This is a genomic window from Hominibacterium faecale, assembly GCF_020734085.1.
Taxonomy (GTDB): Bacteria; Bacillota; Clostridia; order Peptostreptococcales; family Anaerovoracaceae; genus Hominibacterium; species Hominibacterium faecale.
Genome location: NZ_JAJAGH010000014.1, coordinates 1 through 101073 on the forward strand (window position 1 = coordinate 1; position 101073 = coordinate 101073).

General features: G+C 47.7%; 97 protein-coding genes and 1 other annotated feature. Of the genes, 77 read left to right on the forward strand and 20 right to left on the reverse strand.

Annotation, left to right across the window (positions count from 1 at the left end):
* Positions 1-379: 379 nt before the first annotated feature.
* Both LG211_RS17400 and LG211_RS17405 read left to right on the forward strand, forming a co-directional pair.
* Complete coding sequence (locus tag LG211_RS17400; protein WP_269478108.1) at positions 380-502, forward strand: hypothetical protein; 123 nt, start codon at positions 380-382, stop codon at positions 500-502.
* Positions 495-785: a hypothetical protein gene (locus LG211_RS17405; protein WP_148397277.1), complete on the forward strand. Its 291-nt coding sequence runs from the start codon at positions 495-497 to the stop codon at positions 783-785. Before LG211_RS17400 ends, LG211_RS17405 begins: the two co-directional genes overlap by 8 nt.
* Here LG211_RS17405 and LG211_RS17410 read toward each other — a convergent pair.
* The 3 genes from LG211_RS17410 to LG211_RS17420 form a co-directional block, all read right to left on the reverse strand.
* Positions 769-1893 (reverse strand): acyltransferase family protein, encoded by a 1125-nt coding sequence (locus LG211_RS17410; RefSeq protein WP_269478109.1) that lies wholly within the window; start codon positions 1891-1893, stop codon positions 769-771. The two genes, LG211_RS17405 and LG211_RS17410, sit on opposite strands and share 17 nt — an antisense overlap.
* Positions 1894-2059: 166 nt before the next feature.
* A complete protein-coding gene (locus tag LG211_RS17415; RefSeq protein WP_269478110.1) occupies positions 2060-3382 on the reverse strand; it encodes a sensor histidine kinase in 1323 nt (440 codons plus the stop codon).
* Positions 3375-4076 carry a response regulator transcription factor gene (locus LG211_RS17420; protein WP_148397280.1) on the reverse strand — a complete coding sequence of 234 codons (702 nt, stop codon included), beginning with the start codon at positions 4074-4076 and terminating at the stop codon, positions 3375-3377. Before LG211_RS17420 ends, LG211_RS17415 begins: the two co-directional genes overlap by 8 nt.
* Before the next feature lie 186 nt (positions 4077-4262).
* On the opposite strand from LG211_RS17420, the gene mscL reads away from it, so the two are divergent.
* Positions 4263-4754: a large conductance mechanosensitive channel protein MscL gene (gene mscL, locus LG211_RS17425; protein WP_148397281.1), complete on the forward strand. Its 492-nt coding sequence runs from the start codon at positions 4263-4265 to the stop codon at positions 4752-4754.
* A gap of 57 nt (positions 4755-4811) precedes the next feature.
* On the opposite strand, the gene LG211_RS17430 is transcribed toward mscL, so the two are convergent.
* Positions 4812-5504 carry an LrgB family protein gene (locus LG211_RS17430; protein WP_269478111.1) on the reverse strand — a complete coding sequence of 231 codons (693 nt, stop codon included), beginning with the start codon at positions 5502-5504 and terminating at the stop codon, positions 4812-4814.
* A complete protein-coding gene (locus LG211_RS17435; RefSeq protein WP_253020076.1) occupies positions 5501-5860 on the reverse strand; it encodes a CidA/LrgA family protein in 360 nt (119 codons plus the stop codon). Before LG211_RS17435 ends, LG211_RS17430 begins: the two co-directional genes overlap by 4 nt.
* Before the next feature lie 552 nt (positions 5861-6412).
* On the opposite strand from LG211_RS17435, the gene LG211_RS17440 reads away from it, so the two are divergent.
* From LG211_RS17440 to LG211_RS17500, 13 genes are all read left to right on the forward strand, one after another.
* On the forward strand, positions 6413-6628 hold the full coding sequence (locus tag LG211_RS17440; protein ID WP_148397284.1) for a hypothetical protein: 216 nt from the start codon (positions 6413-6415) through the stop codon (positions 6626-6628).
* A 113-nt stretch (positions 6629-6741) separates the two neighbouring features.
* The gene (locus tag LG211_RS17445) at positions 6742-8391 is read left to right on the forward strand and encodes a putative manganese-dependent inorganic diphosphatase (RefSeq protein ID WP_336246090.1); all 1650 of its coding nucleotides are present in this window, start codon (positions 6742-6744) and stop codon (positions 8389-8391) included.
* 61 nt (positions 8392-8452) lie between these two features.
* On the forward strand, positions 8453-9631 hold the full coding sequence (locus tag LG211_RS17450) for an iron-containing alcohol dehydrogenase (protein WP_148397286.1): 1179 nt from the start codon (positions 8453-8455) through the stop codon (positions 9629-9631).
* A 730-nt stretch (positions 9632-10361) separates the two neighbouring features.
* Positions 10362-11066, forward strand: a complete 705-nt coding sequence (pyrH, locus tag LG211_RS17455; protein ID WP_148397287.1) for a UMP kinase — start codon at positions 10362-10364, stop codon at positions 11064-11066.
* 18 nt (positions 11067-11084) lie between these two features.
* Positions 11085-11639 (forward strand): ribosome recycling factor, encoded by a 555-nt coding sequence (gene frr, locus LG211_RS17460; protein WP_148397288.1) that lies wholly within the window; start codon positions 11085-11087, stop codon positions 11637-11639.
* 168 nt (positions 11640-11807) lie between these two features.
* The gene (locus LG211_RS17465) at positions 11808-12530 is read left to right on the forward strand and encodes an isoprenyl transferase (RefSeq protein ID WP_148397289.1); all 723 of its coding nucleotides are present in this window, start codon (positions 11808-11810) and stop codon (positions 12528-12530) included.
* A 3-nt stretch (positions 12531-12533) separates the two neighbouring features.
* Positions 12534-13316 carry a phosphatidate cytidylyltransferase gene (locus LG211_RS17470; RefSeq protein WP_148397290.1) on the forward strand — a complete coding sequence of 261 codons (783 nt, stop codon included), beginning with the start codon at positions 12534-12536 and terminating at the stop codon, positions 13314-13316.
* 3 nt (positions 13317-13319) lie between these two features.
* Positions 13320-13778, forward strand: coding sequence for a DUF4829 domain-containing protein (locus tag LG211_RS17475; RefSeq protein WP_269478112.1), 459 nt, complete (start codon positions 13320-13322; stop codon positions 13776-13778).
* Positions 13779-14918 carry a 1-deoxy-D-xylulose-5-phosphate reductoisomerase gene (locus LG211_RS17480; protein ID WP_148397292.1) on the forward strand — a complete coding sequence of 380 codons (1140 nt, stop codon included), beginning with the start codon at positions 13779-13781 and terminating at the stop codon, positions 14916-14918.
* A gap of 18 nt (positions 14919-14936) precedes the next feature.
* Positions 14937-15950 (forward strand): RIP metalloprotease RseP, encoded by a 1014-nt coding sequence (gene rseP, locus LG211_RS17485; RefSeq protein ID WP_148397293.1) that lies wholly within the window; start codon positions 14937-14939, stop codon positions 15948-15950.
* A gap of 10 nt (positions 15951-15960) precedes the next feature.
* Entirely contained in the window at positions 15961-17013 is a 1053-nt protein-coding gene (gene ispG, locus LG211_RS17490; protein WP_269478113.1) for a flavodoxin-dependent (E)-4-hydroxy-3-methylbut-2-enyl-diphosphate synthase, read from the forward strand.
* 62 nt (positions 17014-17075) lie between these two features.
* Positions 17076-20840 carry a PolC-type DNA polymerase III gene (locus LG211_RS17495; RefSeq protein ID WP_269478114.1) on the forward strand — a complete coding sequence of 1255 codons (3765 nt, stop codon included), beginning with the start codon at positions 17076-17078 and terminating at the stop codon, positions 20838-20840.
* Positions 20841-21157: 317 nt separating this feature from the next.
* Entirely contained in the window at positions 21158-21355 is a 198-nt protein-coding gene (locus tag LG211_RS17500) for a CopG family transcriptional regulator (RefSeq protein WP_148397296.1), read from the forward strand.
* Positions 21356-21376: 21 nt separating this feature from the next.
* On the opposite strand, the gene LG211_RS17505 is transcribed toward LG211_RS17500, so the two are convergent.
* Positions 21377-21946 (reverse strand): dienelactone hydrolase family protein, encoded by a 570-nt coding sequence (locus tag LG211_RS17505; protein WP_148397297.1) that lies wholly within the window; start codon positions 21944-21946, stop codon positions 21377-21379.
* A 242-nt stretch (positions 21947-22188) separates the two neighbouring features.
* On the opposite strand from LG211_RS17505, the gene LG211_RS17510 reads away from it, so the two are divergent.
* Both LG211_RS17510 and LG211_RS17515 read left to right on the forward strand, forming a co-directional pair.
* Positions 22189-22539, forward strand: coding sequence for a helix-turn-helix domain-containing protein (locus LG211_RS17510; RefSeq protein WP_148397298.1), 351 nt, complete (start codon positions 22189-22191; stop codon positions 22537-22539).
* Between the two features lie 148 nt (positions 22540-22687).
* Positions 22688-23008: a helix-turn-helix domain-containing protein gene (locus LG211_RS17515; protein WP_148397299.1), complete on the forward strand. Its 321-nt coding sequence runs from the start codon at positions 22688-22690 to the stop codon at positions 23006-23008.
* A 7-nt stretch (positions 23009-23015) separates the two neighbouring features.
* Here the strand turns inward: LG211_RS17515 and LG211_RS17520 are convergent, their stop codons facing one another.
* Positions 23016-23408, reverse strand: a complete 393-nt coding sequence (locus tag LG211_RS17520; protein WP_253020069.1) for a helix-turn-helix domain-containing protein — start codon at positions 23406-23408, stop codon at positions 23016-23018.
* A gap of 222 nt (positions 23409-23630) precedes the next feature.
* On the opposite strand from LG211_RS17520, the gene LG211_RS17525 reads away from it, so the two are divergent.
* From LG211_RS17525 to LG211_RS17630, 22 genes are all read left to right on the forward strand, one after another.
* On the forward strand, positions 23631-24230 hold the full coding sequence (locus LG211_RS17525; RefSeq protein ID WP_148397301.1) for an RNA polymerase sigma factor: 600 nt from the start codon (positions 23631-23633) through the stop codon (positions 24228-24230).
* A gap of 83 nt (positions 24231-24313) precedes the next feature.
* On the forward strand, positions 24314-24793 hold the full coding sequence (locus LG211_RS17530; RefSeq protein ID WP_148397302.1) for a ribosome maturation factor RimP: 480 nt from the start codon (positions 24314-24316) through the stop codon (positions 24791-24793).
* 24 nt (positions 24794-24817) lie between these two features.
* Complete coding sequence (gene nusA, locus LG211_RS17535; protein WP_465250813.1) at positions 24818-25921, forward strand: transcription termination factor NusA; 1104 nt, start codon at positions 24818-24820, stop codon at positions 25919-25921.
* Positions 25911-26198, forward strand: a complete 288-nt coding sequence (gene rnpM, locus LG211_RS17540; RefSeq protein ID WP_367177880.1) for an RNase P modulator RnpM — start codon at positions 25911-25913, stop codon at positions 26196-26198. Before nusA ends, rnpM begins: the two co-directional genes overlap by 11 nt.
* Positions 26188-26496, forward strand: a complete 309-nt coding sequence (locus LG211_RS17545; RefSeq protein ID WP_148397305.1) for a L7Ae/L30e/S12e/Gadd45 family ribosomal protein — start codon at positions 26188-26190, stop codon at positions 26494-26496. Before rnpM ends, LG211_RS17545 begins: the two co-directional genes overlap by 11 nt.
* Before the next feature lie 22 nt (positions 26497-26518).
* Positions 26519-29368, forward strand: a complete 2850-nt coding sequence (infB, locus tag LG211_RS17550) for a translation initiation factor IF-2 (RefSeq protein WP_253020068.1) — start codon at positions 26519-26521, stop codon at positions 29366-29368.
* Between the two features lie 9 nt (positions 29369-29377).
* Positions 29378-29752, forward strand: a complete 375-nt coding sequence (gene rbfA, locus LG211_RS17555) for a 30S ribosome-binding factor RbfA (RefSeq protein ID WP_148397307.1) — start codon at positions 29378-29380, stop codon at positions 29750-29752.
* Positions 29753-29757: 5 nt separating this feature from the next.
* The gene (locus LG211_RS17560) at positions 29758-30741 is read left to right on the forward strand and encodes a DHH family phosphoesterase (RefSeq protein ID WP_253021286.1); all 984 of its coding nucleotides are present in this window, start codon (positions 29758-29760) and stop codon (positions 30739-30741) included.
* Positions 30738-31697 (forward strand): tRNA pseudouridine(55) synthase TruB, encoded by a 960-nt coding sequence (truB, locus tag LG211_RS17565; RefSeq protein WP_148397309.1) that lies wholly within the window; start codon positions 30738-30740, stop codon positions 31695-31697. The genes LG211_RS17560 and truB overlap by 4 nt, the downstream gene beginning before the upstream one ends.
* A 3-nt stretch (positions 31698-31700) precedes the next feature.
* The gene (locus LG211_RS17570) at positions 31701-32645 is read left to right on the forward strand and encodes a bifunctional riboflavin kinase/FAD synthetase (protein WP_148397310.1); all 945 of its coding nucleotides are present in this window, start codon (positions 31701-31703) and stop codon (positions 32643-32645) included.
* 459 nt (positions 32646-33104) lie between these two features.
* Entirely contained in the window at positions 33105-33695 is a 591-nt protein-coding gene (locus LG211_RS17575; protein ID WP_269478115.1) for a TetR/AcrR family transcriptional regulator, read from the forward strand.
* A 15-nt stretch (positions 33696-33710) separates the two neighbouring features.
* Positions 33711-35186, forward strand: a complete 1476-nt coding sequence (locus LG211_RS17580) for an aspartate aminotransferase family protein (RefSeq protein ID WP_148397312.1) — start codon at positions 33711-33713, stop codon at positions 35184-35186.
* Complete coding sequence (locus LG211_RS17585) at positions 35186-36160, forward strand: class II aldolase/adducin family protein (RefSeq protein WP_148397313.1); 975 nt, start codon at positions 35186-35188, stop codon at positions 36158-36160. Before LG211_RS17580 ends, LG211_RS17585 begins: the two co-directional genes overlap by 1 nt.
* A gap of 4 nt (positions 36161-36164) precedes the next feature.
* Entirely contained in the window at positions 36165-37769 is a 1605-nt protein-coding gene (locus LG211_RS17590) for a xylulokinase (RefSeq protein WP_269478116.1), read from the forward strand.
* Position 37770: 1 nt separating this feature from the next.
* Positions 37771-38979, forward strand: a complete 1209-nt coding sequence (locus LG211_RS17595; RefSeq protein ID WP_253020063.1) for an MFS transporter — start codon at positions 37771-37773, stop codon at positions 38977-38979.
* Positions 38980-39161: 182 nt separating this feature from the next.
* Complete coding sequence (rpsO, locus tag LG211_RS17600; RefSeq protein ID WP_148397316.1) at positions 39162-39428, forward strand: 30S ribosomal protein S15; 267 nt, start codon at positions 39162-39164, stop codon at positions 39426-39428.
* A gap of 339 nt (positions 39429-39767) precedes the next feature.
* Positions 39768-41867 carry a polyribonucleotide nucleotidyltransferase gene (locus LG211_RS17605; RefSeq protein WP_148397317.1) on the forward strand — a complete coding sequence of 700 codons (2100 nt, stop codon included), beginning with the start codon at positions 39768-39770 and terminating at the stop codon, positions 41865-41867.
* Between the two features lie 434 nt (positions 41868-42301).
* On the forward strand, positions 42302-42568 hold the full coding sequence (locus LG211_RS17610) for an AbrB/MazE/SpoVT family DNA-binding domain-containing protein (RefSeq protein WP_148397318.1): 267 nt from the start codon (positions 42302-42304) through the stop codon (positions 42566-42568).
* A gap of 72 nt (positions 42569-42640) precedes the next feature.
* Positions 42641-44110, forward strand: a complete 1470-nt coding sequence (locus tag LG211_RS17615) for a CHAP domain-containing protein (RefSeq protein ID WP_269478117.1) — start codon at positions 42641-42643, stop codon at positions 44108-44110.
* A 130-nt stretch (positions 44111-44240) separates the two neighbouring features.
* The gene (locus LG211_RS17620) at positions 44241-46040 is read left to right on the forward strand and encodes a YgiQ family radical SAM protein (protein ID WP_269478118.1); all 1800 of its coding nucleotides are present in this window, start codon (positions 44241-44243) and stop codon (positions 46038-46040) included.
* Positions 46037-47389 carry a DNA-methyltransferase gene (locus LG211_RS17625; protein ID WP_148397320.1) on the forward strand — a complete coding sequence of 451 codons (1353 nt, stop codon included), beginning with the start codon at positions 46037-46039 and terminating at the stop codon, positions 47387-47389. The genes LG211_RS17620 and LG211_RS17625 overlap by 4 nt, the downstream gene beginning before the upstream one ends.
* A gap of 3 nt (positions 47390-47392) precedes the next feature.
* Positions 47393-48298, forward strand: coding sequence for a YitT family protein (locus tag LG211_RS17630; protein ID WP_148397321.1), 906 nt, complete (start codon positions 47393-47395; stop codon positions 48296-48298).
* Here the strand turns inward: LG211_RS17630 and LG211_RS17635 are convergent.
* The 3 genes from LG211_RS17635 to LG211_RS17645 are packed head-to-tail and all read right to left on the reverse strand — an operon-like array spanning position 48292 to position 50907.
* Entirely contained in the window at positions 48292-49620 is a 1329-nt protein-coding gene (locus LG211_RS17635) for a sensor histidine kinase (protein WP_148397322.1), read from the reverse strand. The two genes, LG211_RS17630 and LG211_RS17635, sit on opposite strands and share 7 nt — an antisense overlap.
* A gap of 3 nt (positions 49621-49623) precedes the next feature.
* On the reverse strand, positions 49624-50319 hold the full coding sequence (locus LG211_RS17640; RefSeq protein WP_269478119.1) for a response regulator transcription factor: 696 nt from the start codon (positions 50317-50319) through the stop codon (positions 49624-49626).
* 12 nt (positions 50320-50331) lie between these two features.
* Complete coding sequence (locus tag LG211_RS17645) at positions 50332-50907, reverse strand: DUF4342 domain-containing protein (protein ID WP_269478120.1); 576 nt, start codon at positions 50905-50907, stop codon at positions 50332-50334.
* A 214-nt stretch (positions 50908-51121) separates the two neighbouring features.
* On the opposite strand from LG211_RS17645, the gene LG211_RS17650 reads away from it, so the two are divergent.
* Together LG211_RS17650 and asnB are read left to right on the forward strand one after the other, a co-directional pair.
* Positions 51122-51811 carry a HutD family protein gene (locus LG211_RS17650; protein ID WP_269478121.1) on the forward strand — a complete coding sequence of 230 codons (690 nt, stop codon included), beginning with the start codon at positions 51122-51124 and terminating at the stop codon, positions 51809-51811.
* Between the two features lie 53 nt (positions 51812-51864).
* Positions 51865-52155 (forward strand) — a binding site (T-box leader).
* A 103-nt stretch (positions 52156-52258) separates the two neighbouring features.
* Positions 52259-53848 (forward strand): asparagine synthase B, encoded by a 1590-nt coding sequence (gene asnB, locus LG211_RS17655; protein ID WP_269478122.1) that lies wholly within the window; start codon positions 52259-52261, stop codon positions 53846-53848.
* 26 nt (positions 53849-53874) lie between these two features.
* On the opposite strand, the gene LG211_RS17660 is transcribed toward asnB, so the two are convergent.
* Positions 53875-54888 (reverse strand): threonine aldolase family protein, encoded by a 1014-nt coding sequence (locus LG211_RS17660; protein ID WP_148397327.1) that lies wholly within the window; start codon positions 54886-54888, stop codon positions 53875-53877.
* Between the two features lie 494 nt (positions 54889-55382).
* Between LG211_RS17660 and LG211_RS17665 the strand changes: the two genes are divergently transcribed.
* The gene (locus LG211_RS17665; RefSeq protein ID WP_253020054.1) at positions 55383-56993 is read left to right on the forward strand and encodes a CTP synthase; all 1611 of its coding nucleotides are present in this window, start codon (positions 55383-55385) and stop codon (positions 56991-56993) included.
* 21 nt (positions 56994-57014) lie between these two features.
* Here LG211_RS17665 and LG211_RS17670 read toward each other — a convergent pair whose 3' ends face one another.
* The gene (locus LG211_RS17670) at positions 57015-57470 is read right to left on the reverse strand and encodes a metal-dependent transcriptional regulator (RefSeq protein ID WP_253020053.1); all 456 of its coding nucleotides are present in this window, start codon (positions 57468-57470) and stop codon (positions 57015-57017) included.
* A gap of 117 nt (positions 57471-57587) precedes the next feature.
* Here LG211_RS17670 and LG211_RS17675 point away from each other — a divergent pair, with 117 nt between their 5' ends.
* Positions 57588-57824, forward strand: coding sequence for a FeoA family protein (locus tag LG211_RS17675; protein ID WP_148397330.1), 237 nt, complete (start codon positions 57588-57590; stop codon positions 57822-57824).
* A 16-nt stretch (positions 57825-57840) separates the two neighbouring features.
* Positions 57841-59985: a ferrous iron transport protein B gene (gene feoB, locus LG211_RS17680; RefSeq protein ID WP_269478123.1), complete on the forward strand. Its 2145-nt coding sequence runs from the start codon at positions 57841-57843 to the stop codon at positions 59983-59985.
* A 13-nt stretch (positions 59986-59998) separates the two neighbouring features.
* On the opposite strand, the gene LG211_RS17685 is transcribed toward feoB, so the two are convergent.
* A complete protein-coding gene (locus tag LG211_RS17685; protein ID WP_148397332.1) occupies positions 59999-60439 on the reverse strand; it encodes a MarR family winged helix-turn-helix transcriptional regulator in 441 nt (146 codons plus the stop codon).
* Positions 60440-60550: 111 nt separating this feature from the next.
* Here LG211_RS17685 and ftsH point away from each other — a divergent pair, with 111 nt between their 5' ends.
* From ftsH to LG211_RS17715, 6 genes are all read left to right on the forward strand, one after another.
* On the forward strand, positions 60551-62374 hold the full coding sequence (ftsH, locus tag LG211_RS17690; RefSeq protein WP_336246091.1) for an ATP-dependent zinc metalloprotease FtsH: 1824 nt from the start codon (positions 60551-60553) through the stop codon (positions 62372-62374).
* Between the two features lie 584 nt (positions 62375-62958).
* A complete protein-coding gene (locus tag LG211_RS17695; protein WP_253020051.1) occupies positions 62959-63141 on the forward strand; it encodes a sigma factor in 183 nt (60 codons plus the stop codon).
* Between the two features lie 106 nt (positions 63142-63247).
* Complete coding sequence (locus LG211_RS17700; protein ID WP_269478124.1) at positions 63248-63379, forward strand: hypothetical protein; 132 nt, start codon at positions 63248-63250, stop codon at positions 63377-63379.
* A 312-nt stretch (positions 63380-63691) separates the two neighbouring features.
* On the forward strand, positions 63692-64189 hold the full coding sequence (locus LG211_RS17705; protein ID WP_148397335.1) for a hypothetical protein: 498 nt from the start codon (positions 63692-63694) through the stop codon (positions 64187-64189).
* Positions 64146-64733, forward strand: a complete 588-nt coding sequence (locus LG211_RS17710; RefSeq protein WP_148397336.1) for a hypothetical protein — start codon at positions 64146-64148, stop codon at positions 64731-64733. Before LG211_RS17705 ends, LG211_RS17710 begins: the two co-directional genes overlap by 44 nt.
* A 4-nt stretch (positions 64734-64737) precedes the next feature.
* Positions 64738-65043, forward strand: coding sequence for a hypothetical protein (locus LG211_RS17715; protein ID WP_253020049.1), 306 nt, complete (start codon positions 64738-64740; stop codon positions 65041-65043).
* 564 nt (positions 65044-65607) lie between these two features.
* Here the strand turns inward: LG211_RS17715 and LG211_RS17720 are convergent.
* The 3 genes from LG211_RS17720 to LG211_RS17730 all read right to left on the reverse strand — a co-directional run bounded on the left by LG211_RS17720 (position 65608) and on the right by LG211_RS17730 (position 68619).
* Positions 65608-66315: a hypothetical protein gene (locus tag LG211_RS17720; RefSeq protein WP_148397338.1), complete on the reverse strand. Its 708-nt coding sequence runs from the start codon at positions 66313-66315 to the stop codon at positions 65608-65610.
* 445 nt (positions 66316-66760) lie between these two features.
* A complete protein-coding gene (gene spoIIID, locus LG211_RS17725; protein ID WP_148399140.1) occupies positions 66761-67015 on the reverse strand; it encodes a sporulation transcriptional regulator SpoIIID in 255 nt (84 codons plus the stop codon).
* A gap of 191 nt (positions 67016-67206) precedes the next feature.
* The gene (locus tag LG211_RS17730; RefSeq protein ID WP_148399139.1) at positions 67207-68619 is read right to left on the reverse strand and encodes an APC family permease; all 1413 of its coding nucleotides are present in this window, start codon (positions 68617-68619) and stop codon (positions 67207-67209) included.
* A gap of 350 nt (positions 68620-68969) precedes the next feature.
* Between LG211_RS17730 and mreB the strand changes: the two genes are divergently transcribed.
* The 16 genes from mreB to pduL all read left to right on the forward strand — a co-directional run bounded on the left by mreB (position 68970) and on the right by pduL (position 86595).
* Positions 68970-69992, forward strand: coding sequence for a rod shape-determining protein MreB (gene mreB / locus LG211_RS17735; RefSeq protein ID WP_148399138.1), 1023 nt, complete (start codon positions 68970-68972; stop codon positions 69990-69992).
* Entirely contained in the window at positions 69989-71143 is a 1155-nt protein-coding gene (locus LG211_RS17740) for a THUMP domain-containing class I SAM-dependent RNA methyltransferase (protein ID WP_253020047.1), read from the forward strand. The genes mreB and LG211_RS17740 overlap by 4 nt, the downstream gene beginning before the upstream one ends.
* Positions 71124-72608 (forward strand): MocR-like pyridoxine biosynthesis transcription factor PdxR, encoded by a 1485-nt coding sequence (gene pdxR / locus LG211_RS17745; protein ID WP_269478125.1) that lies wholly within the window; start codon positions 71124-71126, stop codon positions 72606-72608. Before LG211_RS17740 ends, pdxR begins: the two co-directional genes overlap by 20 nt.
* 138 nt (positions 72609-72746) lie before the next feature.
* The gene (argF, locus tag LG211_RS17750) at positions 72747-73742 is read left to right on the forward strand and encodes an ornithine carbamoyltransferase (protein WP_148399135.1); all 996 of its coding nucleotides are present in this window, start codon (positions 72747-72749) and stop codon (positions 73740-73742) included.
* A 32-nt stretch (positions 73743-73774) separates the two neighbouring features.
* Positions 73775-74995 carry an arginine deiminase gene (gene arcA, locus LG211_RS17755; RefSeq protein ID WP_148399134.1) on the forward strand — a complete coding sequence of 407 codons (1221 nt, stop codon included), beginning with the start codon at positions 73775-73777 and terminating at the stop codon, positions 74993-74995.
* A 37-nt stretch (positions 74996-75032) separates the two neighbouring features.
* Positions 75033-75977: a carbamate kinase gene (arcC, locus tag LG211_RS17760; protein WP_148399133.1), complete on the forward strand. Its 945-nt coding sequence runs from the start codon at positions 75033-75035 to the stop codon at positions 75975-75977.
* A 181-nt stretch (positions 75978-76158) separates the two neighbouring features.
* On the forward strand, positions 76159-77751 hold the full coding sequence (locus LG211_RS17765) for a sensor domain-containing diguanylate cyclase (RefSeq protein ID WP_148399132.1): 1593 nt from the start codon (positions 76159-76161) through the stop codon (positions 77749-77751).
* Between the two features lie 133 nt (positions 77752-77884).
* Positions 77885-78499 carry a CYTH domain-containing protein gene (locus LG211_RS17770; protein WP_148399131.1) on the forward strand — a complete coding sequence of 205 codons (615 nt, stop codon included), beginning with the start codon at positions 77885-77887 and terminating at the stop codon, positions 78497-78499.
* A 155-nt stretch (positions 78500-78654) separates the two neighbouring features.
* Positions 78655-79938, forward strand: coding sequence for a trigger factor (gene tig, locus LG211_RS17775; RefSeq protein WP_269478126.1), 1284 nt, complete (start codon positions 78655-78657; stop codon positions 79936-79938).
* 111 nt (positions 79939-80049) lie between these two features.
* Positions 80050-80631, forward strand: a complete 582-nt coding sequence (gene clpP / locus LG211_RS17780) for an ATP-dependent Clp endopeptidase proteolytic subunit ClpP (protein WP_148399129.1) — start codon at positions 80050-80052, stop codon at positions 80629-80631.
* A gap of 16 nt (positions 80632-80647) precedes the next feature.
* Positions 80648-81922 carry an ATP-dependent Clp protease ATP-binding subunit ClpX gene (clpX, locus tag LG211_RS17785; protein ID WP_148399128.1) on the forward strand — a complete coding sequence of 425 codons (1275 nt, stop codon included), beginning with the start codon at positions 80648-80650 and terminating at the stop codon, positions 81920-81922.
* Positions 81923-82090: 168 nt separating this feature from the next.
* On the forward strand, positions 82091-84472 hold the full coding sequence (gene lon / locus LG211_RS17790; protein ID WP_148399127.1) for an endopeptidase La: 2382 nt from the start codon (positions 82091-82093) through the stop codon (positions 84470-84472).
* On the forward strand, positions 84469-85056 hold the full coding sequence (gene yihA / locus LG211_RS17795) for a ribosome biogenesis GTP-binding protein YihA/YsxC (RefSeq protein ID WP_148399126.1): 588 nt from the start codon (positions 84469-84471) through the stop codon (positions 85054-85056). Before lon ends, yihA begins: the two co-directional genes overlap by 4 nt.
* Positions 85057-85401 (forward strand): YkvA family protein, encoded by a 345-nt coding sequence (locus tag LG211_RS17800; protein WP_148399125.1) that lies wholly within the window; start codon positions 85057-85059, stop codon positions 85399-85401.
* A gap of 4 nt (positions 85402-85405) precedes the next feature.
* Positions 85406-85933 carry a hypoxanthine phosphoribosyltransferase gene (gene hpt, locus LG211_RS17805; protein ID WP_148399124.1) on the forward strand — a complete coding sequence of 176 codons (528 nt, stop codon included), beginning with the start codon at positions 85406-85408 and terminating at the stop codon, positions 85931-85933.
* 89 nt (positions 85934-86022) lie between these two features.
* Positions 86023-86595: a phosphate propanoyltransferase gene (gene pduL, locus LG211_RS17810; RefSeq protein ID WP_148399123.1), complete on the forward strand. Its 573-nt coding sequence runs from the start codon at positions 86023-86025 to the stop codon at positions 86593-86595.
* A gap of 83 nt (positions 86596-86678) precedes the next feature.
* Here the strand turns inward: pduL and LG211_RS17815 are convergent, their stop codons facing one another.
* Entirely contained in the window at positions 86679-87482 is an 804-nt protein-coding gene (locus tag LG211_RS17815; RefSeq protein WP_269478127.1) for a hypothetical protein, read from the reverse strand.
* Positions 87483-87850: 368 nt separating this feature from the next.
* Between LG211_RS17815 and LG211_RS17820 the strand changes: the two genes are divergently transcribed.
* Complete coding sequence (locus LG211_RS17820) at positions 87851-89233, forward strand: radical SAM protein (RefSeq protein ID WP_269478128.1); 1383 nt, start codon at positions 87851-87853, stop codon at positions 89231-89233.
* An 81-nt stretch (positions 89234-89314) separates the two neighbouring features.
* Here LG211_RS17820 and LG211_RS17825 read toward each other — a convergent pair whose 3' ends face one another.
* On the reverse strand, positions 89315-89806 hold the full coding sequence (locus LG211_RS17825; protein WP_148399174.1) for a stage V sporulation T C-terminal domain-containing protein: 492 nt from the start codon (positions 89804-89806) through the stop codon (positions 89315-89317).
* A 234-nt stretch (positions 89807-90040) separates the two neighbouring features.
* On the opposite strand from LG211_RS17825, the gene cls reads away from it, so the two are divergent.
* From cls to LG211_RS17865, 8 genes are all read left to right on the forward strand, one after another.
* Positions 90041-91591, forward strand: coding sequence for a cardiolipin synthase (gene cls, locus LG211_RS17830; protein WP_269478129.1), 1551 nt, complete (start codon positions 90041-90043; stop codon positions 91589-91591).
* Between the two features lie 80 nt (positions 91592-91671).
* Positions 91672-92958, forward strand: a complete 1287-nt coding sequence (locus tag LG211_RS17835) for an amidohydrolase (protein ID WP_148399176.1) — start codon at positions 91672-91674, stop codon at positions 92956-92958.
* A 16-nt stretch (positions 92959-92974) separates the two neighbouring features.
* Complete coding sequence (locus tag LG211_RS17840) at positions 92975-94612, forward strand: putative polysaccharide biosynthesis protein (RefSeq protein ID WP_253020040.1); 1638 nt, start codon at positions 92975-92977, stop codon at positions 94610-94612.
* A 196-nt stretch (positions 94613-94808) separates the two neighbouring features.
* Complete coding sequence (locus LG211_RS17845) at positions 94809-95087, forward strand: HU family DNA-binding protein (protein ID WP_148399178.1); 279 nt, start codon at positions 94809-94811, stop codon at positions 95085-95087.
* 53 nt (positions 95088-95140) lie between these two features.
* Entirely contained in the window at positions 95141-95383 is a 243-nt protein-coding gene (locus tag LG211_RS17850; protein ID WP_148399179.1) for an RNA-binding S4 domain-containing protein, read from the forward strand.
* A gap of 55 nt (positions 95384-95438) precedes the next feature.
* Entirely contained in the window at positions 95439-96338 is a 900-nt protein-coding gene (locus tag LG211_RS17855) for an acyl-CoA dehydratase activase-related protein (RefSeq protein WP_148399180.1), read from the forward strand.
* Positions 96335-97411: a 2-hydroxyglutaryl-CoA dehydratase gene (locus LG211_RS17860; protein WP_148399181.1), complete on the forward strand. Its 1077-nt coding sequence runs from the start codon at positions 96335-96337 to the stop codon at positions 97409-97411. Before LG211_RS17855 ends, LG211_RS17860 begins: the two co-directional genes overlap by 4 nt.
* Positions 97392-98336 (forward strand): acyl-CoA dehydratase activase, encoded by a 945-nt coding sequence (locus LG211_RS17865; protein ID WP_269478130.1) that lies wholly within the window; start codon positions 97392-97394, stop codon positions 98334-98336. The genes LG211_RS17860 and LG211_RS17865 overlap by 20 nt, the downstream gene beginning before the upstream one ends.
* A gap of 59 nt (positions 98337-98395) precedes the next feature.
* Here LG211_RS17865 and LG211_RS17870 read toward each other — a convergent pair whose 3' ends face one another.
* Together LG211_RS17870 and LG211_RS17875 are read right to left on the reverse strand one after the other, a co-directional pair.
* Entirely contained in the window at positions 98396-98779 is a 384-nt protein-coding gene (locus LG211_RS17870) for a DUF4363 family protein (RefSeq protein WP_148399183.1), read from the reverse strand.
* On the reverse strand, positions 98764-99480 hold the full coding sequence (locus LG211_RS17875) for a DUF421 domain-containing protein (RefSeq protein WP_148399184.1): 717 nt from the start codon (positions 99478-99480) through the stop codon (positions 98764-98766). The genes LG211_RS17870 and LG211_RS17875 overlap by 16 nt, the downstream gene beginning before the upstream one ends.
* An 86-nt stretch (positions 99481-99566) precedes the next feature.
* On the opposite strand from LG211_RS17875, the gene LG211_RS17880 reads away from it, so the two are divergent.
* Positions 99567-100823, forward strand: coding sequence for an MFS transporter (locus LG211_RS17880; protein WP_269478131.1), 1257 nt, complete (start codon positions 99567-99569; stop codon positions 100821-100823).
* Positions 100824-101073 lie beyond the last annotated feature (250 nt).

Below are 101073 nucleotides of genomic sequence, written 5' to 3' on the forward strand. Positions count from 1 at the left end.
GGACCCCTCTTGGAGGGGTAGTCTGAGATAATAATGCAGTTGGCAGACCTTTTTCAATGCATCTTGAGATGCTCGCAGGCAGGGGTGCCTTTCAGGCACAGTGCAAACCACCCGTTCACACGGGTGGTGCTGATTTGCAACCTCAGAGCTGAAAGCGACCTCTTTTTCAGTGGCATCCATATCGCATTCACTACTCATTAGATACGATATGCTCTTTTTTTGTTGAAATCATGCTGCCAATCAGATAGATTGACAGTGTGCGTCCATCGTCTCTACATCATAGACGCATGCCGAAAGTAAACGAAAAAATACAAATAAACAAAATGTAGTCAATTTAAATATCACTACGGACGAACTGCTAACGGCTGATAAGGAGCCCGTGTCAGCGGACAATCTGAGCTTTATGGGCAGCATCTTTGATGAGAAAACGCTTGAAAAGATTGATCTGATCCGCACAGCCATTGATGAGATTCATATGTTGGAGGAACTGCTTTATGTATAGGGCATTAAACATCCTCGGGCTCTATGCGAGAGTGATCTTCTATCCTTTAGGGAAGGATGCGCCGTGGGGATTTACCAGGATAAGCGGTTCTCAGAATGATTCTAACGTGGAAAAGCCGTTTGTAGCGGTCAATGCTTTTGAATCTTATCTTGTAACATATGAGAAGCTTGAAGATCTCTTGGAATTATGTGGTCTGAAGCCGGATGATCTTGGCATCAGCCCCCCTTTTTTTCCAAATGCTTCTGCCGACTCGCAATATGCCCCGGTCAGGCAACAGCAATAGCAATTCCAATGGCAGCCAGGCACAGAATGATCACCGGAAGGGGACTCCTTCTTTTTTCTTCCAACAGCTTTAAAAGGACAGAGACAATTAGCGACCCGCCGAGGAAAATCGAGATCGACGCTGCCAGAGGCAGTTCAGGCAGAAACTGCTTCATCGCGCTGATGACCGTCCAGTGTGTCAGATACAAGTAAAGGCTAAGTTTGCCAAGATAGATGAAAGAGCCCGTGCCGTGAGAATTGAAAAACCTGGATACCGGCGTCCGATTGAGGAAAGCCAAAAGAATAATTCCCGCAAAAACAAGGATAAAAAACAAGCTGTCCTGCTTATTAAGATGATCCCGCAAAACGAAGAATCCTGCCAGGGAGATATAACAGGTGATCTCTGCCGTCAGGGCAAAACCCCTGTGGATTTCCACCAGCCCTGAATCCTTCAGCTTGTCAAAGGCCGCATAACTCAGCGCGCCTGCGCACGTACCGGCGAATCCCCGGGGAATAGCCGACAGAATGAAGCCAAAGTATTCATTTCCAATATTCAGCGTCCCCAGAGTCTGGATGATATAGCTATAAATGACGATAATTGAAACCGGGCAGATGACCCATATAAAAGCCTTTTTAAAATAACGTGCCAGTGGATAAGCGATAATCAAAGATAACAGCATTGCCGACAGATACCATGCCTGTCCCAGCAGGTAGTCCGCACCAAACTGAGGGTCCTGGATAAATCCGGCGCCCTGCAGCAGCAAAAATTCCCACTTAAAATGAAAGAGGCTTTCCAGCACCTTGGTGATGGTCGACAAATGGTTTGAAAGCACGAAAAAAATAAATTGAAAGCTGAATACAATGGTATAAGTTCCATAAAAGGACTTTGCTTTATGCAAGGTATAAGCAAAAGAATTCATCGGTTCATCTTTTGTCATAAGGTATTTCATCATGAAAAAACCGGATAGCAAAAAGAAGAAATCCACGAAAACAAAAGCCAGCGGTATATAATTATGTTTGTCCAGCTCCAGATACATGGAACTGAAATGATACAGCATAATAGATACAGCGGCAATAAACCGAATGAATTCTATAGAAGTAGTCCTTGTTGATTTTGATGGAATTTCCATATACGTATCCTTACCCTTTTATTACTTTGTTTCGAGTCTATGAAATGTCCGTACATGCTCCATTGTAGCATAAGAACTTCAGCAGCAGCTGGACTCTGGCAAATTTTCATGAAAATTTGTCATTTTTTACACAAAGCAGTGGGTTTGCGGGAACTGCTGTCCCTCCTTACCAGATAGGCAAAGAAAGTTCTATGCGGAATGTTTCACCCTGCTGGCCATACTCAAAGGTTCCCTTATGTTCGTCCATAATTTTTTCACAGGTCTTAAGGCCAATGTTGCTGCTTTTCTTATCGGAGTGGTTACGGCTGATTCGATTCTCAAAACGGATCAGCAGTCGGTCTGACTGCTGTTGGTACTCCACCCGGATGGGCATGGATGGATCGGCATATTTAAGCAGGTTGGAGAAGATGTTGCCGAATACCCTGCGGATGGAATCCACATCGATGGAAAGACTGCAGTTGATTTCATTGGAGCTGCGGATAATGGTAAAGCCCTTGCTTTCAAGATCAAAGAGGCTTTCTTCCACAACCTGTCCGATGAACTCCGCAGCTCCGGCTGTCTGCATCTCCAAATCATTGGAATCTTTTCCGAACACAATGAAGTATTCAAAGAGCTTGTCGGACATATCTTTGATCTGATAAGCTTTTTTTCTAAGAGCTTCAAAATATTGCTGTTGTTTTTTCGGATCTTGGTACTTCCCCATGTAAAGAATGTCAATATAGCCGATCAGTGCTGTCAAGGGTGTTCTCAGGTCGTGGGACATGGCAGTGACCAGTTCTCGGCTCGACTGCTGATATGTTTCTTCTGCTTCCTGCCGTTCCTTAATAGCACAGCGCATAGCATTAATTTCATGGGCCAAGGAAGCCAGTTCATCGGTCCCCTGTTCGGTAACGAAATAATCCAGATCTCCGCCCTTGAGAATTTTCAATTCGCTTTCCAGCAGAGCAATATATTTCATTTTATGGCGGATAAAGAGAAATAGGATCGCCATGAACACTCCAAAGGAAATCAGGCCGGCGCATACATCGGCAATGATATAATAACGATTCTCAAACATATAAGTCATAGTAGCTTCTGCTTTGCCGTCTTTAAATTGCAGCATGTATTCTCTGGACCCGCTGATGATATCGCCTTCCATCGCATAGTCATTAAAATCGGACGGTGAAACGACGATATTTTCGTCGCTGCTGAAGACAGCCTTGTTATCCCGGTATATGGTCAAAATCAAACTGCGCTGACTGGATACCCATTCTTTCAATTTGTCGGTGTCTTCTAAGGTAAGGCCATTGCTATCGATATAGGATTGCAGTCTGGAAACACACTTTTTTTCCTGTTTGGCAACCATCTGCGGATTGACGAGAACATAATCCAGAACCTTCCATGCAGCTGTATGCAGAAGAAAGAGCAGGAGGAGCGCTAATACAGCGCTGGCAGCTGTCAGTATGGTCAGCTCAATGCTCAGGCGCCGCCGATATGGTTTTTTACTCAATGCGATACCCCTTTCCCCACACATTGGTAATGTACTTTGGATTTTGCGGATCGTCTTCCAGCTTTTTTCGAAGATTTCGTATATGAACCATGACCGTATTATTGGAGTTATAAAAATAGGGCTCCTGCCAGACACGTTCATAAATATTTTGTATAGTAAAAATCCGCTTTCGGTTGCTGGCCAGTAAATAAAGTATGCGATACTCCAGATCGGTCAGGGAAATCTTTTCTCCATTCTTGCGGACTTCGTTGGTTTTCGTATTGATACGCAGATCCTTGACGATCAGATAATCCTCTTCATCAGAAGCTTTTTTTCCGCAATAGATATAATATCTTCGGAGCAGGGCCTTTACGCGTGCGATCAATTCCGAATAGGAAAAAGGCTTTGCGAGATAATCGTCTCCGCCGGCAGAAAAGCCCGCTGTCTTATCCGAATCTTGAGTTTTTGCTGTCAGAAACAGGATCGGTACTGTGGATTTTTTACGGATTTGCGAGCAAGCTGATACCCCAGAGCATCCGGGCATCATTACGTCGAGGATGACCAAATCGATGCTGTCATCAATCATTGATATTGCTTGGCTACCATTGGTCGCCTCCGCTACCGCATAGCCTTCGCTTTCCAACAGAATGCGGACAACTTCACGGATTTCCGGGTCATCATCTGCAAATAAAATTTTTTTCTTATCAAAATCCATATGCTTCACCTCGACGCTTATTATATACTAGCTTTTTCAAAGAAACTACTGCAAACAGAAATTTTAAGTTTTCTTTAGAGATACTAGAGGCGGCGATTTTTACTGCTTTAGCTGCATAAGAATCCTGTAAATTGTGGTAGAATAGGATTTAAATAATTGGTTTGATCGTACAAGGAGGACATACAAATGAAGAGAAAAGGAAAAGGCTTTATCGGTGAATTTAAAGAATTTGTAATGCGTGGAAATGTGATGGATTTGGCGGTCGGTGTCATTATCGGCGGCGCGTTCCAGTCCATTGTCAGTTCGCTGGTTAGCGATGTGATTATGCCGGTGGTCACCCTGGTTACAGGCGGCATCCATTTTGAAAATTGGTTTTTGGCGATGGATGGAAACCATTATGCCACATACGAGGAGGCAAAGGCAGCGGGCGCTGCGGTGATCGGATATGGCACCTTTCTCACCGCTGTCATCAATTTTCTGATTATGGCCTTTGTCATTTTCTTGCTTGTTAAAGGTATGAACAAACTGTCGGAGGCCAATCCGCTGGCTAAAAAGGGCGGTGAGGAAGAATCTGCTCCTAAGACCAAGACTTGCCCGTTCTGCAAGAGCGAAATTCCCGTCGACGCAACGAAGTGCGCCCACTGCACTGCTGACATGCCGGAGGATGAGACCGCATAAACTGCCAGCATAAAACGGCAATTAGGGGCAGCAATTACTTTCATCGCCCCGTTAAATTCAGATAAAGAGTGAAAAAAGAGCTGCAGCGCCCACGGTCATCAGTCCGGCCACAGCGATAGCCAGTCCACTCATGGCGCCTTCCACCTGGCCCAATTCCACAGCCCGCGAAGTGCCGATCACATGGGCCGCGGTTCCGATAGCTGCGCCTTTTGCCACTGGATGGGTGATCCGGAATACTTTAAAAATGGCATCTGCCAGGATATTGCCGATAATCCCGGTAACAATAATGGTCATGACGGTAATGGTAACAATACCGCCCAGCTCCTGGGAAACGCCGATCCCCATGGCGGTGGTAATGGACTTTGGCAGCAGCGTAACATAGAGCTGGTGATCGAATTTGAAAAGCAGAGCGAATCCCAAAATGCAGAGCAAGCTGGTCAAAACCCCGGAAAAGATGCCGGCGAGGATGGCCAGCGCGTTTTTTTTCAGCACCTCGATCTGCTCATAAAGCGGCACTGCCAGACATATAGTCGCCGGCGTCAAAAGATAGGAAATATATTTCGCACCTTCTTCATAAACGCCATAGTCGATATCCAAAAGCAATAAAGAGGGTATAATGACAGCCGCTGCGATCAGCACCGGATTGAAAAGGGACCATTTCAGCTTCCTCTTCAAAAAAACACCCAGTTGGTAGGCGGCGATAGTAATCAAAACCCCTGCGACCGCGGAATTGAGAAACAATTGGTTCATCCTTTGCTCCTTCCTGTTTTCCCCGCCAGGGCCTGAATGACCAGACCGGTAACGGCCATCACGAAAATGGTAGAGATTACTAGAACCGCCAGGATGGGAAGCAGTTTTCCCGATAGAACACCCCAGCTTTCCATCAGTCCTACAGCGGGCGGAACGAACATGAGGGGCATGACCGCAATGAGAAAGTCGCTGGTTTCCTTGATGTGACCGACCTTCACGATGCCGGTCAGCAGTAGAACCAGTAGAATGACCAGTCCGTAGATGCTGGCGGGTATAGGTGCTGGGATGAAGCGGTTCAAAAGTTCCCCTGCGAACGTGACCGCCAGAATGATTCCAAATTGAGCCAGATATTTCATTGAAACGTCTCCTTGATTTGATATGCTGCTCCCTGGGGGTATTCTTTTAAAAAATGGGCCGCAGGAAACATTGCAATTATACACCTTTTTTCGGAAAAACTCAAAGTAAACAGCGGCCCGATGCCTGGCATTCGGGGGTCTGGTCTGTCCCCCCAAAAAAACGTGCCGCATTTCCATCACCAGCTCATCTGACCAGATTGGTACGGCGCTGCCGAGAGTGATATCGAAAATTGTCGAATAAGATAATTGGTTTAAAAATGTATTCATTTTAGCTCATTGCTGAGATTTTACCAGCGTCTGCAGACTGCAATTCCTGACAAAGGCATTGGTATAGAAGGTAATTTCCACAAGCCTGTGTTTTGGATCAACAATTGAGTTGTTTTCCTCAATTGTTGGGTCAAACTGTCAAACTCTTAATTTTCGCCTTACGGCAACGCCGCACTCAGTGGAGAATATCGTATACTTTTAAAATCAATTAGAGTATAATACCCATATATATGCCTCGCGAGAATGCGGCAGCCTTAGCCGGCTCTTTATGAAAGGAGAATGATGATGTACATTTTAGAATTTAAACTAGACAAGAAACAGATTTTTGCAGAAAGCCTGGAAGAATTGAAAGACAATGTGAAACATGTTCTTGAAATAAGCCCGGAATTAAGAAATCAAGACTTTATTCTTTTAAAAGATGGAAAAGCGGCAAATGCATATGATCGAACCCAAATTTCTAAGGCGATGCTGTTCGGTTGTATGTTTTGGAATTTAAACTAGACAAGAGAAAATTCGTGCAGAACGCCGGGGGATCGCAAAAGAGAGAAAGCACCCTCGGTAGCAGGTTAACTGCAGATCAAGAATAAGGGACTAGGAACAAAGAGGGGGAAATCGTGAAAAAGCAGCCAATTTATATAGTCGGACATAAAAATCCCGATACGGATTCCATTTCATCGGCAATTGCCTATGCGGACATTAAGAACCGGACAGAGGAACAAACCTATGTGGCGGCGCGGGCCGGACAGATCAATGAAGAAACCGAGTATGTGCTGAAGCGGTTTGGCATGGAAGCGCCGATCTATCTGTCGGATGTGGGTACCCAGGTAAAAGATATGGAGATTCGCAGAACGCCGGGGGTTGATCGGGAAACGTCCATCCGTGATGCCTGGCGCATTATGACTGAATCGGAAGCTGTTACCCTGCCGGTCACCGGAGATGACGGACATCTGGAAGGTCTGGTCACAAAGGGCGATATCGCCAAATCCTATATTGACGGAAGAGACAGCCGCTTTCTGTCCAAAGCCCGGACCCGCTTTTCCAGCATCGCCCAGACCGTGGAAGGTACTGTGCTTGTGGGAGATGAAAACCGAGTTTTCTCAAAAGGCAAGGTAATCATCGGCGCCGCCCATCCGGACACCATGGAAACGTACTTGGAGCCGGGAGATCTGATCCTGCTGGGCAATCGTTATGAAGACCATCTGCGGGCAGCAGAGCAGGGCGCTGGTTGTATGATCGTCTGCGTCAACGCAAAGGTGGGTTACAGCATCCGCAAAATCGCCCAAAAGACAGGATGCATCATAATCAGTACTCCGCTGGATACCTTTACGGTAGCCAGACTGATCGACCAAAGCATCCCGGTCAGCTACATCATGAACAAAGGGCAGCTTATAACGTTCCATACGGAGGACTATACGGACGATATTAAGGAAATTATGGCCAATACCAGACACAGAGCGTTTCCCGTGCTGGACAAAAATGGCGCCTACGTGGGGACCATTTCCAGACGTAATTTTCTGGGCATGCAGAAAAAACAACTGATTCTAGTGGATCATAATGAAAAGAGCCAGACCGTGGATAATGTGGAAGCAGCTCATGTTCTGGAAATCATTGACCATCACCGGCTGGGATCGCTGGAAACCATTGAACCGATTTATTTCAGAAATCAGCCGGTAGGGTGTACGGCGACGATTCTTTATCAGATTTACGGCGAAAAGGGACTGGATATTCAGCCGCAGATCGCAGGTCTTTTGTGCGCCTCCATCCTGTCTGATACGCTGATGTTCCGTTCGCCCACTTGTACGCCTGCAGATCAGGCGGCTGCGGAATCGCTTGCCAGGATTGCCAATATCCACATCGAAGCATTTGCCAGAGAAATGTTCCATGCGGGAAGCAATCTCTTGGATAAATCGCCGGAAGAAGTCTTTTTCCAGGATTTTAAAAAGTTCATCGCTGGTGACGAAAGCTTTGGCGTGGGGCAGATCAGTTCCTTTGACGAAGAGGAACTGGAGCTTTTGAGGGAGCGGCTTGCGCCTTTTATGAAAACCCAGTGCGGAAAAAATGGCATGACCATGGTCTTTTACATGCTGACCGACATTCTCAAAGAAAGCACCCGGCTCCTTTGCTTCGGGGAGGGCAGCCGCAGGCTGGTGGAAGAATCCTTTGGCATCACCGGCGACCAGGACAGCTATATGCTGCAAGGCGTCGTTTCCCGAAAAAAACAATTGATTCCGGCCTTTATGAGTACGCTGCAGGAAAACGAATAGTTCAGCCCGATCCTTTTATACTAATAACAAGAAGGTTATTATACAAAAGGAGAAGGGTGTTATGAAAAGATTTACTTTACCAAGAGATATTTATTACGGAGAAAATTCTCTGGAAGCATTAAAAACCATCAGCGGCAAGAAAGCCATGCTGGTGCTGGGCGGCGGTACGATGAAGCGCCTGGGATTTGTCGATAAAGCCCTCGGCTATTTAAAGGAAGCCGGTCTGGAAACGAGCATATTTGAAGGCGTGGAACCGGATCCATCGGTGGAGACGGTGATGAAGGGGGCCAAGGCCATGGAGGAATTCAAGCCCGATTGGATCATTTCCATGGGAGGCGGCTCGCCCATCGACGCCGCCAAAGCCATGTGGGTATTCTATGAGTATCCCCAAATGTCATTTGAGGATTTGCTGGTTCCTTTCAGCTTTCCCCAGCTGAGAAAAAAGGCCAGGTTCGTAGCCATTGCCTCCACTTCGGGAACCGCCACAGAGGTGACGGCTTTTTCAGTGATTACAGATTATGAGAAGGGAATCAAATATCCTCTGGCGGATTTTAATATTACGCCTGATCTGGCAATCGTAGATCCGTCCCTGGCCGAAACCATGCCCAAGGATCTGACGGCTTACACGGGTATGGATGCTCTTACTCACGCTGTGGAAGCCTATGTTTCTACTGCCCATTCCCTCTTTACCGATCCGCTGGCGCTGAAGGCGATCGATGTGATCAACACCAGCTTGATCAAGTCCTATGACGGAGATATGAAAGAGCGGGAAGAAATTCACTATGCTCAGTGCCTGGCAGGGATGGCTTTTTCCAACGCGCTGCTGGGAATTGTCCATTCCATGGCCCACAAAACGGGGGCGGCCTTTTCTCAAGGGCACATTACCCACGGTATGGCAAATGCGATGTACCTGCCCTATGTGATCCGCTACAACGCCAGAGTGGAAGAAGCTTTTGAGCGCTATGTGGACATTGCCAGAATCATGGGCATTGAGGGCACGAGAAAAGACAGCATTGAAAAGCTGTGCGGCCGTATTGCCGAGATGAATCGGTATATGGGGATACCGGCTGCTCTGAAAGATCTGGGAATTGATGAGAAGGAGTTCAAGGAAAAACTGCCTGAAGTGGCTAAAAACGCGGTGGAGGATGCCTGCACCGGCTCCAATCCGAGGGCCATTGACGCGCCGTCCATGGAAAAGCTTTTGACGTGTGTGTACTATGGACAGGATGTGGATTTTTAAAGGATCGTCAAGGGGACCAGTGCGGAATCGCGGGGCAGTGCGGCTGCATTGCTCCGGCTCCGCCGGTCCGTTTTTTGTTTTTTGGCCGGGGCCGATCCTGGCCTTAGTGGATGCCGGTTCTTGCTTCCGTGCAGGCATCATGGATAAAGCCGGGTTGGTTGCAGCAGCGGGTTTGGCAGGGGCATAAAAGATGAGCGGATCCGATCACCGGCGCGTTTTTGCAAACTGTCGTATAATTAATTTCTCGCACCGGATTCTGATACTTTTTAGGCAAATTTCAGCCCGAGAGCGGGAAATCCCGCCCAAGAATATCGGAAAATAAAACGTTCACAGCTAATTTTGATATTTTTGAAAGCCGGCCACCAAAAAAGTGTCAGAACCCAGTCGGTTTTGAAGAGCTTTTGATAGTCCGGGCTTTCAATCGGCCCCTCAACTAAGGCGGGGATATTTCCATGTGTATACCGTGTGAAAACCAAAGCAGACAGTTGCCCGGCGCGCAGTAGTTGTGGTATAATGGTTCCACCGTTTATATGCGGCGTTGCCGAAAGGTAGGAACCATTGAATCACGCTGCAACGCGGCTTGCGTGGTATAATGAACGCATCGCTTAGATAGCGGCGTTGCCGAAAGGAAGCGTTCATTGAATCGCGCGTCGACGCGGCTTGCGCGGTACAATGGCCGCATCGCTCAGATAGCGGCGGATTACTTAAGAAGAACATAGAGGAGACACGTATGGAATCAAAATACAAGAGAGTCCTTTTGAAGATCAGCGGAGAGGCCCTGGCAGGAGAAGATAAATTTGGACTGAACGAAGAAATGCTGAAAAAAGTAGCTCTTCAGGTTAAAGAAGTCCACGACATGGGCGTGCAAGTGGCCGTTGTAGTGGGCGGCGGCAACTTCTGGAGAGGAAGGACCAGCAAAAATATGGACCGGGCTACAGCCGACTATATCGGAATGCTGGCAACCGTCATGAACGCCATGGCCCTGCAGGACGCCTGTGAAGCGGAAGGACTGCCCACCAGAGTCCAGACAGCCATCGAGATGCGGGAAGTGGCAGAGCCCTATGTAAGGCGGAAAGCCATGAGCCACCTGGAAAAAGGCAGAGTGGTCATTTTCGGAGCAGGTACGGGAAACCCGTTCTTCTCCACGGATACCACAGCAGCTCTGCGGGCGGCCGAGATTGACGCCGAAGTCATTCTGCTGGCAAAGAAGGTCGATGCCGTATATTCAGCGGATCCGGAAATCGATCCCGGCGCTGTCAAATACGATCAGCTGACCCATCAGGAAGTCCTGGAAAAAGGCTTGGGCGTTATGGATTCCACAGCCGCGTCGCTGTGCAGAGATAACCATATTGACATCCACGTATTCGGAATTGCGCAGGAAGGTAATGTAATGCGAGCCGTATGCGGTGAAAAAATAGGAACGATAATCAAATAAGAAACAGGAGGAGAGAACATGATTAATGTACAGGAAAATCTGGGAACGAAAATCGCAAAAAGTCTATCCCTTTTAAAAGAAGAATTAGCTACAGTTCGAGCAGGAAAGGCCAACGCAGCCCTGGTAGACCGGGTAATGGTGGATTATTATGGGACCGCAACGCCGCTGAAAAGCCTGGCAAACATCTCGGTGCCAGATCCGAGAACACTGATGATCGCCCCCTTCGATCCCAAATCCATTCCGGAGATCGAAAAGGGGATCAATATTGCCGATATCGGCATCACGCCCGCCAATGACGGAAAAGTGATCCGCCTGACCATTCCGCAGGTAACTGAAGAAAGAAGAAAAGAGCTGACCAAAACCGTTAAGAAAATTGGCGAAGAGACAAAAGTCGCGGTCAGAAATCTGAGAAGAGAAGCCAACGACGAACTGAAAAAAGAGCAGAAGAACGGAGAACTGACTGAAGACGACCTGAAGAATGAAATGGACGACGTTCAGAAAGCCGTAGACAAGGCGATCAAAGACATTGACGGATTGGTAGCGGATAAAGAAAAAGAAATCATGGAAGTTTAATCGTAAAACCCTGTGATTCTTACATGAAAAATCATCAGATGTGGTTCATTGTAACCACATCTGTTTCTTAGAGTAAAAAAGCCAGGCGGCTATATTTGCATTGGATGAAAGTGCAGAAGCGCCGCAGCTGAAAGCAGAACTACCATATAGAAAAAATAGAGGATATTTATGTTAAATAAAGAGCGTATGCCGGTTCATGTGGCCATCATCATGGATGGAAACGGAAGATGGGCAAAACAAAAAAACCTGCCCCGGGTAATGGGTCATAATGCCGGAATGAAGGCCATGAAAAAGATCGTGGACCACTCTGACAAGCTGGGGATCAAGTATCTGACTGTTTACGCTTTTTCCACGGAAAACTGGAAACGGTCTCTGGCCGAAGTAACAGGAATCTTCAAACTGCTGGTCGCTTATGTGAACAGTGATTTGAAAGGACTGATCGACAACAACGTAAGAGTAAAGGTGCTGGGCGATTATTCCCAAATACCCGAAGATGCAAAAAAGAGTTTGGAAAAAACACTGGAGGCGACCAAAGACAACACGGGACTCCAGTTCAACATAGCCTTGAATTATGGGGGAAGAGATGAGATCAGGCGCGCTGTCTGCGCCATCGGAGAAGAGATTAAAGAGGGCCTCTTAGAGCCGCAAGACATTACGGAAGAAATCATCGCCGACCATCTGTTCACAGGAAGCGACGGCGCCGATGCGCCGGATCCAGAACTGGTGATCCGCACCAGCGGCGAACTGCGCCTATCCAATTATCTGCTGTGGCAGACGGCTTACAGCGAGCTGGTGTTTACCGACGTATTGTGGCCGGAATTCACCCCGGAGGAGTACGAAAAGGCAATCGAAGAATATCAGAGCCGCCACAGGCGGTTCGGCGGGAGGTAAGTTATGAAAACAAGAATTTTATCCGGGCTGATCATGGTGCCGCTTTTAGCGGTGCTGTATTTTGGCGGATATGTTCTGATGCTGGCCTGTTTCCTCATTGGAGTCATGGCTGTACGGGAATTCTATCACGGATTTGAAGCCATGGGCGTCAAACCGTGCTACAATGCTGCCTATGCGGCGATTCTGGGGCTTTATGCCATCAATATGTTCACAAAGGACTACCACTGGTACATGGTATGGTTTTTCGGCTGCGTGCTGATCAGTCTGCTGTATCTTTTCAAAATCGAGGAAAGAAAGCTGGAGGACGGCATGGCTACGGTAACCGGAATCTTTTATATCGTCTTTTTCTCCTATCACGTGCTTTTGGTAGATCAGACGGGAGAATATTCCATCTTGGTATGGCTCATTGTCCTTACTGCTTTTGGAACTGATGTCATGGCCTACTTCACCGGCGTATTGTTAGGCAGACATAAGCTTTGCCCAAAGATCAGCCCAAAGAAGACCATCGAAGGGTCCATCGGCGGAATTTTAGGAAGCGTGATTCTGTGCGGACTGTTCAGCTGGTTCTTTATACCGAGGCTGCTGATTCACTGCCTGATGATCGGGCTTTTGGGAGGAATCATATCTCAGTTCGGAGATTTGACAGCTTCCATTTTCAAGAGAAAGATGGGAATCAAAGATTACGGCAATCTGATCCCCGGCCACGGCGGTATTTTGGATCGGTTCGACAGCGTGCTGTTTACAGCGCCAATGGTATATTATTACATTATATTGATATTGGGGTAAGAGATGAAAAAAATTGCAATCGCGGCTGGCCTGCTCATCTGCGCGGCGCTGGTTCTTTCAGCCTGCGGCGATAAAAGCGCAGACAAAGAAGCGGAAGAAGAAAACACACCTGTCCAAGTGGTGAAACAATATTTTGCGTATTGGGCCAATAAGGATCAGACTTCCATGGACAGGCTGGTCATCGATGACCAGAAAACGGAAGGGGATGATCCGGATATCACATTGGTCACCTCTCTGACGCTGAACAGCTGCATGGAAGTGGCCGATGAGCTGAAAGAAGAATGGGATCCGGAGCTGTTCGCCGACCCATATGATTTTGCATATGTGGATACGGATTTTGACATTGCCTTTGAAGGCGGAGAAAGCCCCGGGTACGCGGATGGAAACTATCAGGAGCGTTTTTACCTGGTCAAAGAAACGAAAGATTCCCAATGGAAAATCGTATCGAGAGGTTTAGGTTAAATGAAAAAAATCGCAATTTTAGGAAGCACCGGCTCTATCGGTACTCAGGCGCTGGATGTCATCGCTCATCATCCCGACCGGTTTTGTGTGACCGTCCTTTCCTGCAGCAGAAAAATCGATCGCCTCTGCCAGCAGATCGAGGAGTTCCATCCCCAGATGGTGGTTGTTGAGCAGGAAAAAGATGCGCTCGATTTGGCGAAAAAATATCCGGATATCCAGGTGGAATTCGGAGAGAAGGGACTGATCGGGGCCGCCTGCGGCGACTGGGATATGGTGCTCAATTCCTTGATGGGAATTCGGGGAATGATCCCCACTTACTACGGACTAAAGGCCGGAAACGATATTGCCTTTGCCAATAAAGAAACTTTGGTGGCAGGCGGTGAGCTGATTATGAATACCGCAGCAGAAACCGGCCAAAAGCTGCTGCCGGTGGACAGCGAACACAGCGCTATTTTTCAGTGCCTTCAGGGAAATCCGCAAAAAGCGCTGCGAAGAATTTTGCTGACCGCATCCGGCGGACCCTTTCGCGGATTTACCTTGAAACAGCTTGCCCAGGTAACGCTTGCACAGGCGCTGAAACATCCCAAATGGAACATGGGAAGCAAGATCACCATCGATTCTGCAACCATGATGAATAAGGGGCTGGAAGTCATTGAGGCCAAGTGGCTGTTCGATGTCAGCCTGGATCAAATCCAGGTGGTAGTCCATCCCCAGAGCATCGTCCACTCAGCCGTGGAATATTGGGACGGATCAGTCATCGCCCAGATGGGAAAGCCGGATATGCGCATTCCCATCAGCTACGCCTTCAGTTATCCCAAACGGCTTGCCAATGATTACGAGCCTTTGGATCTGTTTACGGAAGGTGCCGCGCTGACCTTTGAAAAGCCGGATATGGAAGTGTTCAAAAACATCAAGCTGGCCTTTGAAGCTTCACGCATGGGCGGCAGCTATCCTGCCGCGCTCAACGGGGCCAACGAAATACTGGTCCAGTTGTTTTTAGAAGGGAAAATTCGGTTTATTGATATTCAGAATACCATTGAGCGGGTATTAAATGACCATAAACCGCAATATAATTTAGATTTAGAGGGAATATTAGAAGCGGACAGACAGGCGCGGGAGTCTGCGCTGACGTTTCTGTAAAGGGAGGAAGAGACCATTATGACGATTGTATATGCCATCATCATGTTTTGTCTGCTCATCTTTATCCATGAACTTGGACATTTTATGGCAGCAAAAGCATGCGGCGTAAAAGTAAATGAATTTGCTCTGGGCATGGGCCCGGCGCTTTTCAAGAAACAAAAGGGAGAGACTCTTTATGCGCTCAGGGCCATTCCAATCGGAGGATACTGCGCCATGGAGGGGGAAGACGAGGAATCGGACGACGCCCGGGCTTTCAATAACAAACCGGCCTGGCAAAAAGCCATTATCGTCGTTGCGGGGGCGGCGATGAACCTGCTTTTGTGCATCATCGTTCTTATCATCATCGCCCTTTACACCGGGACAGTGACCACCACCATCGATCAGGTAACAGACGGCGGGCCTGCAGCAAAAGCCGGCATAAAGTCAGGGGATGAGATCGTGGCAATCGATGATAAACCGGTGAAAGAGTGGACCGACATTATTGAGGGAATCGGCGGAGCCAAGGGCCAGGTAATCATTCAAGTCAACCGTCAGGGCGAGGAACTGTCTCTGACTTCGGAATTGAGCAAATCCGACGACGGAACCGGCCGCCAGGTGATCGGTATTGTGCCAATGCGGGAGCATAACGTCATAACCGCAGTGGTAAGCGGTACCGCCAACACATGGAATATGACCAAGATGATGGGAAAAACCATCAAACAGCTCTTTACAGGAGAGGTTTCAACAAAGGAACTGACCGGTCCGGTGGGCATTGTCTATGCGGTCAATGACACGGCTAAATACGGATTCGTCTATCTGCTTTATCTGACGGCGCTGATCAGTCTCAACCTGGCTATCGTCAATATGCTGCCGCTCCCGGCTTTGGACGGAGGCAGACTGATTTTCATCATTGTCCGTAAAATTACCGGCAGGGCCATAACCGATGAAATGGAGGGAAAGATTCATTTCGTGGGCATTATGCTGCTCTTTGCTTTGATGATCTATGTGACCTGGAACGATATAGTCCGGTTCATTGTGCCGATTTTCAACTAGGAGGCCAGTTATGACAAAACAAGTAAACTGCGGCGGTGTGAAGATAGGCGGGGGTGCGCCCCTTTCCATCCAATCCATGACCAATGTCAATACAGCAGACATCCCTGCAGCGGCAGCACAAATTCGCCGGCTTACAGACGCAGGCTGCCAGATCGTCCGTCTGGCGGTACCGGACATGGACGCTGCCCGGGCTTTGAAAGAACTGAAAAAACAAGCCGATGTCCCACTAGTAGCCGATATTCATTTTGATTATCGGCTGGCTCTTGCCGCCATTGAATCGGGCGTTGACAAGATCCGCATCAATCCCGGCAACATCGGAGAAAAAGATAAAATTCGTCAGGTGGCCGACGCGGCCAAAGCGGCCGGCATACCCATCCGGGTAGGTGTCAACTCGGGATCCCTGGAAGCGGATATTCTGGAAAAAAACGGCGGACCCACGGCCGAAGGACTGGCTGAAAGCGCACTGCGCAATGTGGAGATTTTGGAGGATATGAATTTTCACGATATCGTCATTTCCCTCAAATCCTCCAATGTAAAGATGAATTACCAGGCTTACAAGATCGTGGCTTCTCAGTCCGATCATCCCCTGCATATAGGAGTTACGGAAGCTGGAACCGTTTCACGGGGAAAAATCAAATCCGCCGCTGGAATCGGGGCGCTGCTTTTAGAAGGTATGGGAGATACGATGCGGGTTTCGCTGACTGCGGATCCAGTAGAAGAGGTGCTCTTTGCCAAAGAGCTGCTTTCCGCCCTTGGAATCAGAAAGCAGGGGATTGATCTGGTTTCCTGTCCAACCTGCGGCAGAACGAAAGTGGATTTGGAATCTATTGCGCTTCAGGTAGAGCGGGGGCTTGCATCCATCGAAGATACAATCACAAAAAAGAATATAAAGGTTGCCGTCATGGGCTGTGCGGTCAACGGCCCTGGAGAGGCCAAAGACGCTGATCTGGGCGTGGCCTGCGGCGACGGAAAAGGCGTGATCTTTGCCAAAGGCGCGATTATTAAAACAGTGCCGGAGGAAGAAATCGCCGCCGAATTGATAAGGCTGGTGCAAACTCTATGAAACGCCATACATATGGTAAGAATGAAAGACTTGAATCACCACCAGGATTTTTTAGGTAGAATATGAAAGAATTAATCGAAAACAGCATTACATGGACCAAGCTGGGAAAACATCCCAAAACCGAATACAACTACACCATTGAGCGGGCCGTATTGGGCAAATACAACCAGATTTTGACCATACAGATTCGGCTCAATTTTGTGATGCCCTTTCCCGACGTGGAAAAGATACAGGCCATTGCCAAGAGTGAAGTGGAAGGCCTTTCCGGTGTAGAACTGACCTTTGCTTATGAGGATATGATTCAGACACCGGAGGAGATCATCGCCCTCTTCATCGAGCATATGATTCATATTGTCAACGGCAGCTACGCCCCCATTACTAAGACCATCTTCCCTGAAAAATTTCAATTTAAAGATGGCAGGCTGACCATTTTTGCATTGGGAGAAACCTCCGTTTCTCTGCTCAATGAGCAGGTTGCCAGTAAATTTGAACGGCTTCTTCATCAAAATTTTGGAATTGAGGCGGTCGTTGAATTTGAAAATCATCAAGAAATCTACGAAAAAGCCCACCAAGAGATTAAGGAACGGGAGAAGAAGGACGCAGAGGAAAACAAAAAGCGGCAGATGCAGGCCCAGAGCCGTCCAAAGCGGGAACAGGCAGAAAGCGGCGGAAACGGCGGGACACCATGGGGCGAGAAAAAAACCTGGGGAAAGAAAAAAGACCAGTACGAGCCTGTTTCGGGAAACCGGATCATGGGAAAGCCGATTTTCGGCGACCCTACGCCGTTGGGACAAGTTACCGTAGAAAGCGGAAAAGTGGTGATCGAAGGAATCCTTTTCAAAAAGGCAGAGAGGACGATCAAGAGCGGTTCCAAGTTGATCACACTGCTGATTACAGATAAAAAGACTTCCCTCTGTGTCAAGTTTTTCGCACCTGAACAAAAGTGGCAGGATGTGGACGAGCATCTGAAAAGCGGCGACGTAGTAAAAATTGCCGGTGATGCGGAATGGGATATGTTTGATAATGTTCTCACCGTAAAGGCTAGGAGCATTGAAAAGGGCGAAAAACAGTTCCGGCAGGACAACAGCGAAGAGAAAAGAGTGGAGCTGCATGTACATACGAAAATGAGTGCCATGGATGGACTCAATGATGTCAAGCATTTGGTCAAAACAGCTGAAAGCTGGGGCCATAAAGCGATCGCCATCACGGACCATGGGGTTGTTCAGGCATTTCCTGATGCTTCCCACGCAGGGAAGGATATCAAGATTCTTTACGGAGTGGAAGGCTATTTGCTGGAAGATCGGGATTGCATCCGGGAAGACGGAACCATCGAATACAAGAAAAAGGGTACCAACCATGTAATCATCTTGGCGAAGAACAGGGTGGGGCTGAAGAACTTATACAAGCTGGTTTCTTATTCCCATTTAAACTATTTTTATAAAAGGCCGAGAATGCCCAAATCCGTAGTGACTGCCCACAGGGAAGGCTTGATTATCGGTTCGGCTTGTGAGGCTGGAGAGATTTACCGGGCTGTTCTTCAAAAAGAGAGCCCGGAAGAGATCGAGCGGCTGGTGAATTTTTACGATTATCTGGAGATTCAGCCTCTGATCAACAATCAGTTCCTCATCAACAACGGCACAGTGAGGGATAAGAAGCAGCTGATGGACATCAACCGAGAGATCATCGCCCTGGGAGAAAAATATGGCAAACCAGTAGTTGCCACCTGTGATTCCCACTATTTTGATGAAGAAGAAGCGCTGTACCGTCGGATTTTGATGGCTGGTCAGGGATTCAAAGATGTGGAGGGAGACAAAGGTCTATATTTTCGGACTACTGAGGAAATGCTGGAAGAGTTCTCCTATTTGGGGGCAGAGACGGCTCGCAGAGTTGTCATCGAAGCGCCCAACGCCATTGCGGATCAGATTGAGCGTATGATGCCAGTGCCGGAGGGGAAATTCCCCCCCAAGATCGATCGCTCGGATGAGATTCTGCGGGAAAAATGCGAAGAGCGAGTTGTCGCCATGTACGGCGATCCTGTGCCTGCCGAGATTCGGGCACGATTGGACAAAGAGTTGAATTCCATCATTAATAATGGTTATTCGGTTATGTATATGGCAGCGGAAATGCTGGTGAACAAATCCATGAGCGACGGCTACCTGGTCGGATCCCGAGGCTCTGTTGGGTCTTCTTTTGTTGCTACCATGTCTGGGATCACCGAGGTAAATCCGCTGGAACCCCATTATCTGTGCCCCAACTGCAAGCACTTGGAATGGGGCGATAAAGAAAAGTATGACTGCGGCGTGGATATGCCGGAGAAAAACTGTCCGGTCTGCGGTACCAAATACGATCAGGAGGGCTTTTCCATTCCATTTGAAACCTTCCTCGGTTTTGAAGCAGATAAAGAACCGGATATCGATCTGAACTTTGCTGGTGAATATCAGGGAACCGCCCACAAATACGTCGATGAAATCTTCGGCGCTGAAAATGTATATAAAGCCGGTACCATCGGTACGATCCAGGGAAAGACCGCCTATGGATACGTGATGAAATATTTTGAAGAGCGGCAGCAGCCCATCAACAAATTCGAGGCTGACCGCCTCACCAGCTGCTGTGAAGGTGTCAGAAGAACGTCTGGACAGCATCCGGGCGGTATCATCATCGTGCCCCGCGGCCATGAGATTTTTGAGTTCTGCCCGGTTCAGCATCCGGCCAATGACGTGAATTCGGATATTGTCACCACCCATTTTGACTATCACTCCATTGACCAGAACCTGCTGAAGCTGGATATCCTGGGACACGATGTGCCGTCCATGATCCGTCAGCTCCAGGATATGACTGGAGTCGACCCTTTGAAGGTACCCCTGAAAGATGAAAAAGTAAACAGTATCTTTATCGGGACCGACGGACTGGACATCAAAGACCCGGACTACAAATTTACCCACGGCAGCTACGGAATTCCCGAATTCGGCACGTCGTTTACCCGTAAAATGCTGGACGATACTCAGCCCACCAGATTTGCCGATCTGGTGCGCATTTCAGGGTTTTCCCACGGGACCGACGTGTGGCTCAATAATGCTCAGGATCTGATTGTCAAAGGGATTGCCACCATGAAGGATGCCATCTCTACTCGAGACGATATTATGAACTATCTGCGGCTGAAAGGCCTGCCCAACAAAGATGCTTTTACCATCATGGAAAAGGTGAGGAAGGGGAAAGGGCTGACTCCGGAGCAGGAAAAACTCATGCGGGAGCATCAGGTACCAGAGTGGTATATTGACTCATGTAAAAAAATCAAATACATGTTCCCCAGAGCCCATGCGGTCGCCTATGTAATGATGTCCTACCGGATCGCATATTACAAGGTTTATTATCCGCCGCAGTTTTATGCGGTCTACTTTACCACCAAAGCCGCTGACTTTAACGAAAAGGTCATCTTAAAGGGCGCTGTTTCTATCCAGGAAAAAATGGAGGAAATCATCAATAAGGGCAACAATGCTTCCAAAAAGGAAGAAGCGGAAATGACCGTCTATGAGGTTGCCTATGAAATGTATGCCAGAGGATACGAATTTCTTCCGGCGCGGCTGGGCCGTTCGGACGGAACTAAGTTCGGAACAGAGGACGGCAAAGTGACGCTGCCCTTTGTAGCAGTCACCGGTGTAGGTGAAAACGCTGCCAAATCTTTGGCGGAAGAATACAAAAACCGTCCCTACGAAACGGTGGATGAGATTCGCGACCGGGCCAAGATCAACAAAACGGCCATTGAAGAGTTGCGTGAACACGGCGTTCTGGAAGGACTGCCGGAAACAGACCAGCTCAGCTTGTTTTAATTCAATCAAGCCCAGCTTTATACAGCCGCCAGGCGTTTAGAACTGCACTAATTTTGAAGCTTCGATCAAAATTAGTGCAGTTTTTTAAGCTTGTAGAGGTTGAATTTTGCTAAATCACTTAAAAGGTTAAATCTCTAAAATTTTGCGCCCGAAAACTTACAAAATTTACACAAATTTCACCATCTGCCACATTCCAGCTGCGGTGCCGTTTTATGTATGTTACAAATATATAACAACATTATATATTTGTAATTATTATCATATTTATTTGTTTTTGCGTAAATTATAATCAAATAACAGGAAGGTGATGAATAAATATGAGCAAAATGATTGAAGTCCCAAAGCGTAAACTTAAGGGCGAAGACGGATATCACACTTTTTCAATTCGAGTGCCGGATGATTTGTATCTTGAACTGGAATGTTTTACAAAAAAAACGGAACTTTCCCGGAACCAAGTGATTATCATTCTTTTGAAAGAAGCGCTGAAGATTGCCCAGATTAAAGAAGATGTGTAAACGGCTGCAAGCAGAAAAGGATTACGAGTTTTGAAAAAAGCCGCAAATTGCGTCCTCTGCAGATTTGGCCGCAGTCTTGTCATAATTCTTTGAGCCCTTATCCATAAAGCCATGCCCAGCGGAAAATTTGAGCACATTTGTACAAGGCTTCTTTTTGAGAAGGGCGCTTACCTGGCCCACATCAAAAGAGGCTTCCTGTGAAAACAGTAACAAGGTGGGACAGACCGGGTTCAGGCTAAGATAATCCCGAATTCGAGAACCATAGCAGGCGGCAATTCCATCACAGGCTGTGTTTTCGCAGCATCTAAAGGCCACCGTCGCACCTATGCTAAAACCGACAAGAAACACCTTTCGGTAACGCTCTTTTAGCTGTTTGATCGATGCGTCAACCTGTTTATATACATCAAACCCTATGTGTTCCATAAAATAGTTGTATGCTTGTTGTGATTCTTCATAGGAGAAGGATGGGCGGCGGATCAGATTGGGGCAAAAAACATCGAATCCGGCAGCCGTGAACTTTCGGCGCTGATACTGCATGAACTCGTTTACACCATAGATCTCATGAAGAAGAATAATTGCTTGCTTGTGCATGTTTCCTGTTACCTCATATTATAGAAAGATAATTATAAGGTAACATACCTATTAGAGAATCGCAAACAAGAATTTTTATAGTTGCGAATTACGACATTTTTACAGTAATAGTGACAAAAAGAGACAATTTTTTTAAGAAAAAACTGAAAATATGGCTCTTAAATCTACATTGCACATTTGGATCATTATAATCTCATCTAAATGAACATATAATATCTTTATCATAATGACGGAGATTGTGTATGCATATTAACTATAAAGATTTAGGACAGAGGATCAAGAACGCACGTAAAAAGGCAAATCTGACTCAGGCGCAGCTGGCAGAAAGAATTGGCGTTGGAAATACACATATAAGCCATATTGAGACAAATGCTACCATCCCAAGCTTAAAAGTGATCATCGATATCATGAATGAATTGGACTTGTCCCCCAACGAACTGTTCTGCGATTACGTGGAGTCAGCCGGGCCGGTGCTCAAAGAAGAGCTGGCCCAAGCTACCGGCGACTGTGATCTACGGGAATTGAGGATGATTGTGAAATCAGTTCATTTTATGAAAGGCCTTTTAAGAGATGATGGAGGATCGGATTTGTAGCTCTGGGATTATTTGAAACCAGGAGGCGGAAACCAAGAGTGTGATAAAAGAACTGCAAAAATAGGTTCATGGACATACGTATATTATAGACTGAAAAAGATTGTCAAATTAGGCTAAAATATGGGTATAGAAATGAGGTTAGCAGAACGTGAATTACACACTTGAAAAAATCGAAACGATTCGTAAGAAAAAGGGGATCTCTAGATATCGGCTGGCCAGTGATGCCAAAATCCCTCAGACGACGTTATCGAATATGCTCAAAAACAATACAATGCCTACTTTGAGCACACTGCAGAAAATTTGCGAGGGCCTGGGTATTACAATGGCACAGTTTTTTGTAGAGGAGGGCACAAGGATTGATTTGACTGATCAGCAGAAAGAACTGTTATCTTTGTGGGATTCGCTTCCTTTAAATATGCAGGCGCGCGTAATCGGATATTTAGAAGGATTAAAAGAAAATAACAAATGAACGGCTGTTAACCGTTCATACGCAAAGCATCCTGTCTTTTCAGCTGATCAAGCCGAGCCAGTTCTTCGGCTCGTTCTACCAGTCTTCCCTTTGAGAAATCAGATAATGAGTTATAAAGCGCAAGCAGCTTCGTTTCCTCTCGGGTATATTCCTGATAGAGAAAATACTCCTGCAGCACGGTCTGAACATCGCAGTTCAGAATGGTATCCATGTTGACATGGTAGAATTTACAGAGCGTGTATAATGTGTTTACGTCAGGAAGCCGCTCTCCCTGTTCATATTGACAATAGGTGGATCTGCAAATTGAAATTTTTGCGGATAGAGCACTTTGACTCAGCTTTGTGTTTTGACGCAGGATGGCCAGGTTATGTGCGACTCGCTGTTGAAGTTCCATTTTCATAATAACATGTCTCCTTGATTCCAGGCAAAAACAACTTCTGATTTTATAGAGGCTTTTTTGACCAGAAAAGACGCAAAAATTCACGAAAATTATCAGTTTTTGCTTAAAACCCCCTTAAAGATATAGAGGCGACGTCTTTTAGGGTTTATCCGCTGCTATCGAAAACGAAATGAAGAAATCATCATTGAACAAAAAAACGGTTGTGTAGAAAGGAAACAAGCGTTGGATACCAAAGAAAAAGAAGCACTGCTGTGCGGCAAATATAATAGTATAAACAGACTGCTTGCAATGCAGAATGTTGAACGTCAAGATCGAGAAGACCTTCTTCATGAAATTTTTATGAAAGCCTTCCGTAAGTTGGGCCAGCTCCGAGATCCGGAAAAGATGGATGCTTGGCTGTGGACGATTACGAGAAATGAAGTGAATCGGTACTGGCGCCGTATTATGAACGGCCGCGAAATGGAAAAGTCCCTGGACGCAGAGACAACTCCGGTGCTATCGGCTGAAGTCAGCGATGCGTATTACCGTGGTCTTGCGGAGGAGCTGGAGCGCTTTTGCGAACATGACGAACTGGCAGCGGCTCTGCATAAACTGAACGAAAAAACCTTAATTCTTTTCCGGCTTCATTATTTTGGCGGATACAAGCTGAAAGAAATCGCACAGATCACAGGCGATTCGGAAAGCACCATCAAAAGTCGGCACAAACGAGGGTTGATACGATTGCGGGAAATTCTCACTGAAATGCGTGAAAAAGATAAAGAACTGGAAGAAAGAGAAGAAACATCCACATTTCCCCTTGAAGTAAAGGAAGAACTGTGGTAATATAATAACATGTTATAAAACTAGACGGTAAGTAGTAAGAGTGGGCAAAACCCACTCTTTCGTTTTGTGTTAGGGGAGAGTAAATGGCAAAACAAAAAATTAAAGATATCGTAGCACAAGAATTAGAATCTTTTTTAGCCGAAAACGGCTATGAACTATATAATGTAGAGTTCGTAAAAGAGGGAAAGGACTGGTTCCTGCGGGTATACGCCGACATGGCCCAGGACAGGCAGGAGGAATTCATCAGTACCGATGATTGTGAGAAGATCAGCCGCTTCCTTAGTGAAAGGCTGGATGCGATGGATCCGATCCAGCAGAACTACTATTTGGAGGTTTCCTCTCCGGGCATGGACCGGGAGCTTCTGACAGAAGCACACTATCTGAGGTTCACCGGAAGAACGGTAGAAGTAAAACTTTATCAACCTGTCTGCGGACGGAAACAAATCGACGGCGTCTTGGAAGGGTTAACAGATGGGACGGTGATCATAACCGATGAAAACAACCAAAGGTGGGAGCTGCCGCTTGATCAGATTGCAAAGACAAAACTGGCAGTGGTTTTCTAGAATAAGTAGGAGGATTATAGAAAAATGAACAGAGAATTTATCGAAGCCATCGATGCGCTGGAGAAGGAAAAGGATATTTCCAAAGACATTTTAATCGAGGCTATCGAATCAGCGCTGGTATCAGCATATAAAAAGAATTATGGAACATCCCAGAACGTTCGAGTTAATATTGACCGAGACGAAGGGGATATCGATGTTTTCATGAGAAAAGACGTAGTCGAGGAAGTGGAAGACGATATGGTCGAAATATCCCTTGAGGAAGCCCTGGAGATCGATCCCAGATATGAAGTCGGTGATGTGGTGGAATATCAGGTCACGCCAAGAGATTTTGGAAGAATTGCAGCACAAACAGCCAAGCAGGTTGTGGTGCAGAGGATCCGCGAAGCGGAAAGAGGTATGATTTTTGATGATTATATCACAAGACAGGGAGAGATCATCACCGGAACCGTGCAAAGAATCAGTAACGAAACCATCTTTGTCAATATGGGCAAGGCTGAAGGAATCCTAGCTGCTACTGAACGGGTTCCCGGAGAGAAATATGACATCAATGACCGAATCAAGGTCTATATCATGGATGTAAAAAAAACCACCAAAGGACCGCAGGTATTCCTGTCCAGATCCCATCCTGGTCTGGTGAAAAGGCTGTTTGAGCTGGAAGTGCCGGAGATTGAGGACGGCATCGTAGAGATCAAAAGTATTGCCAGAGAAGCGGGATCACGAACAAAGATCGCTGTTTACACAGAGGAAGATAACGTGGATCCGGTAGGAGCATGCGTCGGCACCAGGGGCAGCAGAGTACAGAGCATTGTAGATGAATTGTTCGGAGAAAAGATTGATATCATCACATGGAGCGATGATCCGGAGATTCTTATCAGCAATGTACTGAGCCCGGCCAAGGTGGAAAAAGTTATCATCGACGAGGACGAAAAAGCAGCAACAGTAATTGTGCCCGATTATCAGTTGTCGCTGGCCATCGGCAAGGAAGGTCAGAATGTAAGGCTGGCCGCCAAACTTTGCGGATGGAAGATCGATATTAAGAGCCATACCCAGTATTTCGGAAACGAAATTGAAGAGCCGGCCGAATATCCAGTCGATGAGGAAGAGGAGATCGTGGAATTTGAAGAATAATGCACCAAAACCTGCTAAAAGGGTGCCGATGAGAAGATGCGTGGGCTGCATGGAATCGAAACCCAAAAAGGAGCTGATTCGGATCGCCGGATATGAGGGGGCCGTGACCCTGGATCCGACGGGAAAAGCCAAAGGCAGGGGCGTATACTTGTGTCCCAGCAGCGAATGTCTTGAAAAGGCCAAGAAGAAAAAAGCCCTGGCCAGGAGCCTGGGAATTGAGCTATCCCAGGAACAGCTGTCACAGCTTTTCAGAGATTTGGAAGCTTATGAGAAGTAAACTTCAAAGCTATATAGGCTTCGCGAAAAAATCGGGGAATTTACAGACAGGATACAATACCTGCGTTTTCGCCATGAAAAAGGGCAAGATCAAGCTGCTGATCATTGCGGAGGACATTTCGGAAAACACTGGGAAAAAGATAGAGAAGGAAGCAAAGAAATATCAGGTCGCCTGCAGAGTGTACGGGAAAAGCGATGAGCTGTCGCAGATGGCAGGGACCGAAGGAAGATCCATCTTTGGGATCACGGATCAAAACTTTGCGGAAGTTATATCAAAGGAAATCGACAAGGATGGATGAACAGAAAAGGAGGAGTTCAAATATGAAAATACATGAACTAGCCAAAGAACTTGATATGGATACAAAGGCGGTCCTGGAAAAAGCCAGGTCCATGGGAATTGAAGTAAAGGATAAAAACAGCACCCTGGAGGATATTGACGCCACTGCGGTGAAAAATACCATACAGAGGAGTAAGAGCGGTGCTGAGACGAAGATTGTCAAGGCAAAGCCCAAGAAAGCAGAAAAAGCTGTGGGAAAAAAAGCAGAGATTGATGAGCCCAAGGTTACGGTCAAAGCGGCTAAGATCGCTATTCCGGTGCAGCCAAAAACAGCCAAACATCATCAGGCGAAAACGCAGGAACGAACAGTGACTCAGAAGCCGCCTGTAGGAAAACCGGTTGTGCCTAAGGATTTGGAAAAGCGGCCGAAACCTCCTGTCGGTAAGCCGGTTGTACCAAAAGAGCTGGAAGAACGGGGAAAAAATGCGCCTGCTCCGGCTGCAAAGCCTGAAAAAACGGAGACAACGGAAGTGAAAAAGCCGGAAACAGCAAAACCAGTCGAAAAGAAGGAAAAAACAAAGGACGCCCAGCCTGCAGCAGCGGCTAAAAAGGAGCCCAAACCAGTCATTCGTCAGGAGAGGCTGAAGATCATTAAAAAAGCTTCTGAAGTTCACGAAGAGGAACGGATCGCCCGCGAGAAGAAAGAAAAAGCTGCTGCTGAGCGAAAAGCCGTTGAAAAAGAAAAAAAAGCCGCATCCGATCGTAATAAGGAACGGAATCAGAAAAGAGACGGAAACAAGGGCCAAAGACGCGACGGAGCAAGACCTCCAAAACGGGACGGCAGCGACAGCCGTGACCGTCGTGACCGCGATAACGCCCAAAACCAGGGAGGAAACCGGCCTGTCAGAAAAGATAAGAAGGTTGACACGGTACTGGAAAAGCCGTCTTCACATAAGAAAAGCGATAAGACAAAAGAAAAGAAGGAGAAAGAACGGGATAAATTCGCCAAGCTGGAAAGAGGCGGAAAGAAAGGCGGAAAGCCGCAGCCAACCCGTTCTCTGGAAAAGAAAGTGCGTCCCAAAAAGCAGAACAAACCAAAACCTGCTCCTGAACCCGAAGCTGAGGTGGCTGAAATTCCAGTAGGTACGACTGTGATCAATGTACCGATTACTGTAGCCGGGCTGGCGGAGCAGATCCAGGTATCCGTTTCCCAAATCATTATGACGCTGATGAAAATGGGGATTATGGCGAATGTTAATCAGAATTTAGATGAGGACACAGTCGTGCTGTTAGCAGAAGAGCTGGGCGCCAGTGTTGTGATTGGTAAAGTGCAGGAAGAGGAAGAAGAAGAGGGCCTGGAGGTCTTTGAAGATAAAGATGAAGATCTGCGCCCGAGAGCTCCGATTATTACGGTAATGGGTCATGTAGACCACGGTAAGACCTCCCTTTTAGATGCGATCCGTAAGACAAACGTGACTGCCTCCGAATCCGGCGGAATTACCCAGCATATCGGTGCGTCCGAGGTTGAAATCAACGGCCAGAAGATCGTATTTTTGGATACGCCGGGACATGAGGCATTTACTGCGATGAGAGCCAGAGGAGCCCATACGACGGATATTGCTGTTCTGGTGGTCGCGGCTGATGATAGTGTAAAACCGCAGACCATTGAATCCATCAGCCATGCCAAGGCTGCCGGCGTGCCCATTATTGTTGCCATCAACAAGATGGATAAACCTGGCGCCAACCCGGATATTGTAAAGAAAGATCTGGCTGAACAGGGTGTTCTGGTTGAAGACTGGGGCGGCGATGTGATCAGCGTTCCTGTTTCCGCAAAGTCCGGTGACGGGATTGTTAATCTGTTGGAAATGATCTTGCTGCAGGCAGAAGTTCTTGAATTAAAAGCTAATCCGAACCGTCTTGCCATGGGTTCTGTACTGGAAGCACGGCTGGATAAGGCCAAGGGTCCTGTAGCAAGCCTCTTAGTGCTCAACGGTACCCTGAAAGCAGGCATGAGCGTTGTCGCTGGAACTTGTTCCGGAAAGATTCGTCTCATGACAAACCATAAGGGTGAGAAAATCCGCCAGGCAGGACCAGCTACAGCGGTTGAGATTCTGGGATTGACGGAAGTACCTCATGCCGGTGATGAGTTTAATGCCGTCAAGGAAGACCGGATCGCAAGAGAGATTGCCGAACACAGAAAAGAAAAGAAGAGAGAAGAAGTCCTGGCTAGAAATTCCAGTACTACGCTGGAAGAATTGTTCTCCCAGATACAAGAAGGTGAAATCAAAGAACTAAACCTGATCGTAAAAGGCGATGTGCAGGGTTCAGTGGGCGCGATCGTATCGTCTTTAGAAAAATTATCTGCAGAAAATGTAAGAGTCAAGATTGTACACACCGGCGTCGGCGCTGTGACTGAATCCGATGTCATGCTGGCAGGAACTTCCGATGCGATCATTATCGGCTTTAATGTCAGACCTAGTACAGCGGTTTCTGCCATGGCAGAGCGGGATAATATTCAGATTCGGACCTACAGGGTTATCTACGATATCATCGATGATGTAGAAAATGCCATGAAGGGTATGCTGGATCCTGAATTTAAAGAAGTGGTTCTGGGAACAGTAGAAATAAGAAATACCTTCAAGGTGCCGGGAGTTGGCATTGTAGGGGGAGCCTACGTTACTGACGGCAAGGTAGTCCGTAATGCGCAGATCAGACTGGTGCGTGACGGTATCGTGATTCACGAAGGAAAGATTGCATCCCTGAAACGATTCAAAGACGATGCAAAAGAAGTGGCACAGGGATACGAATGCGGTATTGGCGTGGAAAGCTACAACGACATCAAAGAAGGAGACATTATCGAATGCTTCCAGATGGAAGAGATCAAGCGAGATTAGGAGATAAATATGGGAAAAGGACACAGACAGGGCAGGCTCGGTGAGGAAATTCGAAGGATCATCAGCGACCTGCTCTTAAGAGAGCTGAAGGATCCCAGGCTAAAATCAGGAATGGTGAGCGTTTCTGCCGTAGAGGTAACCTCAGACGGCAGTTACGCTACCGTATATATCACGGTTTTGGGTTTGGATTTAAAGCACGAGGACAGCAAAAAAATTCAGGAAGATGCGCTGGCAGCACTGAGCAGCGCCAAGGGGGTGATCAAGCGGGAAATCGGCAGACAGATCAAACTGCGTCATATTCCGGATTTGATCTTCAAAATGGATACTTCCCTGGAATATGGGCGTCATATTGAAGAAATCATTCAAGGATTGGATAAATCGTGAACAGCATGAAAGTAGAAAATAACACATTGAAGCAGATCGGAGAAAAACTTGCAAAAGCGGACTCCGTACTGCTTTTTCCACATATACAGATGGATGGTGATGCGCTCGGTTCTTCGGCGGCTCTTTGCCGGGCCATGCGCAATGCGGGGAAAGAGGCTTTCATCCTCATCGAAGATGATGTGCCTGAATACCTCAGCTTTTTGGATAATGGATATTGTACGAAGGATCAGGACTGCATCCGGGAGCCGGATATCTGCATCTGCATAGACTGCGGTGAGGTGTCTCGTTTTCCTGAGCGCCAGCAGACATTTTTTCGTGGAAAAACGACGATTTGCGTGGATCACCACACCACCTCGCAGCCTTTTGCAGATTACAATTATATTGATGGCGGCATTGCGGCTACTGCAGAAATAATCTATGCTATCCTGGCAGCCATGGATATTCCTATCGACAAAGAAATCGGGGAGGCAATCTTTACTGGGATTAGTACGGATACTGGTAACTTCCAGTATTCCAACGCCACAAAGGAGAGCCACTTGATTACAGCTTCACTCTATGATGCAGGCATCGATCATGCTCATATTGCAGTGGAGCTATACCAAAACACCAGATTGGAAAAAATTCGCATTACATCCAAAATTCTCGATACACTGGAGGTTTTTGCCGATGGTAAGGCTGCAATTGCCTATGTTACACAGGATATGCTCGCGCAGGTGGGTGCCAAACTGGAAGAGACAGAAGGCGTTGTCGAGACGCTGCGCAATATTAAGGGCGTAGAAATCGCCGCCTTTGTCAAGGAACGAGAGGAAACGTTGATTAAGGTCAGCATGCGGGCTAAAACTTCCGGAAATGTGGCGGAAATTGCTGCCCAGTTCGGCGGCGGCGGCCATGTCAAAGCAGCCGGATGCACTTTTCGAAAGGAGCTTGAAGATGCCTGCTTACAATTGAAAGAGGCAATCAAAAAAAGTCTGGAGAAAGCAGAAGCATGAATGTAACTGGTATCATAAATGTGAATAAACCGGCTGAATGGACTTCTCACGATTGTGTGGCCGTGATGAGAAGGGTGCTGGGCATAAAGAGAGTAGGCCATACCGGGACTTTGGATCCGATGGCTACCGGCGTTCTGCCGATCTGTGCAGGAAGCGCTACCAGGATCATGGAATACTTGGATTTGGATTTTAAGACTTACCGCTGCGAAATGCAGTTGGGACTCACTTCCGATACTCTAGATATCTGGGGCCGGATTACAGGCGAGGCGGATGCATCCTCTGTTACGATTGAGGAAATCCACCGGGCACTTGCCCCTTTTCGGGGAAATATCTCCCAGATCCCGCCCAAGTATTCAGCCATCAAAGTGGACGGAAAGAAATTGTATCAGTACGCCAGAGCCGGCGAAGAGGTTGAGATCAAACCAAGGCAGGTCTATATACGCGAGCTGCTGGTGGAAAAGATCGATCTGGAAGAAAAGAAGATCCTTTGGCAGGTGACTTGTTCCAAGGGAACATACATAAGAAGCATCTGCAGGGATGTGGGTGAAGCATTGGGATGCGGAGCCGTCATGACAGGGCTGGTGCGAACGGCCAGCGGTGCATTTTTGCTGGAAGATGCAGTGGATATGGAGAAACTGCGTGATATGGATCAGGAACAGGCCCGGGCGCTGCTGGTGCCGCCGGATTTTCCTCTGATTCATTTCGGCAAAGCGCTTTTGGGCAGGGAGCAGGCTGCATATTTTTGCAATGGGGGGCATGTCTCCCTGAAAGATGTCCTGATTGAGCGGGAACCGGCATATAAGGAAAGAGAACCGCACATTCCCCTTCGCCCGGAATATCGCTGCGCATACAACCTTTATTTAAAGGAAGGCGGGCAGGAGACGTTTTTAGGGGTGGCCTTTTATAGCAGCAAATATAAAAAATTAGTAGCAGACAAAGTATTTTTTAGAGGTTAACGTATGAAAATATTTAATTCGCTGGATGAAATCGAAAATATAGAGGAAACGGTGGTAGCTCTGGGGAACTTCGACGGCGTTCATAAGGGACATCAGCAGATAATTTCGCGTACGGTCAAGAGCGCGGAAGCCGCAGGATTTAAGAGCGCTGTATTTACCTTTTCTAACCATCCCAAGAATTTGATGGCCGATGAAATTGTGGTAAAGAATATTCTCTATGCGGATGAAAAAGCGGCGATTATTGAGAGCCTGGGTGTAGACTATTTGTTTAACATTCCCTTTGATAGAACGATTTTGACCATGGATCCCATCGATTTTATCGATGATCTTTTGATCGGCAAATTCAATATGCGCCAGGCTTACTGCGGATTTAATTACCGATTCGGCTATAAAGCGGCGGGAAATGCGGAGATTCTGATGAAAGAGGGGATGAAAAAGGGCTTTGGCATTCATATTCAGGAGCCCTTTACCATCGACGGAAATTTGGTGAGCAGCACCTTTATCCGCGCCCTGATCCAGGAGGGAAAAGTGGACCAGTGCCTCAAGTACATGGGCCGTCTCTATTCCATCGACGGCGAGGTGGTCGTGGGAAATAAGCTGGGCAGAACGATCGGCTTTCCAACGTCCAACATTATGATCGACGAAACTATGGTGACCCCGCCTAACGGAGTATATGTAACTTACTGCACGTATAACGGCGTTCGTTATCCCAGCGTGACCAACGTGGGCGTCAAACCGACCATCGGAACTTACCATAAAAATGTGGAAACCCATATTTTTAATTTTGACAAAGAGCTTTACGGCAAAACCATCCGCGTGGAATTCCTGGAAAAGACCAGGGACGAACGAAAGTTTGAAAGCGTGGAGGCTCTCTCCAAGCAGATTACGGACGACTGCATCACGGCCAGGTCTTATCATCGAAGAAAGACGGAAGGCCATTTTGTATAAATGATTAAAAGGACGAAAGGCCGCGTTGGGGAAGCGCGGTCTTTTTTTGTTTGCGTGCCGGGCCTGTGGGCCTTTGGCAGGATTGCGGAAAATTTTGATAAAATTTTAAACTTTTTACGCAAAGCTGTGGGTTTGCGGGGCTTCATCTTGAGAAAAAGCCCGCGGGCTCGCTCCAACCTGAATCTAAGCAGCCGCAGCCGTTACAAACGGCGAAAATTTCGAAAGAAATTTTCAGTTTTTTCCCGGACATACCTCTTCCCGCACCTTCCCGCATATCCCTTCCTTCCCCACCTATCAACAACCCGCCCAACTCCACCCTTCCTGGCCCTTCAACACCCACCCCGCATCCTCTCCCAAAACCCTAAACTTAACTCTAAAAATAGACGTAAGTATAATTTTACTTGCAATTCTGAAAAACTTGGAGTATGCTATGAATAACAGGAGAAATGAGGTGAGTATATGGCAGAGTCCCGGCGGGCCGCAAACAAAATAAAATGCCGCACAAAGATTCTCAAAGCATCCAGGCGTCTTTTCAAGGCCAATGGTTTCGAAAACACCATGATCGAGGATGTGGCAGCAAAAGCAGAGGTTTCCAAAGCGACCTTATACAATTATTTCCCCAACAAAGAAAGTCTGCTTGTTGGAACGGCGGAGGACGAAACGGAAGTATTCTTCACATATGTTGAAAAAGAGCTGGCAAATGAAGATGCAGATAGCAAAATCCGAAAAGCGCTGGTATTTCTGGTTTCCGACAGCATTCCCTTCATTGGAGTGAGCCGAAGGATTCTATATCTTAATTCCTGCAAAACCAGTCCCCTTTACAAAAAGGGCGAACCTGTGCGGCAGCTTTTTTTGCAGATGATACGGCAGGCCCAGCAGGAGGAGATATTTCGTCAAGAGGTTGAAGCTGAGGACATTCTTGATCTTTTCATGGGTGTCTATCTCAATTCCCAATTCCAATGGGAACGCATGGAATCTTATTCAAAAGAGAGGTGCGAAGAAAAAATAAACCATATTTTAGACCTGGCTTTAACAGGGATATATCGATAGAGAGGTAAAAGAAAAATGGAAGATCAATATGCAATTACGAACTACTTAGATGCGGAGGAAGTTACAAAAAAACTGGATGCCCTGATTGAAAAGCCCATCTATTCCATCAAACCTTCAGTCTTGAAAACTTACGAAGAGGAATATTTCGGAAAAAAGTGCCGGACTTCAAAAGCGATGATTGACGAAGCGATAAATATCATACCCGGAGGCGTTCAGCACAACTTGGCTTTTAACCATCCTTTTCCACTGGCGTTCAACAAGGCAGAGGGCGCATATTTATACGATGTGGACGGCAATCAGTATTACGACTTTCTCCAGGCGGGCGGGCCTACCGTACTGGGGAGCAATCCGCCATCTGTTCGAAAGAAAGTGATCCAGCTGCTGGAAACCTGCGGACCGTCTACAGGTTTGTTCCACGAATACGAGTACAAATTGGCAAAGAAAATTTGTGACAGCATAGAATCAGTAGAAATGTTTCGTATGATGGGATCGGGAACAGAGGCTTGCATGGGCGCCATCCGCGTCGCCAGACTGGCCACGAAAAACAAACGGATTTTGAAGATGGGAGGCGCCTATCACGGATGGAGCGACCAGCTGGCCTACGGAATACGAATTCCGGGTTCAAAATGGACCCAGGCCAAAGGCGTGCCGAGAAAAATGTTCAAATACACCGACGAGTTTTTCCCCAATGATTTGAATGACCTGGAGAAAAAGCTGCGGCGTAATAAGATGAAAGGGGGCACGGCTGCGGTTATGCTGGAGCCGGTGGGACCGGAGAGCGGTACCAGGCCGGTGGATTATGACTTTTGCCGAGGCGTTGAAAAACTGTGCAGGCAGTACGGAGCCCTTTTGATCTGTGATGAAGTGGTATGCGGCTTTCGAATCGGCATGAGCGGGGCACAGGGTTATTTTGGAATTTCTCCCGATCTGACCATCTTCGGTAAAGTCATCGCAGGCGGATATCCGGGAGCAGGCGGCCTGGGCGGCAAGAAAGAATATATGAAATACTTGTCTTCCGGCATTGGCGGCGAAGCAAAGCATCCGAAAGCTCTGGTGGGCGGAACCATGGCAGCTGCTCCCATCAGCTGTGTGGCGGGCTACTATACCCTTTGCGAAATTGAAGAATCAGGAGCCATACCAAGGGCCGGTAAATTCGCCGACCGGCTGACAGACGGACTGAATCAGCTGATCGACAAGTATAAACTGCCCTTTGTCGCTTTTAACCAGGGGTCCATCTGTCACTTGGATACAACAGGAGCCATGCATTATGCCATCAACTGGCATAAACCATGGCAGATACCGGAGGTGCTGAAAGCGACTTCTGCCAGGAAGCAGGAAATGGAACATATGGGGGCCGCCTATATGGCTGAAGGTATCGTAACGCTGGCAGGAAGCAGGCTTTATACCAGTGCCGCTTACGAGGAATCTATGCTGCCTGACATTCTAAATCGTTTTGATCGAGTACTATCCAATGTTGAGGAGTTAGGATAATGGAGAAAAGAGAAGCAAAAAAACAAGTGATTCAGGCTGGAAAAGAGCTGTCCAAGTCGGGGCTGATCGCCAGGACTTGGGGGAATGTCAGCTGCAGGGTCGATGATGAAACCTTTGTCATCACGGCCAGCGGCCGCAATTACCTTACGCTGACCGAAGAGGAAGTGGTTGAAGTCAAAATGAGCGATCTCAGTTACGAAGGCGACATCAAACCCTCCTCGGAAAAACGGATTCATCGGGCTATCTATCAATTGAAAGACGATGCCCAATTTGTCATTCATACCCATCAGGAAAATGCGTCGGCCATCTCGGCGATGGGAGTATCGGAAATAGAACTGAATCAGGCCTGCGAAGGAATCGGAGAACGGGTCATCTGCGCGGAATACGGCCTGCCGGGAACGGAAACCCTCTGTGCCAATACGGTCAAAGCCGTTTCCGCCTCTGATGGCAAAGCTGTCATCTTGAAACACCACGGAGCGGTGATCTATGGCAGCAGCTATGAAGAGGCTTTCCGCACTGCCCATAACCTGGAGCAGGCATGCGGCCAATATCTGGATCAGCTCCACCCGGACATCACCCGCCATCCGGCGAGTAAAGAATTCATCCAAAATCAACATGAAAAGGCGGTCATTTGGAACTGCAGCCCAGTAGTAAAAGCCTTTTTGAAGGAAGAAATCCGCCTCAAACCTTATTTAGACGATTTTGCGCAGATGGCGGGAATGAGTATGAAGTTCGCAGGACCGGAGGCGATTGAATCTGCGGTTAGAGCGGGAAAATCTATGTTGGTCAGGGGGCGCGGTGCTCTTTGTGTAGGCAAAAACGTCAGCGATGCAGAAGCTCTGTCTATGCTGGTGGAAAAAAATTGTAAAGCCTATTTCGCAGCGAAAGAAAGCGGCGGGACCCCCATCAAATTCTTTGATCGTTTTCTGATGAGGCAAATCTATCTGAGGAAGTACTCAAAGTTAGGAGAGTGAGCCTATGTACGTGATTGCTTACGATGTGGGAACGACAGGCGTAAAATGCTGTCTGTTTTCATTATCGATGGAAACAGGCATCGAATTTATCGCCGGCGAGTTGGTGGATTATGATCTTTATGTCCTGGAAAATGGGGGCGTAGAGCAAGATCCGCAGCAATGGTGGCGGGCAATGTGCGATACCACAAACCAGCTTTTGCATAAGGCCGGGGTCGCCAAGGAAGCAATCAAAGGGATTTCCTTTTGTGCGCAGATGCAGGCCGTCGTTTTAGTTGATCAAGAAGGGCAGCCGGTTAGAAACGCCATGAGCTATATGGATAATCGGGGAAAAAAGCAGATGGAACAGGGGCTTCAAAGGGGCTTTAAAATCATGGGTATGAACGCCCGCAAGCTGCTGCGATCCATCATGATCAGCGGAGCCGTTTCCGCCAGCGTCAAGGACCCTCTTTGGAAATACAAGTGGGTGCAAGATGAGGAGCCGGAAATCTTCTCCAAAGTACATAAATGGCTGGATGTGAAAGATTATCTGGTCTGCCGGGCAACGGGAAATTTCATCATGTCCAGGGACAGTGCTTTTGCCACATTGCTTTATGACACCAGAAAGGGCAAAGAAGGCTTTAGCAGGGAACTTTGCTCCATGATGGATGTGAACATGGAACATCTTCCCCAAATCTGCGAATGCCGGGACCAGGTAGGAACCATTACCGGGCAGGCGGCAGTAGAATTGGGTCTGGCCAAAGGCACTCCTGTTTTTTCCGGAGGCGGTGATGCTTCCCTCATAGGCGTGGGAGCAGGAGCAGTGGAAACAGGGGCAACCCATATCTATATGGGGACATCCGGATGGGTTTCGACGGTGGTGGAAAAACAGAGGCTGGACATAGGATCGATGATCGCTTCCATCGTTGGCGCAGACCCGAATCGATTCAATTGCTTTGCCGAGCTGGAGACTGCGGGCAAATGTCTGGAATGGGCCAGGGACCATATCGGTTTGGATGAGCTGGGCCTATTTAAGGAAAAAAAGTTTGCCTATGAAGATTTGGAAAGCAAGCACAAAAATCTCTACGGGTATATTATGGATAAGATCAGTCAAATACCCGCCGGAAGCAACGGTGTTCTCTTTACGCCTTGGCTTCACGGAAATCGATGCCCGTTTGAAGATCCAGATGCAAGAGGTCTGTTTTTCAATCTGGGAATCGAAACCACCGCTTCCGATATGATTCATGCCGTGATCGAAGGAGTTTGTCTTCATTTGAAGTGGCAGCTGAGGGCGATGGAAAAACAGACCAAAACGTCGCAGACCATTCGCTTTGCCGGGGGAGGGGCCTTGGCGCCGCTGACGTGTCAAATCCTGGCCGATGTGCTGGGAAGGCGGATAGAAACGGTTAAAAATCCGCAGAACGCAGGGGCTGTAGGATCTGCTGCTCTTATGGCTTTAGGGCTTAAGGTCATCGAATCCATCGATGAAATAAAAACACTGATTTCCGTAGATCACGTTTATGAACCGCAGCCTGCCAATACTGCCGTTTACGAGAACTTATTCCAAATTTTTAGAAGCTTATATAAAACAAACCGGAAAAACTTTGGCATGCTGAATAGGAGGAGTTTGTAAAATGAAAACGAAAAATATATCTCCTTATCGGTGGGTGATTCTCTTTACAACGATCCCCGCGATTATAGCTACAGAAATGATGTGGCTCACTTTTTCGCCCATCTCTAGTATTGCCGAAACCTTTTACAGCACCAGTTCTATGGCGATTACTATGCTGGCTACCAGTTATATGATTATGTTTATCGTATTTTGCATTCCGGCGGCATATGTGATCGACCGCTTTGGCTTTCGGACGTCTCTTTGGATCGGCGCCCTTTTGACCGGAATCTTCGGCTTGACCAGAGGATTGTTTGCGGAAAGCTTTACCATGGTCATCATTTCTCAATTCCTGATCGCAGCCGGGCAGCCGTTTTTGCTCAATATCACGACCAAAGTCGCCGCCAATTGGTTTCCCTTTGATGAGCGGGCGACTGCCGCCGGACTTCTGACCATGGCGCAATACCTGGGGTTTGCGCTGCCCATGGTTTTATCGCCAATGCTTTCGGAGCAGTATGGACTTCCGGGCGTGCTGAAAACATTTGCTGTGGTCGGCGTTGCCGCATCCCTGCTGGCGATTGTTTTTTCCAGGGAAAAACCGCCTGTGGCGCCGCCGGGACCTGAGGCGGAAAAAGAGGATTTCAGTCTGGCTACTTTGAAGGTGCTTCTCCGCAATAAATCCTACCTTCTTGCCATGATCATCGCTTTTATTTCAATGGGAATTTTCAACACGCTGCTGACTTTGATCGAAAGCATCCTGATGCCCAGGGGCATTACTTCCGCTCAGGCGGGTATCATCGGCGCTGCTTTTGTGCTGGCCGGCGTTTTGGGCGCGATTATTCTGCCCATGATCTCAGATCGGGCGGGAAAGCGAATTCCGTTTTTGATTACGGCGATCATTCTGCTGGTGCCGCTGTATTTGGGGATGACCATGCTCAAAGGCTTTGGTATGCTTGTTTTTGCCGCAGCAGTGGCGGGCTTTGCCATTATGGGCGTGGCGCCGATCCTCTTTCAGCATGGATCGGAGGTTGCTTATCCGGTGCAGGAGGGAACTTCGCTGGGCATGATCCTGCTCATGGGACAAATTTCCGGTGTCCTCTTTGTGTTTCTGTTTGAAGCAGCAGAAGGAGCCTTCGGCGGTGTAACGGTTCCGATGCTGGGCGTGGTGATTCTTACAGCTTTGGAAATCCCATTGGTGGCAAAAATGAAAGAATCCGCTTTAACAAAAAAGTAACGGCGCATGTATAGAATGACGATTGGGCGGACAGAATCATTTATATGAAAAACCCGGAAATAACTTGCATAACACATACACAATATGGTATTATAAATCGTTAGCAAAATTACCTTTTGCTGAGTTTTACGACGCTCCGGCGGAGGCCCGGCTGAAGGTGGATACAGAAAAGGAGAAAAACAATGATTAATCAAGCGAAAAAAGCGGAAATTATCAAAGAGTATCAGTTAAAAGAAGGGGATACAGGTTCCCCGGAAGTACAGGTTGCGATTCTGACTTACAGAATTAACGACCTCAACGAGCACCTGCAGGTGCACAAGAAAGACCACCACTCCAGAAGAGGACTTCTGAAGATGGTCGGTCAGAGAAGGAACCTTCTTAATTACCTGAAGGAAAAGGATCTGGAACGTTACAGAACTCTGATTTCCCGTCTGGGGTTAAGAAAATAATCGAGAAAGAATGCAAGCGGGAGATCTGCTCCCGCTTGATTTTTTATAGCATAGGAATATTGAATGCGTAGCATTGCCTATGCTTCAAAAAAGTTTGCCTTGTGAAAGTGAGCGCGAAGTGCGAACAACGTTTCCAAAGGAAACTTTTTTATAACGCAGGAAATATCGATGCAATCGATATTGACGGAGTTTCAAAGAACGTACCTTGCGAAGCGTCGCTGCTTGTCAGCGACATGTGTGCATAGGAAGCTTTGATTCCGTCATGCACGCGTTTTTTATGCGGAAAACCCGCGAATTTTTAGTTTTTGAGGAGAAGAAATTAACAGGAGGTAGTTGTTAATGAAATTCACTGATTACAGAACGTTTAAAACTGCTGTCGGAGGCAAACTTTTAGAGCTTGAAATCGGAAAAGTCTGCGAGATGGCAAATGGTCAGGTTATGGTAAAATACGGGGATACGGTTGTAAATGTTACAGCTGTCATGTCCAAAGAGCCCAGACCGGACATTGACTTTTTCCCGTTGAGCTGCGACTATGAAGAAAAGATGTACGCGGCAGGAAAAATTCCAGGGGGATTTATCAAGAGAGAAGGCAGACCCAGCGAAAAAGCGATCCTGAATTGCAGATTGATGGACAGGCCGCTTCGTCCGCTGTTTCCGAAAGGATTTTTCAATGATGTACAGGTCGTTGCTACGGTTATGTGCATGGATAACGATGCTCCGTCTGAAATCGCGGCGATGATCGGATCCTCCGTAGCTCTGGCTATTTCTGATATTCCGTGGGACGGCCCTACAGGATCGGTTCTGATCGGCAGAGTGGACGGCCAGTTTGTCGTCAATCCCAGCCTGGAGCAGAGAGAAAACAGCGACATGCATCTGGTTGTTTCCGGAACAAAAGAAGCTATCATGATGGTGGAAGCGGGAGCCGACGAGGTGCCGGAAGAAGACATTCTGGATGCGATCATGTTCGCTCATGAAGAGATCAAAAAGATTGTTGCCTTTATTGAAGATATTGTAGCTGAAGTAGGCAAGCCGAAAAAGGAACTGGATCTCTATCAGGTGCCTGAGGAAATCAATACGGCTGTCAGAGCTTACGCGGAAGATAAAATGCGTGCTGCGATTCAGACTTACGACAAGATGGAAAGACTGGACAACATGGACGCTGTGGAAGCAGAGACCAAAGAGCACTTTGAAGAAATCTATCCGGAAAATGCAAAAGATATCGATAATGTTCTCTATGCTATCACCAAAGAGCAGGTGAGAAGTCTGATCCTGGATGACGGCATCCGCCCGGATAACCGCAAGCTGGATGAAATTCGTCCAATTTGGGTAGACACTGGCGTTCTCCCGAGAACCCATGGTTCCGGCCTCTTTAAGAGAGGACAGACGCAGGCTCTGTCTGTTGCCACTCTGGGTGCTATGGGCGATGCGCAGACCATCGACGGCATTACGGAGCAGACGGAAAAACGTTATATGCACCACTACAACTTCCCGCCTTATTCCGTAGGCGAAGCAAGACCAATGAGAAGTCCGGGAAGAAGAGAGATCGGACATGGAGCTCTGGCAGAACGGGCGCTGATTCCTGTGCTGCCCAGTGTGGAAGATTTCCCATATGCCATTCGCGTGGTATCGGAAATTTTATCTTCAAACGGTTCTACTTCACAGGCATCTGTGTGCGGCAGCTGTCTGGCCCTGATGGATGCGGGTGTGCCCATTAAGGCGCCGGTTGCCGGTATCGCGATGGGACTGATTGAACGGGTTGAAGACGACGGCACCAGCAAAATGGCTATTCTATCCGACATTCAGGGAATGGAAGACTTCCTGGGCGACATGGACTTTAAGGTTGCGGGAACGGAAAAGGGTGTAACAGCCATTCAGATGGATATCAAAGTCCACGGTCTTTCCAAGCAGGTTCTGCAGGATGCGCTGGCTCAGGCTTACGAAGGCCGTATGCATATCATGAAGGAAATGCTGGATGAGCTTCCGGAGCCGAGAAAAGAGTTGTCTCCTTATGCACCAAGAATCATTTCGCTGCAGATCGATCCGGACAAAATCAGAACCGTCATCGGGCCGGGAGGAAAGACGATCAACAAGATCATCGGCGACACGGGCGTCAAGATCGACATCGACGATACCGGACTTGTTTATATCGCTGCGCCTGATATGGACAGCGCCCATGCAGCCCTCCATGAGGTGGAAATGCTGACCAAGGACGTTGAAGTGGGTGAAATCTATGAAGGAACTGTAACCAGACTGATGAATTTCGGGGCCTTTATTGAAATCCTGCCTGGCAAGGAAGGACTCCTCCACATCTCCAAGATGGCCAAACATCGTGTAGAAAAAGTGGAAGATGTGATGAACGTCGGCGATAAGGTTAAGGTCAAGGTTACGGAAATCGACAGCCAGAACAGAATCAATCTTTCCAGAAAAGAATTACTGTAAATATAAAAGGTATGTATGACAGGAGCGAAGCCTCCTATGTACATGCAGTACGCGAGGGGCGGCGCATGAACAGAGTATCTTGATTTATTTGCCAGCCCGGCGTCTATACCTGCACCATTTTTGTGATTTTACGAAAATGGTGCTTTTTTCATAGCTTGACTGTACAGTCGATGCAGCCGGTTACACTAATTTTACACCGCTGTTGATAACGAACCAGCCGCTAGTAGCTTTTTTGTAAGACTATACCACATCTTGTTATATTGGCCCAGAGCCAGCTGGATTACATGGTAAACATTGAAATTTCAAGCTTCTGACGGAAAAAGTTTTGGCCGATAGCGTTGTCCTTTTTTGTAAAAAAAGTTATAATCGTAGGAAAGTGAAGGATTGCAATAGTAAGAAAGTTGGAAAGTCTTACAATAAGAAGGACAGTGTGTATGATTGTTGAATTCAGGCAAAAGGGCCAGATAACCATACCCCGCGATATCGTAAGAAAGCTGGGGATCAAAGAAGGCGATAAGCTGGAAGTGACTGAAGAAAACGGCGCCATCAAGCTGGTACCAGTGGTGGTTTGCCCTGCCTGCTCAATCCAGGCTTTGCAAAAGGAACTGAGCGAGATCAAAATCGGCCTCCAGGGAGGAAACGAATCTCAGCTGGACCGGCTGGAAACGGTCATTCAATCCATGGAAATCATTACCAAATAAACATGTTTGACAAAAAATAACAAAAAATGATACAATAGACAAAGATTTTATGTAAACAAAGGAGAGGCAATTATGAAGCGAAGATTCCTGTCAGTGCTGCTCATACTGTTCCTGGTAGTGTCGCTGCTGGCGCCTATGGGTGCAAAACCAGAGGAAGCGTCAGCTGCCAGTTTTACCATTCGGACAAGCATGCCCAAGCTGAACGATCCCAGCGCCAGATTTTATTATTCGGATTTAAACCGCTTTTGGAAGGCGGGGAGGCTGGCTCCGGACTTCAAATACTATAAAGGTATCATGGACGATGGAAGAACAGGTGGTTATGTCTGGGGCAACTGTACCTGGTGGGCTTACAGCAGAGCCAGCGAAGTTTTAGGAGAACCTCTCAACCCCAATCTGCGCGGCAATGCGGGAGACTGGTGGGACTGCAATAAAAAAGGAAAATATTATGCATACGGTTCCACACCTAAAGCTGGCGCACTGGTGGTTTACAGAACGCATGTCGCCTTTGTGGAGAAAGTGGTCAACGGTCAGATTTATGTTTCAGAATCAGGATGGCAGACCAAAACTTACGGCCCCAGTTCCACCGATGATTTCTTCTTTCATTATGGTAAACCATGGAGCAGCAATGGTACGCCTAAAGGATACATATATGTAACTGATAAAAAACCCGCTAATCAAGGAACGGTATCGGCAAGCTACAGCGTGAGAGTCGATGTATCGGATCTGCGTATGCGAAGCGGTCCAGGAACCGGATATTCCAACATGGGTAAAATCGCCAAGGGGACTTACCAGCTGAAGGCAGTCAGCTCCGACGGAGAATGGGGACAGCTGCAAAGCAACGGCTATTGGATCAGCCTGGAATACACCACAAGAGTGACGGATTCTGCTAATTCCAATAATAACCTGAAAGCCCTCAGTGTCAGCGGCCATTCCATATCACCGGCCTTTCATGCAGGGACGACTTCCTACTCCCTTAGTGTACCCAGCAATGTATCTTCGGTGACCATCAAAGCCACCAAGGCAAACTCCAAAGCCAGTATTTCCGGCACAGGAAAAGTTAGCCTTGCAACAGGCACCAACACCAAGAATATAAAGGTAACCGCGCAGAACGGAGGCCAAAAGACCTACACAATCAAAATAAACAGAGCGAAAGAGACGAAAGTAAAAGTGGCTGTAACTCAGTTGAACATGCGAAGCGGTCCGGGAACAAACTATAAGAGCAAAGGCAGGCTCAAAAAAGGAACCTATGTCGTTGTACAGACCAAAAATGGATGGGGTAAGCTGAAGAAAAACGGCTACTGGATCAGTCTTGCATATACCAAAGCCGGCTCCTCATCCGGCAGCTCAGCTTCAAAGGGAAGCTATAAAGTGAAAGTGAAGGTTTCCAGCCTGAATATGCGAAGCGGTCCGGGGACCAAGTACAAGAGCAAAGGCAGGATCAAGAAGGGAACCTATGTGATCAAACAGAAGAAAAACGGATGGGGCAAGCTGAAAACCAACGGTTATTGGATCAAGCTGTCCTATACCTCCAAAGTAAAATAGCAAGAGGTATGAGGAGTTTAATAGGTTTAAATATTGGATAAACTATGATAAAATGGAAAGAACGTAAAACAGAATTCCCTATTTGGAGAAAAACTGAATAGGGAATTTTGCAGTTTAAAAGGAGAGCAGTGTGTTTTTACCGGTTTCAAAAAAAGATATGGAAGAGAGGGGATGGCAGCAGGCGGATTTTGTCTTGGTGACAGGAGATGCCTATGTGGATCACCCGTCCTTTGGCACAGCGATCATCAGTAGATTGCTGGAACGGTTCGGCTATAAAGTGGCGGTCCTTGCTCAGCCCGACTGGCGTTCGGTGAAGGACTTTACCCGATTTGGAAAGCCGCGGCTGGGATTTTTAATCAACAGCGGAAATGTGGATTCCATGGTCAATCATTTTTCCGTGTTCAAGCACAGGCGGAAAACCGACCATTATTCCCCCGGCGGCAAAGCCGGCCTGCGCCCCGACCGGGCCGTGATCGTCTACAGCAACAAAGCGCGGGAAGCTTACAAAGATACACCCATTATCATCGGCGGACTGGAAGCCAGCCTGCGCAGATTGGGCCACTACGATTACTGGGACGACAAGGTACGCCGCTCCATTTTGCTTGATGCAAAAGCCGATATCCTCATATATGGAATGGGGGAACGGGCGGTGATCCAAATCGCCGAAGCCCTTGATTCAGGCCTTGAAGCCAAAGATGTGGGGTGGATCGGGGGAACCTGCGTCAAAGGCAGCCTGAAGGACGCTGACGACCAAACCATTGTGCTCCCATCCTTTGAAGAAATTCAAAGCAGCAAGAGGCGATACGGCGACAGTTTCGCTCTCCAATACCGAAACAACGATGCGATCGCAGGAAAACAGATGATGGAACCTTACGGCGATGATCTGTGTGTGGTTCAGAACATTCCCCAGCCACCTCTTGAGCGGGAAGAGCTGGATCAGATTTATGAACTGCCATATGAAGGAGAAGCCCACCCCATGTACGAAAAGGAGGGGGGCGTTCCCGCCCTGAAAGAAGTCCGGTTCAGCCTGACCAGCAGCAGAGGCTGCTTCGGCGGGTGCAGTTTTTGCGCCCTCACCTATCATCAGGGAAGGGCCCTGCGCAGCCGGAGCATCGATTCCCTGTTAAAAGAAGCAGAGTCCATGACCCGCAGCAAGGATTTCAAAGGGTACATCCACGATGTGGGTGGTCCTACGGCCAACTTCCGTTATCCGGCGTGCAAAAAACAATTGGAGGCAGGTGTGTGCAAGGAGAAAGACTGCCTCTATCCCAAACCTTGCCCGCAGATGAACGTCGACCACAGCGAATACCGCAGACTTCTCAAGGAACTGCGCAGCCTGCCGGGGGTAAAGAAAGTGTTTATCCGTTCAGGAATCCGCTACGATTATGTGATGGCGGACAAAGACGAGTCCTTCCTTTGGGAACTGTGCCGCCATCATATCAGCGGAACCCTCAAGGTAGCGCCGGAGCACATATCGCCCCAAGTGCTCAAATACATGCGTAAACCTGGTAAAGAAATCTTTCAGGCCTTCACCAGCCGCTATAAAACAATCAACAAAGAGTTGGGGAAAAAGCAGTATTTGATTCCTTACTTGATCTCCTCCCACCCGGGCAGCAGACTGGAAGATGCCATAGAACTGGCGCTCTTTCTCAAGGAAAACCATTTTATTCCCGACCAGGTGCAGGACTTTTACCCGACGCCGGGGACCTTGTCCACATGTATGTACTATACGGAGCAGGACCCATTTACCGGGGAAGCGGTTTATGTGGCCAAAGATCTGAAAGACAAAAAAATGCAGCGGGCTCTGATCCATTTTCATAAGCCGGAAAACCGCCGGCTGGTGAAGCTTGCCCTGGAAAAAGCAAAGAGAAAGGATCTGATCCCAGTGCTGCTGGAACAGAATAAAAGCAAGAAAGGCAGAAAACGATGAGCTTGATCTATTTACTTCCTTCCATTCTGGAGGAGAGCCGCAGCGAATACCAGGAGATAAAAAATTCCATACCAGGAGGCAGGAGTTTCTGCCCGGTGGAAAGGATCAATCATACAGAGGAAGAGAGCGCCAGCCTTCTGGCCCGGGGAGATAACCTGGAATTCATCCAGTACTTGATCCGGGAAAAAGAGCTGGAAGGCAAGATTCAGCTGATTTATATGGACCCTCCCTTTTATTCCAAGGCCAGCTACGATGCGGTCATCAAACTAAAGTCGCCCCTTGTGGACGATTCGCCGGCTATAAAGCCGACTGCTTACGATGATCTGTGGAAGACCGGTATGGAAGAATACTTGCGCATGCTCTGCGTCCGCTTTTTTTTCATTCGCGACCTGCTGGCGGAAGAGGGATGCTTTTGGGTACACTTGGACTGGCACGTGGTTCATTATGTGAAAATTCTATTGGATGAAATCTTCGGCGAAGATCGCTTTGTCAATGAAATCATCTGGAACTACAAGTCCGGCGGAACGGGCAAACGAAACTTTTCCAGAAAACATGATACGCTATTGTTTTATGGAAAGAGCAAGAAGTATTATTTTCAGCCTCTTCAGGAAAAGTCCTATAATCGGGGCTACAAACCTTACCGATTTAAGGGCGTCAAAGAGTATAAGGATGAACTGGGCTGGTATACGATGGTCAATATGAAAGATGTGTGGCAGGTGGATATGGTAGGGAGAACCTCTGCTGAACGGACCGGTTATGCTACCCAAAAACCGGAACAGCTCCTTTCCCGGATCGTGGAAAGCTGCAGCAGGCCGGGCGATCTATGTGCAGACTTTTTCGGAGGGTCGGGAACCTTGGCGGCGACCGCGGAAAAACTGGGCAGACAGTGGATTTCCTGCGATGTGGGAGGCATCGCCACAGCCAGCAGTCTGAAACGTATGTCCGTAAAAAAGAGTACATTTACATTGCTGGAAACGGAAGCAGACGAACAAAGTGAAGAATTGAAGGTTAGTCTGGAAACCGAGCCTATCGAATTTACGGATAAAAAGCTGGTGACCGTGACGCTCAAGGGCTATGATCTGGACTTGCGGCATATTCCCTTGGAAGGGAAGGACCGGGAAGTGATCAAAAAATTCCGTAAAAAAGATCCGCTTCAGCTGCTGGAGTACTGGAGTGTGGATTTCCAATACGATGGAAAAATCCATAATCCCCAATTTTCCTTTCCCAAGGAAAAAGACCGAATTGAGAAAGTTTGCCGGCAGATCGGATACAATATTAATAAGATCAGTATTCGTGCCGTGGATGTGTTCGGCAACAGCACACTGACAATTTTACAAGCGGGAGTATAATGGATGAGCAAAATCAAAGAGCCAAAATTGGTCAAAGAACAAGTTAAGGCCGCTGCTGTCGATCTCTTTTTCATGCTGGCGGCCTGCTGTGTGGGCGCTTTTTCCACAGTAGGCGTGATGATCCCCAACGGCCTCACCAGCGGCGGACTGACCGGCATTGTGCGGATCGTTCAAAATTACGTGCCTTTGGATTTTTCGCTGCTTTATTACGGCGGCTCGATTTTGATCCTGATCATTGCTGTGATTTTTCTGGGACTGAGGGAATTTCGAAAAATCCTGCTGCTGACCATCGTTTATCCGGCGGTGATGTTTCTCTTTGAAAAACTGGATCTCCAGCTGCTGGAGGACAAGGATGTGCTGCTGGCAGCGGTATTCTGCGGCGTTTTTTCCGGCATCTGCGTGGGCCTGGTCTTTTGGCGGGGATACTCCTTCAGCGGCACCGAGGCCATTGCCAAAATCCTGAAAAAGAAGCTCTTTCCTTATTACAGTCTCAGCAAGATTCTGCTGGCCATCGACGGGGTGATTATTGTCGTATCAGCTTTTATCTTCGGCCGCAACATTGCTCTCTATGCTCTGATAACCCAGGTGATCATCAGCAGAATGGTGGATATCGTCATGTACGGCTTTGAAACGAAGATCGTTCGCTTGGAGATCATCACTTCGCAGGATCAGGCGGTGAGCCGGTATATCATCGAGGATATTCAGAGGGGCGTTTCCAGTGTGAAGATAACAGGCGAATACACAAAAAACCAGTATACCCAGCTCAGCGTCATGTGTTCGCCAAGAGAAAGCATACTGGTAAAGCGCAAGGTCGCAGATCTGGATAAGAAGGCTCTGGTGACCGTTCTTCCTGTGGAAACCGTCTGGGGCACGGGAGAAGGGTTTAATGATCTTGAAAAGGATCAGTGAGGATTCTGGGGAAAGCAGACTGTGATCCGGGTGCCGATTTCTTCACGGCTGAGGACTTGGAAATATCCGCCGTGGCGGTCGACAATCCATTTGGCGATGGAAAGTCCCAGCCCGGTTCCGCCGCTGTCTCTGCCCCGGGCCGGATCGGCGCGGAAAAACCGCTCAAATACGTGGGAAACATCGCCGGCCGCAATGCCGATTCCTTCGTCCTGAACCACAAAGCATGGGTGGTTTTTTTCGTTTTTTTTGACTTGAAGCACGATGTCGGCGCCGGCGGGCGTGTATTTTGCCGCGTTGTCCACCAGAATACGGGCGGCCTGCTTTACCATAGCCGCATCCCCTGTAATTTTCAGGTCTTCCGACTCTTTCAAATGGTAATGATGGTCGGAATCGATCATTACCGATTCATCGAAGACCTCTTTGATGGTTTCCCTCAAAGAAAATTCTTCCATGGTAAGTTTGGTCCTGCCGCTGTCGCCCCTTGCCAAAAACAGCAGTTGTTCCACCAGCTTTTTCATATGATCTGATTCGCTCTTTATGGCATCGATGGATTCGGCAAGAATTTTTTCATCCTCTTTTCCCCATCGGTCCAGCATGTTGGCGTAGCCCTGAATGACGGCGATGGGCGTTCTCAGCTCATGGGAAGCATCGGACACAAAACGGGCTTGCTGCTGGTAGGATTGGCGCATACGGTCCAGCAGACTGTTGACGGCCTGTTCCAGCCCCTCCAGTTCCGTGTCTCCGGTTTGCAGCCTGGCGTCAGGCCCGGTGGGGCTGATCTGGCTGATGGCATCCTCCAAATCGTGGAACTTGCTTTCATCAAAAGCAGCAGCGTCGGTCAGTTCCTTTGCCTTTTGGGTCATTTCATAGAGCGGGGCCAGCTGCCTGCGGGCCTTGCGGGATCCGGTCAGCATATCAGAGAGCAGACTCAGCAGCTGAATGAGGATGATCAATGCCAGGCATCGCCAGGAGAAGACCAGAAACTTTCCCGCATAGACGGTCTGTTTTTTGCCGCTGGAATCCTCATAAACATATTGGGCGCGGATCATGGTATCCTGAAAAGGTATCAGAATCCAGCGTTTGCTCCTCTGCGCATAGCCCTGGTGTTCTTCCGGTATTTGATCAGCATCGATGGTTTCAAAGTGCCGGGGCGTTTTAAGGCTGAATTCTGCGCCGGTTTTCGTTTCCTGAAAATAACACCAGCCGCCGATGGTCAATCCCGCCGCCAGAATGTCGAAAAGAAGAAAGGCGGCAAAAAGGCCTGCCACCCAGCTTCGGTTGATGTTTCTGGCGATGGATCTCATTTTTTTCGTTTCGTTCATAGTTTATTTATCCTTTATCACATATCCGATTCCTCTGACTGTGTGAATGATTTTTTCGCCGAACACGTCATCTATTTTACTTCTTAAATAATACACATATACATCCACTACGTTCGTCTCCCCCATATAGTCATAACCCCATACTCGTTCCAGCAGCGTATCTCTGCTCATGACGATGGACTTGTTTTCCAGTAAAGTCCGCAGCAGCAAAAATTCCCGTTTGGTCAAATCAATGGCCGTATCCCCATAGGTCACGGTGTGGCGGGCGGTGTCCATAGACAGCTGCCCGTAGACTAAACGATTTTCCTGATCTGATCGGGCAGGCGCGTCGGTTTTTACCGCTTTTTTCAGCGCCACCCGGATGCGGGCCAAAAGCTCTTCGATGGCAAAAGGTTTGGTGATATAATCGTCGGCGCCCATGTCCAGACCCGATACTTTATCCATCACCGCGTCCCTGGCCGTCAGCATGATTACCGGTACCTGGGAGGTCTTTCTCAGTCGGCGCAAAACCTCCATGCCAGAAAGCTCCGGCAGCATGATATCCAAAAGGATCAAATCGTAAGCACCGCTTTCGGCCATCGAAAGACCCGTTCGGCCGTCGGCCGCCTTTTCCACCTCATAACCCTCATGCACCAGCTCCAGCTCGGTGAATCTGGCGATTTTCTCTTCATCCTCGATGAGAAGAATTTTTACTGACATGCTGCTCGCTCCTTATTTATCGTCTTTGTTGATCTCTGATTTAAAATTATTGACCGCCTCGGTTGCAGAATCCATGGCCCGGTTGACCTGTTCTTTTCCCAAATCCGCTCCCTTAAAATTGTAGCTGAAGTCAAAGAAGAGGCTGATAACCATAATCGGTACAACGACCCAGAAGAAGAGGATCAGCAGAATGATAAATGCGATCACCGGCAAATCCATCAGAGGCTGGCCGTGCTGTTTGATAACCAGACTGTTTTCGCAGCCTTTTTTCACCAGATATTTAATGGCTCTGCCCAGCTTGGTGAAAAAGTTGCTTTGTTGTTTTTCGCCGCCCTGCTTACCGGAACCGTTCTGATGTTCGTCCTGCTGGGATCCGCAGACCGTCAGCGCCTGAGCTGGTTCTGTGGCCTGTGCGCCGTCTGTGCTGCTTGCCGTCTGTTTTGCTGTTTCCTTGACTTTTCCCTGGGACTCCAGCATGACGATTGCGTCCAGCATATCCCAATTGCAATCTTCCAGCGCTTTTTTCGCTTCTTCATAGCTGACGTTTGCGCGCTGTCTTAATTTTTCCACTTTTTCTAAATGATCCATGATATTACCTCCGTGATTTTCCTGGTTGATTTTTGTTTACAGCCTTATCATACAAAAGGTTTCTTAGACTGTAATTTAAGAAAAATTAGAATATCATTAGAAAATCACTATAAAACTATTGTAACACAAAAGAATGGCGAAAAACAGAATATTGACGAGCCGCAGGGGAAAGTCACTTGTTGCCTGGCGCCGTCATTTCGCATATAATATGGGCATGAATAATTTTTACAGAGAAGAAGATTTTTATATAATAAGCCGGCCCGATGGGCAAGCGGAGGAACTGGCGATTTTCCCTCAAGGAGCAGCCTATGAGGAAAGGAATTTTGTGTGGAGGCTCAGTGTCTCTGTTTTCGAACAGGAAGGAGCGGCACTGGATCAGCTGGGAGAATATGACCGGGTGCTGCTGGCTTTGGATGGCGATACGGTGCTGATCCACCAGGGGCAGCGGGTGATCCGTCTCAAAGCGCTGGAGCAGGATCGCTTTGACGGCTGTTTTTCAACCAAGAGCTTTGGCAGGATCCTCGGGTATAACTTGATGGTTCGCAAGGGGGCGGCCGGCTACCTGGACGTGCTGGAGCTGGCGGAAGACGGGCAGAGTCTTGAATGGGAAGATTCTGAAGGCCGGGACTATGCCTGCTATGGATTTTATTTCCATCAGGGCCATGGAGTAGTCAACTGGGGCGGGCAGCGTCAAACAGTCCGTTCCGGCGAGCAGCTGGTAATTTTCTGTGATGGAAAAGAAGCGTTCCGGGCGGGCGTTATGGGACAGGGCGTTCTCATTCGGTCGCAAATTTTCTACGATGAAGCGGATTTGAAAAAAGCTGCTGCCGGCCGCCAAAAAGGATATGGTGCTAGGCTGAAAGGAATTTTTAGAAAATTGTTTCGTGCAAACAAAAAAATATAAGAAATATATTGACAACCAACAAAAATGATGGTATTTTAATAAAAACAAAAAAGTAAAAGGCGTTGATGAAGACAAGTACCCCAATAGACCGTGCATAGTGAGTCGGAGACAGTGGAAACCCGGCCATAGGAATTGGGTGAATAACACTTCGGAGCTGTGAACTGAAATTTTATGGAGCGGACAGGGCTGTGCAGAAAGAGCCGGGGAGGCCCCCCGGTCGATAAAAGAGTAGGGGATTCGGGATCAGCCCGTTACAGCTGATACAACTGTTTGGTTGGAAAAGGGGGATCGGGATCGATTCAACATAGGTGGCACCGCGGATATGTGGCTTATTCGTCCTATAACTAATAGGATGAAGGGCCACTTTTTAATTGCTGCTTACCGGGGACAAGGGCTTGCAGAAGAGAGTGCAGCCAACGCCCTGCAGGAGATTAGGAGGGAAAAACGATGTGTTCAATTATGGGATATACAGGAAAAGATATAAAAATGAAAGATTTTATGGAAGGGTTTGGTCAAACTCTTTCACGCGGGCCGGACATGTCCAGGGTCATCGAAACCAAGTCGGGCATTCTGGCTTTTCACAGGCTGGCGATCATGGATTTGGAGGAGGCGGGCATGCAGCCTTTTCAGATGGAGCAGGATTATGCCATCTGCAACGGCGAGCTTTATGGATTCCGCCCTTTGAAAAGACAGCTGGAAGCAAAAGGCTATTCCTTTGTTTCGGACAGCGACTGTGAAATCATCCTGCCTCTCTACCGGGAATACGGCGTCGAGATGTTCGCCATGCTGGACGCCGAATTCGCCATGGTCATTTACGATGGAGAAAAAGATACTTACATAGCGGCCAGAGATCCCATCGGCATCCGCCCGCTGTTCTATGGCTTTACCGGGTCGGGTAAAATTATTTTTGCCAGTGAAGCCAAGAACCTGATCGGGTTAACAGAGAAGATCATGCCCTTCCCGCCGGGACATTATTACAAAGACGGACGTTTTATCTGCTACCGGGATGTGACGGCGGTATCGCAGTTTTGTCAGGCTTCTCTGGATCAGCTTTGCCAGCAAATTCATGACAAGCTGGTAAAAGGCATCGAAAAACGATTGGATGCCGACGCGCCGATTGGTTTTCTGCTCAGCGGGGGTCTGGACAGTTCGCTGGTATGCGCCGTCGCCCAGAGGCTGATGCCGGAAAAAACTATCCGGACATTTGCCATCGGCATGAAGGAGGATGCCATTGATTTGAAATATGCCCGGGAGGCAGCGGACTATATCGGCAGCGATCACCAGGAAATCATCATCACAAAAGAGGATGTTCTCTCTTCCCTGGAAGAGGTGATTCGCATCCTGGGGACTTTCGATATTACCACCATCCGCGCCAGCATGGGCATGTATCTGATCTGTAAGGCGATCCGGGAAACGACGGACGTGCGGGTCCTGCTGACCGGTGAAATTTCGGACGAACTGTTCGGGTATAAGTATACGGATTTTGCCCCAAGTCCGGAGGCTTTTCAGCAGGAAGCGGAAAAACGTCTGCGGGAGCTGTATATGTACGACGTGCTGCGAGCGGACCGGTGCATCAGCGCCAACTCCATGGAAGGCAGAGTTCCCTTCGGCGACCTTGATTTTGTAAAATATGTGATGTCCATTGATCCCAAGATGAAAATGAACACCTATGGAAAGGGTAAATATCTGCTGAGAAAGGCATTTGAAAAGGGCGGCTATCTGCCTAAGGAACTCCTTTACCGGGAAAAAGCCGCTTTCAGCGATGCGGTAGGACATTCCTTGGTGGATGATCTGAAAGAATACGCAGAAACGAAATACACCGATGAAGCTTTTGCCGCTGGCTGCGAAAAATACGCTTATCACAGCAAGCCCTTTACAAAAGAGTCCCTCCTCTATAGGGAACTCTTCGAAAAGGCGTATCCGGGGCAGGCGGAGATGGTCGCCGGCTTCTGGATGCCCAACAAAGCATGGGAAGGGTGCGATGTGGACGATCCCAGCGCCCGGGTGCTGAAAAACTATGGGGCCAGCGGCATGTAATGGGTGACGGGCGGCTGCTTGCAGTTTTACAGATACCGCAAAAACTCCATGACTTCTTCCTCGTCCGTTCCCCAGGAAGTAACCAGCCGTATGACGGAGGCCCGGTCGCCTGCCGCCTGCCAGTCCTCGAAAGCGACTTGCTGGCGCAGGTGATCGACGACCATGTTGGGAAGGATGGGGAAAAGCTGATTGGTGGGAGAATCCACCAGGAATTCGTATCCACCTCCCATCAGGCCGTTTTTAAGAAGCACGGCCGTGCCGTTGGCGTGGCGGGCCAGATCGAAGTAGAGATTGTCCCGGAACAACTCGCCAAACTGGATGCCCAGCAGCCGTCCTTTGGCCATCATTCCGCCCCTCTGTTTGATATGGTAACGAAAATCTTCCATTAATTCCGGACGCGTGATGACCAGAGCTTCTCCGAACAAAGCGCCGTTTTTGGTGCCGCCGATGTAAAAGGCGTCGGTCAGCTGTGCCATATCCTCCAAGGTGAGGGAGCAGCCGGGCGCTGTCAGGGCACATCCCAGACGTGCGCCGTCGGCATACAGATAAAGGCCGTATTTGTCGCACATGCTGCGCAGAGCCTGCAGTTCGTCCTTGTTATAAACGGTGCCTACTTCCGTGGTATTGGAGATATAGACCAGCTTGGGCTTTACCATATGTTCGTCTTTATGCAGAAGATAGGCTTCCTCAATTTGGCTGGGCTGGATTTTGCCGTCCGGGGAAGGACAGCTGATGACCTTGTGGCCGGTAGCTTCGATAGCCCCTGTTTCGTGGACGCAGATGTGGGCGCTGTCAGCGGCGATAATCGCGTGGTGGGGGCGCAGAAAAGCAGACATGGCTGTCAAATTCACCTGGGTGCCGCCCATCAAAAAGTGAATGTCAACATCACTTCTCCCAAGGCGGGCCTTGATGAGCTCCTTTGCCTCGTCGCAGTAGGGGTCCTTCCCATAGCCGGCAGAGTGGATCAGGTTGGTATCGGATAAAGCCTTCATAATCTGCGGGTGAGCGCCCAGGCTGTAGTCGTTGATCAGATAAATCATGGTGTTTTTCCTTTCTGTTTGTCAGCTGTTTTCAAAGCGGTTATCGCTGTGTTTTCCATTCCAAATTTCCTTATATTATACTATTTTTTTATTGCCTGTGCAAAAGCTGTTTGGGGTAAAAAGGGAGCATATTACAGTCATCATTCATTTGTTGTAGTCGATATCGCCGGGAGCAAGCAGCTTGCTGTCGATCACTCCATTGTACAGCCAGACTTAAACCAGAGCAAAAAAAATACTGGCATTTTTCATAAATTCGTAGTATAATTTTTCAGTAATAATTATTAAAATAAGTGCACGAAAATAGGAAAACATAAGGTAAGACGGCAGAAACGGGGTCTTGGTTACCCTTCTCACTCAAAAATGCCGCATAGCCTTATTTTTTTATTTTGCGGGCACTTTTTTGATGAGCGGCCTTTGCCGGATGACAAGGGTACATCACTGGGGCAGAGGATCACACTGGATGGATTAAGAGACAAATGAAAGGAAGTGAAAGCATGAAAAAGTACATTTTTGTTACAGGCGGCGTTGTGTCAGGACTGGGAAAGGGAATCACGGCAGCATCTCTGGGAAGGCTGCTGAAAGCCAGGGGAATAAAGGTAGCGGCGCAGAAACTGGATCCATATATCAACGTGGACCCGGGAACTATGAGCCCTTATCAGCATGGGGAGGTATACGTGACCGAGGACGGGGCGGAAACGGATCTGGATCTGGGACACTATGAACGTTTTATCGACGAAAATCTCAACAAATTCTCCAACCTGACCACCGGCAAGGTTTACTGGAATGTCTTAAGCAAGGAGCGTCAGGGAGAATATCTGGGGAGCACGGTGCAGGTGATTCCCCATATCACCAATGAGATCAAAGACTTCATCTATCAAGTGGGAAAGACCAGCAATGCCCAAGTCATCATAACCGAAATCGGCGGAACTGCAGGCGATATTGAAAGCCAGCCTTTTCTGGAAGCCATCCGGCAGGTTTCGCTGGAACAGGGAGCGGAAAACTGCCTCTTCATTCACGTGACCTTGGTGCCATACCTGAAAAGCTCCGGGGAGCACAAATCCAAGCCAACCCAGCACTCTGTGAAGGAGCTTCAGGGCATGGGCATATCGCCGGATATAATTGTCATGCGGTCCGACGAGCCGATCGACGAGGCCATCCGCCAAAAAATTTCTATGTTCTGCAATGTCAAGCCGGACTGTGTCATTGAGAATGTGACTCTGCCGGTTTTGTATGAAGCGCCGCTGATGCTGGAGAAAGAAAATTTTTCCTGGATCGTGTGCAGGGAGCTGGGAATCAACGCTGGTCCTTGTGAAATACGGGAATGGGAAGAAATGGTCCATCGGATCAAGAGCCGGGATAAACAGGTGACCATCGCCATCGTCGGCAAGTATGTCAAGCTGCACGATGCGTATCTGTCAGTGGCCGAAGCGCTGCGCCACGGCGGCTATGAAAATCAGTGCTGTGTGGATATCAAATGGGTGGAAGCCGAAGAGGTCAGCGAGGAAACGGCAGGACGCCTTTTAGGAGATGTGCAGGGAATTCTGGTGCCGGGAGGCTTCGGCGACCGGGGGATCGAAGGAAAAATTGCTGCCATTCAATTTGCAAGAGAACGGGATGTACCTTTTTTCGGCATTTGCCTTGGTATGCAGACGGCAGTCATTGAGTTTGCTCGCAATGTGCTGGGAATTAAAGACGCTGATTCAGGAGAATTTAACGAACAATCGGAAAATAAGGTGATTGATTTTATGCCCGATCAGTCGGGAGACATCCCCAAGGGCGGGACCATGCGGCTGGGCGCATACCCGTGCGTGATCAAGGAAGATACGATTTTGAAGCGGGCCTACGGGACTGAAGAAATCACAGAGCGTCACAGACATCGGTACGAGTTCAATAACACATACAGACAGCGTTTTGAAGAAGCGGGCATGGTGATCACAGGCACTTCGCCGGACGGCAGGCTGGCGGAAGCAGTGGAAATTCCGGCAAATCGCTATTTTACAGCTGTTCAGTATCATCCAGAGTTCAAAAGCCGTCCCAATAAAGCGCATCCCCTGTTCCGGGAATTCATCCGGGCGGCGCTGGAAAGGGAGCCGCATCGTCAATAGAATAAAAAAGCAGGAGCGAGATCATGGAGCCGTTATTTCCGGAGCCATGGTCTTTTTCTTTTTCATTTCCTGGGTCAGCAGTTCCAGATTGTGAATGGTTTCCCGATTCAGAAAATGTTCGATTTTTTCCACCTGCTCCAGCTCCTCCTGCGAGCCATTGAGCAGGCAGAGGAAGGTGTGAAGTACTTCATGGCGATAGAGCAGGTAGCCGCCTTGTGCGAGGCCCTTTTCCGTCATCTGGATGTATCCGTATTTTTCAAAGGCAACCAGCCCCAGCTCATGCAGCTGGCGCACCATTTTTGATGCTGACGAAGATGCCACATGGAGCATTTTTGCCAGCTCCCCGATTCGCACCACTTTCCGTTCACAGAGAATGCGATAAATCATTTCCAGATAATCCTCCATGGCCGGGGTCAGCGAAACGGTTTCGTTGAGCTGATAACCTTTTAACGTATAGAACTGTCGTTTTTGATCCATTTCATCTACCTTTCAGGTATTTTTCAATCCCATGTAACCAATTTAACGCAGGGCGAATAGTATGCACTAGGAAAAAAAGTTTCCTTAACCTAAATATATTTCATGGAGGCTATCAATATGAATAACATAAATTATTTGCCCGGACTGAAGCCGGGAGAAAAAGCGACTGTAAAAGAACTGCGTACCAGCGGAAGTATGCGCAGGCGTCTGCTGGATATTGGTTTGATTGAGGATACGCAGGTTGAGTGCGTGGGCAGAAGCCCCGGCGGCGACCCGTCGGCCTTTCTAATTCGCGGCGCTGTGATTGCCATTCGTTCGGAAGATTGCGCCGATGTTCTGGTCAGCACCTGCTAGAGGAAAGGAGATTAATATGGAAGCAACGACGGAAACACTGGGAGTTTGTGAAGGGGGAGTAGGTCTGGAAATGCGGAGAACTTCCCCCGAAGATAAAGTAGTGGCTCTGGCCGGCAACCCCAATGTGGGAAAAAGTACCGTGTTCAACAGCTTGACGGGTATGAATCAGCATACGGGAAACTGGCCGGGAAAGACGGTTACCAATGCGCAGGGCGTTTGTCAGAGTGATGCCCATACATTAATCTTAGTGGATATACCTGGGACCTATTCGCTTATGGCCCATTCGGCGGAGGAAGAAGTGGCGAGGAATTTCCTCTGCTTTGGGGAGCCGGATGCGGTAACGGTGGTCTGCGATGCTACCTGTCTGGAGCGAAATCTCAATCTGGTGCTGCAAATCCTTGAAATTACCCCGAAAGTAGTGGTTTGCGTCAATCTAATGGATGAGGCCAAGCGAAAACAGATCAAGATCGATCTGGCGGGATTGTCGGAAAAACTGGGCGTGCCGGTGGTGGGAACGACAGCCAGAAAAAAACGCAGTCTGTCCCAGCTGACGCGGACCATGGATGCTGTTTTGGATTCATCGAGCAGCCGCCGGCCCCTGAAGGTGACGTATCCCCAGGAGATCGAGGATGCTGTGGCGATCGTGGAACCGGTTGTAAGAGAAAAGGCGGGAGGCCAGATCGACAGCCGGTGGCTCAGTCTCAAGCTGCTGGATCAGGATCCGTCGCTGGTGGTGGAGATTCGCCGTTTTTTAGGCGAAGATTTTCTGGAGGATCCCAGGCTCGCGGATGCCTTGAACAGGGCCCAGCAGGAGCTGAATGAACAGGGGATCACTGCTGATAAGATGAAAGACATGGTGGTTTCCAGTCTGGTGCTTACAGCAGAAGCCCTTTGCAAAGATACGGTCACTTATAAAAAAGAAGTTTATAACAACAGAGATCGGAGAATTGACCAGATTCTGACCAGCAAGTGGACCGGATATCCAATTATGCTCTGCCTTCTGGCCGTGGTATTTTGGCTGACCATTACCGGGGCCAACTATCCTTCCCAGCTGCTTTCCAATTTTCTGTTCTGGGTCCAGGATCAACTGACAAGATTGTTCCAATTTTTCGGCGCTCCGGACTGGCTGCACGGCATGCTGGTGCTGGGCGTATACCGGGTTTTGGCCTGGGTCGTGTCAGTTATGCTGCCGCCAATGGCGATTTTCTTTCCCCTGTTTACCTTGCTGGAAGATGCCGGTTATCTGCCCAGAATTGCATATAATCTGGATAAACCTTTCAAGCGCTGCAATGCCTGCGGAAAACAGGCCCTGACCATGTGCATGGGGTTTGGATGCAATGCGGCAGGGGTTATCGGCTGCCGTATTATCGATTCACCCCGTGAGCGGCTGCTGGCGATTATCACCAATAATTTTGTTCCTTGCAACGGGAGATTCCCCACATTAATCGCCATCCTCACCATGTTTTTCATTGGAACCATGGGAGGTGTGTTCTCATCGCTGCGCTGCGCACTTTTGCTGACCGTTGTCATCGTTTTGGGAATCGGCATGACTTTCCTCGTGACAAAGCTGCTTTCCCAAACCGTGCTCAAAGGGATTCCATCGTCTTATACGCTGGAATTGCCGCCTTACCGCAGACCACAGATCGGACGCGTGATCGTGCGCTCCATCTTTGACCGCACGCTGTTTGTGCTGAAGAGGGCAATCGTTGTAGCGGCGCCGGCCGGTCTGCTCATCTGGCTGATGGCGAATATCACTGTCGGCGAGGCCAGCATACTTAATCATTGTGCAGATTTTCTGGATCCTTTTGCCAAGCTTCTGGGACTGGACGGAGTCATCCTCATCGCTTTCATCCTGGGTTTGCCGGCCAATGAGATCGTAGTGCCCATCATCATTATGACCTATATGGCCCAGGGCAGCCTTTTGGAGATGGAAAGTCTGACGGCAATGAAACAGCTTTTTGTGGATAACGGCTGGACGTGGGTGACTGCCATCAGTACCATGCTCTTTTCCCTGATGCACTGGCCCTGCTCAACGACCCTGATTACCATTAAAAAGGAAACAGGCAGCTTTAAATGGGCCGCCCTTGCCTTTGCCATACCCACCGTTTCCGGCCTTGCAGCCTGTTTTCTATTCGCATCAGCGGCCAGACTTTTTATCTAAGGCGTGGTCTGTGCTATTGATCTAATTTCTTTAAGATTTCAAGAGTCGTGTTCAGCGATTCCTGAAATCTTTTTTTATCTTCGTCAGAAAGTGCTGCAGCTTTTTCGCACAATTGATGATCCACGCAGCTTATTTTTTCACAAATAAAGCTGCGGCCCTTTTCTGTGAGCCGGATCAAAACCAGCTTGCGGTTATTTTCATCCTGAAAACGTTCCACATAGTGCTCTTTAACTAGCGGTGCAACTGCCCGGGTGGCTTGTTCTTTGGAAGAGGGAATATAATCGGCGAGCCTGCTCATACTTAAATAAGGGTGGTGCATCAATGCTAAAAGGATGGAAATCTGGTTTTTCGTCAGATCAAGTCCTTTTAGATCGGATGCATTCATAACCATCTTCTGGCAGACTGAAAAAATTTCAGTAAGAATAAAAAATGGCGGTTTTTTTAATAGGTCCATGTGAAATACCTCCGTTTATACAAGATACATTATAAGGTTTAATTGGATTAAAGTCAATGGTTGACAAAAATCAACAATTGATATACCATAAACTAAAAAGGGGGAATTGACGTGAAACAGGAAAGACCAAACAAGAGACCAATGATTTATTATTACCTGGGAGTATTGATCATCATTGTTCTTCTCAATATGTTTTTAGCTCCGCTTTTAGGCAGCAGTAATATTGAGAGTACCAGCTACAACGATTTTATGACCAGTATCAACAAAAAACAGGTACAGGAAGTTACCATAGAACAAGATGTCATCTACTATACGCTGAAAGCAGGCGATGAAGGAGATGATAAGAACGTTGTCTATAAAACGGGCAGGGTAGAGGATGAAAATTTGGTGGACCGGCTTTATCAGTCAGGCGCTGTATTCTCGCAGAAGGTAGTCAAGCAGACATCGCCTTTGATGCAGATTCTGCTTTTGTGTATTGTACCAATTTTGCTGTTCAGCATTATGGGAAGGTTTCTCAGCAAGAGGATGGGCAATATGATGGGCGGACCAGGAGCCATGTCCTTTGGCAAAAGCAATGCCAAAGTGTATGTCAAGTCCACCAGCGGCATCAAATTCTCTGATGTGGCCGGCGAGGATGAGGCGAAAGAATTGCTCAGCGAAATTGTCGATTATCTGCATAAACCCGAGAAATACCAGGGGATTGGAGCACAGATGCCCAAGGGCGCTCTGCTGGTAGGGCCGCCGGGAACTGGCAAAACGCTGCTGGCAAAAGCAGTGGCCGGTGAAGCGGAGGTGCCCTTCTTCTCCATATCTGGATCGGAGTTTGTGGAAATGTTTGTGGGCATGGGAGCGGCCAAGGTGCGGGATCTTTTTAAGCAGGCTTCTGAGAAAGCTCCTTGTATCGTTTTTATCGATGAGATCGATACCATCGGTAAGAAGCGGGACGGCCAAATCTCAGGCAACGATGAGCGGGAACAGACATTGAACCAGCTGCTTACGGAAATGGACGGGTTTGACGGATCCAAGGGCGTGGTGATTCTGGCGGCCACCAACCGACCGGATTCTTTAGACCCGGCTCTGCTCAGACCAGGACGATTCGACCGCCGTATTCCAGTGGAGCTTCCCGACCTGCAGGGCCGTGAGGATATACTGAAGGTTCACGCCCAAAAAATCAAGGTGGCCGATGGCGTAGACTTTACTCAAATCGCCAAGGCTGCGGCCGGCGCTTCCGGTGCCGAGCTGGCTAATGTGGTCAATGAAGCGGCTCTGCGGGCTGTGCGGAACGGCCGGGATGCAGCCACTCAAGCGGATTTGGAGGAAAGTATTGAGGTAGTAATCGCCGGTTATCAGAAGAAGAGCCGGGTGCTGTCCAATCAGGAAAAGCAAATCGTCGCTTACCATGAAGTGGGACATGCGCTGGTGGCTGCCATGCAGAACCATTCGGCGCCGGTCCACAAAATAACCATAATTCCGCGTACTTCGGGCGCCCTAGGCTACACGATGCAGGTGGATGAAAAAGAGCATTTTCTCATGTCTAAGGAGGAGCTGGAAAACAAAATTGCTACCTTTACAGGCGGCCGTGCGGCAGAAGAGCTGATTTTCGGCTCTATAACCACAGGCGCCTCCAACGACATTGAACAGGCCACCAGGCTGGCACGGGCGATGATCTCCCAATACGGGATGAGCGATGATTTCGGTATGGTAGCCCTCCAGACGATGAACAATCAGTACCTGGGCGGAGATGCATCGTTAGCCTGTTCCGCTGACACCCAGACCCGGGTTGACAAGCAGGTTATGGAGCTGGTGAAAAAACAGCATGATAAGGCGCTTGCGATTTTGCAGGAAAACAGGGCCAAGCTGGACGAAATCGCAGGATATCTCTATGAGCATGAAACCATCACAGGGGAGGAGTTCATGGAAATTCTCGATCAGTGATCCGTAGGCCGGCTTGTCTGAACCGTAATGGGGCTCCGGTGGCCTGTTTGGCGGGGGGCGTGTGTAAATTACAGGCGCCCCCGCCAACCCTCAGGGAACGGGCTGCCGGTTTGCTGGGAAGGGCTGGAGCCCTGGCGGCTGGCCGGATTGGGGCTGTTGGGCCTTGGGGGATGAAGGCTGGCAGGCGGCTGGAGCCGCCCGTCTGGCTGGGCTGGAATTTGAGCTCCTTTCGCTTTTTTTACAATAATATTTTTACTTTTTAGAAATTAGTATAACTTTTCAACGTTTTCAGAGGCTTCCCGGGGGCAGAGCCTCGCAAACCCACAACTTTCCAATAATTTTACCGAAAACTATCTGATTTCGTTACGGTAAAGCAGCCGATCATAAGTCATATCCTTTGACTTTTATTTTTTTTTGCCTGAAACCAGCCGCGCCGATAGAATTGATTTTCCTTGTAGAAAACTGCCGCAATATGTTAAGATGTGGGAAAGGTTTCGAACGAAGCCTGGACTACTTGAATTACAAGAAATTTGAAGAAGCAGTCTTTGTAATATCTGTTAGCAGAACAATTGAGGAGAAAACCAATGGCTCCATCTGAATTTAAAACAACCAGCAGCCTGATAACAGCACTGTTTGAAAGATATAAAGTCAGCATGCAGCGGATCGCCCATGGAATCCTGAAAAACGCGAACAAAGCAGACGATGCAGTGCAGGATGCGATGATTAAGATTATAAAAAATATCCATATTATATGGAAACGATTTTAATGACGAAGAAATCGGCGGGCTTGTAGGGATTGAACCCGATGCCGTACGCAAACGGCTGTTCGGGCCAGAAAGCGTTTAGTGGAGCTTATGGAAAGGGGGTGTATCCATGAATAAGGATGAGCAAAAGGCAGAAGAACTTTTACAGCTTCTGGGAGAGGAGCTAGCAAAGAGCAGAGAACAGGCAATGGAGCGGGCGGAACAGCCAGAGCGGGAATCTATACCTGTTACAGGAAGATGAAGATAAAAGGAAGAAGCGAAAACGGCATTTGCGCCAAATCTGCGCCATATTCCTATGTGCGATTCTGCTTGAGGCAGGGATCACCACCGTTTCTTCTGATGCAGTACGCGCAAAATTGTTCGGGTTTTTCTTCGAGGATAAGGCAGGCTACGGCGATTTGGTTCGGATCGACCCTGAGGGGAGCAAAATTCTTTATCTGTGCTTCAATACTTAGCGACGCATCTTATAAAGGCGTATCTGCATCAAACGAAACATGATATTTGCCAGAACGAGTACCGACTTCTAAATCGAACGATGGAATGGAGTTGAAAAATGAAAAAAACTTATAATAAAAAAAGTATTGCAATTTGCATTTTAATTCTTTTAATCATAGGGCTATCCATAGAGGTTTATAAGTTTGTTAAAACAAACACAGGAATCATCGTATGGGATTATCAGATTGCATGTGATGCGTTTTCAACAGCGCGCGAAAGATTGGATGAAGGTCAAATGACGGATGAACAGATCGCATTGGAGTTGGCGGGGGAGACCTTTCAACCGATCTGGCAGACAAGAGATTTAACCAAGCCATTGCTGATCCGCTCAAAATGGTACTCTGATAACCTGTACAATTTTTTGTTTGCGTGTTCTGCCGCAGGAGATCTTTCAGATCAGGAACTAAAGGCTGCAATCAGCAAAATAGAGGATGTGTCTGAAGAACTAAACCTAATAGAGTGGGGCGATATACGGGCTAATGAATCGTGGACAGGGCAGAAGACTGCAATCTTTGAAACGATTGAAAAGGTGGATAAAATATTGGAGGATTATTGATTTGTTCTGTTATTTGAGGCGTGCAGTTATAATTTTTGTGTGTATCATTTTGCTCATAGCAATTGTTCTGGCAGCGATGGCTTATTTGAATGGCAAAACCAAAGGTCAGATAAAAGAAGACCTCAAAGAAGTGGGAGCAGGCAAAAATGCAGAGATCATGCGTTTTGATAAAATCAATCATTCAATTGTCGCAATGATAAAAGATGGCGATACGATTCAATGTGCAATATATGATAAACTGCCGTTTGTCTCACTTTATAACAGAGTTTCCATGATGGCGATCAACGAAGGGAACAATCCTGTCGTACTGACCAACGGCTGGGATATTTACATACTGGGAATTTCAGAAAATGATCTTGCTGTTGAAAATGTCCAACGCTGGAAAGGTACATGGACGGAAAGGCTGATTGGTTTTTTCATAAGTGTTCTTTCGGCGATCATTGTAATTGTTATAATTGCATGTGTAAAAAGAAGGAAAAATGAAAATTCAGAAGGAAAACAGGATTGCAAAAGAAAGAACCATGTGACGATATCAAAGAGGTGATTTTATGAAGTATAAACCATTAAAAAAGACGATAGGGATAAAATTGCTTACAGGAATCATTTTGATAGTCTATGTTATTAACCGTATGTATACATGTGCAATAACTGCTGCGCAACTTGAGATTATTCCTTTTATGGCATGTTGTATCGTTATTGTAATGGCGGGATTTGCATTGGCTGCCGCATGTGAGTATTTTGCTAATAAAAAGCGCGCCCATCCGATTTCTGGAGCACCCCTGAAACAACTCGTTGAAGGCGTGTTTGTTACGGTGGTAATCATCATCATCTGTATCATTATTTATGTTATATAGTCGAGCAGAGGCTGGTGTACTGACACGCTGATCATTCGGCAAACGACTTGCAGGAGTTTCAATGTGTCAGTACCCAGGAAAACAACCTCGGCTCCTATCTTTTTATGCGCCTTTCTGCACGAATATTTTTCATCTGACTAAAAAAGGATGCGATTGCAATCAAAGAAAAAATCCTGTTTACAATTACATCCTAAAGTGTGTTAATGCAATTCGCCTAGTAGCTTATTGATATTGTTGCGACGGCCACTATGAATTAGGAGAGCTATATTTCTGGTGCGGACGGCTGAACAGTGGGGAAGATGAAGTGGAGCGGATTTATTACGTTACAACAAATTCAGATTTGTTCAGCTTTTATATATAACGGGCAGCATATCTACCGATTCATGTGATTACAGATTGGAGGAAATAATATGTTAGTAACATTTTTCCCGCTTATTACCCTTGCGGTTGTGGGGAGCATTATCATAGCAGTTATTGTACTGTGCTATAAGAAAATAAGCAAAAAAAAGAAATAGCGAGGGGCCAGGAAGCATTTACCGAAAATAACCTGACTTCCCATTCAGATCAGGCCAGATGCAAAAGACGGATGATTTGACGGATCTGCTCCCGATCTTTAATATCCTCTTCAAAGGTGCAAATCAAGCTTTGGAAAGGATAGATGCCATTTTTACAATAGTGGGCCAGCTTTTCCCGATTGCTTTCCTGATAATCGGGCCTGTCCAGCAAGCCCAGATGCTCCCAAATGAGCATCCTTTGATCCCAGGGATGCTCCAGCAAAAAATCGGGATAGATGATCTTGCCGCCAATAACAAGGCGGGGCTCGTATTGGTAACTGATGCCGCAGGCTTCCAGCTCGTTTGCGATCAGAACTTCTGATTTGGAGCGCATTAGGATTCCACCATTGCTCAGGTATTTCAGCTGCTCCCTTTTGTAAGGGTTTGCGCTGGCGGTATTCTTTCCCGAGGTACCCAGGAAAGAGTAGATTGGGAGGCCCTGGTAGGATGATGGAAAAGATGCAATCAGCTCTGAAGGAATGATCGGAACATAATGGGCATCATACCAATCTGCTAAATCTCGATTTTCCTCCAGGATTGAAATCTCTTTCTGCAGATAACGCCTTCTTGCCAGGGCTGAAATCAGTTCCCGATTTCTTGTAATACCCGTTTCTTTCTGTCGATATTTGTGATAATAGCAGCCCTTTTTTAAAATGAGGCTGCCCTTGGGCAAAGCATTCAATTCCGCTTTCTTTTCTTTGATGAGATCTGCCAGCATATGGGAGGCTCCTTTCTTTACATGTAAAATATTACCATAAAAAGAAAAGGATGTAAAGGCAAGGCAGGAAAAGTTTTCTGTTTTTTACGGTTTTTGTGGCAATAAAAATAAAATCATCGCTGGACGGCTTCAAAATGGATATTTGCGATGATTTTAGGGGTGTTTTCCCGTAAAAACAGAGTATTATGTAAACGAATTATCGCTTGCAGACTGTTTTCAGATAGACAGCGATGAAAAATCATCGTGGGTCAAGCAGAAAAGTTGAAATAGCGATAAATTTCTGCCCGGGAGACTTTCCGGCCGGCCCCAGCCGTATCCACATCAAACAGCCCGGCTCCAGAACCAACCTCATCCGCAGCAGACCCCAGCCAGCCCCACAGCCTTTCAAAAGCAGCAAAAAAGCACCACCGCACCTCGCGGCGATGCTTTTTAGCCCTGCAACTTTCTAATCTTCGTGGTGCTGGTATTTTTCCTTCGTTGCCATGCCGCCGCGAATATGTCTTTCAGCCTTGTTGTTATCTAAAACCGCCTTGACCTGCGCGGCCAGACCGGGATTTATCTCAAGGAGCCGTTCAGTGATGTCCTTGTGTACTGTAGATTTGGAGACACGAAATTTTTTTGCAGTTGCTCTGACTGTTGCACCCGTTTCAATTATGTAATCGGCCAGCTCCAGTACCCTCTCTTCTATGTAATCCTTCATGTTAAGACAGTTCACCACCTCTTGTAATATTTAAACAGCTAAAAATAACCATTTTGTTATCACAATATATGAGAGAAAGATCACGCTTATGCTTACTTTCTTTTGTAAAACAGCAAAACACCCTGCATTCGAAAGGATACAGGGTGTCTGCCACACAAATTACCATTATATAAAATCGGAGATTGAGAATGCTAAGCGGCTTCGTCTTCTGTTCGGAACAACAGACTCTGCCTTTCCAGTTCTGTGACATGGCTGTTTTTTGCTTTGGCATAGACGGCCAGGATCAGACCCAGCGCGAACCAGCCGCAGACCAGCGCCCACTCGATGGGAACCAGAGGGCTGGGACCCATGGGCAGATACAGATAAGCGAAAAATAACGCTACGCCAACGGACATGGCGCCTACAAACTTGGCGTATTTCACCTTGTAAGGGCGGTGCATTTCCGGCTGTTTCACACGAAGAACAATAAAGGACAGCGAAACCATCAGATAAATGATTACAACTCCGAAGGAGCTGGCATTGACAAACCAGGTCAGCGCCCCCGCGCCCAGCAGACAAGAAAAGGTAGAAAGTCCGCCGCAGAATAAAACGGCATTGCTGGGCGTGTGATACTTGGGATGCACTTTAGCCAGAAAACCCGGCAGCATTTTGGCGTTGGCCAAAGAGAAGAGAACCCTGGCCCCGCCGTATAAAAAGCCATTCCAGCTGGTGAGAATACCGCACATAGCGCCGATGATACAGACTTTCCCCCAAATGGGATTGCCGAAAGCAAAAGCCATGGCATCGGCTACCGGAATTACGCCGCCGGTGCGCACGCTGCCTGGTGCGGAAATGCAAGTCGCAAAAATCATCAGCATATACCAGGCAGCAGCCATGCAAATGGATATGATCAAAATCCTGGGGATTTTTTTCAGCGGAACATCCATTTCACTGGCGGATTGGGGAATCACATCAAAGCCGACGAACATAGCGGGCACCATGAGCAGTACCACGGTAAACCCGTTAAAAGATGTAAAAAGCGGTTTTGTATACTCAATGTCCCCGAAAGCCACGCCGCCGGAAAGGAAGAGAATTCCAACGGCGACGAGGCCGACGGTGGCAATTGTCTGAAATACGGCGGCCTGTTTGGCACCCCGATAATTGACGATCGTAATGATCACAGAGGCAATTACCGATATGAGGGCGACGGACAAATAAACATCCGAACCCTGAATCGTCCACAAACGCCCAAATTCTGGTATGGGCACTATGTAATTTAAGGCAGTTGTGAACGCAGGGCCTTCCCAGGCCGCAACACCTAAATAGGCAAAGGCTGTCGCAAGTCCGGCAAATACCGCCGGCCAATAGCCCATTGCTTTATATGAAAACACAACACTTCCCCCAGTAAAAGGGATTGCAGGAGTCAGCTCTGCATAGACGAGTCCTACGAATATGCAGAGCACAGCCCCTACGATGTATGCGCTGATAGCACCAGCCATTCCTGCCGAGGCCGCCCACTGACCGGAGAGCATGATCCAGCCCCATCCGATCATCGTTCCAAAGGCCATGGCAAGTACGTCTCTTGATTTAAAAGACTTTTCTAAAGTCTGATTTCCTGAATTCATTAAAAGATCCTCCTTGTTTCATACGTTTTGCTTTGCGAAGTACCGGTTTTCTTGGATTCGCCTATATAACACACAATAATCGTGCCAAAACCAAAAGATAAGACAAAAAAGGCAAAAATAAAATAAAAAATGCGTGAATTTCAAAGGGTTTCCAGAAATAAAAACGACGCAGCAGCATTCGGGCGGCCGCGGATTGCTCGGTAAAAAAGTGCCGGTCGGCAATTTTTTGCCGGACAAAGGGAAAATTTTTTCGGATGTGCGTTAAGACTTTTCTGAGATTCTTATCAATATTTTCCTTATTTTCTGGCAAAACTAAGTTCAAACTGCTAGAATAAAGGAGGTAACAAATTTTGGGATTTTCAGAGGAAGTGGGCATTGACCTGGGCACGGCCAATGTGTTAGTGTACATCAAGGGCCAGGGGATCGTCTTAAATGAACCGTCCGTGGTCGCCATCAGCAAGGATACCAACGAAATATTGGCCGTGGGTGAAGAGGCCAGAGAGATGCTGGGAAGGACACCAGCCAGCATCGTAGCGGTCAGGCCGCTGAAGGACGGTGTCATATCGGACTATGACGTGACGGAGAGGATGCTCAAATATTTCATCCGCAAAGCCTGCGGAAGCAGCAAATTCTTTCGTCCTAAGCTGATGGTATGCGTACCCAGCGGCGTGACGGAAGTAGAAAAGCGGGCGGTCCGCGAGGCGGCCACCCAGGCAGGCGGAAAATCCGTATTCCTCATGGAAGAGCCGGTGGCCGCAGCCATCGGAGCCGGCCTGGATATTGCAAAACCCGATGGTATCATGATCATTGACATCGGCGGAGGAACCACCGACATCGCCGTGATTTCCATGGGCGGGATTGTTACCAGCATTTCAGAAAAGGTGGCCGGAGATCGTTTTGACGAAGCCATCATAAAATACTTGCGAAAACATCATAACCTTTATATAGGAGAGCGGACAGCCGAAGATCTGAAGATCAAAATCGGAACCGCCTATCCGCGGGAAGAGAGCGTTTCCATCGAATGCAAGGGCAGAGATCTGGTTACCGGACTGCCCAAGACCATCCTGGTAACATCGGAGGAAATGCTGGAAGCCCTGGACGAGCCCCTTTCCATCATTTGTGAGTCCGTTCACAATGTGCTGGAAAAGACGCCGCCGGAACTGGCCGCCGACATTAGCAACTCCGGGATCGTCCTCACGGGTGGCGGTGCCTATCTGTGGGGAATTGATAAACGAATCGAGGAGCGCACCGGCATACAGGTGCGGATCGCAGAAGATGCCAAGTCCTGCGTTGCCATCGGAACAGGTGAAGCTCTGGACAATATGGAGGTTATTCGAAGAAGCCAATTAAACAGAAGGGAGACCTATATTTGAAGCTGGAATTGATCGCGACAGCCACGTTTGGGCTGGAAGCCGTAGTAAAAAGAGAAATACAAGATCTGGGATACAAAATCTTGAAAACAGAAGATGGAAAGGTAACCTATCTAGGAGACGAGCGGGCGGTAGTGAGGAGCAATCTTTGGCTCCGCAGCGCCGACCGGGTCCTGCTCAAGCTGGGTGAATTTACAGCTCTCACCTTTGAAGAGCTGTTCCAGCAGATAAAAGGGATCAGTTGGGAGGAACTGATCCCGCCGGACGGGAAATTTACCGTTACCGGAAGTTCGGTAAAATCCAAGCTCCACAGCGTTCCAAGCTGTCAGAGCATCACAAAAAAAGCCATTGTAGAAAGGCTTGCGGAGGCCTATGGCATTACCCGCTTTGAAGAGACCGGCGCCGAATATACGGTTAAGGTGACCCTGCTCAAGGACCGGGTTACGGTGACAGTCGACACCAGCGGAGCGGGGCTACATAAGCGGGGCTACCGAACGGCGGACGTAGCGGCACCCATAAAAGAGACGCTGGCTGCCGCCCTGGTACAGCTGTCTTTTTGGAAAGCGGGAAGACTGCTGGTGGATCCGTGCTGCGGTTCGGGAACCATTCCCATCGAAGCCGCCATGATCGGCCGCAACATCGCTCCAGGTCTCAGCCGGGAGTTTGCCAGCGAGGAATGGGAGCTGACTCCCAAGGCAATGTGGAAGGAGGAGCGGCAGGCGGCTTTTCAGGAAATTGACTATGACGCGGACCTTCTCATTAAAGGGTCGGACATCGATAAAGGAGCCATAGAAGCGGCGCGGGAAAACGCCATCGAAGCCGGCGTGGACGACTGTATCGAATTTCAGATTATGGACATAACCAAGCTGCGTCCCGGAGATGTAAAAGACGGCATCATCATCACCAACCCGCCTTACGGCGAGCGGATCGGGGACAAAAAGACCATCGAACGAATTTACAGCAGCCTCAGCTTTTACATGAAGAAAAATCCGGCATGGTCGCTGTTTTTCATTACAACGGATAAAGAAGCGGAAGAAAAGATCATGGGCCGTCCCGCCGACCGCAGGCGAAAGCTGTATAACGGAAGGCTGGAGGTTTGCTACTATCAGTTCCATGGAAAAAGGGAAAAGAAAGATGAATCTGATCGTCGATAAGAAACTCAAGACCCCGGTCTATCTGCAGATTGTTTCCCAGATCAAACGAAAAATCATCAGCGGCGACCTGGCATCCGGATACGCCCTTCCATCGGAGCGGAATTTGGCGGACAAGCTGGGGATTCACCGTAATACGGTGGTCCGGGCCTACACGGAGCTGAAAGCGGACGGACTCATCACCTCCTATCAAGGGGTGGGATACCGGGTCCAATATCGCACACAAGAAGACCAAAAACAGAAAAAGTCGGTCAACTGGCCCAGCCAGATTAAGGAAGAGTATCTCAAGCTGGAAAGCGCTTTTGACGATCTGTTTATAAAAGCCCAGACCGAAAGCAAGATCTCCTTTGCCGCGGGGATGGCGGCAGGTGAAGTTTACGGCCAGGACGAGGTCGCGGACTGCCTGGCTAAGATTATGGCTTCTGGAAACCGCCCGTCATATTTTTACACGCCCTATCAGGGCGACCTGGAGCTGCGCAGGGAAATCGCCGCTTTCATGCGGACCAAAGGGGTGCTGACCAATCCGGGACAGATTCAAATCTTTTCCGAAAATAATCAAGCGCTGGATTTCCTGGTCACCCTGCTGCTGCTTCCCGGAGATAAAATCTTTACCGAGGAAAGCACGTCCCCGGATGTGTACCGGGCCATCGAACTTGCGGGGGGAGAAATCGTTCCGGTGCCCATGGATGAAGAAGGCATGATCTGCGACTGCCTGGAACCGCTTATTGAGCTGCACAGGCCCAGATTCATCTATATTAATTGCAGCTATCATAATCCGACCGGTATTGTTCTTTCCATGGAGCGCAGGAAAAAGCTGCTGGAGCTTTCCTATCAATACCGGATCCCCATCGTGGAGGAGGATGAAGCTTCGGAGCTTTACTTTGAAGGCAATAAAATGCCTTCGCTCAAATCCATGGATCCGGGAGAGAACGTCATCTATATGTATTCCTTCTCTCTGACTCTGGTTCCGGGCGTCGGGGTTTCCTTTATGATCGCCCCGAAGGAAGTGGTCAAAAGCCTGAGCAACCTGGTGTCAGTCCGGCTGGTGACCTTGGACTGGACTCCCCAGCATCTGGCCTGCCAGTATCTGAAAGACGGAACCTTCGCTGAAAAACTGGAAGACTTCCGGCAAATTTATAAGCGCAAGCGGGATCTGATGTGCGCCTGTCTGGACCAGGCAAAAGAATCGGTGGGTCTTTCCTATGAAAAACCCAAAGGCGGCGTATATCTATGGGTAAAGCTTCCGGCCAATCTGGATGTGGCCCTGCTGACAAAAGAGGCGGAGCGGATGGGCGTTTCCTTCATACCGGGCGGAATTTTTTTCCCGGGAAAAGCGCCCGAAGGCAATTACATACGGCTCAATTATTCCTATCCCACGGAAGAGCAGATAAAAAAAGGGATGGAACTTTTAATACAGTCCATGCAGAAAATTCAGAAAAATAGCGGTTCCCAGCCTTCAATGCTCTAAATCAAAGTGCTGGCACACTCACAAACAAAAGTGCTGGTACTTTTTGTTTGAGGATAAATATAGTATTATTTTGTTAAAGATAGGCAAAATAATTTCGTAAATGCAAATAATTAAATGAATGAAAAGGAGAATAGACAAATGGCAGTAAATTTAAAAGGAAGAAGTTTCTTAACACTGATGGATTTCACTCCAGAAGAAATCCGTTATATGCTGGATTTGGCTCACGATCTGAAAGCGAAGAAGAGAGCCGGTATCCACAATGAGGTACTGAAAGGCAAGAACGTTGTTCTGCTGTTTGAAAAAACTTCAACAAGAACCAGATGCGCATTCGAAGTTGCCTGCATGGATGAAGGCGCAGGCGTGACCTTCCTCGATTCCGGAAGCTCCCAGATGGGAAAGAAAGAATCCCTGGAAGATACGGCAAAAGTTTTGGGAAGATTCTACGATGGAATCGAATACAGAGGCTACAAACAGGAAGTAGTAGAAAACCTGGCAAAACATGCGGGCGTACCGGTGTGGAACGGTCTGACCGACGTGGATCATCCAACTCAAATTCTGGCTGACATGATGACCATTGAAGAACATGTTGCAAAACCGTTGAACCGTGTAAAAGTCGTATTCAGCGGCGATATCAGAAACAACATGAGCTATGCATGGATGTACGGATGTGCCAAGATGGGTATGCATTATGTGGCCTATGGTCCGGAAGAACTGAAAGCAGAGTTGGATCAGCAGATCATCGCTAAGGTTCAGGAAGTGGCTAAGGAGACAGGCGCTACCATCGAAATTTCCAGCGATCCAGCGAGCTTAAAGGGCGCAGATGTGCTTTACGCAGATGTATGGGCTTCCATGGGTGAAGAGGCAGAGATTCCAGAACGAGTAAAACTGCTTACACCTTACAGAATCGATATGGACATGGTAAAAGCCACCGAAAATTCTGATGTGGTATTCCTCCACTGCCTGCCGTCCTTCCATGATTTTGAAACCACAATGGCCAAGACACAGAAAGAGGCCGGATACGATATCCGCGAAGTTACAGATGAAGTATTCAGAAGCAAGCACTCCAAGGTATTTGATGAAGCAGAAAACAGAATGCATACAATAAAAGCTGTTATTGTAGCGACAATTGGTTAGACTAGTAAGAGGAAAATGAGAGGAGGGTATTTATGAAACCCGGAATTAACAATTACTCTGAAATAGGTAAACTAAACAAAGTATTGCTTCACAGACTGGGCGGAGAAATCGAAGGCCTGGTACCCGACAATTTTGAGCGGCTGCTGTTTGACGATATTCCTTATTTGAAGATCGCTCAGCAGGAACACGACCGCTTTGCCGAACTCCTTCGCGAAAACGGCGTTGAAGTCATCTACTATGTGGATGAGACGGCAAAAGCGCTCAAGACGGATGAGATCCGCAAAAACTTCGTTGATGATTTTGTTGCCGACAGCGGCATCTATTCGCAGGAGGCGCAGGAAACCGTAAGAGAATATCTGCTGGGGATGCCTTCCAAGCAGCTGGTAGAAACGGCGATCGCAGGAATTAAAAAGAGCGAAGTAGAAGTAAAGAACAAGGGCTCGCTGGCAAGCTACATTGCTTCCGGCTACCCTTACTACACCGATCCCATGCCCAACTTGTATTTTACAAGGGACCCGGGAGCCTGCGTAGGAAACGGACTGAACGTGCATCATATGAGCACTATGGCTAGGAGAAGAGAAGCTCTGCTGCTGCGCTATATGTACCTTTATAATGAAGAATTTGCTCCGGAAGGTACCCATCTATGGTACGACTACAACCAGGAATACTCCATTGAAGGAGGAGACGTTCTGGTTCTGTCCAAAGACATCTGTGCCATCGGCCTGAGCCAGAGAACAACTGCCGGCGGTATTGAACGGTTTGCGGAAAACATTCTCAAAGAATCTGCCTTTAAAAAGATTCTGGTGTTTGATATTCCAAAGAGCAGAGCCTTCATGCACCTGGATACGGTATTTACGATGGTCGATTACGACAAATTTACCATTCATCCGGAAATCGAAGGCCCTCTGCAGATTTATGAGATTACCCTCACTGCAGATGGAAAAGCTCACTTTGAAAGCATCCAGGGACAGCTGGAAGAGATTTTGAGTTCAGAACTCAAGCTGCCGGCCGTGGAACTGATCCGCTGCGGCGGCGATGATGCGATGGCTGCCCAGAGAGAGCAGTGGAACGACGGTTCCAACACGCTGGCCATCGCGCCTGGAAAGGTTATCACTTATGAAAGAAACTATGTCACCAATGAACTTCTGGAGAAGAAGGGTATTACCGTGATCACCATGCCCAGCTCCGAGCTTTCAAGAGGCAGAGGCGGCCCGAGATGTATGAGCTGCCCGGTGAACAGAGACGATCTGTAAGCATATCGTGTATAATTGATTTTAGGGAGAAGATAGAATGAAAGAAAAGCTTGTAATTGCCCTGGGCGGTAACGCCCTGCAATCGGGAAAGGGAGAAGCGACCGCTGAGGCGCAGCTGGCAGTTGTACGCAGAACCTGTGAACACATTGCCCAGATCAGCGAACAAGGTTATGAAATCGCCGTTGTCCATGGAAACGGACCGCAGGTGGGAAGAATCGTCATGGCCTCAGAAGCGGCAAAAGATGTAACACCTGCCATGCCTTTCGACGTTTGCGGCGCCATGTCCCAGGGATATATCGGTTACCACATCCAACAGTGCCTGAAATATGCCCTCAATAAAACCAACCGCAACATTCCGGTGGTAACAGTGGCAACCCAGATGATCGTAGAAGAAAACGATCCGGCTTTTAAGAACCCGACAAAGCCCATCGGCCCTTTCTACTCAGAGGCAGAAGCCAAGGTGCTGGAGGCTGAAAAGGGCTATACAATGAAAGAGGATGCAGGCAGAGGCTACAGAAGAGTGGTGGCTTCTCCGCTGCCGAGAAAGATCGTTGAAATTGATGCGGTGAAACAGCTGTGGGATCATGCGATCGTAATTACCTGCGGCGGCGGCGGTATTCCGGTGGTTGAACGGCCGGACGGTACGCTGGAAGGAACGGCGGCTGTCATCGACAAAGACTTTGCTGCAGAACTTCTGGCAGAACAAGTGAACGCCGATGTGCTGATGATTTTGACAGAAGTGGAGAAGGTAGCCATCAACTTCAACAAGCCCAACCAGCAGGATCTAGAGAACATTTCTCTGGCAGAAGCGGCTCAGTATATGGAAGAAGGCCATTTTGCCGCTGGAAGTATGCTGCCTAAGGTCGAGGCTGCGATGAAGTTTGTGAGAGCTTTCCCCCAGAAGAAAGCAATCATCACTTCATTGGATAAAGCGGTGGAAGCTCTGGAAGGCAAGACTGGAACCGTACTGACCTTTAACTGATGGATTTAGAAATTTAATCGTTTGTAAATGAGGGGCAGTCCCATTAGCGAAGTTCTAATGGGATATGCCCCTTCTTCCATTTGAATATTGGCTCTATCAATAAGGGACAAAGCTGTGCTATAATAATTGTTAAGGAGTATCGGGTGCTCGAAAGGGAAGCGACGCAAGAGGAGATAATCATATGTATTACAGCAATCTTAATATTCACATTGTAAGCCAAGAATCCTTTCTTGAATCTGCGGTAAAAAAGGCCGCAGTTCCTCAGCGATTCACCATTACCGTGCGCACGTTTTCAAAGCTTACCCCGGAGAGTCTAAAGCAATACGATCTTTTAATTTTGGATGGCATAACAGGCATTCAAGAGGATGAAATAAAAAAAGGTCTCAAAGAAGATGCCAAAGTAATCCTGTACGGAAACGGAGAGGAGCTGGCGAATCTTCAGAAAAAGCTGGGACAGCAATATGAAGATCTGTGGATTAAGCCCTGCCAATGGGATTTCATAACAGCTCGATTGGAACATCTGCTGAATAAGATTAAATTGGAAAAGGACCTGTGGATCACGCAGAATTACCTAGATACTGCTATGGACAGTATTCCTGACCTGATCTGGTTCAAGGATATCCGCGGAGCTCATCTGAAAGTCAATCAAGCTTTTTGTGAAGCAGTGGGCAAGACAAAAGAAGATATACAGGGCAGGGGCCACTACTACATATGGGACCTGGAGCCGGAAGAGTATGCAAAAGGAGAATACGTTTGTCTGGAGACAGAAGAAGAGGTGCTGCGGAGGAAAGAAACCTGCCTCTTCGACGAGCGGGTAAAAAGCAAGAATGGGCTGCGCCAGTTCAAAACTTATAAGTCCCCGATTTTTGGCCAGGACGGGCAGGTGCTGGGGACCGTGGGAATCGCCCATGATGTGACCGATCTGCAAAATATGGGAACTGAACTGGAAATCGTGCTTCAGAGCATGCCCTTTGCCATTCTTGTGAAAAACAGCGATGGTATTATTCTCAATATTAATCGTAAGTTCTCCGAGTATTTTGGCGTATCGGCAGAAGAGATGGCAGGCCTGGACTATGATTCGTGGCTGGAAAAGCTTAATTATAAGTTCACAGACAGGCAAACGGACGGCTGTATGGAAATTGCAATTCAAACAGACGGGCAGGAACATATACTGGAATTTCATAAGGAACCGATTTATGATATCTTTTCTGATCTGGTGGGTGAAATCTGTATCTGCAGAGAAGTGACAGTGGAACGGGCTTTGGAACAGCAGATTCTTCACAACTCCCATACGGATTTTTTGACGGGACTGTATAACAGACGTTATTTCTATGAATATATGGCAGAGAATCGAAAAGACAGAAAGATCAGTATGATCTATATGGACATGGATGGCTTTAAACAGGTGAACGACACTTGGGGACATAAGGCTGGAGACGAAGCGCTCATTCTAGCGGCCCGAACGATGGAAGCTTGTTTTCCTGACGCTTTTGTCACCCGTCTTGGCGGGGACGAATTCCTGATCACCATTCTTGGCTGCTGCGAATTAGCCATTTTGCAGGAGCGGGCGCAGGGCCTTCTATACAAGATGGAGGAGGCGTTTTCAGAATGCGGGGCTTTAGAACAGTTGTCTGCCAGCATCGGAATCGCACAGAGCCGCGATCCTCAGGCGGATATCGATACCGTGCTACGTTGGAGCGATATGGCCCTCTATAGGGCAAAAGAACAAGGGGGAGGTCGATGCTGCGTTTATTGTTCAGCGCTAGACTATTAAGAAAAATGGAAATATATGTTTGTGTGGATAAATTTCACTTGAATTTACACGCATAAGATGATATCATGCTATCCGTACTTGCTTTTAGGTTACACAGAAGAATAGTTGAACAGTTGAAAAAAAGGGAATCTTTATGGAAATTGAGTTAAAGTATGCAATCAACAGCAAAGAGATCGCGCAGCAGATCTGGGATGACGAAGAATTAAAGGCGATAGAAGAACCCCAGACCAGGGAAACCGTGTTTATGAAAGCGACCTATTTTGATACGGACGACTTTGATCTATGCAAAAACGATATGGCTTATCGTGTTCGCAGTGACGGAGACCGGCTGGTTGCTTCGCTCAAATGGGGCGGAAAAAACGAAGGCGCGCTCCACACAAGGGAGGAGATCAATATCCCGGTGACCAATAACCACCCCAATCCGGTTACGTTTGAAGAAAGCGATATTGGTAAGGATCTGATTCAGATTATCAGCGGCAAGCCGCTGCGTCCGATCATGGAAATGCAGATTGAACGGCGCAGATTCCGGCTGGATACAAAAGATACGATCATGGAGGTTTCAATCGACGGCGGCAAGATCGCTACTGAAATGGGATCGGCTCCTATATGCGAGGTCGAGGTGGAACTGTTTTCCGGTGAACAGGAACCGCTTCTTGAAATCGGACAACTGTTGAAGGAAAAGTATGGCGTCGTATCAGAAAAACGAAGTAAATTTTACAGGGGGTTAGTCCTTCTGGGACAGCGATAAGAAGCTGTTTTTACGATAAAAGAGCGAAAAAAGGGACGGTTTGGGCTAGTTTTTGGCCGATAAGCGGCTCCTTTTTTGATTTTCCTTTACTTTTCAGGGGAAAAGAGGTATAATAATATGCACTATGTGTTGATTATTTAGGAGGATATAAATTAATGAAGGCAACATTTATCTCAAAAGAAAAAAATGATGTGAAATTCTCGATAGAATTTACACCAGAAGAATTCGAACAGGCGCAGATCAAAGCTTACAAGGCTTCCAAGCATAAGTTTACCATCGATGGGTTCAGAAAGGGCAAAGCCCCGCGGAGCATCATTGAAATGCATTATGGAGAAGGCATCTTCTTCGAGGATGCGGTAAACGATCTGTTCTCGGAAAACTATCCAAAGGCGCTCGACGAGCTGGAACTGGATGTCATCGACCACCCCAACGCAGAGTTCGGCGGATTGGAAAAAGGCAAAGGCTTTACCGTAACCCTTACGGTTCCCGTATACCCGGAAGTGGAAGTGAAGGATTACAAAGGCGTTGAAATCGAAAGAATCAGCGACGAAGTAACAGCAGAAGACGTGGATAAAGAGCTGGAAAACCTGCAGAAGAGAAACTCCCGCATGGTGCTGGTGGAACGGCCGGCCAAAGAGGGAGACACGGTTCTGATCGATTACGAAGGATGGGTAGGCGATACTCAGTTCGAAGGCGGCACAGCTGAACGCCAGCCGCTGAAGCTGGGCTCCAACACCTTTATCCCCGGATTTGAAGAGCAGCTGATCGGCGCTTTGCCGGGCGATGAAAAAGATGTCCAGGTAACGTTTCCGGAAGAATATCATTCTCAGGATCTGGCGGGCAAAGAGGCTGTGTTCAAGTGCAAAGTACATGAAATCAAGGAAGAAGAACTTCCTGAGCTCAACGATGATTTTGCGAAAGATGTCAGCGAATGCGATACATTGGATGAATTAAAGCAGGAAACTGAGGAAAACTTAAAGAAGGCTGCTGCATCACGCGCAGAAAGCCAGATGAAGAACTCGGTGCTGGAAAAGGTTTACGAAGCTAACGAAATCGATATCCCGCAGGTAATGGTAGAAGACGAAATCACCAACATGATGCACGAATTCGACCAGCAGCTGCGCGGACAGGGAATGGGCCTTGAGCAGTATTTCGAATATCTGGGCAAAGACCCTCAGGATTTCAGAGGCGAGCTTAAGGATGACGCATACAAAAAGGTTAAGACCAGAATGCTGGTAAGCGCTGTTGCGGATGCGGAAGATATTCAGGCATCAGAAGAGGATCTGGATAAAGAGATCGAATTGATGGCAATCCAGTACAAACTGGACGCAGATAAGATCAGAGAAATGCTCGGCGTGCAGAACCTGGGATTCATCGAAAAGGATATTCGAATCAGAAAAGCTGTAGATTTTATGTTCGAACAGGCTGTAATTAAATAAAATATGTTTGAAGCATAAAAAAACAGTGAATAATGATAATGGGAAGTGGAAAGTCTGAATTACAGACTTTTCATTCTCATTATGAAAAGAAGAAAGCGAGGATTTTACGCAATGGCATTAGTTCCTTATGTAATTGAACAAACGAGCAGAGGAGAGAGATCCTATGATATTTATTCCAGACTGTTAAAGGACAGAATCATTTTCATAGGTGAAGAAATTGATGAACACTTAGCCAGCTTAGTCGTGGCGCAGCTTTTATTCCTCGAGGCGGAAGATCCGGATAAAGACATCTGTATCTATATCAACAGCCCCGGCGGTTCTGTGACGGCAGGCATGGCGATCTACGATACGATGCAGTATATTAAACCAGATGTTTCTACAATTTGTATCGGACTGGCGGCAAGCATGGGAGCGTTCCTGCTTTCAGCGGGCCAGAAAGGAAAACGATACGCACTTCCAAATGCGGAAATAATGATCCACCAGCCGCTGGGCGGAGTTAAAGGCCAGGCGGAGGATATTAAGATACACGCTGAATGGATCCTGAAGACCAGAGAAAAGCTCAATCGGATCCTCAGTGAGAATACGGGGCAGGATCTTTCCCGTATTGAGAAAGATACGGATAGGGATAACTTTATGAGCGCGGACGAAGCTCTTAATTACGGGCTTGTCGATCATATAAGCAAGTCCAGATAACAGGGGGAAATGATTCATGACGAAATATGATGAAAACAGAGAATTGAAATGCTCCTTCTGCGGAAAACCGCAGAGTCAGGTCAAACGCCTCATCAGCGGTTCAGGAGTATATATCTGCAATGAATGTGTGGGCCTTTGCCAGGACATTATCGCAGACGAAGAGCGTGCAAGCGAAAAGCATGCAGTAACAGGAGACAGCTACCGGCTGCCCAAGCCGATGGAAATTTCACAGATTCTGGGAGATTATGTCATCGGTCAGGACGGAGCAAAAAAAGCTTTGGCCGTAGCCGTCTACAATCACTATAAGAGAATCAACAATGTATTAAGTTCAGGGGATGATGTGGAACTGCAAAAGAGTAATATCGTCATGATCGGGCCAACCGGATCCGGCAAGACACTGCTGGCACAGACCCTGGCAAAAATTCTCAATGTACCCTTTGCCATTGCCGATGCCACAGCGTTGACAGAGGCCGGCTATGTAGGGGAAGATGTGGAGAACATTCTGCTGAAACTGATTCAGGCTGCAGATTATGATATCGAAAAAGCACAGAAAGGCATTATCTATGTGGATGAAATCGACAAGATTGCCAGAAAATCCGATAACCCTTCCATCACCAGAGATGTGAGCGGAGAAGGGGTGCAGCAGGCGCTCCTGAAGATCTTAGAGGGAACTATCGCCAGCGTGCCTCCCCAGGGCGGGAGGAAACATCCCCATCAGGAATTCCTTCAGTTCGATACAACCAACGTGCTGTTCATCTGCGGCGGCGCTTTCGACGGACTGGATAAAGTCATTCAGCGCAGAATGGGTGAAAAGACCATTGGGTTCAATTCAAAGATTAAAGAAAGCTTGATCGAAGAGTCGGAGATTCTGAGACACATCCAGCCGGAGGACCTGTTGAAATACGGATTGATTCCGGAATTTATCGGCCGTCTGCCGGTAATTGTGACCCTGGAAGAGCTGTCAAAAGAAGCTTTGGTACAGATTATCACCGAGCCGAAAAACGCTCTGCTCAAGCAGTATAAAAAACTGTTCGCCATGGACGATGTGGAGCTGGAGATCGAAGACGAAGCCATCGAACGCATTGCCGAAAAAGCCATTGAGCGTAAAACCGGCGCCCGCGGCCTGAGAGGAATACTGGAAAATGTCATGACGGACATTATGTATGAAATTCCTTCCAGAAAGGACGTGGAAAAATGCATTATTACCAAAGAAACAATAGACAAAGAAATCGAGCCAAAACTGCTCTTGATCGATCAGAGCAAAGCAAAAGCGCACGATGAGACTGCATAAAAAAAGGGGCGGCTTGCTGATAAGTCGCCCTGCTTATCATATAGGAAATCTCCAATGCATGGCATTTCCTATAATTCAAAAAAGTTCACCTTGTGAAAGTGAGCGCGAAGCGCAGATAACGTTTTGTAAGGAAACTTTTTTATATTATTACAATCAGGAGGACAGATTATGACAGAAGAAATGAATATAAAAGAAGAAGTCAGCAAAGAAGCGCTTGACTTTGAAGACGAAAATGTGCTGACGCTGCCAATGATCCCTCTGCGGGGCCTTTCTGTGTTTCCAAACATGGTGCTCCATTTTGATATTGGAAGAGAAAAATCCATCAACGCACTGGAAAAAGCCATGGTGATGAACCAGTACATTTTCCTGGCGGCACAGAAGGACGAAAATACCGACCTGCCCACACCGGAAGATTTCTACCATGTGGGTACCATCGGCAAGATCAAGCAGATGCTCAAACTGCCCGGTGATTCTATCCGGGTACTGGTGGAAGGAGTCTGCAGAGGACAGATCGATGAAATCATCTTTGAAGTACCCTATTTCCAATGCGTGGTAACCAAGATCGAAGATCCGGAACCGGAGGAAGTGTCGCCAAAGACCGAAGCCTTAATGCGCGCCGTACTCAATGGGTTTGACGAATATCTGGCGGTAAACCAGAAGCTGGCGCCGGAAATCTTTCCTACAGTAGCGGGCATTGAAGAGCCGGGCCGCTTCGCGGATATGATCGGCTCCCATCTGGATATCAAGATTGAAGACAAGCAGATTTTGCTGGAAACCATCGATGTGGATGAAAGGCTGGAAAAGCTCAACGAACTTTTGGCCAGAGAAATTGAAATTCTCAATATTGAGCAGGACATCACTACCAAAGTAAAATCTCAAATGAACAAAAACCAGCGGGAATACTATCTGCGGGAGCAGATGCGGGCGATTCAGGATGAACTGGGAATCAGCGAAGATCTGGAAGACGAAGTGGAAGACTGGTTGGAACAGCTGAAAAAGCTCAAACTGGACAAGAAAATAAACGAAAAAATAGAGAAAGAAATCAAGCGTTTCGGCAAGATGCAGCCGGCCAGCGCCGAGGCGTCGGTAAGCAGAACCTATATCGAGACGATCCTAGGCCTTCCGTGGCATAAGGAAAAGAAAGGAAACATCGATCTTTCCAAGGCGGAAAAGATTCTCAATGAGGATCATCATGGACTGGAAAAGGTCAAGGAACGGGTATTGGAATACCTGGCAGTGATTCAGCTCTCTAAGAGCTTGAAGGGGCCGATTCTGTGCCTTGTAGGACCTCCGGGAGTCGGAAAAACGTCCATTGCCAAGTCGGTTGCCAGAGCCATCAACCGGGATTTTGTCAGAATGTCCCTGGGCGGCGTCCGGGACGAAGCGGAGATTCGCGGACACAGAAGAACCTATATCGGAGCCATTCCAGGCCGCATCATCACCTCCATCAAGGAAGCCGGCAGCAAGAATCCGGTGTTCCTTTTCGACGAAGTGGATAAGATCGGCGCTGATTTCAAAGGCGACCCAGCTTCCGCGCTGCTGGAAGTCCTGGACCCGGAACAGAACAAAGAATTTACGGACCATTACCTGGAAGTGCCATTTGATCTTTCCAAGGTGATGTTCATTACAACGGCCAACACCATCGATACCATTCCAAGACCCCTTTTGGACAGAATGGAAGTGATCAACGTGGCCGGCTATACAGAGGAAGAAAAGGTTAAGATCGCGCAGGATTACCTGATTCCGAAAAAAGTCAAGGAACACGGCTTAAAGGAAGAGAATATTAATTTCTCAGAAAAGGCTCTGCGAGATCTGATCAACTATTATACGAGAGAATCCGGTGTGCGTAATTTGGAACGGGAGATCGCCAATATTTGCCGGAAAGTAGCCAGAAAGATCGTTGGCGGAAAGAAGACAAATTTCCGCATAACTGAGAAGAATCTGGAAGGCTACCTGGGCAAGCGGCGTTTCCACTATGATATTATTACCGGAGAAGCCGAAGTGGGGGTAACCACCGGCCTGGCTTGGACTGTGGTTGGAGGAGATACGCTCTTTATCGAAACCACGGTAGTGCCCGGCAGCGGCAAGCTGGTGCTGACCGGCCAGCTGGGCGAAGTGATGCAGGAGAGCGCTAAAGCTGGAATCAGCTATATCCGTTCAATCGCTGACAAGCTGGAGATCAACCACGATTTCTATAAGGAACAGGATCTTCATATTCATATTCCGGAAGGAGCTGTTCCAAAGGATGGCCCGTCTGCAGGTGTGACCATGTGTACGGCGATCATCTCCACGCTGACCGGCACGCCGGTGAGAAAAGATGTGGCCATGACCGGCGAAATCACCCTTCGGGGAAAAGTTCTGCCAGTGGGTGGAATCCGTGAAAAAGTTTTGGCTGCTCACAGAGCGGGCATTAAAAAAGTTCTTCTGCCCGCAGAAAATGAACGGGATATTGAGGATATTCCAAAGAACGTCCGCAGACAATTGGAGTTCGTCCTAATCCATACTGTGGATGAAGCCCTGGAGCACGCCTTAGTAAAGGATGAAAAATGATCATAAAGAAAGCAGAATTAGAAGCAGTAACCGCCAGAAAAGATCAGTATCCGGAGGACAACCTGAAAGAGATCGCTTTTGCAGGCCGGTCCAACGTGGGCAAGTCCTCCCTGCTCAATCTGCTGACTGGCCGCAAAAAGCTGGCTAAGGTCAGCGGCAATCCCGGCAAGACCAGGACCATCAATTTTTACCGCATCAACGATACTTTTCGTATCGTTGATTTGCCTGGTTACGGATACGCAAAAGTATCTAAATCCGTGTCAGAGAGCTGGGGCAGCATGATGGAAACTTATTTTCAGAACCGTCAGGGCTTGATTAAAGTGGTGCAGCTGGTAGACATCCGCCATGCGCCGTCCAAACAGGATGTGCAGATGTATGATTTTTTGCGCCATTACGGTCTCGACGGTCTGGTGGCAGCGACTAAGGCAGATAAGGTTTCGAGAAACGAGCTGCAGAAGTGCATCCGTCAGATACGTACGACGTTGAAGCTGTCTGCTGACGATAAGGTAATCCCTGTTTCTTCACTGAATAAGACCGGACATGAGGAGCTGCTTTCTGAAATGGAAATTCTTTTGGAGGATTAAATGCAGTTTTTTGGTTTTAGAGTAATCATCAAAAGAATAAAGGCAATTCGATTTATGATGAAGGATAAGTCTGTGCCTAAGCGGAAAAAGGCGCTGATCATAGCGGGCATCATCTATTTGTTCCTGCCCATTGATCTGATCCCGCCGATTCTGTTTCCCATCGCCTGGGTCGATGACCTGATTTTGTGGCTATGGATTTTGTGGCATCTCAGAGAAGAACTGGATAAGTATTGGATGGGCGGTAAGGAAGTGGACCTTTCAAAAAAATATCGTGGAAAAACGGTAATAGATGATGTAGAATATGAAGTTAGGGACAAAGATAAAGACAAAGACAAAAAGGAGTAACAATATGGCAAGAGATGTGGTTGGTGAAATCATGATCACCCAGGAGCAGATCGATGAAAGAGCGCGCCAGATCGGAGCTCAGATCACGGAAGATTATAAAGGTGAGGAAGTGGTGCTGGTTGGAATTCTGAGAGGGGCAGTCCTCTGGATGGGCGATATTATGAAAAATGTGGACCTGGACATGATCATCGATTTCATGGCAGTCAGCAGCTATGGCGCTTCTACCAAATCATCGGGCGTGGTTAAGATCATCAAGGATTTGGATTCGGATATCGAAGGCAAGAACGTAATCATCGTCGAAGACATTGTGGATTCAGGCACGACCCTCAATTATCTGAAGCATTATCTGCAGAACCGCAACACGAAGAGCGTCCGCATTTGTACGCTGCTGAACAAACCGGCAGGCAGGCGGGTGGAAATTGATGTGGATTACATAGGTTTTGAGGTGGACGATCGGTTCATAGTCGGCTACGGTCTGGATTTTGATCAGAGATACCGCAATCTGCCATATATAAGCTTTTTAGAAGATTGAGTCTGCGCTCTGTAAGAATGCTGGCTTTGCACGTTGGGTATTCTTTACTTTGGGCAGCTTCAATAAATAGAAAAAGGAGATACATAAAAATGGGTTACAAAGTTCAAATTGGTTTATCAAACAAGCACCTTCATCTGAAAGAAGAGGATATCGAGATCCTGTTCGGCAAGGGCCACAAGCTCACTCCGACGAAAGATTTGGTACAGCCGGGACAGTTTGCTTGCGAGGAAAAGGTTGACATCGTAGGACCGAAAGCTACGCTGAAAGGCATCCGCGTATTGGGACCGGCCAGACCGGAAACACAGATTGAACTGGCTGCTACAGATGCCAGAGCGATTGGGATCAAGGCCCCGGTAAGAGAGTCAGGCAAGCTGGAAGGCACGCCGGGCTGCAAGCTGATCGGACCCTGCGGAGAGGTTGAACTGGATCACGGCGTAATGATCGCCCTGCGCCATCTTCACCTGAATCCTCAGCAGGCGGAAGAAGCCGGTCTGAAGGACAAAGATGTTGTCAGCATCAAGATCGAAGGCGAAAGAGGTTTGGTTTTCAATAACGTGCTGGTTCGTGCAGGTGTGAAACATGAAAAAGAAATTCATTTGGACACGGATGAAGGAAACGCAGCTGGATGCGGACCAAATACAATGGCAGAAGTCATTAAATAGTTTCTGATTATGAAAACAGGCGGCTTTTTACAAAGTGCGTCTGTTTTTTTTGTTTGCAGCAGGGCGGCTGCCACACTCTGTGGTCATGAGAGAAACATGGAAATTTGGTCGTTGATTTGCTTGAAGGTGAGGGGCTGAGCTTTGGTTTCCCAGGTCATGATCAGGTTGTCTCCCAGAAAATAACCGTATTTGCTGTACATGTCCAGTTTGCTCAGGGCTTTTCCGGCATATGCAGGATCGTCCATTTTGCCGAAATGCTCCCAATAGACCAACTTGCGGTCATGGGACCGTGGAATGCAAAAGTCAGGATAGATAACATGACTCCCTAAGATCAACTCCGGCTCATAACGAAATATGAACTTGTTCTGTTCCAGCTTGGTTGCGATCATGGCCTCGGCTTTTGAGCGGGTCTGCAGGCCGTTTTCCGATTCATGGATGATGTCCTCCCTATGGAAAGGGTTTGAAGGGTAATCCGCATCTTTCCAGGTTTCAGGGTTTAAATCTCCGTCAAGCAAAAGGAAATCCGAATTAAAACCGGCATAGGCGGACGCCATTCGCTTCCGGACATCCCAAAAATCATAGGGCTTGAACTTTTTTAATAGCTTCTCACAGCAGCACACATTGTTTTTCAATAATGGCAGCGCTTTCTTTATATATTGAAATTCTGCAAGTTCCTGCTTTAAATTGTCTGCGCCTTTCCAGGCTGGCGGGATGGGAATCTGAACAGTCCTCCCCTTTTCGGATATCACGCGATAATAACATCCCTTTTTACAAGACAGGCTGCCATGGGGCAGTTCTTGCTGCCGCTGCTCCAGCTTCTCAACAAGCTCCTTTTGCCTTTGATATTCATTTTTTAATGCCTCCATAAGTTTGAGCTGCCTATACATAAAACCTCCTAACACATGAAAAGTAAATTTTTTACATTATAGCATTTAATGGAAAATTTTGCAATAATTTTAAACAAAATTACATTTAATTAGCTTTTAATACAAATCTACTGCATTTTTGATTTTTTGTATCAAAAATGCAGGCTGCAGGGTTTGACTTTACCAATTTTCCCATTTTGAAACCCCAAAAATGAAATTTTTTATGTTTTACAAACAAATAAGTACTGCGAGCCCATGAAATAAATACAAAAACCTACAATTTTCGTTTTTCTGCATCCACCCGCCCTCTCAGCCCGCCCCCTTGCATTTCACCTTAATAGGGTGCTATAATTATACTAATCATACAAATGTTGGGGGGATGTGTAACAATGGCTGACTTAACACTGAAGGAAAAACTTCAGGCTGCGGGCCTGAAAACGGTCATATCCTATGTGGATAAGGATCCGGATCAAAACATACCAAAGATTGTTGACTGGCTGCTGAAACACGATATCGGCGGCGACAGCCTGACACCTCAAGTAAGAGTCATCAAAAAGTACATCAATGACAAGGACAATAACTGGTATAAATTGATCAAGAGTCTCTGGACAGACTGCGATGACGGAATTCGAAGAAAACTCTTCGAAAATTTTATCATTAATGCCGGTATGCTGGGGCCGAAAAAACAACTGAAAGTAAAAGAAAAGTACAACTGCAACGTACCGTGGGCGATCCTGCTGGATCCCACCTCTGCCTGCAACCTGCACTGCATAGGCTGCTGGGCGGCGGATTACGGCCATCATATGAGCCTCACCTTTGAAGAGCTGGACAGCATTGTAACCCAGGGCAAAGAAATGGGTACCTATATGTATATCTTCACAGGCGGTGAGCCGCTGGTGAGAAAAGACGACGTCATTCGCCTCTGCGAAACCCACGATGACTGCGCATTTTTATCCTTCACCAACGCAACGCTGATCGATGAAGCCTTTGCCGATGAAATGCTGCGGGTAAAGAATTTCATACCGGCCATGAGCATTGAAGGCTTTGAAAAGGAGACCGACGAAAGAAGAGGAAAAGGTACTTATCAGGCCATTATGAAGGCGATGGATATCCTGCGTGAAAGAAAGCTGCCCTTTGGAATTTCCACCTGCTACACCAGCACCAATGCGGAAGTCCTTGGCAGTGAGGAATTTTTCGACGCGATGATTGAAAAAGGCGTCAAATTTGCCTGGTACTTTACATATATGCCGGTTGGAACGGATGCCGAACCGTCGCTTCTTGCAAAGCCGGAACAGAGAGCGTTCATGTATCGTCAGATCCGAAAGTTCCGAACCACAAAGCCGATCTTTACCATGGACTTTTGGAACGACGGAGAATTCGTCGGCGGCTGCATTGCAGGAGGGCGTTCTTATCTGCATATCAACGCCAACGGCGACATTGAACCGTGTGCGTTCATCCATTACTCGGACTGCAATATTAAAGATACAACCTTGCTGGAAGCTTACCAGAAGCCGCTCTTCATGCAGTATCACGATAATCAGCCCTTCAATGATAATATGCTGAGGCCGTGCCCGCTGTTGGATAACAAAGGAAAATTGGCGGAAATGGTCAAAGCCAGCGGCGCTCATTCGACGGATATGCAGAGCCCGGAGGATGTTGATAACCTCTGCGCCAAGTGCTTTGCTGCTGCTGATAAATGGGAGCCGATCGCGGACGAACTTTGGGTGAACAATCCAAAACATCAATACGCAGGACCAAGGGTTAACAAATAAAAGAACCGTAAAAAAACACCACATTCCCAAGCAGCTTCCGTCTGCTTTCGGAGGTGGTGTTTTTATATGGGCTGCGGCGCCTTAGTGTTCCATCTGCTTGGCGAGGAAAGAAGCTCCAATTTCAGCCGCCTTAAGTTCCACATCAGTAAGGGTGCGGTTCTGCTTGGGCAGAATGGTAATTGATCCGATGGCATCTCCGTGGGCCAAAATTGGAACCACGATCTTGGCCTCATTATGGAAGCTGGTCTTGCTTTGAATGATTTTGTCGAGCTCATAGTCCACTTTCTTATCCATATATTCAGCTTTGCTTCCGCCGGATACCGCAACAATTTGATCCGTATCGGAAACAATGACAGTGCTGTCCAGAATCGATGCCGCTGTTTCGGCATATTCGCCGGCAAACTGACCAAGCTCGTTGATGGGAGAGTATTTTTTCAGGATCACCTCCCCATTGCTGCTGGTATAAATCTCCAGCGGATCACCTTCGCGTATGCGCAGGATCCTTCTTATTTCTTTGGGAATCACCACCCTTCCCAGGTCGTCGATTCTTCTTACAATTCCTGTTGCTTTCATAGCTTATAATCCTTTCTTCGTTGTTGATCTTTTGTGTTCAAAGATAGTCTTTGCTAAAATAAATGAAATATACTGCCTGCAAAAGAAAAATAAGCCTAAAATCTTTGACATTTATTAACGGAGATAGTAACATTCTTAATAGGATGTGCGCAGTATCGTCGCAGAAAAGGCCATTTTGATACTGCGCCGGCTGATTCAAACGGCCGATGCCGTAACGAAAGCTTGGAGATGAATATGCGAAAAATTAAAGGTTTATGGAAGTTACTGTTTGGAAGAACCACTTTACTGGTGTTGTTGCTGCTCTTTCAGGTAGCGGTACTCATAGGCGGATTTGCCCTTTTAGATAAATATGTATTTCTTTTCAACTATATAATAGGCTTTATTTCCTTGATTATTCTGCTCTATATACTCAATGCCAGACAAAATGCCAGCTTTAAGCTGACCTGGATCATGCTAATTATGTTTACTCCATTTTTTGGCGTGGTTTTTTATCTTTTTACCAGGGTACAGCCAGGAACTAGATTTATTGCACGCCGAATTGAGAGCACGATTGAACATCAGCGGCCCTATTTAGCGCAGGACCCCCAGCTGCTAACGCGCCTGCAGGCTGAATCCCCGGAAACGGCGGGGCTGGCCAAATACATCCATGACAGCGGTAACTATCCGACTTATGAAAATACCCAGGTAAAATACTTCCCTTCAGGTGAAGATAAATTCCGGGAAATGGTCAAAGCGCTCAAAGAAGCAAAAGAATTTATCTTCATGGAGTATTTTATCGTAGATAAAGGTTTCATGTGGGACACGGTTTTGGCGATTTTGGCGCAAAAGGTAAAGGAAGGAGTTGAAGTCCGCTTCATGTATGACGGCACCTGTTCCCTCTCCCTGCTGCCGCCCAAATACCCGGACAAACTGCGGAAGATGGGCATCAAATGTAAGGTTTTTGCTCCCATCATGCCGTTTTTATCGACCCATCAGAACAACCGGGATCACCGAAAAGTTCTCGTTATCGACGGGCACACTGCATTTACCGGAGGGATCAATCTGGCCGACGAATACATCAACGAAATTGAACGATTTGGACACTGGAAAGACACGGCGGTCATGGTCAAAGGCGATGCAGTGAAAAGCTTTACCCTCATGTTTCTTCAGATGTGGGATATTGCTGAAATCAATACACCGACGCCAACTGCCAAATATATTCGCAGCGGCTTTGAACCAGCAATGGATCTGCCGGCCGAAGGCTATGTGATTCCCTATGGCGACAGCCCGTATGATACCGAATATGTAGGAGAACGGGTCTACATGGATATTCTCTATAATGCCAAGCGCTATGTTCATATTATGACGCCCTATCTGATTCTGGATGAAGAAATGATTACGGCTTTGACCTATGCAGTCAAGCGGGGCGTGGAGGTCATTATTATGATGCCCCATGTGCCGGATAAAATCTATGCCTATCTTTTGGCACGCACTTATTATGGTGAACTGATCGATGCCGGTGTGGAAATCTATGAATATACGCCAGGTTTTGTGCATGCAAAGGTATTCACAAGTGATGATGAAAAGGCAGTTGTCGGGACGATTAACCTGGATTTCCGAAGCCTTTACCTGCATTTTGAGGATGCGGTTTTTATCTATAAAAATCCAGCCGTGGCCTCGGCGGAAGAAGATTTTCAAAGGACTTTGGAAAAGTGCCAGAAGATTACCAAGGAGGACTGCCGTCAGTACAATGTATTTAAAAAGCTTTTAGGCCGGGTTTTGCGCTTGGTAGCGCCATTGATGTAGGAATTGCAGGGTTGGTATTCATGCCCATTTGTGATATAATAATTCCCGCTATTGAAAAATTGGCAAGGGAGAGGATAAAAATGCTGTTTAGCAACATAACCATAATTGATGAACATTTTCATGCTGTTGAAAATATGTATGTTGGAATAGATGGACAGACGATTACTTATATTAGTAAGGAGGCTCCCCAAAAGGCTTTTGGCCGGGTCTACGACGGAAAAGGAAAACTTTTGATGAGCGGGTTTTACAATACGCATGCCCACTCGCCGATGACGCTGATGCGCGGTTACGGAGAAAATCTGGTGCTGCAAGATTGGCTCAACAAAAAAATCTTTCCTTTCGAAGCCCAGCTGGACGGAAATGCAGTCTATTGGGCCACGCTGCTCGCTATGGCAGAGTCGATCCGCTTTGGAATCGTATCCACTACGGATATGTATTATTTTTCGGAAGACATGGTGAGGGCTGTCATAGAAAGTGGAGCAAAAAACAATATTTCCAGGTCGATCACCTGTTTTGACGATTCCAATCTCTTTGACCTTGTTGGCGCGAAGGAAATGAAAGCGCTGTATGAGAACCATCATAACGATGCCGACGGCAGGGTCAAAGTGGATATGAGCATTCACGCAGAATACACTTCGACGCCGAAGATTGTCCGGCAAATGGCGGACTATGCCAAATCCATCGGCGCTGGCATGCATGTACACCTTTCTGAAACAAAGTCCGAACATGAGGAATGTAAACAGAGACACCAGATGACACCTGCAGCTTATTTTTATAAGCTGGGCCTCTTTGATACGCCGACAACGGCAGCCCATTGCGTTTGGGTCGAAGGCGACGACTTCCATATTCTCAAAGAAAAGGGGGTGACGGTAGCGTCCAATCCGGTGAGCAATATGAAACTGGCCAGCGGTGTATGTAATGTGCCGAAGCTCTTGGATATGGGGATCAATGTTTCTTTGGGTACGGACAGCGTTGCCAGCAATAACAGCCTTAACTTCATTGAAGAAATGAAATACTTGGCTACGGCGGCCAAAGAAAAGCTGGGCGATCCAACGGCTGTTACGCCGAAGCAGGCCTTATACGCTGCCACCAGGGCGGGCGCACTGTCCCAGGGGAGAACGGACAGCGGTCTGCTCAAGGAAGGGTATAAGGCGGATCTAATCGTTTTGGATATCAGCGGACCCCATATGCATCCGGTTCATGATCTATGCAACAATGTGGTTTATTCCGCATCCGGAAGTGATGTGCTTATGACGATGGCGGACGGCAAAATCCTTTATGAAAATGGAAGACATTTCACAATTGATGTGGAAAAAACGATCTATGAAGCAACCAGAGCTACAAAACAAATCTTGAAGGCTCTGTAGGGGTATAGGAGGAATTATGGCTAAGAAATCCTTTGTACAGGGAGCAGCAGTCCTGGCGGTAGCCGGGCTGATGGTAAAAGTATTGGGGGCAATTTTCAGGATCCCCCTGGGAAATTGGATCGGCGATGTTGGCATGGCTAACTACAACCCGGCCTATTATGTATACAATTTTTTTCTGATTCTGGCGACAGCGGGTATACCGGTGGCGATTTCGAGAATGGTTTCTGAGCGGGTCAGCTTCGGACAGTTCGGAGAGGCTCACCGAGTCTTTAAAATCTCCAGGATACTAATGCTTGCCATTGGTGCGGTATCCTTTGTGGTCGTTTTCTTCGGCGCTGAATTCTTTGCGGAAAAAGTCAATGTGCCTGGTGCGGCACTGGCTATGCGGGCCATTTCTCCGGCACTGCTCTTTGTACCGGTAATGGCTTCCTACAGAGGTTATTTTCAGGGCATGCAGGATATGAAACCGACTGCGATTTCCCAGGTAATCGAGCAAGTGTTCCGTGTAGCGGTAGGTCTCAGTTTGGCTTACTTCTTTTTCCACAGTGCGGCAGCACTGGGTTCTGCAAGCAAGTTCCAGCCGGAAGAGACCGGAGCCGCGGGTGCGACTTTGGGGGCAGCCGCGGGAGCAGTAGGAGGCCTTCTGGTCATGCTGATCGTCTATTCCATGAGTAAGGGCAAATTAAAGAGAAGAATCAAAACTCAGCGAAAAATGCGTAGAGTGGAACCGAGCTCTTCGATTTTAAAAAAAATTGCGATTATTGCCGTTCCCATCACCATTGGCGCGGCGATCATGCCCATTGTAAACCTGGTGGATGTAACAATTGTGGTTAAACGGCTCCAGGACGCGGGCTGGGATCCGACCCAAGCAAGGGCGATGTACGGCCAGCTGAGCGCTTTTGCAGGATCGCTGATTAACTTCCCTCAGGTGCTGACCCAGGCGGTGGCCATGAGCCTGGTGCCCCTTGTGGCAGCGGCGTATAAACAAAAAGATATTCGTTACTTACAGGAAAATGTGTCCACTGGACTGAGAATGGCGGTTATCCTGGGGCTTCCCTGTGCATTAGGTCTCTTTGCCCTGGCTGAGCCGATTCTGGTTCTCCTGTACCCGGCCCGGGAGGCCAGTGCGATCAGCGCTGCTCCCTGTCTGATGGTAATGTCAGTAGGGGTTGTCTTTCTTTCTACGGTACAGACACTCACCGGCGTACTTCAAGGTGTGGGCAAGCAGATGATTCCGGTCCGCAACCTGGCCATCGGAGTTGTAGTTAAAATTATCATAACATGGACTTTAACAGGAATTAAGTCTATCAATATATTGGGAGCCGCCGCGGGAACGGTGACTGCCTATTTGATCGCCTCCGTACTGAACATCATTGCTGTGCGCAAACATACGGGTACCAAGTTCGATCTGATGTCTACGGCAGTAAAACCGCTTATCTCATCCGTGGTAATGGCGATCTGCGCGTGGGGCAGCTACAAGATTCTGTTTACGGTGTTATCCGGGAGCAGGCTGGCAACGGTTGCAGCAATTCTTTTGGCAATGGTAGTATATGGAATTATGGTATTTGCAACGAAAACAGTGACAAAAGAAGAAGTTGCGAAGATGCCGAAGGGGGATAAAATCGTCCGCATTTTAGATAAATTCATAAAGTAATGAAGCAATCCCGTAGGAATGCCCTTTTTTTAGTCAAACTGATGCAAAACTGTTGACAAAACCATTGAAAAATGGGACAATAAGCATCAGAGAGAGTGGAGGAACTTACTAGAGATTATTAAAAAAAGCTTTTAGCAAGCAGAGTGGGACAAACCGCTTGATCAATACTAATTTATTTTTTAAGGAGGAATTATTGATGAATAAGGCTGAATTGGTAGCTGCAGTAGCAGAAAAGACAGGGTTTACAAAGAAAGACGCGGAAGTTGCAGTGAATGCATTTGTTTCCAGCGTTGAGGAAGCTCTGGTAAAAGGGGAAAAGGTACAGTTGATCGGATTCGGTACTTTTGAAACTCGTCAGAGAAAAGCCAGACAGGGCAGAAACCCGAGAAAACCAGGCGAAGTCATTAAAATTGCCGCATCAAAGGCTCCTGTTTTCAAGGCAGGCAAAGCGCTTAAGGATGCAGTAAACAAATAAGCGATAGAAATAAAGGGCAACGCCAGTTGCCCTGTTTTTTTTAAGAGGTGAAAATGAGAATCGATAAATTTCTTAAAAACTCAAGATTAATCAAACGTCGGACTGTGGCAAAAGAAGCATGTGAACAGGAACGGATCTTGGTAAACGATAAAGTCGCAAAGCCGGGAACGGAAGTAAAAGAGGGAGATGTGATACACATCCGGTTCGGGAGCAGCAGTGTAACGGCGCGGGTAATTAAGCTCTTGGACTCCAGCCGGAAAGAAGATGCTGCTGACATGTACGAGATCATAGAATAAAATGGAAACCTTCTGTCAACAATAACCTTGAGACGGTTTGACGGGAGGTTTTTTTATGCGTGTCGGAATACCAAAAGCATATTTTTATTATGCCTATAAACCCTTTGTAGAGGCATTCTGCCAGGGCCTGGGAATCCAGGTGGAAATAAGCGGGGATACCGATCAGGAGACTCTAAAACAAGGGAACCTGGCCTGCGTTGACGAGGCATGCCTGCCGGTCAAAGTGATGTGCGGCCATGTAAAAAAACTGGCTGATTGCTGTGACGCGATTGTTCTGCCCCGGATCATGAATACGGAATACGGAGAATCAATATGTCCCAAGGTTGCAGGAGCAGCAGATCTGGCTGCGGCAGCAGGCGTGGAAGACAAGCTGATTTTTACCGACCCCCTTTATTTGCACGACCGTAAAAAATTAGAAAAAGCCCTTTGGAAAGCGTGTAAAAAATTAGGCGTGCGCAGAATGGATTTTAAGGTAAATTTTCTCAACGCTCTATTGACGCAAGAGATGGCCCTAAAGGGGCTGGATGAGGAAGGCTATGATTATAAGGTTTTTCTAGCAGGTCACTGCTACAATATTTATGATTCTTTTATTAATATGGATTTGATCAATAAGCTGCATGGGATGAAGATTGGCGTGGTAACCGAGGAGCGGGTGCCACGGGAAGAAAAAGACAACGGCCTTGCCTATACCGATCTGATGAAAAAACCATATTGGTCTTTTTTTGTGAACAATTTTGGGAGCATGGAGGCACTGCGGAAAAAAGGAATCGACGGCATCGTTTATCTTTCTTCCTTTTCATGCGGAACGGATTCCTTTACCGTGGAAATGCTGAAGAACAACCTTAAGGGACTCCCTTTGCTGGTGTTAAAACTGGACGAACAGCGGGGCGAGGCTGGGTTTGATACCAGGCTGGAGGCTTTTGCCGAAGTTCTGAAGGGGAGGCGGCAGGCATGAAGGTGACGTTTCCCCATTTGGGTCCCGCATATCTGGCAGCGGCGCTGGCTTTCAAGGAACTGGGGATACCGGCCGTCGTACCGCCGGCCAATTCGGGAAAAACGTTGGAAAAGGGCAAGTCCGTTTCACCAGAAGAAATGTGCCTGCCTTTTAAATTTATGGCGGGAAATTTGATCGAAGCTTATGAGCTGGGAGCACGGCGTGTAATTATGCCGGCAACCATGGGGCCGTGCAGATTAGGGGAATATGGCGAACTGCTGAAACAAGTCCTAGGCCGTGCTGGTTATAAGATGGAGTGGATCCTCATGGATACGCCCAAATCGATTGGATATAAGGAGTGGCTGCAGCGTCTGGCCCTAGCGGGAAGCGAAAGCGATGCGTCAGTTCTCCAGGCAATACGCGTACTGGGCGGCAGTATCCGATTAATGACCTCACTTGACCGCCTGGAAACAAAGATTAAGGCTAGGGCGGGTTATACCAGTCATCCTGGCGAGTGTGTACGACTTCTCCGATCGCTTCGAAGAGAACTGGAGGTTAGCGAAACGCTGTCCGGTGCCCGCCGCGTGATTGAAACGTATGAGAGAGCGGCCAAAGCCCTTTCCCACAACCCTGAATGTGAGCCGATCAGGGTCCTAATTACAGGAGAAATTTATACTTCTATTGAATCGGCTGCCAATCAAAACCTGGAAGAACACTTGATGCAGATGGGATGCTCGGTGAGAAGACCAGTTAACATCAGCTGGTGGATGGGGCATACAATCCGTTCAGCGTTCCCAATACGTTCAAAGGGAAAGAAAAGTCCATATCTTCCTTATAGTATCGGCGGATATGCTAAGGAAACGGTTGAGGAAATATGGGGCTCTAAAGAGGACGGAATTATACAGATTATGCCGGCCGGGTGTATGCCGGAAATCGTTGCAAAGGCTGCCAGCAATTTAGTCCAGGAAAAACAGGGGGTGAAAATCCTTCACCTGGTATTCGATGAGATGCAGGCAAATGCAGGATATGAAACTAGAGTAGAAGCGTTCGTGGATATGCTGGAAAGGAGAAAACGTGTATTTCTTGGGAATTGATGTGGGATCAATCAGTACGGATTTGGTGGTGATCGATGAAGCTTGCAGCATAAAAGAACAATTATATCTAAAGACAAAGGGCAGACCGTTAAATGCGATCGCCGAGGGTCTGAGGGAACTGGGGCGGCAGTTTGATTCGACGGATATTGGAAAAGCGGGAACCACCGGCAGCGGCCGAGGGCTTGCCGGAGCCTTTGCCGGCGCTGATGTGATCAAGAATGAAATTACGACTCACGCCGTTGCTGCGGCAAAGATCGACCCGGATATCCGTACTATCATTGAAATCGGCGGACAGGATTCAAAGCTGATTTTGCTGGAAGACGGGCTGGTATCTGATTTTGCCATGAATACGGTCTGCGCTGCCGGGACAGGTTCATTCTTGGACCGGCAGGCGGAAAGGATGGGAATCCCCATCGAAAAATTCGGGGAGGTTGCGCTTCAGGGCAGGAATCCGGCGCCAATAGCCGGCCGCTGCGCGGTCTTTGCAGAGTCAGATATTATTCATCAGCAGCAGATGGGCGTTTCCGAAGAAAATCTCCTGGCCGGCGTCTGCCGGGCTTTGGCGGCCAGTTATTTATCCAATGTGGCCCAGGGAAAGAAGCTGCTCCCAAAGGTCTGCTTTCAGGGTGGAGTGGCCGCTAACAAGGGTTTGAAAGCCGCATTTGAAGAAGCGCTGGATATGGAAATCTTCGTGCCAAAGGAGCACAGAATCATGGGAGCATATGGGGCCGCGCTGCTGGCCTGGGAACAAAAGGCCCGGCCAGGGACCGCCTTCAAAGGCTTTGACCAGGGAAATCTGGATGTGGAAATCAAAGAAACATCCTGCTGCGACTGCCCGAATCAGTGTAATGTAATCAGGCTCTTTCATGAGGGCAGGTCCATCGGAGCATTTCAGGATCGGTGCGGTAAGTATCAAAGGGTCTAGTAAAAATATGTAATAAAATTGGGCAGGCCGCGTAATGCGGATGCCCAATTTTTTTGCAGTTAAAAAATGTTTCCGGCGGATAAGGACTCATTGTAATGGAGGAAGGTCATCTGCTCCTGCAGACATGCCAGCTCTCCGGTTGAATTGGAATCATCCTTAGCCTTAATATAATATTTAGACTTGGCGATGGAGTAATCGGCTTCGTTGATGGCGTCGGTATCAAGGAAGAAGGCAGCTGTCTTTTTATATTTGTGCCAGCTGTCGGAAACTTCCTCAAAATGAGCGTATGCATCATCCCAGTTTTTTGCTTCGATCTCAGGAATGATCGTAGTTTCAATCTGATCAATGTAGCCCTGCAGTCTGGTGTCTGAATAATTGTCAAACACGCACCAAGCTCCCACCAGCACTCCCAGACAGATCAATGAGACTATGAAGTTGCGCATGATGTCACCTCCGTGGCTTTCTTTTTATCCGGGCTGGATACATACACATGAAGTTTTTTCGCCTCATCACAAAAAGCAAAGAACACCTCTTCGTATCCGTTCAAGTCAAGCTCCTTCAGATGTTTCTTTAACGCATCTTCGTTCCAGCCCAATGCGAGCAGGTTGCTTCTGTACAGGGTTCCGTCAGCTATGAGAATCAAAGGCATGGTCTCCTGCTGCTTGGATATGTCCATATCGCTGGGAGTCAGAGGCTTTTTGTCCGCCTTGGGGATAATCGAAAGTTCGCCGTTTGATTCCATGACCGCATACTCCACATCGGAAAGAGAGGGTGCGTTGCCGATTCGCAGCTGCTCCATCAAATCGTTGATGGATATGCGCAGGTTTTTCAGCTCTTGTTCATTGATTTCGCCCTTTTCAATTAAAATACTGGGTTTTCCGTTGAGAAAATTTTTCACAGTTTCACTTTTAATCGAAATCAGCGAGATTAATACCTGCAGGAAGAGCAGTGTAAAAATCGCAATGACGCCATTGATGAGTGAAGCAGTGGAAGATTCGATGGGAATTGCCGCAAGCTCGGCGATCATAAAGATAACGACCAATTGAAACGGGGACATTTTGGACAGTTCTGATTTGCCCATGACTCTTATGGTAAACAGTACGATCAGATACAGTACAACCGTACGAATTAATATAATTACCAAAATAATTCACCTCCGTATAACATATATAATGATATTGTGTACCGAACAAGTCTTTGATATACTCCCAGTAAGTGGAGATGATAAATATGAAAAGAAGTTATGTCGGTTTTTCCCTGCTGTATACGTTTTCCTTTATGGCTTTGGGATCCTTCATGCCGCTGATCGGCCAATATCTGGCCTTCATCGGATTTTCCGGCACGCAGATCGGAACTATAACGGCTGCTGGTACTTGCGTGGCTATTTTTGCCGGAGCATTCTGGGGAAAAGTTTATGACGGCAGCAAAAACAAATATTTGTTGATTATGCTGCTGTGTTTGGCTGCTTCCCTGATCGCGGTTTCTTTGCTTGCGATAAGATGGTATCCACTGTTTTTGCTTTTATATGGATGTATGTATTTTTTTCAGGCGCCGGTGATGCCTCTTTCCGATTCGCTGACTTTGGAAGAATCACTGCCTTTCAGCCGTATTCGAAAATGGGGCGCGGTTGGTTTTGCGCTGGGCGTGTTCGGTTCCGGCAGATTGGCGGCCATGATCGGTCTAGAGACTATTTTTTGGTTTTACAGCATTTGTTTTTTTCTATCCGCTTTGCTGCTTATGCTCATGACAGGAAGCCGCGGATCGGTCAGGCAGAGTGTCCGGCAGAAAAAGACGGGCAGCTACCGCATGCTGCTGCGGGATAAGCGATTGATGCAGCTGATTCTTTGTACTTTTTTTGTGGGCGGCACCAATGTGGCCAATAATACATACTTTAGCTTTCTATATATAGAAGGAGGAGGGACTATCGCCGGGGTGGGAATTGTCATGCTTCTCATGGTGGGCAGCGAGGTGCCCTTCATGCAATGGTCTGCCAGGCTGGCCGGGCGCTTTTCCCTGGAGAAAACCATTCTTGGCGCAATTGGCGTTTCGGTAATTCGGTTTTTCATCTATAGCTTGGAGCCTTCTTATATTATCCTTGCGCTTCTGTTTTTTATGCAGGGAGCGGTCAATGGGATCATTCTTGTGGAATTTGTCCGGTATGTCAATCTGCTGGCCCCCTCCGGCCATGAGGGAATGGCGGTGGCTATGTACTATGCTCTGGGCAGCAACGGCAGCGCGATCGTCTGCCAGCTCATCGGCGGGGCGGCGCTGGATCGTTTCGGCCCCGGCGGCGTCTATTTCTTCTTTGCCGCATTCAATTTGATCGGACTGATTCTGTACCTGATTTTCGGTCTGCAAAAAAAGAGTAAAAAAGAAAGAGAAAAGCGGTTGACAGAGGGGAAGAAGTTTGGTAATATAGACAAGCTGTCAGGTGAGGCGGCGGAGTCAACGCGGGAGAGAAGAAACGGACCGAAAAAAAGAGGTTGACAAAGCAAAGCGCACATGGTAGTATATAAAAGTTGTCTCAGCGAGGCCGAAGGGCCGAAGCAAAGCCGAGGACGTCGAGAAAAAGCTAAAAAAAGCCCTTGACAAATTGGAAAAAATGAGATAAACTAGAAAAGCTCCGCAAAACGGAGCGGCCGCCTGAAATGAAGGGCGACAGAACCTTGAAAACTTCATAGTGTAGAAATTTAGTCAAAACGGGAATCGAGAGATTCTCAAGGAGATTAAAGAAAGA

Bases quoted from the DNA above. Each gene is read 5' to 3' on its own strand.
- LG211_RS17405 (WP_148397277.1), top strand. From the start codon at position 495: ATGTATAGGGCATTAAACATCCTCGGGCTCTATGCGAGAGTGATCTTC.
- LG211_RS17410 (WP_269478109.1), bottom strand. From the start codon at position 1,893: ATGGAAATTCCATCAAAATCAACAAGGACTACTTCTATAGAATTCATT.
- LG211_RS17420 (WP_148397280.1), bottom strand. From the start codon at position 4,076: ATGGATTTTGATAAGAAAAAAATTTTATTTGCAGATGATGACCCGGAA.
- mscL (WP_148397281.1), top strand. From the start codon at position 4,263: ATGAAGAGAAAAGGAAAAGGCTTTATCGGTGAATTTAAAGAATTTGTA.
- LG211_RS17430 (WP_269478111.1), bottom strand. From the start codon at position 5,504: ATGAACCAATTGTTTCTCAATTCCGCGGTCGCAGGGGTTTTGATTACT.
- LG211_RS17435 (WP_253020076.1), bottom strand. From the start codon at position 5,860: ATGAAATATCTGGCTCAATTTGGAATCATTCTGGCGGTCACGTTCGCA.
- LG211_RS17440 (WP_148397284.1), top strand. From the start codon at position 6,413: ATGTACATTTTAGAATTTAAACTAGACAAGAAACAGATTTTTGCAGAA.
- LG211_RS17450 (WP_148397286.1), top strand. From the start codon at position 8,453: ATGAAAAGATTTACTTTACCAAGAGATATTTATTACGGAGAAAATTCT.
- pyrH (WP_148397287.1), top strand. From the start codon at position 10,362: ATGGAATCAAAATACAAGAGAGTCCTTTTGAAGATCAGCGGAGAGGCC.
- frr (WP_148397288.1), top strand. From the start codon at position 11,085: ATGATTAATGTACAGGAAAATCTGGGAACGAAAATCGCAAAAAGTCTA.
- LG211_RS17465 (WP_148397289.1), top strand. From the start codon at position 11,808: ATGTTAAATAAAGAGCGTATGCCGGTTCATGTGGCCATCATCATGGAT.
- LG211_RS17470 (WP_148397290.1), top strand. From the start codon at position 12,534: ATGAAAACAAGAATTTTATCCGGGCTGATCATGGTGCCGCTTTTAGCG.
- LG211_RS17475 (WP_269478112.1), top strand. From the start codon at position 13,320: ATGAAAAAAATTGCAATCGCGGCTGGCCTGCTCATCTGCGCGGCGCTG.
- LG211_RS17480 (WP_148397292.1), top strand. From the start codon at position 13,779: ATGAAAAAAATCGCAATTTTAGGAAGCACCGGCTCTATCGGTACTCAG.
- rseP (WP_148397293.1), top strand. From the start codon at position 14,937: ATGACGATTGTATATGCCATCATCATGTTTTGTCTGCTCATCTTTATC.
- ispG (WP_269478113.1), top strand. From the start codon at position 15,961: ATGACAAAACAAGTAAACTGCGGCGGTGTGAAGATAGGCGGGGGTGCG.
- LG211_RS17495 (WP_269478114.1), top strand. From the start codon at position 17,076: ATGAAAGAATTAATCGAAAACAGCATTACATGGACCAAGCTGGGAAAA.
- LG211_RS17500 (WP_148397296.1), top strand. From the start codon at position 21,158: ATGAGCAAAATGATTGAAGTCCCAAAGCGTAAACTTAAGGGCGAAGAC.
- LG211_RS17505 (WP_148397297.1), bottom strand. From the start codon at position 21,946: ATGCACAAGCAAGCAATTATTCTTCTTCATGAGATCTATGGTGTAAAC.
- LG211_RS17510 (WP_148397298.1), top strand. From the start codon at position 22,189: ATGCATATTAACTATAAAGATTTAGGACAGAGGATCAAGAACGCACGT.
- LG211_RS17520 (WP_253020069.1), bottom strand. From the start codon at position 23,408: ATGAAAATGGAACTTCAACAGCGAGTCGCACATAACCTGGCCATCCTG.
- LG211_RS17530 (WP_148397302.1), top strand. From the start codon at position 24,314: ATGGCAAAACAAAAAATTAAAGATATCGTAGCACAAGAATTAGAATCT.
- nusA (WP_465250813.1), top strand. From the start codon at position 24,818: ATGAACAGAGAATTTATCGAAGCCATCGATGCGCTGGAGAAGGAAAAG.
- LG211_RS17545 (WP_148397305.1), top strand. From the start codon at position 26,188: ATGAGAAGTAAACTTCAAAGCTATATAGGCTTCGCGAAAAAATCGGGG.
- infB (WP_253020068.1), top strand. From the start codon at position 26,519: ATGAAAATACATGAACTAGCCAAAGAACTTGATATGGATACAAAGGCG.
- rbfA (WP_148397307.1), top strand. From the start codon at position 29,378: ATGGGAAAAGGACACAGACAGGGCAGGCTCGGTGAGGAAATTCGAAGG.
- LG211_RS17560 (WP_253021286.1), top strand. From the start codon at position 29,758: ATGAAAGTAGAAAATAACACATTGAAGCAGATCGGAGAAAAACTTGCA.
- truB (WP_148397309.1), top strand. From the start codon at position 30,738: ATGAATGTAACTGGTATCATAAATGTGAATAAACCGGCTGAATGGACT.
- LG211_RS17570 (WP_148397310.1), top strand. From the start codon at position 31,701: ATGAAAATATTTAATTCGCTGGATGAAATCGAAAATATAGAGGAAACG.
- LG211_RS17575 (WP_269478115.1), top strand. From the start codon at position 33,105: ATGGCAGAGTCCCGGCGGGCCGCAAACAAAATAAAATGCCGCACAAAG.
- LG211_RS17580 (WP_148397312.1), top strand. From the start codon at position 33,711: ATGGAAGATCAATATGCAATTACGAACTACTTAGATGCGGAGGAAGTT.
- LG211_RS17585 (WP_148397313.1), top strand. From the start codon at position 35,186: ATGGAGAAAAGAGAAGCAAAAAAACAAGTGATTCAGGCTGGAAAAGAG.
- LG211_RS17590 (WP_269478116.1), top strand. From the start codon at position 36,165: ATGTACGTGATTGCTTACGATGTGGGAACGACAGGCGTAAAATGCTGT.
- LG211_RS17595 (WP_253020063.1), top strand. From the start codon at position 37,771: ATGAAAACGAAAAATATATCTCCTTATCGGTGGGTGATTCTCTTTACA.
- rpsO (WP_148397316.1), top strand. From the start codon at position 39,162: ATGATTAATCAAGCGAAAAAAGCGGAAATTATCAAAGAGTATCAGTTA.
- LG211_RS17605 (WP_148397317.1), top strand. From the start codon at position 39,768: ATGAAATTCACTGATTACAGAACGTTTAAAACTGCTGTCGGAGGCAAA.
- LG211_RS17610 (WP_148397318.1), top strand. From the start codon at position 42,302: ATGATTGTTGAATTCAGGCAAAAGGGCCAGATAACCATACCCCGCGAT.
- LG211_RS17615 (WP_269478117.1), top strand. From the start codon at position 42,641: ATGAAGCGAAGATTCCTGTCAGTGCTGCTCATACTGTTCCTGGTAGTG.
- LG211_RS17625 (WP_148397320.1), top strand. From the start codon at position 46,037: ATGAGCTTGATCTATTTACTTCCTTCCATTCTGGAGGAGAGCCGCAGC.
- LG211_RS17630 (WP_148397321.1), top strand. From the start codon at position 47,393: ATGAGCAAAATCAAAGAGCCAAAATTGGTCAAAGAACAAGTTAAGGCC.
- LG211_RS17635 (WP_148397322.1), bottom strand. From the start codon at position 49,620: ATGAACGAAACGAAAAAAATGAGATCCATCGCCAGAAACATCAACCGA.
- LG211_RS17640 (WP_269478119.1), bottom strand. From the start codon at position 50,319: ATGTCAGTAAAAATTCTTCTCATCGAGGATGAAGAGAAAATCGCCAGA.
- LG211_RS17645 (WP_269478120.1), bottom strand. From the start codon at position 50,907: ATGGATCATTTAGAAAAAGTGGAAAAATTAAGACAGCGCGCAAACGTC.
- LG211_RS17650 (WP_269478121.1), top strand. From the start codon at position 51,122: ATGAATAATTTTTACAGAGAAGAAGATTTTTATATAATAAGCCGGCCC.
- asnB (WP_269478122.1), top strand. From the start codon at position 52,259: ATGTGTTCAATTATGGGATATACAGGAAAAGATATAAAAATGAAAGAT.
- LG211_RS17660 (WP_148397327.1), bottom strand. From the start codon at position 54,888: ATGATTTATCTGATCAACGACTACAGCCTGGGCGCTCACCCGCAGATT.
- LG211_RS17665 (WP_253020054.1), top strand. From the start codon at position 55,383: ATGAAAAAGTACATTTTTGTTACAGGCGGCGTTGTGTCAGGACTGGGA.
- LG211_RS17670 (WP_253020053.1), bottom strand. From the start codon at position 57,470: ATGGATCAAAAACGACAGTTCTATACGTTAAAAGGTTATCAGCTCAAC.
- LG211_RS17675 (WP_148397330.1), top strand. From the start codon at position 57,588: ATGAATAACATAAATTATTTGCCCGGACTGAAGCCGGGAGAAAAAGCG.
- feoB (WP_269478123.1), top strand. From the start codon at position 57,841: ATGGAAGCAACGACGGAAACACTGGGAGTTTGTGAAGGGGGAGTAGGT.
- LG211_RS17685 (WP_148397332.1), bottom strand. From the start codon at position 60,439: ATGGACCTATTAAAAAAACCGCCATTTTTTATTCTTACTGAAATTTTT.
- LG211_RS17695 (WP_253020051.1), top strand. From the start codon at position 62,959: ATGGCTCCATCTGAATTTAAAACAACCAGCAGCCTGATAACAGCACTG.
- LG211_RS17700 (WP_269478124.1), top strand. From the start codon at position 63,248: ATGAATAAGGATGAGCAAAAGGCAGAAGAACTTTTACAGCTTCTGGGA.
- LG211_RS17705 (WP_148397335.1), top strand. From the start codon at position 63,692: ATGAAAAAAACTTATAATAAAAAAAGTATTGCAATTTGCATTTTAATT.
- LG211_RS17715 (WP_253020049.1), top strand. From the start codon at position 64,738: ATGAAGTATAAACCATTAAAAAAGACGATAGGGATAAAATTGCTTACA.
- LG211_RS17720 (WP_148397338.1), bottom strand. From the start codon at position 66,315: ATGCTGGCAGATCTCATCAAAGAAAAGAAAGCGGAATTGAATGCTTTG.
- spoIIID (WP_148399140.1), bottom strand. From the start codon at position 67,015: ATGAAGGATTACATAGAAGAGAGGGTACTGGAGCTGGCCGATTACATA.
- LG211_RS17730 (WP_148399139.1), bottom strand. From the start codon at position 68,619: ATGAATTCAGGAAATCAGACTTTAGAAAAGTCTTTTAAATCAAGAGAC.
- pdxR (WP_269478125.1), top strand. From the start codon at position 71,124: ATGAATCTGATCGTCGATAAGAAACTCAAGACCCCGGTCTATCTGCAG.
- argF (WP_148399135.1), top strand. From the start codon at position 72,747: ATGGCAGTAAATTTAAAAGGAAGAAGTTTCTTAACACTGATGGATTTC.
- arcA (WP_148399134.1), top strand. From the start codon at position 73,775: ATGAAACCCGGAATTAACAATTACTCTGAAATAGGTAAACTAAACAAA.
- arcC (WP_148399133.1), top strand. From the start codon at position 75,033: ATGAAAGAAAAGCTTGTAATTGCCCTGGGCGGTAACGCCCTGCAATCG.
- LG211_RS17765 (WP_148399132.1), top strand. From the start codon at position 76,159: ATGTATTACAGCAATCTTAATATTCACATTGTAAGCCAAGAATCCTTT.
- LG211_RS17770 (WP_148399131.1), top strand. From the start codon at position 77,885: ATGGAAATTGAGTTAAAGTATGCAATCAACAGCAAAGAGATCGCGCAG.
- tig (WP_269478126.1), top strand. From the start codon at position 78,655: ATGAAGGCAACATTTATCTCAAAAGAAAAAAATGATGTGAAATTCTCG.
- clpP (WP_148399129.1), top strand. From the start codon at position 80,050: ATGGCATTAGTTCCTTATGTAATTGAACAAACGAGCAGAGGAGAGAGA.
- clpX (WP_148399128.1), top strand. From the start codon at position 80,648: ATGACGAAATATGATGAAAACAGAGAATTGAAATGCTCCTTCTGCGGA.
- lon (WP_148399127.1), top strand. From the start codon at position 82,091: ATGACAGAAGAAATGAATATAAAAGAAGAAGTCAGCAAAGAAGCGCTT.
- yihA (WP_148399126.1), top strand. From the start codon at position 84,469: ATGATCATAAAGAAAGCAGAATTAGAAGCAGTAACCGCCAGAAAAGAT.
- LG211_RS17800 (WP_148399125.1), top strand. From the start codon at position 85,057: ATGCAGTTTTTTGGTTTTAGAGTAATCATCAAAAGAATAAAGGCAATT.
- hpt (WP_148399124.1), top strand. From the start codon at position 85,406: ATGGCAAGAGATGTGGTTGGTGAAATCATGATCACCCAGGAGCAGATC.
- pduL (WP_148399123.1), top strand. From the start codon at position 86,023: ATGGGTTACAAAGTTCAAATTGGTTTATCAAACAAGCACCTTCATCTG.
- LG211_RS17815 (WP_269478127.1), bottom strand. From the start codon at position 87,482: ATGTATAGGCAGCTCAAACTTATGGAGGCATTAAAAAATGAATATCAA.
- LG211_RS17820 (WP_269478128.1), top strand. From the start codon at position 87,851: ATGGCTGACTTAACACTGAAGGAAAAACTTCAGGCTGCGGGCCTGAAA.
- LG211_RS17825 (WP_148399174.1), bottom strand. From the start codon at position 89,806: ATGAAAGCAACAGGAATTGTAAGAAGAATCGACGACCTGGGAAGGGTG.
- cls (WP_269478129.1), top strand. From the start codon at position 90,041: ATGCGAAAAATTAAAGGTTTATGGAAGTTACTGTTTGGAAGAACCACT.
- LG211_RS17835 (WP_148399176.1), top strand. From the start codon at position 91,672: ATGCTGTTTAGCAACATAACCATAATTGATGAACATTTTCATGCTGTT.
- LG211_RS17840 (WP_253020040.1), top strand. From the start codon at position 92,975: ATGGCTAAGAAATCCTTTGTACAGGGAGCAGCAGTCCTGGCGGTAGCC.
- LG211_RS17845 (WP_148399178.1), top strand. From the start codon at position 94,809: ATGAATAAGGCTGAATTGGTAGCTGCAGTAGCAGAAAAGACAGGGTTT.
- LG211_RS17850 (WP_148399179.1), top strand. From the start codon at position 95,141: ATGAGAATCGATAAATTTCTTAAAAACTCAAGATTAATCAAACGTCGG.
- LG211_RS17855 (WP_148399180.1), top strand. From the start codon at position 95,439: ATGCGTGTCGGAATACCAAAAGCATATTTTTATTATGCCTATAAACCC.
- LG211_RS17860 (WP_148399181.1), top strand. From the start codon at position 96,335: ATGAAGGTGACGTTTCCCCATTTGGGTCCCGCATATCTGGCAGCGGCG.
- LG211_RS17870 (WP_148399183.1), bottom strand. From the start codon at position 98,779: ATGCGCAACTTCATAGTCTCATTGATCTGTCTGGGAGTGCTGGTGGGA.
- LG211_RS17880 (WP_269478131.1), top strand. From the start codon at position 99,567: ATGAAAAGAAGTTATGTCGGTTTTTCCCTGCTGTATACGTTTTCCTTT.